Genomic DNA, 114538 nt, shown 5'->3' with positions numbered 1-114538 from the left:
GATACGCGGATCTTTTAGCTCCGATTGCACGATTTGGCTTAATTCTTTCTTAATTTGCTCGCCTACGCGGCCTACGCGAACCCTAGCCATTTGTTATCACCTCTCAACGGACTCCATGATGAAGGCTTCAATAATGTCGCCCTCTTTAATATCATGATAACGCTCCAGAGATATACCACATTCGTAACCTTGGGCCACTTCTTTTTGGTCATCTTTGAATCGTTTCAAGGAATCGATTTTGCCTTCATGGACAACAATACCGCTGCGGATCAAGCGTGTTTGCGCATTACGAGCAATTTTGCCCGATGTGACCATACAACCGGCAATCGTTCCTGAACCCGTAATTTTGAATACGTTCCGGACTTCGGCTTGGCCAAGCAGCACTTCTTTGAAGATTGGATCCAGCATACCTTTCATGGCCTGCTCGATTTCTTCAATGACGTTGTAGATGATGTTGTGCAGACGAATGTCGACTTTCTCTTGATCAGCCGTAGATTTCGCAGCCGGTTCTGGACGTACGTTGAATCCGATAATAATCGCGTTGGATGCGGAAGCCAGAATGATATCGGACTCCGTAATCGCACCTACACCGTTATGCAGGATTTTGACGCGAACGCCTTCCACTTCGATCTTCTCGAGGGAGCTCTTCAATGCTTCTACAGAGCCTTGAACGTCCCCTTTGATGATGACGTTCAGATCTTTGATTTCGCCGTCTTTGATGTGCTTGAAGAGGTCATCCAATGTAACGCGCGAATTCGCCGTCATCTCGGATTGACGCAATGCAATTGCGCGGCGCTCAGCGATGTCTCTAGCTTTACGCTCATCTTCGTACACCAAGAATGGATCTCCAGCTTGAGGAACGTCGGTCAGACCCGTAATCTCAACCGGTGTTGAAGGACCCGCTTCTTTCAAGCGTTTGCCTTTGTCGTTGACCATCGCTCTGATCCGACCGAAGTGAACACCCGCTACGAAGCTGTCTCCAACCTTCAAAGTACCGTGCTGAATCAGAACGCGAGCCACCGGACCTCTGCCTTTGTCCAGCTCGGCTTCGATGACAGTACCTCTTGCACGCTTGTTCGGGTTAGCTTTGTATTCTTGAACTTCCGCTACGAGCAAGATCATCTCTAAGAGATTCTCAAGTCCGATGCGCTGCTTCGCGGAAATTTCGCAGAAAATCGTATCGCCGCCCCACTCCTCCGGAACCAATTCATAAGCGGTAAGAGCTTGTTTGATTTGGTCTGGATTTGCGCCTTCTTTATCGATTTTGTTCACTGCGACGATGATCGGAACACCTGCCGCTTTGGCATGGGAGATCGCCTCTACCGTTTGTGGCATAACGCCGTCATCGGCTGCAACGACAATAATTGTAATATCCGTTACTTGTGCACCGCGGGCACGCATGGTTGTGAACGCTTCGTGACCCGGTGTATCCAGGAACGTGATTTTCTTCTGGTTAACTTCAACTTGGTACGCCCCGATGTGCTGCGTAATACCGCCCGCTTCACCTTCGGTTACGCTAGTTTTACGAATGGCATCGAGCAACGTCGTTTTACCGTGATCGACGTGACCCATGATCGTAACAACAGGCGGACGCTCAAGCAGATCTGCCGCATCGTCGATCTCTTCGAAAGTCTCGAAGTTATCTTCTTCGACTTTGATTTTAATTTCAACCTCAACGCCGAACTCGGTTGCGATCAATTGGATCGTATCCAGATCAAGCTCTTGGTTAATGGTTGCCATTGTTCCCAGGAACAGCAGCTTTTTGATAACCTCGGAAGCATCTTTGTGGAGCAATTTCGCCGTTTCACCGACGGTCATGCTGCCGCGGACGATGATTTTCTTAGGTGTGTTATCGATTTTCTCTTTCTTGACCGTTTCCTGTTGGTATCTGCCTCTGTTGTTGCCGCGTTGATTGCCTCTGTTACCTGGTCCGCGATTTCCCCCGGAGCGGTTATCGTCGAAGCGCTTTGGCGTCGGCTTCGATTTCTTCGTTGTGATTACGCCAGCCTTCGCTGCCGCATCATCCAACTCGGCCGCTGAAGCTCCAACGTGGAACTGCGGCTTCGCTTCTTGAATGACCGGTCTTCCACTTTGGTTATTGCGGTTGTCATACGGTTTGTTAGGACGGCCTGGACCTGTATTGCGGTTGCCGCTCGGCCCTTGCGAACGGTTGCCGCTCAGGTTAGATCCGCCGGCAGCCGGTGCGCCTGCGCCCGGATTCGGACGGGATGCAGCGAAATTGTTGTTGCTGCGAGGAGCGCCGCCTTGGCCTTGACCGCCTGGACGTTGATTGTTGTAACCGCCGGAAGATCCGCCTGGACGGCTGTCATTCGAGCGGAAAGGAGGTCTGTCGCCGGAACGCTGGCCGCCTTGACCTTGACCTTGACCGCCTGGACGTCCGCCGCCAGAATTGGAGCCTTGATAGCCGGAGCGCTGGCCGCCCTGGCCTTGGCCGCTTGGACGTCCGCTGCCGGAGTTGGAGCCTTGATAGCCGGAACGTTGTCCGCCTTGGCCTTGACCGCCGGAACGTCCGCCGCCTTGATAAGAGCCTTGACCCTGACCGCCGGAACGACCGTCACGTTGTGGCTGGGAAGAACGATTCGTATTCGGCGATGTTGAATTCGATTGAGCCGGTGCAGCTGCACCATTATTCGTTTGGTTGGCTAATTGTTCTGAGGAAGCAACAGGCTTGGAAGCCCCCGTTGCTGCACCTTTATTCTCTTGTGCTGGAGCCTGCGTTGCAGGATTCTGATTCGTCGTCGATGAATTCACATTTCCTCCGTCCGTAGCTGCTCGTTTGGCAGCCGCATTTGCTTTTATATCACGGAAAAATTTTTCAACGGAACTAACCGCGTCATTTTCCATTACACTCATATGATTGTTAACTGGGATATTCAAACGTTTAAGAATAGTTATAATCTCTTTACTGCTCATATTAAGCTGTTTGGCGTATTCGTATACGCGCGTTTTGTCTTTATTATCTTGTTGTTTATTGGTCAATATGTTCCACCTCCGCAGGATTTTCTTGACTTTTCTGCAGCATCTGTGCGAAGCCTCCGTCCAATACACCTATGGTGACACGCATCTCTTTTCCAATGCTGCGGCCCAATTCATATTTCGATCCAATTTCCATGAGTGAAACCCCATAGAACTGGCATTTGTCCTGAAATTTCTTACGTGTATTAGCCGAAGCGTCCTTCGCCATAATGACAAGTTTGGCTTCTCCCGAACGAATGGCTTTGAAAACTCCTTCATCGCCGGTAACAAGCTTCCCCGCCCGCATCGCCAGACCTAATTGGGATGAAAATTTAGGATTCATCATCGGATTCCTCCTCTTTGGAAGAGAGGAACTCATCTTCGACGCGAATGAAATCTTGCTCCAATTGGTCATAAATATCGGCGCTAACGGCATGCTTAAGTGCTCGATCCAAGGCTTTGCTTTTCTTTGCCAATTTAAAACAAGAAACTTTCCCGCATAAGTAGGCACCGCGCCCGGATTTCTTCCCCTTAAGATCAATGAGAATGTCATCCTCAGGCGTTTTGACGACGCGGATCAACTCCCTCTTCGGCATCATTTCCTGGCAGGCCACGCATTTTCTCAGAGGGACTTTTCTCTGCTTCATTCCGATCACCCCTTGCTTTCAAACAAAAACTTAATCGATGGAGACTGAATCTTGATGCATTTCTTCTGTATAAGTTTTCACTCGGCCAAATTCTTGCTCCGCTTGTGTTTCACTCTTAATGTCAATTTTCCAGCCGGTCAACTTGGCTGCCAGGCGGGCATTCTGCCCTTTGATCCCGATCGCCAGAGAAAGCTGGTAGTCCGGCACGATGACGCGCGCCATTTTCTCATTTTCATGAATTTGGACTTCAAGCACTTTGGAAGGACTAAGCGCATTCGCCACATATTCCTCAACGCTTTCCATCCAACGAACGATGTCGATTTTCTCGCCGCGAAGCTCGGTTACGATCGTTTGGACGCGAAGCCCTTTAGGTCCTACGCAGGAGCCTACAGGATCGACTTCCGGATTGCGGGAATGAACCGCGATCTTGGAGCGGAATCCCGCTTCACGGGCAACCGAACGAATCTCCACCACACCGTCGAAAATTTCCGGAACTTCCAGCTCGAACAGACGTTTAAGAAGACCAGGGTGCGTTCTGGACAAAATGATTTGCGGCCCTTTGGTCGTGTTCTCCACCTTCGTAATATACGCTTTGATGCGGTCGCCCTGCTTGAACTTATCGGTCGGCATCAACTCTGTCAAAGGCAGCACTGCCTCAACCTTGCCCAAGTCCACATAAATATTACGCTGATCTTGACGCTGAAGAATCCCCGTAACGATATCTTCTTCTTTGTCGATAAAAGCGTTGTAAATCAAACCGCGCTCCGCTTCGCGAATGCGCTGCGTCACGACTTGTTTCGCCGTTTGAGCGGCAATTCGTCCGAAATCGCGAGGCGTAACTTCAATTTCAACGATATCATCCAATTGGTAATTCGGATTGATCTCACGCGATGCGTGCAGCGAGATTTCCAATCTTGGGTCAAGCACTTCCTCAGTTACGGTTTTGCGGGCAAATACCTTAATGAGGCCAGTATGACGATTGATATCTACGCGCACATTCTGTGCGGTGTTGAAATTGCGTTTATAGCTTGAGATCATCGCTGCCTCAATTGCATCAATCAGTAACTCCTTTGAGATACCCTTTTCGCGTTCAATCTCGGACAGCGCTTCGATAAAATCCGTGTTCATTTGAACTGAGTCCCCCCTTTCAATAAATACCGGTCACTAAAAGACGATAGCGAGACGAGCGCTTGCTACCTTAGTGAACGGAATCGTTACTTTCTTCTTGCCAATTTCAATTACCAGATCTTGTTCGTCAAATGAGAGCAATAATCCTTCAAATTCCTTGGCACCTTCGATTTGCTCATAGGTCGTTACAAAGACGTGGGAATTTACAGCCTTATAGTAATCTTGAACTTTCTTAAGCGGACGCTCTGCGCCAGGTGAAGATACTTCCAAGAAATAAGCATCAGGGATCGGATCTTTCTGATCCAATTGAGTACTCAGAAACTCACTGATGCGGCCGCAATCATCTATATCAATTCCGCCTTCTTTGTCCGCATACACGCGAAGGAACCAATTGCTGCCCTCTTTGACATACTCGACATCCACGAGTTCAAATCCATTTTGTTCCATGTAGTCTTTCAGCATGTCCTCTATGACGGATTTGATATGCGCTTGTGTAACCACAGATACATGTACCTCCTAAAATTTGACTTTCCCCTTATTTCATACCGAAAAGTCCTATATCAAAATGTAAAGAGTGGGTTTCCCCACTCTTTGATCACAAGCTGATATCCTCATTATTGCCAAGAAAAATTATACCATAACCAATCTTTGCATTACAATAGCAAGTTGTAAATGTTTTTCACTTGACAGCTAAGATTATACCAATGGAAAAGCTGGTCATTTTAGAAGAGAGACAGTTGATTGGATTCCGGTAATCCGCGGAAGCACCCCATCGATGTCAAAAGCTCGATGACCGTTTTGGATGCTTTGGACCGGTTCTGGAAGTCCTCGATCGAAAGGAAATCGCCATCATCCTTGGCGGCAGCGATATTCTTCGCTGCGTTCTCGCCGATCCCCGACATCGCCGCAAATGGCGGTATCAAGGAATTGCCGTCGATCGTGAATCGCGTCGCATCCGAACGATAAATATCGATCGGCTTGAAGCTGAACCCTCGCGAAGTCATCTCCAGCGACATCTCCAGAATGGAGACCATCGCCTTCTCTTTCGGAGTAGCTTGGAAGCCTTTCTCTTCGATCTCGATCAGACGCTTGAGTATGGCGTCGTAACCTTGGCACAACAGGTCCAAATCGAAGTCCGCCGCACGAACGCTGAAATAAGTCGCATAATAGGCAATCGGGTGATACACCTTGAAATAAGCGGTACGTACTGCTGAAATAACATATGCGGCAGCATGCGCTTTGGGGAACATGTACTCGATTCGCTCACAGGACTCGATATACCACGCAGGCACGTTGCAGCGTTTCATCTCTTCCTTCCACTCGTCGGTCAAACCTTTCCCTTTCCGTACGCTTTCCGTAATTTTGAACGCGAGACCCGCATCCATGCCGGCTTTATAAATTAAGTACAACATAATATCGTCACGGCATCCGATAACGGTTTTAATATTACAGATGCCCTTCTTGATCAGCTCTTGGGCATTGCCGAGCCAAACGCCTGTTCCGTGTGACAATCCGGAGATCTGCAATAAATCCGCAAAGGAGCTCGGCTGCGTTTCTTGCAGCATCTGCCGAACGAACTTCGTTCCCATCTCCGGCACGCCGTAGGTGGCAACCGGGGAACGAATCTGGTCCGGCGTGACGCCAAGGGCGTCCGTTGAATTAAAAATGCTCATCGCTTTGGGATCGTTCATCGGAATGGTCGTCGGATCGATACCCGTCAAGTCCTGAAGCATCCGCATCATCGTCGGATCGTCGTGCCCGAGAATATCCAGCTTGAGCAGGTTGGCGTCGAAGGCGTGATAATCGAAATGCGTCGTTTTCCATTCCGAATTCTTATCGTCCGCCGGGTATTGAACAGGGGTAATATCATCTACTTCCATGTAATCAGGGACGACTACGATTCCCCCAGGATGCTGACCCGTGCTCCGCTTAACGCCTGTGCAGCCTGCCGCTAACCTGTTCAGCTCGGCACCACGCCACTTATGGCCATACTCTTCTTCGTATTTCTTAACGAAGCCGAAAGCCGTTTTCTCGGCGACGGTTCCGATCGTTCCCGCACGGAATACGCATTTCTCACCGAAAATTTCTTTCGTATAATTATGGGCAACAGGCTGGTATTCACCGGAAAAGTTCAAGTCGATATCGGGAACTTTGTCCCCTTTGAAGCCAAGAAACGTTTCGAACGGAATGTCATGGCCGTCGCCTTTGAGACTTCCGCCGCAATTCGGGCAATCCTTGTTCGGCAAATCGAAGCCGCTGGGCACGCTGCCGTCCAAGAACCATTCGCTGTGCTGACAGGAATAGCAAATGTAGTGAGGCGGCAGCGGATTCACCTCGGAGATGCCGAGCATCATCGCAACGACCGATGAACCAACCGATCCCCTCGAGCCTACAAGATAGCCGTCGGCATTGGATTTCTTCACCAGTCGCTCGGAAATCAAATAGTTGGCGGAGAACCCGTATTTAATAATCGGCACAAGCTCCTTCTCCAACCGGGCAACGATGACCTCAGGCAGTTCATCCCCATAAATATTTTTGGCTGTCGTATAACAAGTATTCCGGATTTCTTCGTCAGCTCCATCGATGATCGGCGTGAACAGCTTGTCCGGGAACAGCTCGATCACTTCGAAGCGGTCTGCCAGCTCATTCGTATTGCGAACGACGACTTCGAGCGCTTTCTCTTCGCCCAGGAACTTAAACTCCTCCAGCATCTCTTTGGTCGTACGGAAATGAGCGTCCGGCTTCTTCATCGATTTGAGCGGGCTGAAGCCGGTAATCCCGTGAATCGTTATGTCCCGGCACATTTTCTCGCGCGGGTGCAGATAATGCACGTTCCCTGTGGCGATGACCGGCTTGCCCGTCTTGTAGCCGATCTCGCAGACGCGTCTAACGGCATTGCGCAAATCTTCTTCGCTGCCGACAAGCTCCTTATCGACCAGGTGCATATTATAGCTGACCGGTTGAATTTCCAGAATGTCGTAGAACTCTGCGACTTGTTCGGCTTCCTCGATGGATTTGTTCAGAACCGCTTCGAAGAATTCACCTTTCTCACAGCCGGAAGTAATAAGCAGACCTTCCCTCAGTTCAACAAGCACGCTCTTCGGAATCGTCGCCGACTTTTGCAGATAAGTAGTATGGGATAAGGATATAAGTTTGAATAAGTTCTTTTTGCCTACGGCATTCAACGCATACACACAGCAGTGGAACGGCCGCTGATTCGACAAATCTTTGCCGACGTAGTCGTTCAGCTTGGCCAGACTCGTAATTTGTCGATCGTACGCCTCGTTAATTAAATGATATAGTACAAATCCTAAGGCAATGGAATCGTCGATCGCGCGGTGATGGTTGTCCAAGCTTACTTTAAATTTGTCTGACAGCGTGTTAAGACGATGATTTTTCATAGCCGGGAATAAGAATCTCGCCAGTTCGAGCGTATCCAACACCGGATTCGTTACTTCGGGCAATCCCATTCGCTTCAAATTCGCTTGGAGGAAGCCCATATCGAAACGGGCGTTATGGGCAACGAGCACGGCATCGCCGACGAACTCCACGAACTTCGGAAGCTCCTCCTCGATGTCAGGTGCACCGACAACCATATCGTCCGTAATATTCGTCAATTGCTGAATGTTATAAGGAATCTTCTCATGCGGGTTAATGAACGTTGCGAACCGGTCGATTTCTTTGCCGTCCTGCATTTTCACGCCTGCAAGCTCGATGATGCGGTTGTTCGTAACGGACAACCCCGTCGTCTCCACGTCGAAGATGACATAGGTCGCCTCTTTCATCTCGATATTGACCGCATTCATGACGATCGGCACGGAGTCGTTCACCACATTCGCTTCAACGCCGTAAATCACTTTGATGCCATGCTTCTTCGCGGCCTTGCCGGCGTCCGGGAAGCATTGAATATTGCTGTGATCCGTGATCGCAATCGCTTTGTGACCCCATTTGGCCGCCATCTTCACGTATTGGTCAACAGGCGTTAACGCATCCATCGTACTCATCGTTGTGTGCAGATGAAACTCCACGCGTTTCTCTTCCGCATCGTCCATCCGGTCCTTAGGCGCCATGACTTCAGTCAAATCGTTCGGAATCATGACGAGCTCGGGAATTTGCATGAAGCGGTCATATTCCACCTTGCCTCTGGCTCTAATCCAGGTACCGTTCTGCAGCAGGCTCATGATCTTCACGTCGTCCTTCGTTTTGGCAAACACCTTCATCGCCATCGAATCCGTGAAATCCGTCAGATTGAAGGTAAAGAGCGTATTGCCGTTGCGGAGCTCCTTGACTTCCAAGCCGAAGACCGTACCTTGCACCGTGATTTTCTTCTCTTCCTCTTGAATATCTTTGAGCGGCGTCGGCACTTCCTTAATTTCATAGCCCATCACCAGCTTCAAATCGTCCGGCAGCGAGGATTCTTCCTCTTCCATGTCGATCGACATCATGATTTCTTGCGTGATCGTCTTCTCGCTCTGCTCCCGCTGTTTGGCGAACTTCTCATATTCCGTTTCGATATCGGCGGAATCGCTGATGGCATATTTCACATTTAATTCCGTTTGGAAATAGTTGTTAAAAAAGTCTTTGATATAAGTGTCGACATTTTTCTTCTTCGCCAGTTCCAGGCCGATCGCATCCAGCATAATCAAGGAAAGCGTTGGACCCGATACCTCAAATCTTGCTTTGGCCATCCAGCCGTTAATGGAAGGAACCTCGCGCTGCAGCCATTCCATGAATAAGGTCCAATACTCCTCCACGAGTGCGGCAGGTTCCGCCCCTTCGAACTTCCAAATAAACCGAATTTTCGCAATTTGCGCGAACTTCTCTTGAATCATTTTGCAGAAAGAGCGGTAAATGTTCTGAGGCACCAATTCATTTTTCACCAAATAAAACGTCCAGTCGCGGTTCTTCCGACTGATTTCTACTTGATCGATATAACCTTCCGCAAAAAATGAGCGCATCATATCGGCTGGAATCTCGGCTTGCTGCATCAAAAGCTCAAACCGATTCCGTTTATCAGCCAAATTACTCATGAACAGCCTCCCCAAAAAAATACGAAGGGCAATGGAAAACTTGCCTCCATGTGCCCTTAGGATTGTAATTAATAGCTCCGGCCAAAAACAACCGTATGCTTGGCAGCGTCGCCGCAAACCAGACATGTCGACTTCGTTTCTGTTGGTTCGAACGGAATATTACGGCTTGTTGCCCCCGTCTCTTGCTTCACTTGCTCCTCGCAAGCGTTCGATCCGCACCATCCGGCAAGTGCAAAGCCGCGTTTGGTTTCCAGGAATGTTTTGAACTCATCAATGGAATCAACGGCGATGTAATGCTCGTCGCGGAACTGCTTCGCTTTATCATACATCTGCTGATGAATCTCAGCAAGTAAATTTTGAACTTCTTCGACAAAGTTCGCTTGTTGCACGATTCTCTTGTCTCCGGTAACACGGGAAACAAGCACAACCTGGCCGTTCTCCATGTCACGAGGCCCCAGCTCAACACGAATCGGTACGCCGCGCATCTCGTATTCGTTGAATTTCCAACCCGGGCTTTGATCGGCACGATCGTCCACTTTGACGCGAACACCGGCTTTCTTCAATTCGGCATAAAGCTCGTCCACGCGAGCGATCACTTGCTCTCTCGTTTTCGGCGGCCCGATCGGAATCATAATGACCTGCGTAGGAGCAACCTTCGGCGGCAGTGCCAGACCGCGGTCATCGCCGTGAACCATGATCAGCGCGCCGATCAGGCGTGTACTTACGCCCCAAGAAGTCGTATGGGCGAATTGATGCTGGTTATCGCGGTCCAGAAATTTGATGTCGAACGCAACTGCGAAGTTGGTCCCCAAATAGTGGGAAGTTCCTGCTTGTACGGCTTTGCCGTCCTTCATCATCGCTTCGATGGAGAACGTGTCGATAGCCCCTGCAAATTTCTCGGAAGGCGTCTTCTGGCCGACGATTACCGGAATGGCCAAGAAATCTTCGGCGAATTCGCGGTACACTTCGAGCATCTGCATCGTTTCACGGCGGGCATCCTGCTCATCTTCGTGAGCCGTATGTCCTTCCTGCCACAGGAATTCCGTCGTGCGAAGGAACGGCAGCGTCCGCTTCTCCCAGCGCACAACGTTCGCCCATTGATTGATCAAGAGCGGCAGATCCCGGTAGGAATTAATCCATTCGGCGTACATGTGACCGATCATCGTCTCGGATGTCGGACGGATCGCCAAGCGCTCCTCCAGCTTCTCGCCGCCAGCCTCGGTAACCCATGGCAGCTCCGGATTGAAGCCCTCTACGTGCTCTTTCTCCTTCTGGAAGAAGCTCTCGGGGATGAACAGCGGGAAGTAAGCGTTGCGGTGGCCGGTATCTTTGAACTTACGATCCAGCTCGCGTTGAATATTCTCCCAGATTTCATAGCCGTCAGGCTTGAACACGATACAGCCGCGGACCGGTGAATAGCTCATGAGATCCGCTTTCTTAATTACATCTATGTACCAGCGGGAGAAATCCTCTCCCTGCGGTGTAATCTCTTTCACAAACTGCTTATCGTTTGACATAAACCCTCCCAGATCTTAGCCCTTAATCAAGCGTAAAATGTCGTTGTACGTGACGGCCACCATAAGCAGCATGAGCAGCGCAAACCCAACGAAATGAACCATGCTTTCGCGGTTCGGATCGATCGGCTTGCCCCGGAGCGCTTCCAATCCCATAAAGAGAAGACGGCTGCCGTCCAATGCCGGTATCGGCAACAAATTGAAAATGCCTAAGTATAAGCTTAACGTCGCGGTCCAAGAGAGAAATACGGTAATTCCCATTTGCGCGAATTGGGCAGATACTTGAGCGGTTCGAATAGGTCCGCCTAAATCATCAAGCTTAAATTGCAGCATGATGAGCTTCTGGAAACTCGTAACGATACCGATCGTCGTTCCTACAACGCTCTCATAGGTACCGCTAATCACTTCGCGGAAGGTAGCGCTTCTGCGGTCGCCGGAAATCACGATCCCCAGCTTGCCGGAGCCATCTTCCATTTCGGGGGTAACCTGTAAAGTTAACGGATTCCCCGAACGGTCAACGACCCACGTCATCGGCTGGCCGGCCGAAGCTTGAATCGTCGTGACCAGCTTCTCGCGATCGGCGCCGATCGGCTGATTGTCGATGGACATCACGATATCGCCTTTTTGAAGGCCTGCCTTCTCGCCTGCTTTGCCGGCAAGGACAGAGTCCAGCTTCACATTCGTGAAGACGCCGGACATGATGACGACGATCAAGAACAGCACAATCGCCAGAACGAAGTTCATCACCGGTCCCATGACGATGGCAAGCGCGCGTTGTCCCACGGTTTTGGATCCGAATTGGCGGTCATAAGGCGCGATTTGCGTCTCGGTCCCCTTCGTGACCATCATCGCTTGAGGGTCAATCGGATAGCTCACTCTTTCGCCATCGACATCGAGTGTGACCTGAAGCGTTCTCTCCATATCGATATGTTCTACCACGCCTTGAATGACGTTGGAGCGTCGATCCAATTGATCGAGAAATAACGAAGACACTTTATTATCCTTGTTCAGTTTGATGGCAACGGTTTGTCCAGGATTCACCTGTACGATTTCGGGGTCTTCTCCGGCCATGCGAACGAACCCGCCGATGGGCAGAATGCGCAGCGTATACCGTGTCTCCCCTTTTTTATATGAGAAAATCTTGGGTCCGAAGCCGATGGCAAATTCTCTAACTAAAATACCTGCCCTTTTGGCAAAGTAAAAATGACCCCATTCATGAATCGTAACAAGAACGAAAAACAACAGAATAACCTTCAATCCCACTTCTATGGCTGACAAGTCGTATTTCCTCCTTCATGGACAGCATGTTCTTAGATTACCATTTTTGAACCGCTGAATACAAGCTAGCCCTTTTATGCACAGTATACGAGCCGGGAGATTGAATTAGACTTACCTGCCGTCAGAGTAAAAAAGAGCCGAGCCAACCTGCTGACTTAAGCTCTTCTCCTTAAAACCGGATGGACTGAGCGAAAGCTCTAGCCCACTGATCCTGCTCATGAATTAATTCGAGTTCAGGATTGGCGAAACTTTCATGCTGCTGCAGCGCGGCTTCGATAACCTGCTCAATTTGCAGAAACGTGATCTCGCCTTTGAGAAAACGGGCGACGGCGACTTCATTAGCGGCGTTATACACCGTCGGTGTCGTTCCGCCCTGTCGGCCGCTCTCGAACGCCATCCGCATGCACGGGTATCGCTCATAATCCATCTCGCGGAAATTCAGCCTGCCGGCTTCAGCCAGATTGAGACGTTTCGTCGGCGTTGGATACCGGTCCGGGAACGTTAATGCGTATTGGATGGGCACACGCATATCGGGGTTGCCCAACTGCGCAATAATACTGTTGTCCATGAATTCTACATAAGAATGAATGACACTTTCCGGATGAATGATGACGTCGATTTGATCGTAGGAAAGATCGAACAACCAATGGGCTTCGATCACTTCCAGTCCTTTGTTCACCATCGTTGCGGAATCGATCGTAATCTTCGCGCCCATCGACCAGTTCGGATGCTGCAGCGCTTGTTCGACCGTAACGCCCTCGAGCTCCTGACGCGTGCGGTCCCGGAACGAACCTCCGGACGCCGTCAGCGTGATTTTCGCGATTTGCGAGCGGTTCTCACCGTTCAAGCATTGGTAAATCGCCGAATGCTCGCTGTCGATCGGAAGCAGATCAACGCCTTTGCTGCGAACGGCGCTTGTCACGATGTGCCCGGCGCTAACAAGTGTTTCTTTATTGGCAAGACCGATATGCTTACCGGCGGCGATTGCTGCCATCGTAGGCTTAAGACCTTGACTGCCAACCAAAGCGGTTACAAGCAAATCAGCGTCTGTGGAAGCCGCGACTTCCAATAAGCCTTGTTCGCCATGCAGCACCGTGGTTTGAGCCGGAACGCAGCTTGCAACCTCGTCCGCCAATTCTTTCGTCGCCACCGAAACTAGCTTCGGCCGAAACTGCTTCACTTGCTCGATCAGCAGCTTCGTATTGTATCCGCCTGAAATGGCTTCAACCTGGAATTTCTCCGTGTTGTGCTGCACGATGTCCAACGTCTGCGTACCGATCGAGCCCGTTGAACCCAGAATGGCAATTTTTTTCATCTCCAAATCACCTCACCTTTCGTGTTATATAGGAAGAATCCCGATCCAATATATAAAAGGAAAGACGATTAGCCAGCTGTCCATGCGGTCGAGAACGCCGCCGTGGCCCGGAAGCAATGTTCCCGTATCTTTAATGCCTTTCACACGTTTATAGGCCGATTGAATCAAATCTCCGACTTGACCGACGACTGCAATGATGAAGCCGAGTGCCAATGCTTTGCCCAAACCGAGCAAGTCCGGTGCATATAGAGCGAAACAGATAGCTGCGATCATGGAAATGATCACGCCGCCTATGGCCCCCTCGATGGACTTCTTCGGGGAGATGGTCGGCCACAGCGGATGCTTGCCCAGCTTCGAACCGACGAAATACGCCCCTGAATCGGACGCCCATATGCATACGAATATAAGGATGGACCAGAACAACCCATGCTCCGCCAGACGCGCCGTAATCATATAATAGAAGCCGAAAGCAATGTAGATGACTCCTAATAAGATGACGGACACCTGATCGATCGTGATTTTATTTTTCGAAGCGACCGTAATGAACAGAAGGACGAACATCGCCAACCAGATCATCGCGGTAGAAGAAACCGGCAGGGAGATGCCAACAAACTCCCACGGTATGGTAAGGTACAATAACGCAATGAGTCCGACAGCGCTTGTTCCTTTGTGCTTCATAAAGTCATTCATCTGCAGATATTCACGGTAACCCAGTATGGACACTAACACGATCAACCCCGCATACCAGTAGCCGCCTAATACCAATAAAGTAATGAAAACAGCTGCAGCAATGACCCCTGTGATAATTCTTTGTTTCAAGTTGAATCCTCCTAAATGACCGACTTCGGTCAGGCGGCGATAGCCCGCCATCTTGCATCGGGAGACAAGCTAATGAACTTAAAGGCCTCCGTATCGTCTCCCGCGGCGTTGGTACTCGGCGATAGCCTGCAAAAATAATGATTCCGTAAACTCCGGCCAGTAAGCCTCCGTAAACCACAGTTCCGAATAAGCTAATTGCCATAGCAGGAAATTGCTGAGCCTCAATTCACCGCTAGTGCGTATCAATAAGTCAGGGTCCGGCAAATCGGATGTAAGCATATACGTGGAGAATCGCGATTCATCCAGTTCCTCCGGCTGCAGCTTGCCGCTTTGGACATCCCGTATCATCTCTTGAACGCCGGCAATCATCTCTTTACGGCCGCCATAATTAAGAGCAAAGTTCAGAATGAGTCCCGTATTGTTTCTAGTCCGTTCGATCGCGCCTTCAATCGCACTAAGCGTGTGTTCCGGCAGCCCTTCTCTCCATCCGGTCATACGAATCCGGACATTGTTCTGGATGAGCTCCTCGATCTCCAACGGAAAAAACTCTTGCGGAAGTTTCATGAGGAAATCGACTTCTTCCTTCGGTCTCTTCCAATTTTCCGTAGAAAAAGCATACATCGTCAACACTTTAACACCGATCTCATTCGCGGCCATCGTAATTTTCTTGACGTTCTTCATGCCGGAATGGTGACCGGCTACGCGAGGCAAGCCTCTTTGCTTGGCCCAGCGTCCGTTCCCGTCCATAATAATGGCGACGTGCGCCGGTACCTTGTCTAATTCTATTTCGGGCCTAGCTGCAGAAACCGGCTGATTGTTCTTTCCAAACCATTGCCTTAATAGCTTGAGCACTGTTGTTCCTCCCAACTAGGGAAAGATGAAAAACCCCCAGCGACTACCCGGGGGCATATCTATCTTATACATCCATGATTTCTTTTTCTTTTGCAGCCAAAACTTTCTCAACTTCAGCTACGAACTTGTCCGTAAACTTCTGGATATCTTCTTGATGTTTGCGGGACTCGTCTTCGGAGATTCCTGCTTTTTCCAGCTTTTTAATGTCATCATTGGCATCGCGGCGAATGTTACGGATGGCAACCTTCGCTTCTTCGCCGAATTTTTTTGTCATTTTCACGAGCTCCATACGGCGTTCTTCCGTCAAAGCCGGGATGACAATACGGATGACGGAACCATCGTTGGACGGCGTCAATCCCAAGTCGGACTTCATAATCGCTTTCTCGATAGCGGACATGGAGCTTTTATCCCACGGTTGAATAAGCAAAGTTCTGGAATCCGGCGTCGTTAAATTAGCCAATTGATTCACAGGCGTCATTGCTCCATAATACTCCACTTGAATACGATCTAGCAAAGACGGTGTAGCACGCCCTGCACGAAGAGATGTCAAATCTCTTTTCAGTGCGCCAATCGCTTTATCCATACGGTCTTCTGCATTCTTTTTCACGGTTTGCGGCATCGTTTAGACACTCCCTTTAACTGTAGTCCCGATTTTCTCGCCAAGGACCACGCGTTTAATATTCCCTTTTTCCGTAATGTTGAACACCACTAACGGGATGTTGTTATCCATACAGAGGGAAGAAGCGGTGGAATCCATGACACCAAGATTGTTGCTGATGACTTCCATATAGGTCAACGTTTCGAATTTCTTTGCTGTTGGATCTTTGTACGGGTCAGCGGAGTACACGCCATCCACTTTGTTTTTGGCCATAAGAATAACTTCCGCTTCAATTTCAGCCGCTCTTAGAGCAGCCGTCGTATCCGTAGAGAAGTACGGGTTGCCTGTGCCTGCCGCGAAAATAACGACACGCCCCTTCTCCAGGTGGCGAATTGCTTTACGACGAATGTAAGGCTCGGCCACTTGCTGCATCGTGATGGAGGACTGTACTCTTGTAGGCACATCGATGTTTTCCAATGCATCCTGAAGAGCCAGCGAATTCATTACGGTTGCAAGCATGCCCATGTAATCGGCTGTCGCACGATCCATGCCCTTCTCACTGCCGGCAATCCCCCGCCAAATGTTACCGCCGCCGACGACAATCGCAACTTCGACATTCAGTTCAACAACATCTTTCACTTGTTGGGCGATGGAGGTAATCACCTCGGAATCAATGCCGTAACCTTGCTGTCCCGCCAAAGCTTCGCCGCTCAATTTTAGCACTATACGTTTATAATAAGGTTGACCCAACTTGTAAGACCTCCGTTTCCATGCATGAACAAAACTTATGGGCTAAAAAAGAAGGAACACCAAGTGTTCCATCTTTTTGATATAGCTATTATAGTTTAACTTGGGACATAACTTCTTCTGCGAAGTTTTCTTGTTTCTTCTCAAGGCCTTCACCTAGAGCAAAACGTACGAAGCGGCGGATAGAGATGTTCTCGCCGATTGTGGCGATTTTCTCGTTCAACAATTGCTCGATTGTTTTGTCTGGATCTTTCACGAATGGCTGCTCCATCAAGCAGTACTCTTCGTAGTATTTACCAATACGGCCTTCAACCATTTTGTCAACGATTTTCTCAGGCTTGCCTTCGTTCAGAGCTTGGTTGCGAAGAATTTCTTTCTCTTTCTCCAACGCTTCTGTAGGTACTTCTTCACGACGTACATAGCTTGGGCTTGCAGCCGCGATGTGCATGGCGATGTCTCTGCAGAAAGCTTTGAATTGATCCGTTTTACCTACGAAGTCAGTCTCACAGTTGATCTCAACCAGTACGCCAACTTTACCGCCAGCGTGGATGTAGGATTCAACTGCTCCTTCTGTAGCAATACGGCCAGCTTTGTTAGCAGCTGCGGAAAGACCTTTCTCACGCAGAATTTCTCCTGCTTTCGTCAAATCACCGTTTGCTTCTTCAAGCGCTTTTTTGCAATCCAACATACCTGCGCCTGTTTTTTCACGCAATTCTTTTACTTGTGCTGCTGTTACTGCCATGGAAAGAAACCTCCCGTTAATGGTTTAATATGTAATGCCATTGATTTCTTAAAAAAAGGGTGGTGACAGGCTGTTACACCTTCCAACCACCCTTTTCACATTCTTATTGATTAAGCTGTTGTTTGCTCGCCTTGGTGTGCTTCGATAACTGCGTCAGCGATTTTGGCTGTCAGCAATTTCACGGCACGGATCGCATCATCGTTACCTGGGATCACGTAGTCGATTTCGTCCGGATCACAGTTCGTATCAACGATACCAACGATTGGGATACCCAATTTACGAGCTTCTGCAACAGCAATACGCTCTTTGCGTGGATCGATAATGAATAGTGCGCTAGGCAGAGTTTTCATGTTTTTGATACCGCCCAAGAACTTCTCAAGACGCTCTTTCTCTTTGCGGAGAATGATAACTTCTTTCTTAGGAAGAACTTCGAAAGTACCGTCCTCTTCCCATCTTTCAAGAGTTTTCAAGCGATCGATACGTTTTTGGATTGTTTGGAAGTTAGTCAACGTACCTCCCAACCAACGTTGGTTGATGAAGTACATTCCGCAACGTTCTGCTTCTTCAGCTACGGAATCTTGAGCTTGCTTCTTCGTTCCTACGAAAAGGATTGTACCATTATCTTCAGAAACGGATTTAACGAAGTTGTAAGCTTCCTCAACTTTTTTAACCGTTTTTTGCAAGTCGATAATGTAAATTCCGTTTCTTTCTGTGAAAATGTACTTGTCCATTTTCGGGTTCCAACGACGTGTTTGGTGACCGAAATGTACGCCAGCTTCTAAAAGCTGTTTCATGGAGATAACTGCCATCCCCAATCCCTCCTCTAAAATGGTTTATTTGGTATCCGCCGCCTGTCGCATCTTTGCATAAAACCTACCGATGTAAGCACCATTATGCAAATTGACTGGCGTGAGTTTTTAACACCGTGAATAAATATACCACAACTCAAATGGCGATGCAACCTTTTGTCGTTAAGCTCAATTTCCCTCGAAAAGGGAACGTTCATGTCGGATTTCAATAAAAAAAGACCTCGAATTGAGATCCGTTAGAACTGCGGTTTATTGCTGCTGAGTGAGTAAATTCGTCACGACCTGCTTCATATCCATCTGCCCTTCGAAAACATGAAAGCCAACCTGCAGCTTCGTATTGCCGCCTTGCTTGGCAAGCTCATCGGCGAAGGCTTTGCGGTCGGTGATCAGGCCTGATTTCACCAGCAGCTCGGCAACGGCCGTCGCGTCAAGATTAGGCTGAACGTAAATCACCGTTCGATGGACCGTTTCGACCTTTGGCTGCTCGGTGGGCTTAGCCGCAGCCAACCCTTCTGTCGCTTCCTTGACTTTCTGCCCGACACTAGCATCGAGTTCAGCCTGCGTATACATTTTGGTGTTCTTATCATAGACCTGATAATATTTGGAGGCTTCTTCTTTCAACTTTTGGGGATCCATCTCATCCAGCGTCAACCCGGATCCGCCCGGAACACCGGAACGGACAGACATCACTTGCAGCAGCAGTGCCCCTACAATAACGCCAGTCCCTATGCCTACCAAGAAGGTTCGGTTTCTAAACACGAGCTCGTTCCTCCTGTCTGGAGAGCTGAAGAATCAACGAAACTTCGCCCTTGTTCATCCCTAATTTCTTGGCGATGGCTTCAACGCCTTTCCCTTGCTCATGCAAATCAAAAAGCTCAGCATACCTGCTCTTCATGCTCAAGCCCGTATAACTTGGTTCTTCGGGTACGCTTGCCTCCATAACGGGCAGCGTATCTTCTGAATGAACCGCGGCCGCGGCAGCTTGCGTCATGGATGCAGCTTCTATGTGAGCATTCGACGATGTATGCATCTGTTGGGTCACATGGACTTTCGTCAGTTCTTGCGAAAGCTCATGCTTCTGTTTCTCCAGCGTTTCGAGCCTTCCGGCCAGCTTGGCCAGTTCGACTTCATAATCCTGCTTCGTCTTCGCGAATAAATTCAGCAGCGATTGATTCTGCTCATCCATTTCTGCCGCGAAGTGCTCGATCGTTTCTTCGATCTCGGCAACTACGTTCTTCTTAGCTGAGGACCCTGCCTGATCTTTGGGCAGGAAGCGTGCGTACACGATGATGACCAAGCCTAAAAGCACGACATACATCCACGGCTGCATAGCCATAGGGTTCACCTTTTTCTATTAAATGAAATATGCATTTATAATGATAAATCGATATGATGCCCTTTGTAGGGGTGATCGGGTTGGTGCGACAGTTCCGTTGTCCCCGTATCCGCGCTCGCCTTGCGCAACCGTTTCCCATTCGTATTCGGCTGCTGCTGCTTGCCATGATCCTTAATGTCGGCACGCACGCTCTCTTCGAGCTTAGCACTGCGGTGGCGGTCTTGTTCCGTCGATTGTGAGGATTGATTCTCCAGAATCGTCTCGTCCTGCCGAGGCTTCTGCATCATCTGGTTTTGCCGGATGCCCGTCTCATCATTCTTGTGTACAGCGAACTGTAAATCGATGGCCTTCAAACTCATCGCGTACCCTCTCCTTCGCTCAAACGTTGGCCATCATCGAAATATCCCCGTCGTTCAAGCGGAACGTCATGCGGTTCGTAGGATCCTTGATGAATTTGGTATAACGTCCAATGACAATCTTGGTCCCGCCATATACGGTAGACAATACTTCCACTTTTGCTTTTTCGGAGTCTTCAAGCGATTTCTCAATTTCCAGAATGCGCTCTTTAATTGTGTTTTGCTCTTCAATGGCCTGCTTTTTGGTATGGTTGAGCTTCACGCGCATGGCTACTTTATCCGGAGTCAGCTGCCCTGCGGCGGCTAATGAATCCAATAACGTCAGCGCTTTGTCCGTCTTGTCCATATTCTCCATAAAGATGCGAAGCTGGTTCCGCAAATGAATCATTTCATTGCGAAGCTCAGGCAGCACGCCCACTTCAACGACCGTTGTCGTCGACATCGAATTCCCGATCGTGCGCGCCGTTACGCGTTCTCCCGCCTGAATCGTGCCACCGACAATCAACCCTTTGGCACCGTTGCAATTGACCGCTTTGCCGGCACGAATCGTGGAATGCATGATGCTCTGAGATACGATCAGCTCGCCGGCCACTTCAACGGTAGCATCCTGAATGAAGGAACTTTTCACATTTTTACCGGCTTTCACCAGCGCTTTGTTCTGCCCGACGATGCCGGCATTAATCTCGATGGAACCGTCGGCTTCAAGCTCAGCCGCCTCCACGCCGCCCGTTACCCGAATATCGCCGGCTGCGCGAATTTTAAATCCTGGCAATACGCTGCCGCGAACGACAACCGTGCCGATAAAATCAATATTTCCAATATTATAATCCACATTCCCATTCACTTCATACACCGGGAAAACGTTGATCTTGTCACGGTCCGTCCGGACAACCATACCGTCAATGAGCGAATAGAGCGCCATTTGCTCTCCGTCGGCCACGACGTTCTTGCCGATTTTGAAGCGCGTCTCTTTGCCGGCTTTCGTGAAGATCGTTTCGCCGGTGACCGCACGTCCAGGCGTCCCCTCGGTTGCCAGGAAACGCTGACCGATCAGCTGCCCCTTTTTTACATTATGAAGGGAGATGACTTCTTTATAATTGACCCTGCCGTCGTCGAGTTCCAGCGGTTTCTTATCTTCATCGTCAAAATCGAAAATATATTTAATGTAGCCGTTCACACCGGGGACAGGCTTCGTTCCGTCGGCTATCACCACCTTCTGATGGTAGAAAGGCTTCGGATTAGCTGCGATTTGGGCAAGTAAAGCTTGGTTTAGACCATGAATGATATGATGCTTCTGTGCCAATTCTTCCAGTTGAGCTGCGGTTACATGGAAGTTATCATCGGGGTTGCCGATAAGCAAATAAGCTGATAATTTGTCATCCGAAATTGAGATCGTGACGTAATAATCTAAAGGCATGTTCCTCTCAAGCATGGAATTCCACCCTTCAACTTTAGCAAATTAGTTAAGTATCCTGAAATAACTGATTTTTAAATCGCCCGAGTACACCTTTAAGGCGAAGAATCGCTTTGGAATGAAGCTGCGAAATACGCGATGGCGATAAATTCATGACCTCGGCTATCTCGCTTAACGAAAGCTCTTCGAAATAAAATAACGATACAACGGTTCGTTCTTTCTCAGTAAGACGTTCAATCGCCTTCGCGAGTGAATCTTTCAAGAAAAACTCATTCACCTGAAATTCGGGATTTTTGGCTTTCTCATCCACGAGCAGGGAGAGCCGGGTTTCCGAATCTTCCTCCCGGATCGGATCATCAATCGAGCATATCGTCGTGATGGAGATGTCCTGCAGCATTTGCTGGAAGTCTTGCTCGCTTACTTGCAAATACGCGCTGATCTCGGCATCCGTCACAGAGCGCAAATATTGCTGTTCCAGCTTCTGGTACGCATCCTCGACTTTCTTCGCCTTTTCTCTTACGGAGCGAGGCACCCAATCGCCCTGCCTAAGCCCATCAATGATCGATCCGCGGATCCGCCAGGAGGCATAGGTTTCGAATTGCAAGCCGCGGGCATAATCAAATTTCTCCACAGCATCAATAAGACCCATCACACCGAAGCTGGACAGGTCATCTTTGGAAACACTTTTGGGAAGTCCAATGGCAAGCCGTCCGGATACATAATCGACTAAAGGCAAGTAACTCTCAATCAATGCTTGCTTAGCGGGAATCAAGCCTTGCTCCTTCCACTGCTTCCATAACTCGATATTCGCTAATTGCGATTGCTTCTGTTCGATCATGATTTACGTTTCACCATCCTTAGTCTTCAGACATTCGTCTTAAGGCACCCGCCAGTTGTTCAGGGTCCAGGTTATTCTTGGTGGCTAGCTTAGGTGGATTCAGGGGTGAAAATTGCATGTCGGCGGACGATGACGTTGTACTGCTTGTCCCCCTATTTGCTTTCAAAAGCTCACACGTCTCCTCATCGTCGTCCGGTGTCGTCAAATCCATGGTCTGGCCGACGGATGACGCATCCGGTGCCGGCGCTCCCTGATCTGCACGCCCCGCCGCTTGCTCCGCTCCAATCATGAGACCTAATACCCAGCGAAAGCCGAAGGTCACCACGAATAGAATAACGAAGCTGTATAAGCTTCTGAGGCATGTCGTCAGGAATAAATTATTGCCAATCGATAAGCCAAAGGTTAACAATCCCGCCAACGCTGCTACGATGACATTAATGCGCATGGTTCCAATCATCATTAAATTTCCTTCACTCCTAATTGGACGCTTCGGATAACTAGAATACCGGTTTCGGTATGGAATTCGATCGTTCGACCGTAATTTGCTCCCGTATCCTCCGCTCGAATCGGAATTTTGTATTTATTCAACATTTCTTTACAAGATTCTACATTCCTTGGCCCAATTCTCATCGTATCATTATTTCCAGCAAATGCAAACATTTGGGCGCCGCCGGCCAGCTTGGCCTCTAACTTGTTAACGGACGCTCCCAGCTTCTCCATTCTGGCAATAAGCTCTGGAATCGCCGTGTCGGCGTACTTCGCAATATTCATCGTTCCCTCGCGGGCTATCTCGGAGGATGGCAGCATGACATGCGCCATTCCGGCTACTTTAGCGCGGCTATCATACAGGGTGACCCCAACACATGAACCGAGCCCTGTTGTCTTGAGTACACCCGTATGATGAGCAACATTCAAGTCAGCCATTCCAACTTTAATCAAATTATCCTGCGTCATGGAGACTCGACCCCTAATGCGGAAAATATTTTGCCAAACGATTCCGGATCAGGAATTAGGAAGAAATGCCCTTGTACTTCATTATCCCCTTCCAAAAATTTGGTATCAATGAGGAGCGCTTGATCCCCCATTTGCCCAAACTGCAGCAAGCCGTAGCTTAAAATGGCCCCCGCCATATCGATCGCCAATGCCGGTACTGTCGGCTGCATATTCAAATTCGTAAAATCAGCCAAAGAGGATAAATACGAGCCGGCCAGAATGTTGCCAATCTCATTAAGTGCGGACAATTCAAGCTCGGAGTATTCATCTTGCCCTTCTTCAATTTGCAATCCGATCAGGTCCCTCAGCATATTCTTCGCGGCATCCAAATTCAGAATGAAGAACATATTGCCGGGTGCGTCCCCTTCGACCCGCAGGAAGATGGCGAGGACGACCGTCTCCGCTCCGCCTACGCTGTCACAAATCTCTTCGAAAGGAAGCATTCTTACTTTGGGTACCAGCATATCGATCGGTTTATCAAGCAGTGTAGATAGGGCGGTAGCAGCATGCCCCGCACCTATATTTCCTACTTCTTTGAGCACATCCATTTGAAAGTCTGCCAACTGATTGAAAACGTCCACAAGTTAGTCCTCTAGTCTTTCCAACTGTTGTAGCTCGTTACGATCGAGAACCTGCTCCAAGTTCAGCAGAACGAGCAGACGCTGCTCGCCGACACGCGCAATGCCGTCCAAATATTTGGCCTTGATGCCGCCGACGATCTCTGGCGGATTGTCGATGTTGTCCGTATCCAAATCTATGACATCGTTCGCGGAATCTACGATGAGCCCGACTTCAAACTCTCCGGCGGAAACGATGATAATCCGAGTGGCGTCAGTCGTTGCTTGCACTTCCAACCCGAAACGGGAACGAAGGTCGATGATCGGAATCACAACTCCGCGCAGGTTAATAACCCCTTTAATGAATTCCGGCGCTTTCGGCACGCGCGTCATCGGCTGCATTCTCTCAATTGTTCTTACTTTCTCAACTTCTACGCCATACTCTTCCGTTCCAAGTGCGAAGACAATTACCTTTTTTTCTTCTCCCATTGTAATACCCTCCTTGGATGTTCTATCGTTATTTGATCAATGCGTTCGGATCGATAATGAGTGCTACTTGACCATCGCCGAGAATCGTTGCGCCAGAGATGGCGAACAAGCCCGTTAAGTATTTGCCTAACGTTTTGAGGACGATTTCCTGTTGGCCGATAAATTCATCAACCATTAGGGCTACTTGCTTATCGCCCTTGCGAACGACAACAATTTCGGTTTCCTCTTCGAGATCCTCGTTATAATCCGGCACCTCGAACAAAGTGCTCAAAGAAACCAACGGGATCACCGACTTCCGGTAGTCCACCATTTTATTGCCATGAATGTTGCGGATTTGCTTCTTCTGGATCGCCGATGTCTCGACAATGGAGGAAAGCGGTATCGCATATTTCTCACTGCCCAGACGGACCAGCATCGCGGAAATAATGGATAGCGTGAGCGGCAATTGAACCGAGAACTTGCTGCCGTGTCCAGGCTTGGAATCGACTTGGACATGACCGCCAAGCGATTGAATCTTCGTTTTCACGACATCCAGACCAACGCCACGTCCGGAAATGTCCGAGATTTTCTCGGCCGTACTAAAGCCGGAAGCAAATAGCAAGTTGTAAACTTCCTTATCCGTCAGTTTCGCCGCTTGCTCAGCCGTAACCAATCCATTTTTGAGAGCTGTCTTCAATACTTTCTCTCTGTAGATTCCTCTGCCGTCTTCTTCGATTTCGATAAATACATGATTGCCGCTGTGGAAAGCGCGAAGCTGAATCGTGCCATGCTCGCTCTTGCCGGCAGCCAAACGGTCGCTGATCGGCTCAATTCCATGATCCACCGCATTTCGCAGCAAATGAACGAGTGGATCGCCGATTTCGTCGATGACCGTGCGGTCGAGCTCCGTTTCCGCCCCGGTGATGATCAAATCAACCTTTTTGTCCAATGATTTCGCCAAATCGCGAATCATCCGCGGGAACCGGTTGAAGACTGAATCTACCGGCACCATGCGGAGCTTGAGCACGATATTTTGCAGATCGCTGCTCACTCTGGACATATGCTCTACGGTCTCTGTCAGATCGTTACGTTTCACTTCACTTGCAAGCTGCTCCAGTCGTACCCGGTCAATCAATAGCTCGCTGAACAAATTCATAAGCGCATCCAAACGCTCAATATCTACGCGGATCGTACGGTTCGCAACCGGAGCTCCGCCTGCCGCTGGTTTGGCCGGGGCTGCCGGTTCAGCTGCCTTCGCTGCAGGAGCTTCAGGAGCCGCAGGCGCAACGGCGGCAACCGCTGCTGCGATTTCTTTCCGGGCGGCTTCCACTTCACTTTGCGGACGTGACAGCTCTGCTAATGATTCCGAGTCCACTGTAATAATGACAGCGGATTCGATCTCCGAAACATTGAGAATCTCTTTCTCTAATGTAGCTTGGTCGACTTTGGAGATATAATATAAAGAGAACGAACGATCGAACTTCTCCTGTTCGATTTCTTGCACGGATGGAGTTGCTTTGACGATTTCGCCATTACGCTCTAGTGCATCGAATACCATGTAGGCACGTGCGGCTTTCAGAACGCAGTTCTCATTGACGTTCACTTCAATGTAGAAAACGAGGAAGCCCGCCTCGATGGATTGCTGCAAAATGGAGAATTGAAATTCATCCACTTCGATGCCTTTCACCGGCTCTTTGACAGCTTTGGCTGCAGCTCCACCAGAAGGAGCTTGAGCCGTTTTGTATTCACCTGTCACGATGGAACGAAGGGATACGACGATGGTACTAACGTCCGCTTTCCCCGTACCGCCTTGTATGATATCTTCTACCATCGATTCTAGCGAATCGAGACTTTTGAAGATGCAGTCGAAAATAAATGAATCCATCTCGATTTTGCTGTTGCGGACCATATCCAGAACATTTTCCATCTCGTGCGTCAGGGAGGCGATATCCTCAAACCCCATGGTTGCGGACATTCCCTTCAACGTATGTGCAGAACGGAAAATATTATGTACAATGCTAATGTCTTGAGGGTTACTCTCTAAACTTAGTAAGTTTTCATTCAAAGATTGCAGATGCTCTTTCGACTCATCGATAAACATAGATAAATATTGACTAAGTTCCAAACCCACACACCTCCAATAGGATCAATCAGTTACTTGCTTGTTCATTCAAGAAAGTACACATTGCGCCAGTCGAGCAGCGATTTCCTGCTGCGGCAGCACATGCATGGCCGCTTGCATCTCTACAGCCGCTCGGGGCATGCCGTACACGACGCAAGTTTCTTCAGACTCGGCAATGGTTGTCTGCACACCGGATTGCCGTAAGGAAAACATTCCTCTTGCGCCATCGCTTCCCATACCTGTCATCAGGACGATGTGCCGCTTCAACTCACTTAAGCCAAGCAAGGACTCAAACATGACATCCACCGAGGGGCGGTGGCCAGAACGAGGCTCTTCTTTGGTCAATCGAATTTTGTACGTTCTATTCACATCTTTATGCACCACCATATGCCAGCCGCCTGGAGCTACATAGGCCGTAGCCGGCTTGAGCACATCTCCGTCCGCTGCCTCGAAGACTTGGATCTGGGAGATGTCGTTCAGACGCTGCGCCAATGATTTCGTGAAGTTGGGCGGCATATGCTGGACAATTAATATCGGAGCAGGAAAGCCTGCAGGGATATTGGAAATGACTTGATGCAAAGCCCGCGGCCCACCGGTCGAAGTCCCGAGCGCTACGAGATGATCGAAGTGCGTGGAGCCTGTAGTGCTTACTAATTTCGTCTCCGGCTGCTTTAACGCCCGATTCGGAATTTGTGGCGATTGATTCAGCTTCGGTAAAGGCGCAGCCTGCTGAATGGGCTGAAATGTTCTCAACTTGGTTCGAACAGCCATGTGCAGCTTCTCGTGAAGCAGCTGCTTCACTTTATACAAGTCCAAGGAGATCGATCCCGACGGCTTTCGAATAAAGTCGACAGCACCCCATTCAAGCGCTTTAATCGTTTCAGCTGCCCCCTCTTCCGTCAAGGAGCTTAACATAATGATGGGGGTTGGATGCTCAGCCATAATGCGCTGCAAAGCATCCAGTCCATTCATGATCGGCATCTCAATATCCATGGTTACCGCATCCGGCTTCAGAAGCTTGACTTGCTCAATCGCTTCCTGTCCATTCTTGGCCGTACCAATAATGTTATATTGAGGATTTTCAGAAATCAGATCGCTTATAATTTTTCGCATAAAGACGGAGTCATCTACGACTAGTATGTTATATGGTGCCATGCTGCTCCCCTCCCTTTATGTGCTAATTCGACACGACTCGCGAAAATCCTATTTTAAAAGTTTCATCATTTTATTTAAAAAGCCCTTGACACCCGTAGAAGGTGCTTCGATAACCGAATAGCCATTCAAATAATTCTCGACGAGCGTTTGGAGACTTCTCGCCGCGCCTGAATTCGGGAAGGCTACCGTGAAAGGGACTTGCTTTCTGACCGCTTTGGAAACCGATATGTCTTCGTCCAGATAACCAAGGGTAGGAATATGAAGATCCAGGAACTGCTTGGCAACCAAGGCAATCTTGTCCGCCGTCTGCTTCCCTTCTTTCATATCCGTGACGCGATTGATAATGAGTTTGAAAGAAACGTTGTGCCCCATGGAGCTAACCATCTTAATAATTGCGTAAGCATCGGTGATTGACGTCGGTTCAGGTGTTGTTACGACGAACGTCTCTTCGGCGGCTAGAATAAACTTTAGCGTTTCTTTCGATAAACCGGCCCCTGTGTCAAAAATGATGAAATCCACGTAGCCGTTAAGCTGCATCACTTGTTCTGCGAAATAATCCAGCTCCTCTTGGGATAAGCGGAGCAAGTCGTTAAAGCCGGATCCACCGGCGATGAAATCCAAATTACCTGTACCCTTCTGGATAATCTCCCAGATCGTTTTCTCTCTCTTAAAAAGATGATACAGATTGTATTTGGATGAAATTCCCATTAATACATCAATATTCGCTAAGCCGATGTCAGCATCAAAAACTAGAACCTTATAACCTTGGGACTGAAGCGTTAATGCAAAGTTCAGCGTGAAATTGGATTTCCCGACGCCACCCTTTCCGCTAGTCACGGTAATAATCCTGGTTGATCTAGTGGCTTTATCATTCTGAAGTTGGACCAGGTTCCGCAACCCTTCTGCTTGATCCTTCATGCTTGAGGTTCCTCCAATAACATATCGATAATTTGCCACTCGTCCAGCTCCGTAATGTCGTCCGGAACGTTTTGACCGTTCGTCACATACGAGAGGTGCAAGGAGAACTCGTGAACAACATTAACAATGGCACCGTAAGAATCCGTTTCGTCCATTTTGGTGAAAATGACTTTATCCAATTTGAACTTATTGAAATTGTTCGTAATGGCCTTCATGTCCCGGTACTTCGTCGTTAGACTCAGCACTAGAATCGTCTCGCTGCTGCCCTGCGTGGAGAGAAGCGAATTCAACTCGGAGACGTACATTTCGTTACGGAAATTGCGACCGGCCGTATCCATGAAGATCACGTCGCAATCCGCCAAATGATGAAACGCTTTGACCAAATCCTGCGGCGAGAACACAACCTCCAAAGGAACGTTCAAAATGGTCGCATACGTTTTGAGCTGTTCGATTGCCGCAATCCGGTACGTGTCCGACGTAATGAAGCCGACTTTGCGCTGATATTTCAGCACTTGCTCGGCGGCCAGCTTGGCAATTGTCGTCGTTTTACCAACACCTGTTGGTCCTACGAAATGAACAACGCGCGTTGATGGCGATATGCGTTTGCTGTGATTCGTCTGAAAGAGTTGGCCTAGCTTCACTCTAACGAGTTGCCGGGCACTTTCGTCCGTGACCGGTTCGTCCGCGAGCCTGAAATCCGCTAACGTTTCCTCCATGATTTGCCGCACCAAGGCAGGGTCGACCTCTTGATCGCAGAGGCGCTGTTCAAGCTTTTGCAGCGGCTCCGGCAGAAGATCTACGTCGGAAGCTTGCGTCAGCTTCTTCATCATTTCCTTCATCTGTTTAAGCTCATCGATCAGGTGGTCATCTTTCTGATAAACAGACCGATTGGCTGTGTGAACTGAAGCAGGCGTATATGCCGTTGACGCTTGCCCGGTTAGTGGAACAGCGGTTTGCAGTTGGGCAGCTTGCGACTGCGCCGGCGGCTCAGAAGCGGCGCTAACAGCTACAGGCGCTTTCGGAACGGAGACAGGCGCCAGCACATCGGGAACCTCGGGAAAATCGGATTGATACGGAACCGATCTCGCTGCTTGCCCTTGCATCGCGGCTGCGGGCACCTTAACCGGTTGAGGCTGCTGAGCTACTCTAGGCGCAGCTGGCGCGGCGTTAGCATTATCGATCGCTGCGATAACCTCGATTTTTTTCTTGCCGAACATGCCAAGAAATCCGCCTGTGCGAATTTCTTTGGTGTTCAGGATGACGGCGTCCTTGCCTAGATCCGTGCGAATTTTCTGCAGCGCATCAGGCATGGAATCGACAACATATCGTTTTACTCTCATAAATTGACTACCCCCATGCTCTGAATTTCTACGCTAGGCTCCAGCTCGCTGTACGATAAAACAGGGATGTCTTGCAGCGTGCGCTCCAGCAATTGCCGTAAATACATCCGAATCGTAGGTGAAGTCAGAATGACCGGCTGTTGACCGGATTGAATCAACTTGGTCACCTGCTCGCTGACGCGGTGATAAATAATTTGTGACGATGATGGATCAAGCGCCAAGTAGCTGCCTTGATCGGATTGCTGCACGGAATCGGCAATTTTCTTCTCCACGGACGGACCGACCGTGATGACTTTCAAGGAATCTCCCAAAGAAGTAAATTGTTGTGTGATTTGACGCGACAGCGACTGTCTCACATATTCCGTCAAAATCTCGGGATCCTTCGTATAGGTACCGTAATCGGCGAGCGTCTCCAAGATAGTGACCAAATCGCGGACCGAAATTTTCTCCCGGAGCAGCTTGGCCAACACTTTCTGGACATCGCCAATGGAAAGAACGGATGGAATGAGATCATCCACAAGCGCCGGGTAAGACTCGCGCACAATGTCGATAAGCGCTTTGGTTTCTTGACGGCCGAGCAGCTCGTGCGTATGCTTCTTAATAATTTCCGTCAGATGCGTAGCGACGACGGATGGCGGATCCACAACGGTATAACCGGACAGCTCCGCTCTCTCCTTCGTCACTTCGTCAATCCAGATCGCCGGCAATCCGAAGGCAGGCTCCGTCGTTTCGATCCCTGCAATCGAATCATCGTCAATCCCTGGACTCATAGCCAGGTAGTGGTTAAGGAGTAGTTCGCCGCGTGCAACCGTATTGCCTTTAATTTTGATGATATACTCATTAGGACGTAACTGGATATTATCGCGAATCCGGATAACCGGCACGACGACACCAAGCTCAAGTGCGCATTGGCGGCGGATGAGGATGATGCGATCGAGCAAATCCCCTCCCTGCTGCGTGTCCGCAAGCGGAATGAGGCCATAGCCGAACTCAAACTCAATGGGATCAACCTGAAGCAGCGAAATAACGCTCTCTGGACTGCGCACTTCCTCGATCTGCTGTTCTTCCACAAGCTGTTCTTCCTTGATCGCTTCGCGCTCCAAATTTTTCTGCATCTTGTAACCCGCGAAAACCAACAAACCCGCGATCGGGAATGTTGTGAACCAATGAATAGGTGTGAAAATGCCAAGCATCACGAGCGTTCCCGCTACGATATACAGCAGCTTGGGTTGCGATGTCAATTGCTTCGTGACGTCATGACCCAAATTACCTTCCGAAGAAGCTCGTGTCACAATAATACCGGCAGCCGTCGAAATCAAGAGGGCTGGAATCTGCGACACCAATCCGTCGCCGATCGTTAAGATCGAGAACGTTTGTAGCGCTTCCGAGAAGTCCATGCCTTTCATAGTCATCCCGATAATAAAGCCGCCGATCAAATTGATGACGAGAATCACGATACCTGCGATCGCATCTCCCTTGACGAATTTACTGGCACCATCCATCGCTCCGTAGAAATCGGCTTCCCGCTCAATCTTCTGTCTGCGCTCGCGGGCCTGTACCTCGTTAATTAAGCCGGCGTTCAGATCGGCATCAATACTCATTTGCTTACCGGGCATCGCGTCGAGTGTAAATCTCGCCGCAACTTCGGCAACGCGCTCAGAACCTTTGGTAATTACGATGAACTGAACCAAGACAAGGATAAGAAAGACAACAAATCCCACGACAATATTGCCTTGTGCTACGAAAGAACCAAAAGTTCTGACCACGTCGCCGGCTTCGGCATGAGATAAAATGTTCCGCGTTGTCGATACGTTCAGCGTTAGCCGGAATAAGGTTGTGATCAAGAGCAAAGATGGGAAAATGGAAAACTGCAGCGCCTCTTGGGTATTCATCGCCACCAGGATGATCATCAATGCGACGGAAATGTTAATAATCAAGAGAAAATCCAGCAAAGGGATTGGAATTGGTACAATCATCATTAATACGATACCGATAATACCTATAAGGACGACTAAATCTTTCACTTTCATTAGATTGTACCTCCCTTCTCGTTTAATTCGTCTTACCTTTCATTTTATAAACGTAAGCCAATACTTCTGCGACTGCCTGGAATAGTTCGGCGGGAATCGCCTCCCCGATTTCGACTTGTGCGAAAATCGCTCTGGCAAGCGGCTTGTTCTCCATCGTCATAACGCCGTTCTTCTTGGCCACTTCTTTGATTTTCAAGGCTACATAATCGGCGCCTTTGGCAATGACGGTCGGAGCTTGCATATTCGATGCATCATACTTCAATGCGACCGCGAAGTGCGTCGGGTTCGTAATGATCACGTCCGCTTTGGGCACTTCCTGCATCATCCGCTGCATGGCCATCTGGCGCTGTTTGGCCCGGATCTTCCCTTTAATAAGCGGATCGCCTTCGCTTTTCTTATATTCATCTTTGATGTCTTGCTTGGACATTCGCAAACTTTTCTCATATTCATATTTCTGATAGATATAATCAAGAATTGCAAGAACGATCAATACAGCACCGATCTTAATACCCAGCTTGAGCGTTACCGATGCAATGAAGGAGAAGGTGCTTTCCAGCGGTGCATGGCCCAAACCTAACAGTTTAGCCTTTTCACCCATTAACGTGGTGTACACGACATAACCGATGATCGTCATCTTCAATGTTGATTTCAAGAAGTCCATCACGGTCCGCAAGGAGAAAATGCGCTTGAATCCTTCAATCGGATTGATTTTGTTGAACTTCATCATAAGCGGTTCGCCAATAAACATGAAGCCGATCTGCGCATAGTTTCCGACGATGGCAATGATCATGACAAGCAGAAAGATCGGCGCTAAGATAAACAAACCCTGCTGCACCAAATCCACGAAGAGTACCTGCACATTGCTCATGGTAATGTCCATGTTGAGCTGATTCTCGTATACGTTAAGGAAAATATGGAGTATTTTCTCTTTCATGAAACTGCCGAACATGAGAAACGATACGAATGAAAAAAGCAGAATCATTGCCGCGGGCAAGTCCATGCTTTTGGCAACTTGACCTTTCTTACGGGCTTCCTGCCTTTTCTTCGGCGTTGCAGGTTCCGTCTTTTCCCCAGCAAACCATTGTAAATCAAGCTGTAAGCGAAGTTGTTGGGACACGGCTTCCTCCTGCCTACGGAGATGGTTGCTGTGTGCCGTTCATAAGCCCGAGCAGCTTCTCCATATAATCGAAAATCGTTGCGAACAAACCTTGAAACTGCGAGATCAATTCCGGGAACAAAACGATCAGCAAGAAAAAGCCCAGAATCATTTTGAGTGGTGCGCCTATGACGAAAATATTAAATTGCGGCGCAACGCGCGTTAAAAGCCCCAAACCTAAATCCGTCAAAAAAAGGGCTGCTATGATGGGAGCAGCGAGTTGAAACGAAAGATAAAACATTTTGGCTAACGAATGAAATAAGAAATCGGAAACTTGGCCATTGTAGATTTGAGCGAACAATTTGTTGTCGAGCGGGACCCATTGATAGCTGTCCATAATGGCTCGAAGTAGATAATGATGGCCATCGAAAGATAGAAACAATAAGACGGCAATCATATACTTCAGATTCCCCAGCATGGGGGTCGAGGCTCCTGTCAACGGATCAATGACGCTCGCCATACTGAAACCGATTTGCATATCCATGAAAGAGCCGGCCGTCTGAATGACCGAGAAAAAGATATAGGCCACGAAACCAAGCAAAATGCCAATCAGCATTTCGCGAATAATCAAAAGTACATATTCACCATCTAGCGGAATCGGCTTATCCAACCCCATACTTGCGAAGATGATGAACGAAATGAATACAGAAAGTCCGACTTTGAACATCATCGGGACATTTCTGGAGGAAAGAATCGGAACCACGACAAAGAACGATGTAATTCGACAAAAGATAAGCAAAAAAATAGGAATTGCTTGAAAGACCAATGTCATCGCGCTCACAACCTATCCAACGAATTTGTAAAGGTTGTTGAGTAAATTAAACGTAAAATCAACCAATGTGTTCATGATCCACGGTCCAAATATTAAGATGGAGAGCAATACGGCAACAATTTTGGGAACAAAAGCAAGTGTTTGCTCTTGAATCTGCGTCGTCGCTTGAAAAATACTAATGATCAGACCCACAACAAGTCCAATCACCAGCATAGGTGCGCTTGCTTTAAGAACGGTATACACAGCTTCACCGGCAATGCGAATAACAAATTCCGAACCCATCTAGGAAACCTCCGATATTTCGATCCTCAACCGTAGCTTAAGAGTAACGATCTCACCACAAGATACCAACCGTCGACAAGAATAAATAGCAGAATCTTAAAGGGTAATGAAATCATGACTGGCGGTAACATCATCATCCCCATGGCCATTAACGTACTGGACACGACCATATCGATGACGAGGAATGGAATGAATATCATGAATCCCATCTGGAAAGCTGATTTCAATTCGCTGATGGCATAGGCTGGAACCAATGAAGTAAGTGGGATATCTTCTACGCCTGTCGGCGCCTTAGCCTTGGTGTAATCTAAGAATAGCTTTAAGTCCTTCTGCCTCGTATGTTTGAACATGAATTTCTTCATCGGCAGGGCGGCTTTCTCGAACGCTTGGGTTTGATTAATTTCACCTTTCAAATAAGGTTGAAGGGCGACTTGGTTAACTTCTCCCAGAGTTGGAGACATGATAAAAAAGGTTAAAAACAGAGCGAGTCCGATTAGAACCTGATTGGGTGGCATCTGCTGGGTACCGAGCGAAGTGCGCACGAATCCAAGCACGATGACAATGCGTGTGAAACTGGTCATAAGAATGAGAAACGACGGCGCTAGGCTTAATACAGTCAATAGAAGCAACAAAGTTACTGTGTTGGAGGATCCGGCAGCCGCACCTCCGGTCCCGATATTGACATTCAAGCCAGGAATCGGATTATTCGGATCCGGCTCCGCGGCAGATGCAGTTAACGATAATAGAAACACGGAAACCAACGCAACCAGAAGCATGAACACTAATTTATTTCTTTTCATTCATCATTCAACCGATCTTTATGTTTTTGATCCGAAATCCAATCTTCCACGTGTTTGTTACGGTTCGTTACTCGTTGCAGCTTATCATGAAACACTTGCTGGAAGGTCGAAGTGAGTTCAACCTCTTCTTCTATGTCTTTCTTCTTCACCGGCAGCTTGCTGATCCACTTGCTTACGGTCGTGAAGCCCATTCGATCATCTTGGGAGGACGTAAGCAGCTCTGTAATGTATGCTACTTCATCGGCGTCATTGATCTTGTCCAGCAGTTGGATGTTGTCTCCGACGCCTACCACGAAGAGCGAGCGGCCAATCTCAACGATCTGAATCGATTTGTTTTGGCCTAGGGGAACTCCACCTAATGAGCGAATCGAGTTCCCGAACATGGTTCCCTTATTTTTCTTCGCCATGTACCTAATAAGGACATAGAAAAGGAGAATAATTAAGATTAAGTAGAAAATAACCTTCACAATCATGCCAAACGAATCGAAGGCATCCGTTGTAGGGAATTCTGAAGAAGGAATCCCTTGTCCCGGCTCTGTTTCCGCAAAGCTCAGGGACTGGGTATACAACAAGGCAGATAAACTAAGTACACCTGTTAAAAGTCGTTTAATCGAGTTGAGTCTTCTCATAGTCACATCCCTTTCGGCTTATGTAAGACTCGACCGAATGAAGACGGCTTAACCTAGAGTCTTTTTAATCGCTTCGATAACGCGGTCTGCTTGGAACGGCTTCACGATGAAATCTTTGGCTCCGGCTTGAATCGCATCGATAACCATCGCTTGCTGACCCATCGCTGAACACATGATAACTTTCGCATTTGGCTCAATCTTCTTGATTTCTTTCAAAGCTTGAATACCGTCCATCTCAGGCATAGTGATATCCATTGTAATCAGGTCAGGCTTCAATTCCTTGTATTTCTCGATAGCTTGAGCGCCATCGTTCGCTTCACCACAAACCTCATAACCATTTTTGGTTAAAATATCACGAATCATCATTCTCATAAATGCAGCATCATCAACAATAAGAATACGGTTAGCCATGAATAAAGTCCCCCTAAAATTAAATTATTGCAACTTTTGAATTCGTTCCCATTGGTTGACAATGTCCGTAACACGAACCCCAAAGTTCTCATCGATGACGACGACTTCGCCTTTGGCAATCAACTTATTATTCACTAAGATGTCTACAGGCTCACCTGCTAGCTTATCCAATTCAATAATCGATCCTTGGGACAATTCCAAGATGTCTTTAATCACCTTATGTGTCCTGCCTAATTCTACAGTTACCTTAAGAGGTATATCCAGTAGTAAATTAAGGTTCGTATCGTCCGCATGCCCTAAGGAACCGTTCTGCAAATTGCCGAATTGCACCGGCTGCACATTCACATTCCGATTAGGCATCCCGCCGTTATAAGCTGCTGGCGGCTGTTGTTGATACATCGGCTGCGGTGGGTACATCGGTTGTCCCATCGACGGATGGCCCATCGGCGGCTGCATCGGCTGTTGGTACATCGGTTGTTCATACATAGGCTGCTGCTGATACATCGGTTGCTCATACATCGGTTGAGCAGCGGCAGGGGGCGGTGTATGAACTTCCTGCGCAGGTGCCGGGGCAGGAATAGAAGTTGGTGCCGGCGCTTGAACGGCAGGAGCAGCTTCCATGGCAGAATCGGATCCGCCCCCCATAAGGATCGATACCATTTCTTTGGCGAAAGGAACAGGTAATAATTGCATGATATTGGAATCAATAAGGTCGCCAATGATGAGTCGGAACGATATCTTAATAAATACGTCTTCGTCAGGTAGTTTTCCTTCTCCTTTCGACAAATTTAATATGTCGATTCCTGGGGGAGAAATGTTGACAAATCGATTAAAGATGGTAGACATCGAAGTCGCGGACGAGCCCATCATTTGATTCATCGCTTCTTGCACGGCGCTGATATGAATTTCGCTCAGATTTTCATCTCCGCCAGTTCCGTCCCCGCCCATCATTAAGTCGGCGATGACTTGCGCGTCGCGCGTTTTGATAACCAGCAAGTTAATGCCGTCGAAGCCGTCGACATAGTTCACATGAACCGCCACATGAGGTCTCGGGAACTCTTGCTCCAGTTCTTCCTTGCCGATGACGGATACCTTCGGAGTCGTAATATCGACTTTTTTGCCCAGCAATGTGGATAATGCCGTCGCCGCGCTACCGAATGTAATATTGCCGATTTCACCTAGTGCATCTTGTTCCAGGGAGGATAAATAATCTTCAACTTGCGGAGACCCGTGGAAAGAAGAGGCTGAACTATCGTCCGAAGACTGTCTCAATAAGGCATCGATCTCTTCCTGGGACAAATAATCTCTATTATTCGTCATTATCTTCTTCTCCTTCATTTACGATATCTGTAATCTGCACAGCCATCTTCCCTTTTACGGTACCGGGGCTTCCGAGATATTTCAGCTTCTCGCCCACTTTGACTTGAAGCGAATCTTCGACGGATTTTTGCAGCGGGATGACATCGCCGACAGTTAAGCCAAGGAAATCCCGGACTGAAATTTCGGACGAACCCAATTCTGCAATGAGAGGCAGCTTGGTTTTCTCCAAGCGCGATTGAAGTGCTTCCACTTCTTCAGGGGCTCTCGTCTTCTTCTGCGATACGAACCAGTGATGTACCGAGAGACGAGGCATGATCGGTTCGATGACGACATGAGGAATACACAGGTTGATCATTCCTGTCGTGTCGCCAATTTTAGTGCTTAAGGAAATCAATGCGATCGTTTCGTTCGGTGAAACAATCTGCATAAATTGCGGATTGGTTTCAAGTGCCTCTAATCGAGGCTGTATATCAATCACGGTTTTCCAAGCCTCTTGCAAGCTTTCGAACGCTCTGCTAAAAATACGTTCCATAACAATCGTTTCAATCTCAGTCAAAGCATTAATCTTGGTCGGGGAAGTCCCCGCACCGCCAAGCAATCGGTCCAACATGGCGAAAGCAACGTTAGGATGAACCTCAAGCACCATTCGACCCTCTAAAGGCTCCGCTTCAAAGATGTTCAAAATGGTCATTTTCGGGATCGACCGGATAAACTCGTCGTAAGGCAGCTGCTCCACCTGAACTACATTAATTTGTACGAATGTACGAAGCTGTGCAGAGAAGTAAGTCGTCAAAAACCTTGCAAAGTTTTCATGAATCCGGGTTAAGCTGCGAATATGATCTTTGGAGAAGCGAACGGCTCTTTTGAAATCGTAAGCCCTGACTTTCTTCTGCGTCTCTTCCTTTTTAAGTTCGTCCGCATCCATTTCGCCAGAGGACAACGCCGCTAACAAAGCATCGATCTCATTTTGCGACAAAACATCAACCATTAGAGTCACCTCCTTTAAGCAAAATCAAAAGCGAGTTTATTGAAGTACTTTATCGGTTATCCAAATTTGTTTGATTTTACCCTCGTGCAGCAATGGGTTTAGTTTGTTCATTAATGTTGATGTTAAACTGTCGGAACCTTTGCTTCCTTCGATCTGATCTTTCGTCATATCACCAAGCGTTTGCACAATCGTGCCCTTCACTGCGGAGTCCAGCAAGCTGTCGAACTCGGTTTTGCCTTTGGCGTTTTCCATTTCGAAAGCGAAACTGATTTTAATGAAATTTTGGCTGCCCGACAGATTCGTCAGAATATCCTTGATAATCGCTGTATTTGCTTTCACCGTTTCTGCTGAAGGAGCCTTCGTCGGCTTCACGCTGGCAACGGCATTCTGCGCTTGCTCGGCGGGGTCGCTCGATTGACTGTTCTTCTCCATAAAGTTCCACAACACGAATGCTGCTGTCAGAATTAGCGTGATAGCGATTAAAATTGAGACAACTAAAACAAAAATTTTGTTCTTAAACAATTACGAACCCTCCGCATCCTTTGACATAATTGTCGCTCGTATTGAGCCAATCTCCTGCATGTAGGTCCGCACTAAGCTTACCACAACCTCTGCTTTCTCGAGTACTGTGATTTTCTTGCCTGTCGTTAGCGTAATCATGGTGTCCGGCGTCTCCTCGATCATCTCGATCAAGATAGCATTTAGGATGATGGCTTTACCATTTAAACGAGTGAGAGAAATCATCTTTCTCCTCCTGCATCAGGATAAGGGGAGACTAGCTCCCCTCTGTCATTTTAATCAAAATTAACGTTTCAGATTGACAACTTCTTGAAGAACTTCATCAGACGTTGTGATAATCCGGGAATTCGCTTGGAAACCGCGCTGTGCGATAATCATTTCAGTGAATTCACCGGTCAAATCCACGTTTGACATTTCCAGTTGACCGGAAATAAGTGTTCCCGTGCCAGTCTCGGTATCGCCAGGTGCCACGACTTCGATAGCCCCTTCAGGATTGGCATTGGCTGTCATCCGGTACAAATTGCCGCCGATCTTCTCAAGACCCGACGGATTGACGACTTTCACGACGCCGACCTTCTGGCCTGTGGCAACCGTAGCTCCCGTGTTATCCACTCCGATGATATCGCCATTCTGAGAAATAGAGAACGAAACGATTTCTTCCGGAATTACGATGGGTCCTGCACCTTCGGCTCCCATAACGTGTAAGCCTTCGGCATTAACAAGGTTTCTGTTTGCATCCAAGGTGAAGTTACCGGATCTGGTCAAATAAGGAGCGTCTGTTTGTTCAGCTGTTCCAACCGCAAAAAAACCGTCTCCGTTGATACGCAGGTCTGTAACGACATTGGTCGTCATTGCACTCCCTGCCGTATGTACTGTGTCAATGGAAGCCATGCTCACACCTAAGCCGACTTGTTGAGCATTCACACCGCCGCGGTTCTCGTCTGGTGCACTAATCCCCGACACCGTCTGGCTGAGAATATCTTTAAACATAACACGGCTGCCTTTAAATCCAATGGTGTTTACGTTAGCGATATTATTACCGATAACATCCAATTTTGTTTGAAAACCACGCATACCTGAAACACCAGAGTACAAAGATCTTAACATCTAGCAATCCTCCTAATCGGATTAAAATCATACATGACGAGCTGCTTCCTTCGTTCCACAGCTCCAGGCTTCCTGCGCGGTCGAGCCTGATTATGAAATAATAATGGCACTGTCTATCTGAGTGAAAACATGATCATTCATTGCGTTTCCATCAAGCGCCGTCACAACAGTCCGGTTAGGGACATTGACGATCAAGGCGTTCCCGCCAAGAACCATCAGGGCATCCTTAGCTCCTTTGGCTGCAACTTTATCTATAGCTTTGCTAAGGTTATCCAGCTGCTCCGGTTTGAATTGAATGCCTCGCTCTTTCAGCCTAACCTCCGCATGATGACTGAAACGAACAAATTGCTCCTGAAGAAGCTTATGAAATGTGGGATTACCGGGGTTGGATACCGGCTGCTGTACAGGTGTTCGTCTCGCAGACGCTGGAGAAACCGCATTAGGATATAATTGACCTAAGGATATTCTCTCTGTCATGGGGTTTCTTCGACATTCTCAATCTTCTTGAGCTTGTCTAGCGAAATTTCCACTCCCTTCACATTGGCATATTGATTCCCGTCCTTGAACGTAATCGAATCAACGACGCCAGACTTTTCTGTCGTTGTGCCGGAAGCATCTGTTTCATCCCAAGTAATCGATTTGCCAATCAAGTTTGATACGTAACCGAGCGATTGACGCATCAGTTTCATTTCGCTAGCCATATTCGTCAACTGTTCGACGGATGTGAACTGCGCCATTTGGGCGATGAACTCTTTATCCTGCAGAGGCTGCGTCGGATCTTGATTCTGGAGCTGGGTAATCAAGATTTTCAGGAAATCGTCTTTCCCCAACGCATTGTTGTCTTTCTCCTTCGTCTTGGTAGTCTTCCCCGCATTAATCAAGTCGGTCACATTGCCCACAATCGGGTTTGTTGCCACGATATCACCTCCAACTGCTTCAATATGCATACATCTAGGCAGTCACATCAAATGAATTTCCGTTAACGGAAGTTCGGACTTGGGCGACCTGCTCGGCCTCTTGATCGAAATCAAGCGACTCCACCTTATAGCTGCCGGATCCATTTTTGTTTTGACGCTGCGATTGACTGAAAGCTTGTTGTTGTCGCTGCTCTTGGAACATGCTGGACTGCATATTCGAAGTTTGAGTTACCTCTAGCTTCTCAACTTGCAAGCCTTGCGTTAGAAGCGCTTGTCTCAACTGAGGCAGCTGGTTTTCTAACATTTGTTTGGCAGCTAAGGAATCTGCAGCAAATTGAGCAATGAGTTGACCGTCGTGCATCGAGATTTTGACGTCGATATGTCCCAGGTTCTTGGGAAACAAGGACAGCTTCGCTTCAGAGAAGCCTTCAGCAACCGTGACTTTCATGTTCTTGAGCACGTGCGCCGTCATTTCTTCGGCAAAATTGGAAGCATTGATCGTAGCGGAAGCCGCTTTGTCGGCTGTCATTGGTGTAAGCTGCGCTTTCTGCAGATCTCCGGCTGTGACAACCGTATTTGCTGTTGTTGCAACCTCGGTTGGGAAATCTACCAGAGCTGGTTGCGATTCCTCTTGAGTTGATGCTGTCTCAACGAACGATGCTTGCAGCACGTTTCTCAGTGCCAGAACTTCAAGCTTCGATTTGGTTGGCTGAATGATTGTGTAAGAATCGAGGCCATCTGTATTCAATTCCTCAGACTTCCTACCTGCTTGTTTGTGATGACTCACCTTGTCCGCGGAAACTGCTTCTTTCTTATTGCTCTTCAGTTTTCCATCTTCCATTAATTCTGGAGCACTAACGACAGTTGCAGTCTCTAGCGGTTGCGCTTTCCCACTTGTCATGAGCTCTGTAAGTAACGGCTTAATCGTCTCCTGCAAGTCCTGCATGAGGAAATTCAGAATCGGATTCTCGGGCTGTTGTTTCGACAACGACGCTAAAGTAAGCAGCGTATTCTGCGCCTGCAAACTTGTCAGCTCCGTCCCTTGCATCTTCATACTGTTCGTAAGCACAAGCCCGGCTGGTGCCGACGTTTCCGCGAACGATTGCAATAACTGTTGAGCATCTGCGAACCATTGCTTAACACCCGGATCCTGCAGCAGTTGCTCGGCTAATGCCGGGTTGCCGTTCATCGCATCAATGACTGCTTCAGGTAAGCTTTGCTCCTCTGTCGCAGTATCTTGAACGACAGCCCCGCTAACCGGCATCACCAGACTTTGCAGCATTTGGAGCAGCATGTCCAGTGAAAGCGCCGGATCGGCTGCATTCATGTCACCAGCGGTCTGATCTTGTGCAAGCTGATCACCTAATGCTTGACTGAAACCATCCGCAGTTGCCGCATTCGCTGAATTGGTCTTACTTGCTGAAGCTGTTGCACTTGTTCCTGTTGGAACAGCTTGAATTTGTACGTCCATCTTATTCACCTCCTTCCGTCTTGTACAAAGTTCGTTACTGAACCAGTTTAGCCGTTATGGAAGCCGCGATTTCCTTGTTTGCATCCGATAACGCTGACATCACTTTGGAACGGGACGCATTGTCCATGCCGCTAAGAATAGCCAATACTTTATCCGGATTCGCTTTGTTCATTTCTAAAATCACGTTGGCGGCGCTTTTCGGTGTCATGTTTGCGAACGTTTGACCGAGATCCGACTTGCTGACGGATGTCGACTCCTTCGCCGTGCTTGCTCCGTTCGTTGCCAATCGCTCTTGCAAGGCGGCAATTTCTCTGTCGCGAACAGGTACTGTGTCTTTAAGTCCCATAGACGCTTCAGCCGCTTTGGCCGCGCTCATCTTTTCCAAGATTGCACCTCTGCTGTCCGACTTCATCATGGAGAAAATCAGCACCATTTCTTTCGGCGTCATCGCTTCCATGATCGGAGCCGCCTTGCTAGGCGTCATCTTGGCATACATGCTGGCCAGCTGCGTAATTTGATTCGTGTACTCTTCTTCCGATTGCGTTTTGTCTTTGAGCTGCTCTTCGAGCTGGGCAATCTTCGCATCGGAGTCCTTGATGGAATGATCTTTCTGTTCGGATGTCGTTTCAGCCTTTTGCAGAGCAGACTGTAATTCTGCCACTCGTGCATTCAGCTTCGTAATCTCTTCATCCTTCGTCTTCATGTTTTCTTCTGGCGTTGCTGCCTTGCCGGAGCCGGCTTCCACACTTTTTTCTTTTGGAGCAGGAACGACAGCACCGATTACCGGCGTGTTATGCAGCGCTTTTTGAACACTCGACTTAATATCGTAATCAAAGATTGACAGCAACACGAAGAGCAGGACTGCCGTAAACACAAAGGGGATGACAAACCATATCAGAAACCGCTCCAGTGCACTATAGGATGCACCTTCCATGCTAGTATCGGCCATCTCCTCTTTCCTCCTTTACCTTCCTCAATAAGAGAGTCGTCTGAATCGGTTGGTTGCCATCTCGTCCAGAGCTTCCTGCTCTTTTTTGGCGACAAAAGATTGAAATTGGTTGAATGCCTTCTCTCTTGCCTTCGTCCATACCTTCTCATCGATCATTCTTTCCGAAAGATGCTCTTGCTTCTTAAGCACGACGTGCTTAGCTTGTTGAACATCTTTATGCTTGCTGGCGATTTGTTTATCCACATGGTCCATATAGGTTTGCAGCATGAGCATCTTGGAGATGGACACGGAATCGCTCGACACAGCTGCCATTTCGTTCTGAAGATTTTCTTTCTGCTGAAACAACCCGTGTAAGCTCGTCTCTTCATTCCGCAGCTGCCCCATGGCCTCAGACAAAATCCATTCCGCTTGGGTTCTTTCATTGTTTTTCAAATTGAGAATTTGTTGGAAAGAATAACGAAAATGCATTCAGGACCCTCATCCCTTATAAAATTCATGAATCAGTCGTTGCTGCGCTTCTTCATAAGTTAACTTTTCGCTAGTTCTCTGCTTCGTGAAGTCCCAGATCGCTTCAATATGATCGATAGCGACATCAATATTTGGATTAGAACCTTTTTGGTACGCCCCTATATTAATCAGATCTTCCGAATCTTTATATATAGAGAGCAACCGCTTTAGGTGATCGGCAGCTTCCATATGTTCAGTTGGAACAATTTCTTTCATTACACGGCTGACGCTGGATAACACATCGATCGCTGGGTAATGGCCTCTGTTCGCGATGCTCCGATTCAGCACGATGTGTCCGTCCAGAATCCCTCGAACGGCATCGGCGATCGGTTCGTTCATGTCGTCGCCATCGACCAGTACGGTGTAGAATGCTGTAATGGACCCTTTGGGACCTGTACCCGATCGTTCCAAAAGCCTCGGCAGCATAGCGAAAACAGACGGCGTATAGCCGCGCGTTGCAGGCGGCTCGCCAACGGCAAGTCCGACCTCCCGCTGCGCCATGGCGAACCGGGTGACAGAGTCCATCATCATCATGACATTGAGGCCGCGGTCTCTGAAATACTCAGCGATGCTTGTCGCAATCATGGCCCCTTTGATTCGAATCAATGCCGGCTGATCGGATGTAGCGACGATTACAACGGATCTCGCCAGACCTTCGGGACCCAGATCACGTTCGATAAAATCCAGAACTTCACGTCCCCGCTCTCCGATGAGTGCGATTACATTGACATCCGCGGAAGTATTCCGGGCAATCATGCCCATGAGCGTACTTTTACCGACACCGGACCCGGCGAAAATACCGACACGCTGACCCTTACCGATCGTCAATAAGCCATCGATACAGCGGACTCCTACGGAAATGGGATGAAGCACCCTTGGGCGAGCCAGTGGATTGCTCGGCGCATTGTTGGTCGAATATTGTGCCATTCTAGAAGGCAGGAACGATCCGTCCAGAGGTTGGCCCAATCCATCCAGCACTTTGCCCAACAGCTCGTGTCCGACCTGGACCGTGAGTGGTTTGCCCGTACCGACGACATCGCAGCCGGGACCGATCGCATCCAAATCGCCAAGCGGCATCAGCACCACTTTGTTGCTGCGAAACCCGACGACTTCCGCTTTGAGCGGCTTAGTCGATTTATGCGGGTAGATGTAGCAGAGATCTCCGATGCTTACATCCGGACCTTCGGATTCGACCGTTAAGCCGATGACCTGTGTCACTTTGCCGTTCACGCGAATGGGATCGATGTTGTTCAAGTGATCTTTGTACTTGTCCACTTTCGGTAACGTGGTACTCATGATGCGGTTCCCTCACTTTGAGTGGCTAACTGCTGCAAGGCTGATTTGATTTCTTTCAGCTGTGTGTCGATTCTGGCATCGATGCTTCCGAACGAAGAGCGAATGACGCACCCCCGGTCCTGCACGGTCGAATCCGGGATAATCTGGAGCTCGGCTTGGGAATCGATCGATGTTAGCAATTCTTCGCGAGCATCTTGAATGTAGGCGAATTGAGATGGAGATACGCATAATGCGATAATCCCGGTCTCCCTTCTGCGGGACAGCACGGTCTGAATTAATTCGATAACCCACTCCGGGTTCAACGTTAATTGACGGCCGATAACTTTCTCGGCAATAGACGTGCTGAGTTCAATGAGAAAAGGTTCCGACTCTTGTATAATTTGCTGTTTCAGCTTGTAAGCCTGATCCAAAATTCCTTGGGCTTCCGTTAACATTTCACTGTATTCTTGCCGAAGCGTCTCCTCGGCTTGCGTTACGCCTTGGTTGTAGCCTTCTTCGAAGCCGGCCTGCATGGATTGAGTGATATGTTCTTCATCTTCAGCACGGCGCGACTCCCACCATGCCGCAATCTCAGCTTGCGCTTGATCACGCAGGTCCGAGCATTCCTGCATGGCTTGGTGAATTTGCTCATTCGCGAATGCTTCAGCGTCTTGCAGAATTTGATCTTTCAGATTCGTCGCTTCCATGAGCTCTTGTTGTTGTTCTGGAGTAAGTTGATTCTCCTCCTCCTGATCATCACGAGCGAATTGAAGCGGCATTATGGTTTCAACGACTTTCTTATCATCCAATGCATAATAAGCAAATGATTTAATGACATTAGACAATAATATCATCTCCTCCACCGCGTGCGATGATGATTTCTCCCGATTCTTCTAAACGGCGGATCGTAGCAACGATGCGGGTTTGGGCTTCCTCAACGTCACGCAGACGAACAGGTCCCATGAATTCCATCTCTTCCTTGAACGTCTCGGCCATCCGTTTGGACATGTTTTTGAACAGAACGTCTCGCACTTCTTCACTCGCCACTTTAAGCGCAAGCTGCAGATCGGCGTTCTCGATATCGCGGATAATACGCTGAATGGAGCGATTGTCGATGTTGACAATGTCCTCGAAGACGAACATCCGTTTCTTGATTTCCTCAGCCAATTCAGGATCTTGAATTTCGAGCGAGTCGAGAATCGTACGTTCCGTTCCTCTGTCTACTCCATTCAAGATTTGTACGATAGACGCGATACCGCCGGCATTCGTATAATCCTGCGTAACCGTAGAAGACAGCTTTTGTTCCAGTACCCGTTCCACCTGAGAGATGACTTCGGGAGAAGTGCTATCCATCAATGCAATCCGTTTCGCAACGTCCGCCTGCTTCTCCTGCGGAAGCGACGACAAGATGATCGATGCTTGATCGGCTTGCAGATAAGAAAGCACCAGCGCGATCGTCTGTGAATTTTCATTTTGAATAAAGTTTAAAATTTGTGCAGGATCGGCTTTTCTGGCAAAATCGAACGGTCGAACTTGCAGCGTTGCCGTCAAACGATTAATAATATCAAGTGCTTTCTGCGAACCGAGCGCTTTCTCCAAAATATCTTTTGCATAAGCAATCCCGCCCTGCGAGATGAACTCCTGCGCCAGACAAATTTGGTGAAATTCCGCCAGAATGGATTCCTTCTCATAGGAATCGACTTTTCGAACATTCGCAATCTCTAGTGTCAGCTGCTCAATTTCTTCTTCTCTCAAGTGTTTGAAAATTTGAGCGGACACCTCTGGGCCTAAACTGATCAAAAGAATGGCTGCCTTTTGTCGCCCGGTTAACCCGTTTAGAGCAGCTTTGGCCATACAAGTGCACCTCTATTCTTCTACTAACCAGGTACGAAGCAGATTGACAAAATCCTCCGGACGTTTCCTCGCAAGAGTTTCCAGCTGCTTACGCACTTGATTGTCATTGGTTACATTTTCCATATCGATCGTAGGAAGCTCCGCTTTCGCCGCGGAAACATTCAAATCCTGTTCCATCATTTGCTGCTGAGCCGCTTTTCTGCGTCTTCTGATGGCAAAGCCTGCAATCGCACCGATTGCCAGCGCAGCCAACGCCAAACCTGCATAAGTCAAGTATGTTGTCGTTTTCGAAGCCAGCGTATCCGCAGGTCTTGCGAACGAGTGAGCAAGAACTGTAACTTTTTTCTGCAGTTCCTCGTCTGTATAGGTAGCTTTATTATCAGCCAACGCGGTTCGTACGATATTCACCAAAGCGTTCTGGACGGCTGTTTTCGTTTCATCGGTCAAAGAGGTAGGATCGTCTTTCACCGGCGGCTCGATTCCTACATTAATACTAAGGTCTTTCACTACATATGGCGTGGAAACGATATCGTTGGTAATACGGTTTACCTCGTAATTAACGGTCTTGCTGTTTTTCTCCGAATTGGATTTACCAGAGTTCGATGAGCCGGGGTATCCAGGAACGTCTGTCGTGCCAGTCCCAGGTACACCGCCTGTTTCGGAACCGTTATTCTGGTAGGACTCGCTTGCTTCCTGCAAAGAAATCTCTAGTCCTTTTTGATCTACTTGATTCGGCGCGGAGACCAACTGCTCTGTGCTTTTCTTCTGGTCGAAGTTCATGGTCGAGAAGACGCTCACGTTCACCTTATCGCGGCCAAACATCGTGCCAAGCATATTCGTGATGTTTCTCTGCAAATCTTTCTGGAACTTATCGTTAATATCCGTTTGGTTCGATACCAAGCTGGAAGAAGATTGTCCACCCGCTTTGGAGGAGACCAGGCTTTGTCCATACTGATCGGATATCGTGATATTCTCGATCGGAAGATTTTTGATACTGTGTGAGACCAAATTGTAGATCGTATCGATTTTCCCTTGATCCAGTGTGTAGCCTTGCTTCAATTGAAGAACTACGGATGCGGTCGCTTTCTCCTGCTGCTGTTGCAGGAATGGACCTTCTTCCGGGAGGGAAATCAACACTTTGGAACCTGCGATCGCTTGATTGGAATTAATCAACTGCTGCAGTTCACCTTGAATCGCACTCAAGTATTTCACTTTGAACTCATTATCCGTGATACCAAATGAACTGCTGTTGCTAAAAGCACCGAATCCCAGAGAGCCGTTCTTGTTGAGCCCTTGCGATTCGACTCCAAGCTTTACATTTGCAACTTCACTAGTCGGCACTTCGATACTCTTACCATCAGCACTAAGTTTATAAGGAATCTTAGCAGTATCCAGATAACCTTTAATCGCAGCGGCGTCGCTGGGCTGCAGTTCAGTGAAAGCCAACGAATACTCTGTCTTAGACAAATTAATACTAATAATTGCAGCAGTAAGTATCAAAAGGACAACCGTAGCAATAAACGTTATCTTCGTTGTTTTACTATATCGATTCCAATACTGCTTCACTTTATCCCAGTACTGGACCAGATTCTCGTTCACTCTGTCACCTCATCGAACCAAAGTATTAGCAGCATCTCCTGAATTACAGCTGCATTCTCATCATTTCTTGGTATGCTTCAATAACTTTATTTCTAACTTGAACCGTCAGTTCAAGCCCTAATGATGCTTTCTCGGTAGCGATGGTCAATTGATGCACGTCAGATAGCTCTCCTTTAATAAAGCTCTGATTCAGCTGATCAACCTGCTGCTGACTGGTATTCAAATTATTCATGGCATCATTCAAGAAAGAACCGAAACGTTTGCCGAGATCAGCAGCCCCTTCACCCGAGTTATCCTTGGGCTGTACGGAACTCATGATGTTCAATGGACTGTAACTGATTTTGTCAATCATGCTGCAACCTCCCGTAATAATTATCTACCGATTTCCAACGCCTTGGTTATCATCGATTTACTTGCATTCAATGCGGTAACGTTTGCTTCATACGATCTAGTTGCCGATATCATATCGACCATTTCTTTCATCACGTCGACGTTGGGCATATACACAAATCCGTTCACATCCGCATCGGGATGACTTGGGTTATAAACCTGCTTTAGCGGCGATTGATCTTCAAAGATTTTGTTCACTCGCACGCCTTCCCCCGTGCCATCAGCCATAGCCGTCTGCAGCGATTGAGCAAAGCTCGGCTGGGATTTGGTCTCGAACGAAACAAGCTTCCTTGTGTAAGGCACCCATTTCCCGTCAACAAACTTCGCCCGCGTCGTATCCGCATTGGCAATATTAGAAGAAACGACGTCCATTCTTAATCGTTGCGCCGTAAGCGCTGAGGCACTGATGTCAAATCCGTTCGTAAGTCTCATAGATTATTATTTACCTCCTAGCACTGTGCGCATTTTCTTGAACTCGCTGTTCATCTGCTGAATCATCGTATTATATTTAAGCTGATTTTTGGCCATCAACGACATCTCGTAATCCATATCGACGTTGTTCATGTTGTTGTTGATCGCTGTTGACTCATCCTTCTTTATTTCAGAAGTTGGCAAATTATTTGATTTGCCTATAAAGAAATGCCTAGGGTTTGTCCGATAACCTTCTATAGAGGGTGTTGATGAATTCATCTCACCTTGTAATAGCTCCTCAAACATAACATCTGAACGCTTAAAGTAGGGTGTATCCACGTTGGCGACGTTGTTCGCAATAACCTTTTGTCTTAGCGTCGATGCATCCAGCGAACGCTCCATCAAATTCCAACTTGGTTTGTCCAACAAAGACATGCGCGCTACCCCCTTTCAATATGGTATTCGACAATATAATTCCACAACTCGAAGAAGTATTCCTTCTTATTTCGACATTATTTTCGGAAAAGAATTTAAAATAGATCTTATTGTAGAAATATGTAAAAATTTTTGCTTCCCTAATCATCTAAGATATTAGCTTAAGTTACAATAAGAAAAAAGCCCTATCTTTTTATCAGACAGGGCTTTTGCTTCTAAGCTACTATAGCTTCGTTTTGATTTGTTCAATGCTCTGCATCAATTGTTCATTTAGGATACGGATATAAGTGCCTTTCATACCTAGCGAGCGCGTTTCAATCACACCGGCACTTTCCAATTTGCGAAGTGCATTCACGATCACGGAACGGGTAATGCCGACCCTATCCGCAATTTTACTTGCAACGAGCAGCCCTTCCTTCCCGTCCAACTCCTCAAAAATATGCTCCACCGCTTCGAGCTCACTGAAAGAAAGCGAACCGATGGCTACCTGGACGACAGCTTTGCTGCGCGCTTCTTCCTCAATCTCTTCGGCGCGTTCCCTCAATATTTCCATAGCGATTACTGTCGAACCGTATTCCGCCAATACTAAATCGTCATCAATAAAGACACCTTCGTTGCGGCTTAAAATCAATGTCCCCAAACGATCCCCGCCGCCGATGATCGGAACCAATGTCGTGTGCGTATATGGAAACATATCCTTCATTTGTTCCGTGTAATAGAAATACGGACTATTCGGTTCCGAAGTTAACGTGGTCTCTTCAATTTTCAAAAGAAGATTGTTGGATTCCGCCGGGAATCGGCGTTCAAGTAGTATGGCTTGATTCATTTCTGGTGAAATAGGATCATTCGTTGTTGCATACCCCAAAATTTTCCCTTTGCGGCTTACTACGTAAATATTCGCGATAACGATATCCCGCAGCACTTCCGCCATATCCATAAAGCTAACCGCATTTCCCGCTTCCTTTTGCAGCAATCGGTTAAGCCTTCTTGTTTTGTTTAGTAAACTCATGTAACTGCCTCCTACTTACTTCACCATGCAATCTTTCATTATAAGATGTACTGGCTTAAATCTCTATTCTGAACAATTCCGCTTAATTTCTCACGGACGTATTCGGGATTGATGACAAATGATTCTAATGTAAGCTCAGGAGCTTCGAAAGACAAATCTTCCAGAAGCTTCTCCAAAATCGTATGCAAACGCCGCGCTCCGATATTCTCCGTGTTCTGATTCACTTCAACAGCGATTCGGGCAAGTTCATAGATAGCTTCCTCTGCAAACTCAACGGTTATACCTTCGGTTTGCAACAAAGCCGTGTACTGCTTCGTCAGCGCATTTTTGGGTTCTTTCAAAATCGATACAAAATCCTCCAGCGTCAGATCGCTAAGCTCCACGCGAATCGGGAACCTTCCCTGCAGTTCGGGAATCAAATCCGAGGGCTTTGAAATGTGGAAGGCGCCGGCACCGATGAATAACACGTAGTCCGTCTTAACCGGACCGTATTTCGTCACGACAGTCGAACCCTCGACGATCGGCAGAATATCCCGCTGTACACCTTCACGGGAGACATCCGGTCCGCCGCCACCGCCGCGCGTACTGCTTGCAACCTTATCGATTTCATCGATGAAAATAATGCCGGATTGCTCGGCGCGGTAAATCGATTCCTGGATCACATCATCCATATCGATCAATTTCTGCGCTTCTTCCTGCGTCAGCACTTTTCGCGCTTCTTTCACTGGAAGCTTGCGCTTCTTCATTTTCTTCGGAAGCAAGTTGCCGAACATCTCTTGCATGTTCATGCCGGATTGCTCATTGCCTTGGCCGGCAAGCATATCCAACATGGAAGGCGAGGAATCCTCGACTTCGATTTCAACGATTTCGTTTTCTAATTTACCATCAGTCAATTGTTCGGCAATTTGCGCCCTTTTGGATGACAAGTTCGGGTCAGGCACACTTTCCTCCTGATCCGGCTGATTCTGGCCTCCGAACAACATTTCGAACGGATTGCGCTGTGATTTGGATTTCGCCGGACTCGGCGCAAGCAGGGAAACGAGACGCTCGTTCGCCATTTTCTCAGCACGGTCCTTCACCTTCTCCATCCGCTCGCCTTTCACCATACGCACGGAAGTTTCGATCAAGTCCCTTACCATCGACTCGACGTCCCGGCCAACGTAACCAACCTCTGTAAACTTCGTTGCCTCTACTTTAATGAACGGCGCTCCTACCAGCTTCGCCAATCTGCGCGCAATTTCCGTTTTGCCGACACCGGTCGGTCCGATCATCAAAATATTTTTCGGCACGATTTCATCCCGCATGGCCTCATCCACAAGACTTCTCCGATAACGATTCCTTAATGCAATAGCGACCGATTTCTTGGCTTTCTTCTGACCGACAATATAACGATCCAATTCTTGGACAATTTGTTTAGGTGTAAGGGAGCTGTTTGCCATTGGGGTACCCTCCTAGTAATCCAATATAAGCATCTATTCAATCTCTTCAACGATAATATTGTGATTCGTGAACACGCAAATTTCAGCGGCCGTCGTCAGCGCGGCATGAGCGATTTCTTTGGCGCTCAGGTTCGGTGCATGGCGATGCAAAGCTCTCCCGGCTGCCAGCGCAAAGCTTCCTCCGGAACCGATGGCCAGAATACCGTCATCCGGCTCGATAATCTCGCCGTTGCCCGACAGCAGGAGCAGACCGGACGCATCCATCACGATCATCATAGCTTCCAGGCGCCGCAGCACGCGGTCCTGCCGCCAGTCTTTCGTGAGCTCTACCGCCGCACGCTGCAGATTCCCGTGATGCTCCTCCAACTTCCCTTCGAACTTCTCGAAAAGCGTAATCGCATCGGCTACAGATCCGGCGAAACCGGCGATAACCTTCCCTCTATGTAAACGCCTCACTTTTTTGGCACTGCTTTTCATAATCATGCTATTGCCGAATGTAACTTGACCGTCACCTGCTATTGCGCCTTTACCTTGATGACGAATGGCAAAAATCGTTGTCGCGTGAAATTGAGCTTGACTGGAATCCATCTCTTTCACCCCTCCAATGGAATGATACACCTTGAAAGCAAGTCTTTGTTGCAGGTTTCGGTCTAATAAAAGAGATAAACCTCTAGCGAGGTCAATTCTTTCGTAAAGACCGCATCTAGAGGTACATGGTATGAGAAATCGAATGAATAATGATTCAAAACATAATTATAGTAACACAGTAAAGTGTCAAATTACAACTATTCGGCGATCACTTTCGAAAAATTCTGAATACTTTCCAACGCCCGGTTCGCGAGCTTCTCGTACTTCTCTTTTTTGTTCCGGATGCGTTCCGGCAACTGCGGCAATAATCCGAAATTGGCATTCATGGGTTGGAAATGCTTAAAATCGGCGGTTGTGATGTAATGCGCCATACTGCCTAACGTCGTTTCCTCCGGCAGCACTACACAGGACTGACCTTTGGCAAGGCGTCCCGCATTAAGCCCAGCGATTAACCCGGATGCTGCGGATTCGACATACCCTTCGACACCTGTCATTTGACCTGCGAAGAACAAATTCTCACGCCGCTTGTATTGGTATGTCGGCTCTAATAGCTTCGGCGAATTAATGAATGTGTTGCGGTGCATAACACCGTAGCGGACGAACTCGGCTTGTTCCAATCCGGGAATCAGCGACAAGACGCGCTTCTGCTCACCCCATTTGAGATGGGTCTGGAACCCGACCAAATTATAAAGCGTTCCGGCCGCGTTGTCCTGACGAAGCTGTACAACGGCGTGCGGCAGTTTGCCCGTATGCGGATTCACCAAGCCTACCGGTTTCATCGGACCGAACAGCACCGTTTGCTTGCCGCGCTTAGCCATGACTTCAAGCGGCATGCAGCCTTCGAAGTAAATTTCTTTCTCGAATTCTTTCAACTCGGCAACCTCAGCCGTGATCAAGGCTTCGTAGAAAACATTGAACTCCTCTTCGGTCATCGGGCAGTTGAGATACGCCGCTTCGCCCTTATCATACCGGGAAGCGAGGTACACCTTGTTCATATCGATGGAATCCTTCTCTACAATCGGTGCCGCAGCATCATAGAAGTAGAGATATTCTTCTCCGAACAGCTCCTTGAGCTGAGCGGACAAATCCGGCGAAGTCAGCGGCCCTGAAGCAACCACTGTAATCCCTTCCGGCAACACTTGTGCTTCTTCATTGACGACGTCAATCAGCGGGTGGTTGCGCAATGTTTGTGTAACGGCTTGGGAGAAGCCGTCCCGGTCCACGGCTAACGCACCGCCAGCCGGCACGGCGTGACGGTCTGCGCAGGAGAGAATCAGGGAATCCATCCGCCTCATCTCTTCCTTGAGAACGCCCACGGCATTCGTCAGGCCATTCGCTCGCAAGGAGTTGCTGCATACCAGCTCAGCGAATTGATCGGTAATATGCGCAGGCGTCTTCCGGACGTTACGCATTTCGTATAAAGTAACAGGCACGCCTTGACGCGCAATCTGCCAGGCTGCCTCGCTGCCCGCTAGTCCTGCTCCGATGACTGTTACTCTTGGATAATCTGGCAAATCGGACACCTCTAATCTTTCATATCATCAGATTGATCTTCATTTACTTCTTCTTTATGGTCGCATTTCGTACACTGCAGGGTTGCGCCGTTCTTCGTGCGCTTCTCGATCATCATCGAGCTGCATACCGGACAAGGCTTGCTGACCGGCTTATCCCAGGAAACGAAATCACACGTAGGGTAACGGTCGCAACCGTAGAATACGCGTCCCTTTTTGCTTCTGCGCTCGACGATCTTACCTTCATGGCAGCTCGGGCACGTGACGCCGATGTCCTTGATGATCGGCTTCGTATTCCGGCAATCCGGGAACCCGGAGCACGCCAGGAACTTGCCGAACCTGCCCATTTTGTACACGAGCGGCTTGCCGCATTTCTCACAAAGCTCATCGGAGACTTCGTCTTGAATCTCGATCTCCTTCATCTCTTCTTCGGCGAATTCAAGCCGCTTCTTGAAGGAAGCGTAGAACGTGTCCAGAACGCGGACCCAGTCTTCCTTGCCTTCTTCGACAAAGTCGAGCTCTTCCTCCATGTGGGCTGTAAATTCGATATCCAGGATTTCCGGGAAAAACTCCTGCATCAATTGAATGACAAGCTCGCCAAGCTCGGTAGGCACAAACTTCTTTTCTTCGATCGCCACGTATCCGCGTTTCTGAATCGTTTCCAAAGTCGGGGCATACGTACTTGGACGCCCGATTCCCATTTCTTCCAGGGCTCTGACCAAACGCGCTTCCGTATATCTTGGCGGCGGTTGCGTAAAGTGCTGTTTCGGGTCGATGCCTTGCTTCTCCAACGAATCGCCGACGGCGAGCGGAGGCAGCAATTTATCTTCTTCCGTCGTACCGTCATCGTTGCTTTCAACATATACCTTCATGAAGCCCGGGAACTTCATTTTGGATCCGTTGGCGCGGAATAGGGTATCCCCGGCGGTCAAATCGATCGTCATCGTGTCCAGGATGGCCGACGCCATCTGACTGGCAACGAAGCGCTCCCACACGAGTTTGTACAGGCGGTATTGATCTCTGCTGAGGTGTTCCTTCACTTGCTCCGGCTCCCGCAATACGGAGGTCGGCCGAATGCCCTCATGCGCGTCTTGCGCATTGGCATTCTTCTTCGTATAGGTGCGCGGCGTTTCCGGATAGTAGGTTTCGCCGAACTTCGCTAAAATGTACTCTTTGGCTTCTTCTTGGGCGACAGGCGAGATCCGGGTTGAATCCGTACGCATGTACGTAATTAAGCCGACGGTACCCTCTTTGCCTAAGTCGATACCTTCATACAGCTGCTGAGCGACGGACATCGTCTTTGATGCCCTGAAGTTCAGCTTGCGCGCCGCTTCCTGCTGCATGGAGCTCGTAATGAAAGGCGGGGACGGGTTGCGCCCGCGCTCCTTCTCTTTCACTTCTTTCACCTTGAACAAACCGGTGCCCATGGCAGCTAGAACTTGATCGACATCCTCGCGTGAAGAAAGTTCCTTCTTCTCGCCGTTGATACTGTGGTATTTGGCTTCGAATACAGCCTTGCCCGCGTTCAATTGAACCGTGATGGACCAGTATTCTTCGGGTTCAAAAGCTTTGATCTCATTCTCACGGTCTTGAATCAGCTTCACCGCTACGGATTGAACGCGCCCGGCCGATAGGCCTTTCTTCACTTTTTTCCAGAGCAGCGGGCTAATCTTGTATCCCACGAGCCGATCCAAAATGCGCCGTGCCTGCTGTGCGTTCACGAGATCCTGATTGATGCGCCGAGGCGTCTTGAAAGCGTCTTTCACCGCATCTTTCGTAATTTCATTAAACACAACCCGGCACAGCTCATCCGAACCGACGTCCAGATAGTGAGCCAGATGCCATGCAATCGCTTCACCCTCACGATCCGGGTCAGCCGCCAGATATATTTTTTTCACTTTTTTGCTTGCATCTTTTAATTCTTTTAATATAGACCCTTTACCACGGATTGTAATGTATTTAGGTTCAAAATTACGCTCAGCTTCTACGCCAATTTGGCTTTTCGGAAGGTCGCGAATATGACCCATTGAGGCTTTTACGATAAATTTGCTTCCTAAATATTTGCCGATGGTTTTGGCTTTTGCTGGTGACTCAACAATGACTAAAGAATCCGCCATGGATCGTCCTTCCTCCCCTCTTAATTTCAAAGGTCAAGTCTATTGGCGAGAAGAAAAACTTCTTGAATTGCTTATGCTAGGATGTAGGTAGAACCTGGAAGCTGTTTAATCGCCTTTTTCAATAGTAAAGATAACAGAACTGCATGCAAATGTCCAAACGTAAATTGACTGCCCTCCAACAAGGTATCGATGGTGACCGGCACATTCGACAGCATTCGTATGATTTCTTCCTCGTCAACTGTCAACGTAAATGCGGAAACCTGCGGCTTGGCAGCCGTCATTTCATTTGAATTTATCATATAATTGTAGTCTTCTACAATTTCTTCAACGCTCGTAACCAGCTTGGCGCCTTCTTTCAACAAATTATGCACGCCGCCGCTCAAACGGGAGTTAATCGAACCCGGTACGGCAAAAACATCCCGCGACTCATCCAGGGCGAAATCAACCGTAATCAAGGATCCGCTGTCCTCAGCCGCTTCAACAACCATCACACCTAAGGATAATCCGGCAATAATACGATTTCTTTGCGGAAACATACCCGGTTTCATCCCGGTGCCGATCGGATATTCCGAGATGATCGCGCCTTCCTGCTCGATCTTCCGAAATAATAACGCATTCTCACGCGGATATATTTGATCAATCGCACATCCGAGTACGGCTACGGTCTTCGCTCTCCCCTGAAGGGCGCCGATATGCGCCTTGCTGTCGATCCCTCGGGCGAGACCGCTTACGATCCGGAAACCGGCTCTGGATAGTGCTGCTGCCCATTCCTCCGCGATCTTCTGGCCATACAGCGTCGGCGTTCGCGTGCCTACGATGCTAATCAGCCGGCCGCTTAGCATGGACAGGCTCCCTTTGACATACAGCACCCAGGGCGGCTGCGCGATCTCTCTCAAGTATTGCGGGTACTCTTTGTCCAGAATCGTCAGGATTTGAATGGATCGCTTCATATATATGTGCAGCCGCTGCTCGATGAAAGCCGGGGTAAACCGCGATGCGATTTGTTCGGCGACTGTGGATCGAATGCCGCTGGCTGCGATTTCGGATGCTGATAGCTCCAACAACACTTGCGGCTCAGGGAAGCGGTTAACAAGCTGGAGCATCGTCTTCCATCCAACGCCTTCAAGTTCATGAAGACCAAATAAAATCAATCGATTATCCATTAGTATATACACTCCTTACTTGAATGACAAATCCTTGCAAAGCTTGAAAAAAGAAAAAACCTTCCAATTCCCTAAAATAAGGGATTTGGAAGGTTGCTTACCTTCGTATAGAAGTATTTATTTTTTGGTAATAACTTTGTCCAGCATGCCTTTTTCTTCCAGGACGCTAACAAGCGTGGAGCCCATTTCGGAAGGTGTAGCGGCAACGCGGATTCCGCATCTTTCCATAGTCGCTACTTTCTCAGCAGCTGTTCCTTTACCACCGGAAATGATCGCACCGGCATGGCCCATACGTTTTCCTGGAGGCGCAGTTTTACCGCCGATGAAGCCGACAACCGGCTTCGTCATGTTCGCAGCGACCCACTCAGCCGCTTCTTCTTCTGCGGTTCCGCCGATTTCACCGATCATGATGACAGCGTATGTGTCTGGGTCTTCGTTAAAACGTTTGAGGATATCGATAAACTCGGAGCCTTTAACAGGGTCCCCACCGATACCTACTGCGGAGGATTGTCCGATTCCGCGAGTTGTCAATTGGTGAACCGCTTCGTACGTCAATGTTCCGGAACGGGAAACAACACCGACGTGACCTGGCGTATGGATGTAGCCTGGCATAATACCGATTTTGCACTCGCCTGGTGTAATAACGCCCGGGCAGTTTGGTCCGATTAGGACCGTTCTTTTGCCTTCCATGTAACGTTTCACGTTAACCATGTCAAGCACTGGAATACCTTCCGTGATACAGATAACAAGATCCAGATCCGCGTCAACCGCTTCGATGATGGATTCTGCAGCGAATGCCGGTGGTACGTAGATAACGGATGCCGTTGCACCCGTAGCTTTTTTAGCTTCGATAACCGTGTTGAAAACCGGAAGTTGAACAAGTTCACCGTTTTCCAGTGTGATGTCGACTTTTGTTCCGCCTTTGCCTGGGGTTACGCCACCAACCATTTGTGTGCCGTATTCAAGACCGCCTTTGGTATGAAACAAACCCGTAGCGCCGGTAATACCTTGAGTAATGACTTTTGTATGTTTATTGACCAAAATACTCATGATCTTTTGTTCACATCCCCTATATTATTTAAAAACCGCTCGGGTTTAGAGTTATTTCACAAGTGCAACGATTTTTTGCGCGCCGTCTGCCATCGAGTCTGCAGCAACGATATTCAAGCCGGATTCGTTAAGAATTTTCTTGCCGAGCTCCACATTGGTGCCTTCAAGACGAACAACAAGCGGACGGGATAAGCCAAGCTCTCTAGCTGCAGCAACAACACCGTCAGCGATGACGTCACAACGCATGATACCGCCGAAAATGTTAACGAAAATACCTTTCACTTGCTCATCGGAAAGGATGATTTTGAAAGCTTCTGTTACTTTCTCTTTCGTAGCGCCGCCGCCTACGTCTAGGAAGTTAGCAGGGTCTCCGCCGTAGTGCTTGATGATGTCCATCGTAGCCATTGCAAGTCCTGCGCCGTTAACCATACAGCCGATGTTACCATCAAGTGCGATGTAGCTAAGGTCATATTTCGAAGCTTGGATTTCTTTGGCATCTTCTTCTTCCAGATCGCGAAGCGCAACGATATCTTTGTGACGGAAAAGAGCGTTGGAATCAAAGTTCAATTTGGCATCCAAAGCCATTACGTCGCCGTCGCCTGTAACAACCAACGGGTTGATTTCGGCGATGGAGCAATCTTTATCTACGAATGCTTTATAAAGAGCGAGCATGAATTTAGCAGCTTTGCCAACCAGCTCGTTAGGAATGTTAATGTTGTACGCCAGTCTGCGAGCTTGGAAAGCTTGAAGACCGATAGCAGGATCTACAACTTCTTTGAAAATTTTCTCAGGGGAGTGTTCGGCAACCTCTTCGATTTCCGTACCGCCCTCTTCCGAAGCCATCATAACAACGGAGCCTGTAGCGCGGTCAACAACCACACCTACATAATATTCTTTCTTAATGTCACAGCCTTGTTCGATCAGAAGGCGCTTGACTTCCTTGCCTTCCGGACCTGTTTGGTGAGTGACCAGAACTTTACCAAGAATTTCGCTAGCATATGTACGAACTTCATCGAGGTTTTTGGCTACCTTAACGCCGCCGGCTTTACCGCGACCTCCGGCATGAATTTGCGCCTTTACTACGACGACGGATGTTCCGAGTTCTTTCGCTGCTTCAACAGCTTCGTCAACGGTGAAAGCAACTTTCCCGTTAGGAACGCTGACTCCGTACTGTCTCAGGACTTCTTTGCCTTGGTACTCATGGATATTCATTTCCTAAAATCCTCCTATCAGTATGGACTTTCTATACGTGCTATACAGGGAAAAAGTGTAATTTTCCAATTTGCGTTATGCACGAAATAATTCTTGCTGCCGGAATTAGTATCACACTTCTTCACAAGCCCTAACCATTGTATCACTAATTTTCGACAGTTTCCTCATTTTTTTCGTGAATCCATTCAAACTTTCCTTTCACACTGAAAAACTTTAGCTATCACTGATCAACTAATCCTACACAGGGTTAACTTCTACCCTCTATTTATAACTAAAAAAGACGTATTTTCCATGAACTGAAAAATCCGTCTTTCGCACGATATCAATAATGTGGCGTTGTCGGTGTATTCATCCGCGGCTCGCGCTCCGCTTGCTTGATAAAGCGCAATTCATTTCCTGTAAAGGAGCAGACCAGGCACTGAATCATAGGCTCTTCCTCGGGTATCGCATCAGGATCATTGAACTGCGTGATGCTTCCGGACAGAGCATCCTTCACAAAGGATTGCGCATAGCTCGTGATTATACTGAATTTAATCCGGTTCGAGCGGCAATTGGGACAAAAATACGGTTTTTCCTGCATGTCATCACCTCATCTTCCAGTATGTGCACGTAAAGCCTATTTAAAACGTTTTTCTGCCGCCGCAAGGATTGCGTAATTTTACCATTTTCTATACAATATAGGAAAAGAAGCTGATGGATAAGGAAGCACCTTTTATCCCATGAACAGCTTATAGGCTGATCAAACCATGGAGAGGGAAGGTGTTTTTCGTATGTATGGAAAAGTTTGGAGCGCCTGCTTGCAAGGCATTGAAGGACGGACCATCGAGGTGGAAGTGGATATCTCCAGTGGACTGCCCCAAATGAATCTGGTCGGTCTGCCGGATCCGGCCATCCGGGAGTCGGTGGAACGTGTCCGGTCCGCCATCAAGAATGGCGGCTATGCATTCCCCATGGACCGGATCACCGTGAATCTGGCGCCTGCTGACTTGCGCAAGGAAGGCTCCTCCTTCGATTTGGCCATTGCCGTCGCGATTCTGATGACGACCGGCCAAGTGTCGCCGGAATGCCTGCAGATGACGTTATTTCTTGGCGAGCTGGCGCTTGACGGATCGCTGAGACCGGTACCGGGCGTTCTCTCGATGGTGCATGCGGCGAAGCAAATCGGAATGAAGCGGATATGCGTACCTCATGCGAATGCCGCTGAAGCCGCATTGATCCGAGGCATCGAGGTATGCGGGCTATCGGCGCTCTCCGATTTCAAGCGGTGGACCAAGGAAACCGACAACGAGTTCTTATTTCATGCGATCAACAACAATCAATTCTTTGAAGCCTCGACAAATCTCGCCTCCACCACGCCATTTGTCGAAGATTACACCGACGTCAACGGTCAACACCAAGTCAAAAGAGCACTGACCATAGCGGCAGCCGGCATGCACAACATCCTGTTGATCGGTCCGCCAGGGACTGGCAAATCGATGCTGATCAAACGCATGCCATCCATTTTGCCGCCGATGTCGGATGCCGAGGCGCTGGAGGTGACGAAAATTTACAGCGCCGCCGGAAAGCTGCCTGACCGCACAATGCTGATGCGGACACGTTCTTTTCGCGCGCCTCATCATACGATTTCCTCGGCCGGTTTAGTCGGAGGAGGCACATTGCCGAAACCGGGAGAAGTCAGTTTGGCGCATCGAGGTATTCTGTTTCTAGATGAGCTGCCCGAATTCACGAGAAATGCGCTCGAAGTGCTGAGACAACCGCTCGAAGACCGCACGGTTACGATAGCCAGGGCTAGAGCCGTCTACACATTTCCCGCACATTTTATTTTGGCGGCGGCCATGAATCCGTGTCCCTGCGGCTTCTATGGGGCAGAAACTGAATCCAACGCCTGCATCTGCTCACCAGCCAAGACCGTTCAATACCGCTCCAAAATATCCGGACCTCTGCTGGACCGGATCGATCTGCATGTCGAAGTGCCGAAGCCCGACTACGATCAATTGAAAGAGCGAAAGGACGCTCTGTCGTCGCAAGAAATGCTCAACTCTGTGCTAATCGCCCACAGGCGGCAGCAGCAGCGCTATGCCGGAACTCCCCTTCACCATAACAATGAATTGAGCGGAAGCTTTCTACGCCAAATCTGCCGGTTAACCGCTGAAGGAGATCAGCTGCTCCGCACTTCATTCGAAGCCTTGGGATTAAGCGCCAGAGCACACGACCGCATTCTCCGGCTTGCGCTCACGATTGCGGATCTCGAGCAGAGCGATGCGATCCTCCCCGCCCATCTGGCCGAGGCCATCCAATACCGCAGCTTGGATAAACAGCAGCATGCAGACGGTTCGTTCCCCTGACATACAGAAGAGCCTTATGTCTCGGAGTTCGACCAAATAGGCTGAACGACGGAATCAGAAGGCTCCTTCGATATGTTCAATATGAGGCTGCGAACCGTCGCTCGTCAGCTCGACGGTAATGACGTCGAAACGAACGGACTGTTCGTACTTTCGATGGCGGTGCAAATAGTGTTGGACAACTTCTCTGACCTTGCTTTGTTTGCGGAGATCGACCGATTCTTTGGCCAGGCCAAAGCGACCGGAAGGCCGCCTCGTACGTACCTCAACCACAACGAGCATCCCTGCATGTTCTGCTACGATATCCAGCTCGCCTGCACGGCAGCGCCAATTCCGCTCGAGAATCCGGTAATCCAGACGGCATAGATAAGCCTCCGCTAGGTCTTCGCCAAGCTTGCCCAACTGTTTCCTGTCATCCTTGCGTCTGTCCGTCATAAGTCATTCCTCTGTGCACGCATTCGGTTATCGGAACGATAAATAAAGCTCAATACTTCCGCAACAAGCTGATACAGTTCAGGAGGAATTTCCTGGTCCAGATCAAGCTTCGACAACACTTCCACCAAGGAGGAATCTTCCTGAATCGGGATGCCGTTATCGATCGCCTTCTGCAAGATGGCTTCCGCCACTTGCCCTTTGCCCTTGGCGATCAGCGTCGGCGCTTTCTGCGTCTCCGGCGAGTAGCGAAGGGCGACTGCTTTCTTAATGGGGGTAGGTTCAGGCGTTCCACGTGCATTTTTGTCTTTGTTCATGCTCTGACATCTACCCCTTTGTACGTTTTGGGGAGATAGAGCGAACGGAGATCGGCTCTCCCGTCCGAAACCGCATTGGACGCAGCGCCCTCCTCTTTGGGCAGCGGCTGCGGGTACGGCGAGCATTTTAGGGATATAAATTGGTAACCCGCCTTCTGCATGGCGGAGGTGATATCTTCTTTGGACGCTTCCATCAGCGGTCCGAGAGCCGGATGATCGTTATGGATCGTCAGGGAGACGATTTTGTTCACGACATGCACGTCCACAAGCGTATTGCCCATGACCTTCATCTGCAAATCAAAAAGCAGACGGCAGTTGCTTGCATCGAGTTCTCCGCGTTTGCCTTTGCGGGATTGAATATGAACGGCAGCCGATTGCTGGCCCGTTCCGTCAAGGAAAGGAACAAACAGTGTCATATGAGCGAACATGGCGTTCTTATCGCCTGTCAGCATGAGCTGCTGGCCTGTCACTTGGCTTAAAGCTTGCTGCGCCGCCTCTTTAAGCGGTACCGGCGTATCGTCCGAGGCTGTCAGCTGCAGCAACAGACTCTTCAGCGTTTCCGATGAGGCCGGCTTGACCGTCTCCTCCTGACTAGAGGCTGCGGCGAGCGGCACCGGCTGAAGATCGTCCGCTTGAGCCTTATGGCGTACGAAAGCCTCGCCCCGCTCATCCAGCTTCGCTGCTACCTGAGCCTCGTGCTCGACGCCTACGGCCTTCAACATCCGGCTGATCCAGTTCGTCTCCGGAACAGCCTCCGGCACCTCAGACGCACCGCTGTGCGTCTGCAGCGCGCCCTCAGCCGCCTTCTGCGCAGGCGGCTCCTTCGCAGGCTCAGCGCTTCGCGCCTGAGCCTCCGGCACAGCCGCCCGCCCGGCGGGGGCGGCCTTCGCTTCCGCCGCCGGCTCCGCCGGGGCGGCGGCACGCTCCGCGCTTGGCGCAGCAGCGCGGACGTCCGTGCCCGCCGGCTGCGCAGGCGCGGCGGGCGGGGCAGCTGCGGCAGCGGGCGCAGGCGCGCTGCCTTGTCCGCCCGGCGGCCCCGCAGGAGCCGCCGCTGCAGCAGGGCCAGCCTGCGGCGAGGCTGGCGGGGCCGGCACCGCGGCCGGCGCTTCCGGCGGCCGCGCGGGCCATGTCGCTGCGGCGGAAGCCCGCAGCTCCTTCAGCAGCGCGACGACCTGCTTCGCGATGTCCGCCGCCGGATGCTGCGGCTCGTTCTCGAGGAGCGCCGCCGCCTGCCGTTCCAGCCCTTCCAGCACTTGCCCGACGGGCGGGCCTGAGGTCACCTGTCTCAGCGCCCCAACGGTTTCTACCGTCAGGGGCAGCCCCTTTTTATGCGCAAGGACGGCCGCTTGCATCCATTCTTCCTTGTTCACGCCCTCAGGCACGCCGCTCATTAAGGCTTCGAACGCTTTCACGTTCTCCTTGGAGACGGGAACGCCTTCCTGCTGCATCGTCTGTACCATCTGACGGGCGCCTGCGGTATCCTTCACTGCAAAAGCCTTGAGCAGCTCGCCCATGGAATCCTCAGTAATTTGAACATCCGAAGCCGTTAGCGGCTTGAGCACAATTTGCCCGCCGCTGGATTCCGGCTGAACCTGCAAATAAGTCACGTCACCCTGCTTAAGCGGCGTTTCCAGCTTCGCTCTTACTTGAACACCACCGATATTCAGCATAGCCTCCTGATCGCTTAGAAGCTGGAGTACGACACCTTTCACCACCTGACCGACTTTCAATTCAAGCACTTTGCTGTCGGCCGCCGTCAGATCGCCAACCAAGCTGCGAATTAATCCGCTGATGTTCATCCGTTCACCTCGATTTATCGATCGTTTATGTATAGTATCGGTTGACACTCGCCAATTGTTTAGATGGGAAGATCAAGCTCCAACTGCTCGGACATCCCTTCAGCCGGCTTCTCTTCCAGCTCCGCCATCACTTTACGAATAAAAAGCTTCCTATGCAGCGGCGTAGGCCCGTAACGCAGCAGCATCTCTCTATGATGCTTGGTAGCATAACCTTTATGTACAGCCAAACCGTATTCCGGGAAGAGCTCGTCCCATTCGGCGCACATCCGGTCTCTTGTCACTTTGGCAATAACCGATGCAGCGGCAATGGACTGGCTTCGTGCATCCCCATGAATAATCGCCGTTTGCGGCATATCCATATCAACGGTCTCGGCATCGACCAGCAAATAATCCGGCCTCGTCTTTAATTGCTCGACCGCCTGTTTCATCGCCAATCTGGCAGCTTGTTTAATATTGATAGCTTCGATTGTATCCACATCGACGATACCAAGACCTACAGCCACAGCCTCATTCATAATTTGCTCGTACAGCGCATCTCGCTTCTTCTCCGACAGCTTCTTCGAATCGTTGACGCCTTCCAGTACATAGCCTTTGGGCAGGATGACCGCGGCCGCAACGACATCGCCGAATAGACAGCCTCTTCCGACCTCATCGATGCCGGCAATTAGGCCGAATCCTTGCTCCCATACGTCTTTCTCATGCTCCAGCAAGCTCTTCGCCCCTTTCCATCTCACCATTATAAGGGATTACCGCAGCGGCAAGCCATACCATTTTTTACATCCGGTTCGGCATCCACATAAAAAAGCCACCTGCGAAACAGGCTCATCGCCGTTTGCAAGTGACTTCTTCACTTGAGTTTCCTTATGGCTTTTCTAAAGAAATCCGTCCCATCTTCCCGGCACGAAGCTCTCGGATAATGATCAGGGACGCTTTGTCCAAATCGACCTTCCCGCCGCTGACAATGGCGCCGCGCTTTCGGCCGATAGCCTCCATGACTTGAATAACTTCATGGACGTTCTCCATATCTTCAGGCAGCTCGGTAATTCCGAATCTCTCTTGAAGACCCGTCCCGTAATTCTCTACCATGTACCGCACGACGAACAGCGCAATCTCGTCCAGATGGAGCAGCTCTTCCTTGATCGCCCCCGTCGCGGCTAGCCGCATACCAACGGTCTGATCCTCGAATTTCGGCCACAGAATACCCGGCGTATCCAGCAAATCCATCTCAGTCCCGACTTTAATCCACTGCTGCCCTTTGGTCACGCCAGGCTTATCGCCGGTCGCGGCAATTTTCTTGCCGGCCAATTGATTCGTCAGCGTCGATTTCCCGACGTTCGGAATCCCCACGATAAGAGCGCGTATCGCTCTAGGATTCATCCCTTTGCTGATCTGCTGCTCAATCTTGTGTGCCCAAAGCTGCTTCACCCGCGGCAAAATTTCTTTGACGTTCGTACCGTTCGCCGCATCAATCGGCAAAGCCGGCAAGCCAAGCTCTCCGAAATATTTGACCCATTGCGCCGTCACCTGCGGATCGGCCAAATCGCTTTTGTTCAAGAGCACCAATCGGGGCTTGCCCTTCAAAATCTCATCTACCATCGGGTTCCGGCTCGAGAGCGGTATGCGGGCATCCAGAAGCTCAATGACGACGTCAATCAGCTTCAGCTTTTCTTCAATCTGTCTCCGAGCTTTGGTCATGTGACCGGGAAACCATTGAATGGTCATTCTAGTTCACCTCAGAAATGTATAAAACTTATTTTGTTGACCGGCCAGAAAATGACTTCCGAGCGCCCTACGATTTTATTATAAGGCACGAAGCCAACGCTCTTGGCCCGGCTGTCCTTGGAATTCGGCCGGTTATCCCCCATCGCGAAGATTTCGCCGTCAGGCACTTTCGTTTCTGGGAAATCGGACAGAGTGTTATAGGCATGTCCCTCTTTATTCGCTTGCTCGATCGCTTCCTTGATATACGGTTGATCGATCTCCTGGCCGTTGATGAACACTTTATCGCCGGTTACTTTCACGGTTTCCCCTGGAAGCGCGATGACCCGTTTAATATAATCCTTGCCTTCCGGCGCATGGAAGACGATGACTTCTCCCCGCTTCGGCGCGCGGATATCATAAATAATTTTGTTAACAATGAGACGTTCGCCAGTAGAGAAGTTCGGCCTCATGGAATCCCCGTCGACGATGAACGGCGAGAACAGGAACCAACGGATGACAATGACCAGCACGCCGGCGATCACTAGCGCTTTGATCCATTCCCATGTTTCACTTTTGGCTGTTTTTGCAGGTGTTGAGCTTGCTTCCGCAGCAGCTGCGGCGTCTAAACCAGGCTGATCTTGCTCTTTCTGTTCCATCACTGACTGCCTCTTTTCCAGTTTTGGTTTATGTAAAAAGGTGCTGCAAAAAACGAAAAGGAGACTTGCCTAAACAAGCCCCCCGTTTTCTTATCGAATTTCTTTGATTCTTGCTGCTTTACCGCGAAGACCACGCAGGTAATAAAGTTTCGCACGACGAACTTTACCACGGCGAGCCACTTCGATTTTCTCGATTCTTGGAGAATGCAGCGGGAAAGTTCTTTCCACGCCAACACCGTAAGAAATTTTACGAACAGTAAACGTTTCGCTGATTCCACCGCCGTGGCGTTTGATCACAACACCTTCGAACAGCTGAATACGCTCACGCGAACCCTCGATAACTTTTACGTGTACTTTCAGAGTATCGCCAGGACGGAAACTTGGAATATCCGTACGGAGCTGCTCCTTAGTAATCTCTTGAATAAGATTCATAGTTGACTCCCTCCTTCCACACAGGTGTTCATTCCGCCGATCTACAAGTTAAATCTAAGTTGTTATGCGTAGAGGACCACCAGACTCGAGCTGTTGAAAAATCACAACAGAATATATAATATCATAGACAGGAAAGAAATTCAATAGAGAAGTTTTGGGGGCTACTTCTTTGGATTTCGCTCCTGCCATTCGGCCAGCCAGGCCTTTTCTTCCTTCGTAAACTCCCTGCCTTCGAGCAAATCCGGACGTCGCTCCAGTGTGCGGAATAACGATTCCTTGCGCCTCCAGCGCCGTACATTCTCATGATGGCCGGACAACAGCATCTCCGGCACTTCCCACTCTCTGAATTTGGCGGGACGCGTATAATGAGGATACTCCAGCAGGCCTGTCGAGAACGAATCCGTCACAGCCGACATCTCATTGCCGAGTACTCCGGGCAGAAGCCTTACTACACTGTCTATAACGACCATGGCAGGCAGTTCTCCACCGGTAAGCACATAATCGCCAATGGAGAGCTCGTCCGTCACCAGGTATTGCCTAATCCGCTCATCGTAGCCTTCATAATGTCCGCAAATAAACACGAGGTGCTGCTCGCAGGACAATTCTTCAGCCACCTTCTGTGTGAACGGTTTGCCTTGCGGACACATGAGAATAACCCTCGGCTTCACCGAGCCGCCTTCGGCGTCCTCGCCCACAGGCAGATCCTCCACCGCCGCAAAGATCGGCTCCGGCTTCAATACCATTCCGCCTCCGCCGCCATAAGGATAATCGTCGACCGTATTATGCTTATTATTGGAGTAATCCCGGAAATTCACGGTGTTCAGACTTACGATTCCCTTATCTCGAGCTTTTCCCAAAATGCTGGACGAGAATACGCCGTCAAACATTTCTGGGAACAAGGTCAGTACATCAATTCTCATTCCATTAACCCTTCCATCAGGTGAATCCGTATTGTCTTATTAGCGACATCTACATCCAGAATGACATCGTCAATAACCGGCAGCAGCAATTGCTTGCCTTTCGGCAAAGATACTACCCAAACATCGTTAGCTCCAGGCGTCAGTATTTCCGTAATCGGACCGAGCTCTTGGCCTTCTTCCGTAATGACCTTACAGCCAATAATTTCGTGGTAATAATATTCTCCCTCTTCGAGCGGCTGTTGATTCTTCGCATCGATTTTGAGGAGCGCTCCTTTGAACTTCTCCACATCGTTAATGTTGCTGAATTGTGCGAATTGCACGATAAACATATTTTTATGTAAGCGGGACGTTTGCACAGTCACCGGCGTTTGCTTATTTTGGGAGTCAACAATAACCAACTCGCTGCCTTTATCGAAACGTTCGGGGAAATCGGTTTCCGGTACAATCTTCAGTTCGCCGCGAATACCATGGGTATTGGCGATTTTACCAATCGTCATCAATTTATCCGCCATTTGCGCTTGCTAACCTCCACTTTATTGTGCCTTATGCAAGTCCATATAAGAAAAAGGCTAGGAATAGAATCCTAACCTAATTTCTTATGAAACGATCTCTACGGCTACCCGTTTCGTTTCTTTCACTGCTGCCGACGTGACCACCGTGCGGAGCGACTTCGCAATCTTCCCTTGCTTGCCGATCACTTTCCCGACATCGTCGGGGTGAACGGAAAGCCTGTACTCGATTTTGTCATCCTTCTCCACGACAGCGACACGCACTTCTTCCGGATGATCAACAAGAGCCTTAGCAATAACGGTGATAAGATCCTTCATGAAAACACCCTCCGAAGTGAACAGATTACTTCTGTAATTTCAGCTCGTGAAACTTAGTCATCAAACCTGCTTTGGAGAACAGGCTGCGAACTGTATCGGACGGTTGAGCGCCAATTTGAAGCCATTTCAGCGCTTTCTCCTCATCAAGGTTAACAGCTGCCGGTTCAGCAATTGGGTTATAAGTACCGATTTCTTCGATAAAACGACCATCACGCGGGGAACGGGAATCCGAAACCACCACACGGTAGAAAGGAGCTTTGTGAGCACCTGCACGTTTAAGACGAATACGTACTGCCATGAATCATTCACCTCCTAATTAGAATAAAAACACCTTATATTTAGAACGGGAATTTAAATCCCTTGCCCAGCTTCTTCATTCCTTTGGGCCCCTTAGGTCCCATCATGCCGGAGAACTGCTTCATCATTTTGCGCATATCGTCAAATTGCTTGATGAACCGATTCACTTCCTGTACGGAATTGCCGCTTCCCAGCGCAATTCGCTTGCGGCGGCTTGCGTTCAGCAGCTCCGGCTTGCGCTTCTCTTCCTTGGTCATCGACTTCACAATCGCCTCGACGCGGGCCATCTGCTTGTCGTCCACCTTCATATCCTTCATGCCTTTGATCTTGTTCGCACCCGGCAGCATCTCCAGGATTTGATCAAGCGGCCCCATCTTCTTCACCTGCTCCATCTGGTCAAGGAAATCATCGAACGTGAACTCGGCGTTGCGCATTTTGCGCTCCATCTCTTTCGCCTTGTCCATGTCGATGCCGGCTTGCGCCTTCTCGATCAGTGTCAGCATGTCGCCCATGCCGAGAATTCTGGAGGCCATCCGGTCTGGGAAGAAAGGTTCCAAAGCATCCATCTTCTCGCCGCTCGCGACGAACTTAATCGGGCAGCCGGTTACGGCTTTGACGGATAACGCCGCACCACCGCGGGTATCGCCGTCCAGCTTCGTGAGGACTACGCCCGTGAGTTCCAGCTGTTGGTGGAAGCTCTCTGCGACGTTCACGGCATCTTGACCCGTCATCGCATCGACAACGAGCAATATTTCGTCGGGCGTAACAGCGGCGCGCACATTTTTCAGTTCATCCATCAAATTCTCGTCAATGTGGAGGCGCCCCGCGGTATCGATGATCACATAATCGTGGCCATGATCTTTGGCGTGCTGCAGCCCTTGCTTGGCGATATCGACCGGATTCACTTGATCTCCCAGTGCGAAGACAGGAACCTTCAACTGCTCTCCGAGCACCTGCAGCTGTTTGATCGCAGCGGGACGATAAATGTCGCACGCGACAAGCAGCGGTCTATGGTTTTGTTTGACCAGCATCTTCGCCAGCTTACCGGACGTCGTCGTTTTACCTGCCCCTTGCAGACCTGCCATCATAATGACGGTCGGCGGCCGGTTCGAACGAGCCAGCTTGCTCTGCGTACCGCCCATGAGCGCCGTAAGCTCTTTGTTCACGATGTCGATAACAACCATGCCCGGCGTGAAGGACTTCATGACTTCTTGTCCGATCGCCTGCTCCTTCACTTTGGCAATAAAGTCTTTGACGACTTTAAAGTTCACGTCCGCTTCAAGCAGAGCGAGCCGTACCTCGCGAAGCGCTTCGCCTACATCTTCTTCCGTCAGCTTACCTTTGCTTCTCAGCTTTCCAAAAACGTTCTGTAACCGGTTTGCCAATCCTTCAAATGCCATGCGCTTCACCTCCTGCTTGGACTATGATCAGTCGATCTCTATTATTGTATCAAAAAGCTCCGTCGTTTTCCTCTTCAGCTCAGGATCACAGCTTGTCAGCAATTGGTCCAGTTCGGTGCGAAGCTTCACGCGTTGTTCATGCTTATGTAACAGATGCAGCTTAGCTTCATATTCCTGCAAAGTCAATTCTGCACGCTTAATATGCTCATACACCGCTTGGCGGCTAATTTCGAAATTCTCGGCGATTTCTCCTAGCGAGTAGTCGTCGTGAAAGTACAATCTGAGAAACGTTCTCTGCTTCTCGGTCAAAAGGGGTTCATAGAAGTCAAACAGCAGATTGATGCGATTCGTTTTCGCGAGCATTTGATCAACCGTCATGACTCCACCTCCGTAAAGGTTGCGCCCTTGACAGCAGCACAACATGACCTATCATACTGAATTCCGGAATGAATGTCAAGCGTTTTACCTTGTCAGTATTTCAAACAAAAAAATCCCCCGCCAACCGTAGAGGCTGAGGGGATTTCCCGCTTAGTCTTCTTCTTTGGTCTCGCCCATCCATTTGCCGAACAAAGCGTGCACGAATTGCTCCGAATCAAACGGCTGGAGATCGTCCATTTTCTCGCCGAGGCCGACGAATTTCACCGGCAGCGACAATTCCTGGCGGATCGCCACGACGATCCCGCCTTTGGCCGTGCCGTCCAGCTTGGACAGCACAAGTCCGGTCAGGCCGGTCTTGTCTCCGAAGAGCTTGGCTTGGCTGAGCGCATTCTGCCCTGTTGTCGCATCCAGAACGAGGATCACCTCATGCGGAGCGTCCGGCACTTCGCGTTGGATAACGCGGTAAATCTTGTTCAGCTCCTCCATGAGATTCACTTTGTTCTGCAAGCGGCCGGCCGTATCGCACAGCAAGATATCGACGCCGCGCGTCTTAGCGGCCTGTACGGCATCATACATAACCGCAGCCGGGTCAGCGCCCGATTGCTGCTTAATGACATCGACGCCGACACGCTCGCCCCACGTTTCCAGCTGCTCGATCGCTCCCGCACGGAATGTGTCGCCTGCGGCCATAAGCACCTTTTTCCCTTGGGATTTGAACATGTGCGCCATTTTTCCGATCGTTGTCGTTTTGCCTACGCCATTGACGCCAACGAACAAAATAACGGATAATCCGTTCGGATTTAGGTTAAGCCCCGCATCGGCATCGCCCTTGAGCAGCTCGATCAGCTTCTCGGACAGAATAGGCTGCAGCTCCGCCGGATTCTCGATCTTCCGTTTCTTCACTTCCGCACGCAGCTGGTCGATCAGCTTGAGCACGGTATTCACACCGACATCGGCGCCGATTAGAATCTCTTCCAGCTCTTCATAAAAGTCTTCGTCAATCTTCTTGCGCCGGGAGAATAGGTCGTCGACTCGCTCCACGAACACATCTCTCGTTTTGGCTAGGCCTTCCTTGAACTTATTCGTTACCGCTTCGGCCTTGCTGGAAATGCTCTCTTTCAACCGTTTAAAAAAACTCATAGTTCCTCCTAGAATATAACTTTAGCCAATTACGACGCGGACATCGCGGCTTCCTCATCCTCCAGACGGACGGAAACCAGCTTGGACACGCCGCCTTCCTGCATCGTCACCCCGTACAGAACATCCGCCTCTTCCATCGTTCCCTTACGGTGCGTGACCACGATGAATTGGGTCATCTCCGAGAATTCGCGCAAATATTCGGCAAAACGGGAGACGTTGGCCTCATCCAGTGCCGCTTCGACTTCATCCAGTACGCAGAATGGGACCGGCTTCACCCGAATAATGGAAAATAACAAAGCGATCGCGGTAAGCGCGCGCTCTCCTCCCGATAACAGCTGCAGATTTTGCAGCTTCTTGCCTGGCGGCTGGGCTACGATCTCAATCCCTGTATCCAGCATATTGTCCGGCTCGGATAAAATCAAATCGGCCCTGCCCCCGCCGAACAACTTGGCGAAGACGACGCCAAAATGCGAGCGAATGGCATCGAAGGTCGTTTTGAACCGCTTGGACATTTCCTGATCCATTTCCTTAATCACCTGATAAAGCGTAGTCTTGGCTTCGATCAAGTCGTTTTTCTGCGAGTCCAGAAACTCAAACCGCTCGGAGACCCTTGCATACTCTTCAATGGCCCCCAGGTTTACATCGCCCAAGGAGGCAATTTCGCGTTTGAGCTCCCGCACCTTCGATTGCGTGCCTTGAATATTCTCAGGGATCGGATACCGTTCTTTGGCCAGTTCATAGCTGAGCTCATACTCTTCCGCAAGCTTCTTCAGCATGTTCTCCAGCTCTACATCCAAACGCGTGACGCGCACTTCCGTTTGATGCAAGCTCTCTTCCACCTGCTTCAATTGCAGACGCTGTGCCCGCGTTTCGTTCTCTTCCTGCTCCAGCTTATGTAACCAGTCGGTACGTTCAGCCCGCTTGAAATCAATGCTTTCGGTGCATTGCTGCTTCTTCAGCTTGAGATCATTGAGCAGTTCGACTTGGAGCACGGTTTCCTGCTCGAGTGCGCTCATGTCTTGTTCCAGCTGCAGGAGCAGCCCGCGGTTCGTCTCCATCTCGCGATCGGCCTCGCTCAAATCCTGCTGCAAGCGCCGCTGCTGATCCTGGAGCGATTGCTTCTCCTGCGAAATCGAAGCGACCTTCACCTTCAGATCCGTTAGCTGGCTCTGCAGCTCCTCCTTCTCGGATTCGCTCGCTTTCCGAGTACTCTCGGCGTCGCGAATCGCTTGCTGCAAAGAGGCTTCTTCCTGCTGAAGCTCAGCCAGCGCCGTCTCCGCCTCCGCTTTCTTACGGGCGAGCTCCGCCTGTTCCTCCAAAAGCGATCCTCGATCTTGGCTGTCGAGTGAGAGCTGCTCATCCACTTTGCGGCTTTCCGATTCCAGCGGATTCAATTCCGCCCGAATTTGCTGCTCTTCGATACGCTTCTGTTCGCCTTGCTGGCGGAGCTGCTCGACGGTCATCATCTCATCGGTGATCTCCCGCTTCATCGCGCTGGATTGGCTGCGCAGCGTGCCTAACTGGCTTTCCGAGTTGCGAATCTCCAGATCCAGCTCCTCAATTTGCCGTTGGCGGCCCAACAGGTTGGTCGATTTCTTCTGCAAGCTTCCGCCTGTCATGGAGCCGCCCGGATTGACGACATCCCCTTCCAGCGTCACTACCCGGTAGCGGTACTGCGCTTTGGCCGCAATATGGTTGGCGTCTTCCAATGTCTGAGCCACAACCACATTGCCGAGAAGACTTGAGAAAATGTTCTGATACGTGTTGTCGAACGAAACGAGATCTACGGCGATGCCGACGAACCCTCTCGCCGATTTGAGCGAAGCGATCTCATGATCGCCAATGGACCGGCCTCGAATGACGTTCATCGGCAGGAATGTAGCTCGTCCCATTTGGCGCCGCTTCAAGAAGGCAATCGCTTCACGGCCGTCCGCCTCCGTTTCGACCACAATGTTCTGCAGCGCGCCCCCGAGCGCGGTTTCTATCGCAACCTCAACCTCTGCCGGCACTTTCACCAGTTCGGCCACCGCTCCGCGGATGCCTCGCAAATCCTTCCGGCTCTTGGCTTTGAGCACTTCCTTGACGCCCTGCATGAAGCCGTCGTAATCGCTCGCCATCTCTTTCATCGTGTCCCGGCGGGAGGTAAGCGCATCGAGCTTCTGCTCCCACTTGCGCACCATGCCCTGAGCTTCGTCGAGCAGCGTCTGCTTGCTCTTCAAACTCTGGGTCAACTGGACATACTGCTGCCGGATATCTTCAATTTCTTGAACCGTCTTCTCCAGCTTGTCGGTCAAATCTTGCTTGCGCTGTGCAATCTGGACGCGCTGTTCGTCCCATTTCAGCCGCTCATCGTCCAGCCGCTCCACCCTGCGCCCGATGCTCTCCGTTTGCTGTTCGGCATACCGGATTTCATTCCGGGCTTGCGCCATCCTGTTCAGTGTCTCGAGCAGTTCGCCTTTCAACTGATCCTCCGGGGAGGAGGAGATGCCCCCATTCACTCCGAGCAAGCGCTGCTCTTCCGCTGTCAGCTTCGCTTGAAATTCAAAGAGCTGCGCACCGATCTGAATAATTTTCTCGCGCTGCTCGCCGAGCTCCGCTTCCTTGTCGATTCTGCGCTGTTCCTGCATCGCAATCGTACTGCCGAGCTGTTGATGATTGGCTGCGTAGTTTTTCTTCCGTTCCTTGAGCACCTCGCCATGCCCTTCGCATTTCTCGAATTCCTCACTGAGAACAAGAAGCGTTTCCTGCAGCTTCTCCAGCTCCTCTTCGAGCCTGCGCGTCTCCCAGCGATGCTTCTCTAAGTGAGCGTCATGCTGGTTGACGACCGTCGCTAGCTCGGTCTGCTCCTTGGTGAGCTTCTCCAGCTTCTGCGACGCTTCATTCCAGGAAAGATAAATCTGGTCGATCTGATGAACGTACATCGCAATTTCACTGCTTTTGAGCGTTTCGCGAAGCTCTTTGTAACGAATCGCTTTCTCCGATTGCTCGCGAAGCGGCTCAATCTGATCCTCTAATTCAGAGACGAGGTCATGAATCCTGAGCAGATTTTGTTCGGTATCGTTTAACTTTTTCTCCGCTTCCCTCTTACGCGATTTATATTTAACAATCCCCGACGCTTCTTCAAAGATGCCGCGGCGATCTTCCGATTTCGTACTTAAAATCTCTTCGATACGGCCTTGTCCGATAATGGAATACGCCTCTTTCCCGATCCCCGTATCCATGAACAATTCCGTGATATCCTTCAATCGGCAGGGCTGCTTGTTGATCAAATACTCGCTTTCCCCGCTCCGGTGCACACGGCGAGTCACCGTGACTTCATTGAATTCAAGCGGAAGCGATTGCGACGTATTGTCCAGCGTCAGCGACACTTCCCCATAATTCACTGCACGGCGCGCATCGCTGCCCGCAAAAATAACGTCTTCCATTTTACCGCCGCGCAAAGACTTGGCGCTCTGCTCCCCCAACACCCAGCGGATGCCGTCGGAGATATTGCTTTTGCCGCTTCCGTTCGGACCGACGACCGCAGTGATACCGCGTACGAATTCCAGCTCCGTCCGGTCGGCGAAAGACTTAAACCCGGATAATTCAATCCGTTTCAAAAACATGGTCTCACCTCAGACATCATTGTAACATATCCCTTACTAAAATAAGAGAAAAAAACAAAAAGGCAGCCTCGGCTGCCCCTTTGTGCTATATGACTTACCGCTGAACGGTCACATTCAATTTCAACAATGCTTGGGCAGCTGCCTGCTGCTCAGCTTCTTTCTTGGAACGTCCTGCTCCGGTTCCCAGAAGGTCGGCATCCATGTGGACTTCAGCTACAAACTCACGTTCATGTGCAGGACCCCGCTCGTTGACGATGCGGTATTCCAGAGATCCCAAGCCATGATGTTGGGTATGCTCTTGCAATTGAGTCTTGTAATCAATAACGAGCAGCTTGCCTTCGCTGGAAATGTTGGCGAACACATGCTTGTTGAGAAAGCTTTTGACAACATCGATCCCTTGATCCAGGTACAAGGCACCGATGAAGGATTCAAACACATCGGCAAGAAGCGCCGGACGTTGACGCCCTCCGGTCAACTCCTCCCCTTTGCCCAGCAGAACGAAAGCGCCGAAATCTAATTCTTCAGCAAACGTAACAAGTGAGGGCTCACATACGATGGAGGCTCTGAGCTTCGTCAGCTCGCCTTCCGAGCGCCCCGGATAAGATTCATATAAAAATTCCGAAACGGTTAATTCCAAAACGGCATCGCCCAGAAATTCCAGACGTTCGTTATCTTTGTGTCCGGCAATCCGATGCTCATTGACATAGGAAGAATGGGTAAAAGCTTGCTTCAGCAGCTCGGATTTGCGAAACGAGATGCCGATCCGCCGCTGCAGTTCTTTAATATCGCGGTTCATTGTGCCTATTCACCACCCAGAGAGAATGATATTCCGTTATCTTTCTTCGCAGGCAGGCAAATTATGCTTGAAACCTTTTCATGATGATCGTGGCGTTATGTCCGCCAAAACCGAATGAATTGGACATCGCAATCTCCACTTGAGCTTGACGCGCCGTGTTCGGCACATAATCCAAGTCGCATTCGGGATCTTGGTTGTCCAAATTGATCGTAGGCGCAATGACGCTGTTCGCAATCGTCATACCGCAGATAACCGCTTCAACGCCACCGGCAGCTCCGAGCAAATGCCCCGTCATCGATTTGGTGGAGCTCACGGCTACTTTGTACGCGTGATCGCCAAGCGCTTTCTTGATGGCCGTCGTCTCGGATTTGTCGCCGACAGGCGTTGAAGTTCCATGCGCGTTGATATAAGTAATGGCTTCCGGCGCAATCCCGGCATCTTTGATCGCTCTGGACATACAGCGAGCCGCTCCGTCCGGATCCGGATCCGTCATGTGGTAGGCGTCGCCGCTCATACCGTAACCGATCACTTCCGCATAGATGCGTGCGCCGCGCTGCTGCGCATGTTCCAGCGATTCCAGAATCAGAACGCCCGAACCCTCGCCCATGACGAAGCCATCACGGTCCGTATCGAACGGACGGCTGGCTGCATGCGGGTCTTCGTTGCGCGTGGACATTGCGCGAAGCGCGCAGAATCCGGCCACACCGATCGGCGTAATCGTCGCTTCCGCACCGCCGCAGATCATCACGTCGGCATCGCCGCGCTGAATCATTTTGAAGGAATCCCCGATGGAATGCGTACCCGTCGCACAGGCGGTCACTGCCGTTGAGTTCGGTCCTTTCGCACCGGTGATCATCGAGATATGTCCGGAGGCCATATTCGCGATCATCATCGGGATGAAGAACGGCGATACGCGCTTCGGCCCTTTCTCCAGCAGCACTCTGTGCTGTTCTTCCCATGTGTTCAAGCCGCCGATACCGGAACCTACCGAGACGCCTACGCGTTCCGGGTCGGTATCCTCTTTGAGGTTCAAGTTCGCGTCTTTAAGGGCGTTCAGCGCACCTGCAACAGCGAACTGCACGAAGCGGTCCATCCGGCGGGACTCTTTGCGGTCCACATAATCTTCAATGTTGAAATCTTTAATCTCGGCGGCGATCCGCGTAGGGTATTCGCTTACATCAAAGTTCTCAATGGCGCTGACTCCGGATTTGCCGGATGTCAGGTTGCCCCAGAACGTTTCCAAATCTTGACCAAGGGCAGTAACTACGCCCATACCTGTAATTACAACTCTTTTCATTTGTACCACCTTCTATGTCGCGAATCTTCATATTTTTTAGTTGGGCCTGGAATGATGAGAAGTCCCGTCTTGATTAGAAACGGGACTCTGTAGACTATTACGTATGAGATTTTATGTAATTCGTAACTTCTCCTACAGTCGTAATCTTCTCAGCATCTTCATCGGAAATTTCTAAATCGAACTCATCTTCTAACTCCATTACTAATTCAACTACATCGAGAGAATCAGCACCAAGGTCTTCTTTGAAAGATGCTTCGAGGGTGACTTCAGATTCATCAACCCCTAGACGATCGACTACAATTCGTTTAACACGATCCAATACGTCGGACATCCGGTTCACCTCCTCTTTGGTATTATACGAGAATCTTTGACAGATTGCCAGTAGGCAAATCATAAGATTCTCCAGTGGCGAATCTTACATGTACATGCCGCCATCTACGTGGATGGTTTGGCCTGTCATGTAGGATGCATCGTCGGACGCCAGGAAGCGCACAACCTTCGCGATTTCCTCTGGCTGGCCAAGGCGTTCCAATGGAATTTGCTTCAACATTTGGTCGCGCATCTCGCCAGCCAGTTTGTCGGTCATATCGGTTTCGATAAAACCTGGCGCTACCGCATTCACGGTAATGCCTCTGGAAGCAAGCTCCTTCGCCGTCGCCTTGGTCAAGCCAATGACGCCGGCTTTGGCTGCTACATAGTTGGCCTGACCCGGGTTACCGAGCACGCCGACTACAGAAGATATATTGATGATTCGACCAAAGCGCTGTTTCATCATCGGGCGTGTCACGGCTTTGACGCAATTGAACACACCTTTCAGGTTTGTAGCGATAACTTGATCGAATTCTTCTTCCTTCATTCGCATGATTAGATTGTCTCTTGTAATACCTGCATTATTCACAAGAATATCAATTTTACCAAAAAATTCAATGGTTTTCTTCACTAGATCTTCGGATTCCTGATAGGAGCTTACATCGGCGCGCAATTTAATCGCTTTGCGTCCCATCGCTTCAATGGCGGATACCACTTCAGCGGCAGCCGCTTCGCTTCCTGCATAGTTCACCGCAACATCGGCGCCCTGCTCAGCCAAATGAAGCGCAATCGCCCGCCCGATTCCCCGGGATGCACCGGTCACCAGTGCCACTTTACCAGTCAGCATCATGCTTGTACCTCCTGCAAGTACTTGTTCAAAGCCTCAAGACTTCCGATCGATACGGTCTTCACCGTTTTGTCGACCTTCTTGATCAAACCGGCAAGCACCGTTCCCGAGCCTAGCTCAATGAATGTGTCGACGCCTTGGCTGATCAGATAAGCAACCGTGTCCTCCCACAGTACCGGGGAGTATACCTGCTCGACGAGCAAGCCGCAGATGTCGCCCGGTTCAGTCACTGGACGAGCCGTCACGTTAGCCACCACGGGCACCGAGGCTGCGCGCATCTCGACGGACGCCAGCACCTCTGCAAGGCGCTCAGAGGCCGGCTTCATGAGCGAAGAGTGGAACGGCCCGCTCACCTCGAGCGGAATGGCCCGCTTCGCTCCGGCTTCCTTGCAGCGTTCGACAACGGCTGCAACGCCTTCCTTACTGCCCGAGACGACGATCTGCCCCGGGCAGTTCACATTAGCGAGCTCCACGACGGAGCCGCCGCTCGTGATGGCCGTGCACAGCTGCGCAAGCGCTTCGCGCTCGGCTCCGAGCACGGCCGCCATGGCGCCCAGGCCGCCCGGGACGGCCTGTTCCATGAACTCGCCGCGGGCCCGCACGGTGCGGACCGCGTCCTCGAACCCGAGCACGCCGGCGGCGACGAGCGCGCTGTATTCGCCAAGACTATGTCCCGCGACATAGTCGGGCGTGATGCCCGCAGCCTTGAACGCTTCGAGACAAGCGATGCTTGTCGTGAGCAGCGCCGGCTGCGTGTGGTACGTGATCTTCAACTGGTCCTCCGGACCTTGGAAGATCAGGTTGGATAAAGCGAAACCCAGCGTCTCATCGGCCCGGTCGAAATACGCCTTGGCGGCAGGGTGGTTCGTATACAGGTCTTGTCCCATCCCTACGGATTGTGAACCTTGGCCTGGAAAAACAAAAGCGATTTTACCCATACGAGAAAAAGATCTCCTTTGGCTTTTAGAATAAAATAATGTGCAGAATGGCCCTTACTTACCAGACCATCGCCGTGGCGCCCCAAGTCAAGCCGCCGCCGAAACCGACCAGCACCAGGCGGGTCCCTTCTTTCAATCGGCCCTCTTCCCAAGCTTCTGCAAGTGCAACCGGTATGGAAGCCGCGGACATGTTGCCATATCTGTCGATATTGACGATACACTTGTCATCCGTTAATTCCAATCGGTTCAGCGAGGATTGAATGATGCGCATATTCGCTTGGTGTGGCACCAGCAGGTCGATATCCGACTTGTCCCAGCCTGCTTTGCGCAGCGCTTCGTCGGCCGCGTTCCCCATGATACGCACGGCGAATTTGAACACCTCTGCACCGGCCATGTAAATGTAGTGCAGACGCTGATCAATCGACGATTGCGAAGCAGGATTGCGCGATCCGCCGCCTTCGATCTTGAGCAGCGGTCCGCCTGAACCGTCGGCGCCGAGCTCGAACGATTTGAAGCCTCTGCCTTCCGGCACTTCTCCGATGACGACGGCCCCGGCCCCGTCTCCAAACAGGATGCAGGTGTTACGGTCCGTATAGTCCGTAATTTTGGATAATGTGTCTGCGCCGATAACCAGCGCATATTTATAAGTGCCTGTAGCAATGAAATTAGAGGCGTTGGCCAGTCCATAAACGAAGCCGGAGCATGCTGCGGACAAATCGAACGCCGCTGCCTTCTTGGCGCCCAGCTTCTCTTGCAGAATGCAAGCCGTCGACGGGAATGCCATATCCGGCGTAATCGTCGACACAACGATCAAATCGAGCTGATCGGCCGTAATTCCAGCGTTAGCCAATGCGACCAGCGAAGCTTCATAGCACAGATCGGAGGTAGCTTGTCCCTCTGCTGCGATCCTTCTCTCGCGAATGCCTGTCCGCGTCACGATCCACTCGTCATTCGTGTCGACCATCGTCTCCAGCTCTTGATTCGTCAATATTCGATCAGGTACATACTTACCTGTACCGAGTACTCCTACTGGTATTAGGTTCATGTTGTTCTAATCTCTCTTCCCCTGGCTAATTTCGGCAGATATGGTGCCAACCAAATCATTTTTCAAGGCAATTCTGGCTTGACGCACGGCATTTTTGATGGCATTCGCATCGGATGAGCCATGGCTCTTCAAAACCAGCCCGTCTATGCCGAGAAATGGCGCTGCCCCATGCTCGTTATAATCCAGCTTTTTGCGGAATTGCGTGAGTCCCGGCTTCAGGACAGCCGCAGCAAGCTTCGTAAACAGCGATTTCGTAAATTCTTGCTTTAACGCGGAAAATATAGCGGAAGCTGCGCCTTCCAGCGATTTCAGCATAATGTTCCCGGCAAAGCCGTCGCATACGATGACATCGCACTTCGCTCTCAGCACTTGCGATGATTCGACATTACCGACGAAATGAATCGGGCCTTGTTCCATTAAAGGATACGCTGTTTTTGTTAATTCATTCCCCTTGGCAGCCTCGGTGCCTACGTTGAGCAGGCCTACGCGCGGCTTAGTGACGCCATGCACCTTGGAACGGTAAATACTGCCCATAATCGCATATTGAAGCAGCTGCTCCGGCGTAGCATCCATATTCGCCCCCAAATCCAGCGCCAGCACGCCGTTGCCGTCCATCGTCGGGATCATCGGCGCCAGTGCAGGGCGTTCGATGCCGGGAATCCTTCCTACGACCAGCAAGCCCGTCGTCATCAAGGCGCCGGTGTTGCCTGCGGAAATCATCGCCTCCGCTTCCTTCTCTTTCACCAGTTTGCCCGCGACGACCATGGAGGCGTCTTTCTTGCGGCGAACCGCCTTGACCGGCTCATCCTCCGCTTCGATAACTTCCTCCGTGTGCCGAATGCTGATATTAGCCGGCTTCTCCGTCAGATGAGCTTCAATTGCCGCGCTGTTGCCGACCAGAATGATATGTACGTCTTTCCATTCCTTGGCCGCCGCCAGCGCTCCTTCTACGACGATCTTCGGGGCATGATCGCCGCCCATCGCATCAATCGCGATCCGCATGCAGCTTGTCCTCCCTCTCTAGGTGTTGCTCCTTCTTCGAATGAAAGATCACGAAATTGCCGCGAAACACAGCCTCATCGCCAACATATGAAGACACTTCAACCCTTGCTTTCCCTTTGGAAACGGAACGCACATAAGCTTTGGCGATACATTTCTCTCCTAACTTTACCGAACGTATAAAGCGGATATCTGCTGAGGCTGTCAAGGCGATCGGATCGTCGATAACGGCAACGGCGAGGGAGTTTGCTTGTGAGAATATATGATGTCCTCTTGCAATTTTGGTTCTTGAGAAAACATGATCTTCTTTAATTTCAAAAATCGAGATACCGCTCTGATCCAGCTGTAAATCGATCACTTCTCCAATCACTTCATCAATGGTCAACGAGCGCACTTGATCGTACGTCTTGACCGCCATAGTCTTCATTCGCTCTCGCAGCTCAGGAATACCTAGCTCCAATCGGTCTAACCGGACAGTTTGGATGCTAACCTGAAACGTTCGCATCAGTTCCTCGTCGGTCATGAAAGGATTGGCTTCAATCGCTTGAAGCAATTGCTGCTGCCTTTGTCGTTTAGGTAGGCGTTCGATGGCTAGCACCACCTTATCTCGTGAGATCTCATCTTATTACCAGATACTAAACTGTAGTATATTAAATTTGGAACCAAAAAGAAAGCAAAAAAAATAGCACCTCACACGAAGATGAAGTACTATGTTTAATCTTATGCTTTTACGATCTCTCTACCTTTGTAAGTTCCGCAAGATTTGCACACGCGGTGAGCCAGTTTCAACTCTCCACATTGTTCACATTTCACCATGCCTGGAACTTCCAGTTTGAAGTGATTACGACGCTTGTCGCGACGAGTTTTGGATGTTCTTCTTTGAGGTACTGCCATTTCAAAAACACCTCCTTATACGAATTTCGGGCGCCCGACTTATTCCTTGTTAAAAAAGTCAGCGAGACCTGCCAGCCTTGGATCAATCTTCTCCTGCTTGCAGCCGCAATCGCGTTGATTGCGGTTCTCCCCGCATACGGGGCAGAGACCTTTGCAAGCTTCGTCACAAAGTGGTATGTACGGTAACCCGACCACAACATTTTCAACAATGTAAGGCTCCAAATCGACTTTATCACCAATGACCAAATGAATATCCTCGTCAAGATCAGGATCTTCTTCCTCTGGCTTCTGCATGAAAACTTCCTCAAACGGAAGCTCGATTGTTTGGTTAGTGTGCGTTAAGCACCGCGAACAGCTTAACTCCAAGTCTAGCGTTAACGTTCCATTAACTTTGACCGCTCCCTCTTCATGCGTAGCAAGAAGATCTGCACGTACGGGACCATGACCCAAGACATCTGTACGTCCTTCGAACGGAGTCGTCAGATTCATCACTTCGGTCATATGAACCGGATGCCCTTTAAGAGCTAGTTCCTTAAAACGGATTAACATGATTTTCACCCCAAACAAACAAAGATTATTATATCCAGTTACATGACCTTTTGTCAATTATAAATCTACTTAACTTATTTCACTTCTTTTATTTCGGAGGCAAAGCTGCTAGAAATTTGAGCGCGTCGTCCATCGTACCGATTTCCACAACTTTCATTTTGGACTTGATCTGATTGGCTCTTGCGACGGCATCAGTATAGTTCAACACCTTCGTGCCGTCCGGATAGGTCACATCCTTGGGCGCAAAGAAAAAGTCCGCTTTCTGACGGTCCGCGGCAATGATTTTATGTTGAATGCCGCCGATCGGTCCCACAGTACCATCCGTTTCTATCGTGCCCGTCCCTGCGATCCGGTACCCTTTCGTAATATCCTCCGGAACCAGTTGATTGAATATTTCCAAGGAGAACATCAATCCTGCGGAGGGCCCGCCGATTTCGCCGGCCTTGATGGAGACCTGCTGGTCCTCCTGATCGGCCTTGACCGACTGCATATCAGCCGGTACGACGCCGATGCCGGCCCGCGGCTCGCCCTGCTCTCCTTCCTGCTTGGGCAGCGCTCCCAGGGTCAGATCGGCCGTCTGCTCGACCTTCTGCCTGGCGTATGTAATCGAAATAGACTCACCGGCCTTTTTACCTTTCAAGGCATCCAGCAAATCTTGCGCCACCTTCACTTCTTTATTCCCGGCTTTCAGAAGAACATCGCCAGGCTTGAGCACCTTCTCGCCGGATAACCCCGGCAGCGTCTGCAGCACCATAACGCCTTCGTGGCTGATATGGAACGGAATTTTGGCATGTGTATAGGCCGCCTGAATCGCGCTTGATTGAGACGTAAGCATGACGTATTCTTGCCGCTGCGTATATTCCTGCTCGGATTCTCCCTTGCGCAGAACACTCGTTTTGGGCTGAATCTCTTCATACGGGTGAAGCATACCGACAATGTAATTCACAATGTTCGCATCGGCGACGCGCACCGTCGTTAGCATGAGCGTTCCTTTCTCCTCGTCCGACGCTTTCGGTATCGTCACCATCGGCTTGATTTCTTCCGCCGTTCCCGGCATAAAGACGAAAAAAGGCAAGCGCACAAAAAACAACAAATAAACAATAACAATTCCGACAAGAGCTGAAACTAAATAGCGTCTGGTCGACGACTGCCTCGGGTAGCGGTAAGAATCATTGGACCAGGTGCGGATCCGATCCTCGTCTTCATTCTCCATGCAGGTTCCCCTCCCTGATGTCTGATTCATAGGTTGTGTTCTTGTCCCTAGGACAAGCGAAAGCTTGGTCTAAACCTTCATCCTCCCGCGTACAAATGAAGCATGTTAAAGGATGAGGTGAAACTATGCGGCCTTCGAAAGTAAAATCCAATCCCAAATTGACGACGCTCGTACTGGGGGCTTTGACAGCCCTAGTGGTCGTGTCTATCATACTATTCCCCGATAAAGCCTTTCAGTCCTCGCTGGAAGGGTTGACGATCTGGTGGAAGCTTGTCTTTCCGGCACTGATGCCCTTCCTCATCTTGACCGAGTTGTTGATCGGATTTGGCGTCATCCAAGGAACAGGCGTACTGCTGGACCCGCTGATGCGAAGGTTGTTCCGTTTGCCCGGCATAAGCGGATGGGCACTGGCCTCCGGTCTAATTGTAGGATTTCCTAGCGGAGCCAAAATTACTGCCACCCTGCACGAAAAAAAACTGATCACACGCTCGGATACCGAACGCGTCACCTCGCTCTCGCATTTATGCAGCCCATTGTTCATGGTTATGATCGTAGGCGTCGGTTTCTTGCACAGCGCCAAGCTCGGAATCCTGCTCGCTATCGTTCATTACATCACGGCCGCCATCACCGGTATATTGATGAGAATGTTCCAATCACCCGTTCAATCTTCCGAAGACGGGCTTACGATACAAACAGAGCTTGTACCTCCCGGCCCCATCTGGAAGCACGCCATCTGCACCATGCGGCAGGCCTATCTTCACGATGGACGCGCCTTCGGCAAGCTCCTGGGCGATTCCGTCCTCACATCCGTCCAAACCCTTATGCTGATTGGCGGATATATGATGATTTTTTCCGTTTTGATCAATGTATTGACCATCACGCACCTGACAGACGCGCTTAGACCTCTCACTGCGGCTCTGTTAGGCTTTATGAATATCCACACGGACACTGCGCCGCTCTGGATCAAAGGTTTCATGGAAATTCATCTAGGGGCTTACGCCTGGAGTCAAGCCCAGGATCTTGCCCTGCTTCCACAAATGGCGCTCCTCAGCGCTTTCCTCGGCTGGGGCGGACTTTCCGCTCATGCGCAGGTTGCCGGGTTTCAACAGCATACGGATGCGCGTTACAGTTTCTTTTTTCAATCCCGCCTGCTGCATGCCGTTCTCGCCTTGGTGTTCACCATCCTGCTGTGGAAGCCGCTGCAGTTCCTCCTTAAAGATACCGAACCAAGCTTCCTATGGTTGGATGCCCATCCCCATACGGAAGCTCTGCTGCCCGCACTTCTGAATAGCGGTTCCCTCTGGGGAATCGGCACGATGACATTAGTCCCTTTTGCGCTATGTCTTCTCGTCATGCTCACGGTCTCGGCACTGCTTAGAACCTCCGATAAGAAAGCACTCTAGCTTTATTTTTATGTAATTGGTGCAATCGGGTATTTCTTCTGAAGCGCTTCTTCGACCTCTGGCGGAACCAGATCCGTAACCGGTCCGTGAAACCGGGCAATCTCTTTCACAATGCTGGAGCTCAAGTAGGAATACTTGGGCTTGGAGGTCATGAAGAACGTCTCCACGTCCGAATTCAATTTGTGATTCGTAGAAGCCATCTGCAGCTCATATTCGAAATCCGAAACCGCCCGAAGTCCGCGAACAATGAGACGCACATTGCGCTGCTTCATATAATTCACCATCAGATCGCGGAATCCGTCCACTTCTACGTTCGGCAGATCCTTCGTGACTTGACGGATCAGCTCCATGCGTTCCTCCAACGTAAACAAAGGATTCTTGGACGTGTTGTTCAATACCGCTACAATCAGCTTATCGAATACTTTCGCCGCCCTGTGTATAATATCGAGGTGTCCGTGTGTTACCGGATCGAAGCTTCCCGGGTATACCGCTACTGTAATTCCATGTTCCTGTCTCATTCCTGCTGTCCTCTCTTTCTTCACTCTACGGGCGGCTTATAAATCGTCACAGCGGTATCCCCGTAGTCAGCTCTTCGCTGTTGCCGAAATTGGCCGATACCGTCTTCTTGCACATCTTTCGCATCGTGCTCCACAACAATTGTCGTCTCCGCACCTACGATCGCATATTCCTCCATCGCTCCAATCAGATCTGCAATGACCTTCATTTTGTACGGAGGATCCAAGAAAACGAGTTGGAATTGCTGGTCGCGCTTCGCTAGCGCCTTCAAAGCCCGCGCGGCATCCGTGCGGTAAATTTCCGCTTGGTCCTTCAAACCCGCTGCTTGCAGATTATGCTGGATCGTGTCGATGCTCTTCTTCTCGATATCAATGAAGACAGCTTTATCCATCCCGCGGCTTAACGCTTCGATCCCGAGTCCGCCGGTCCCGGCGAACAGATCGAGCACCTGCCCGCCGTCGAAATAAGGGCCGATCATGCTGAAGATCGCCTCTTTCACTTTATCCGTTGTCGGTCGTGTGCTGACACCGGGTACAGCCTTTAACGGCCTTCCTTTGGCCGTGCCTGAAATCACTCTCATCTTGCATTTTTCCCCTTCTGGCTGTTCATTCTTTTGCTATCGTACCACAAGCGTTATGCCGACACAAAAATTTTATGCCGCCGATGTATAAATTTCCTGTAAAACGGTCATCCTTGAACTATCGACATCAGAGAATGTCGTAGACAACCGCGGAGAAGACTTACGTTTCCCCATAAGCTCTTCGTCCGGTTTCTCCTCTCCCATGAGACGGCCCGTAACAGGGCCGTCGTTATTATTTTATGGTACAGTTTTATAAAACCCTTGTCTTATAAGAGTTTTGTTAAGTATAACAGAGATTAAAAGCCGTATAGTACAGTTATAAATTTTATCTATTGGGGACGGTTTGGGGACGAAATTTCCCTAAGCAAAATGGAACGAATCAACATCACTCCCACTGAATCATTTTAGATAAGTAAAATAAGCCCTGGGAATTCATCCTAGGGCTTATTTGTTTCTTCATTATATTAATACTGACACTTCATTACTTAGAACAATACATGAGGACAACATATTTTAATCTAAATGCACATTGAACGCGTAGATGAGAAAGCAAACGATCCCAACTGAGAGCAGATAAGCTATATCAGGTCTACGACTGTGTAATACCATCATTGGGAACATCATGATATCGAACAAAATCGAATAGAAAAGGTTCCAGTTGTTTTGATACGTTATTCGACCTGTATGAACCATTACCCATTCCATCGAAGCATAAATCGTTATCCATAAGGCAATATGACGGGATTTCTTCCAAAAACCATTTTCCGGAAGTGTGGCTAGAAAGAGAAGAATATTTAGAGGCATCGTAAGTACCGCGTAAACAACTACCGTTACAGTGTAATTAAACAAAAAATCAGGGTGGAACTTCCACATCGTATTATCTTTCATCAAAAATTCATACAAAAATGCTCCTGAGGTCATATAAAGCATAGTTGAATGATATTTCTTCCAATGGCTACTGTCTGACCCCCACAAGGCTGTTATTATACTTAGTATTGCTAAACCAGCATGCATACGTTTTTCGCCTCAACCGCATTAAATTCCTATGTTTAAGATTCTGCCCACATATTCTTCAGTTATGCTGCCTTTCACTTTAACGAAACCTGGGAACAGCTGCCTCATGACAGTTAGCCATTGATGTAAAATGCCCACGGGACTTTACCCTTGGGCTTGTTGTTTCTTCATTAATATTTACAAAAATCCCCACTCTGCTATTGGACCCAGTGGGGAAGACTCATCACATTGTTATAATACATATCAAACTTGAACTATGGAATAATAAAAAAGTAACCAGAATTCTGGAGGCTATAGGCATGACGAATATTATTGAAACAATTGCTAGTTATTTCAAACCCGAATTAGATGATGAACCAAAACAACCATTGCATGTTGGAGAGGTTATGTCTTTATGGACATTCTATACCGCCCTTGGAGAAGCGATTGCTTTTTATGGGGTGTTTTTGAACATAACGACAGATGCTAAGCTAATTGACGCAATTAATGGGGCAAAAGAGGAAACAGAAAGAGCTATTTCTAGTCTAAAAGAGTTCATGATAAATGAAGGAATCCCTTTACCAGATATTTCATCTGAAAAACCCAAGTCTGATCAGGAATTAGTGCCGCTAGGTGTTCGTTTCTCTGATAAAGAAATTGCAAACTTTATTGCTGTAAAGACGGCTGGGTACATTGCTTTCATAGGGCTGGCAATGTCCCAGGCAGTTAGAGGGGATGTTGGAGTTATGTTTTTAGGGTTCATGACAACAGTTTTAAAGTACGGCACAACCCTTAAATCCATGATGATAGAAAAGGGATGGATAACCGTCCCTCCTTACTTTAAACCTGTAGGAATCCCAAAAGAATAAGTAACAACTAACAGCTAGTGCATATTGGGGGGGGTTATTAGCATAATTGTTCCTAATAGCTTGTATAGGAAGCATTGGACGAAGAATAAAGCCCGTGGGCATCCCCTGGGCTTTTTTATTATCCGACTATCTTTATCTCTTCTTCTTTTACCACATGATTTGGTTTGTTATCATCTTGATCTTTAGTGTTTGAACTATTAGTCGAGTGAACACGTTTCTGTGGTTAAGAATTTATTTGTTTAAGAGTTTACTACGGTCAACTGCTTCTGGTGGTTTTTCCAACCATCCGTTGTCAATCATGAGATTTGCGCCATCTTCCACATATAGCATTACTTCCGATTGACATTTCAAAAATAAAGCACCAATATCTATTCTTCCGTTTAGCGATAAGCCATTGGCATATTCTCTAATTTTCACATTGAACATGTCAACTTTGTGAAAAACCATGAGCTTGTCAGAAAAGGGCGAGATTGTGGAAGAAGTCACCAAATGATCTTTAAGTGTCGGGGAAGGCAATCCATCTTGAGACAATTTTTCTGTTAACAATTCGATGTGCTTTTGATTAATATTCTTTCCGCGCTCTAGAAATTTTCTTACCTTATTGTCATTTGCTACTTGAGTAAACCCAATGATAAGTGCTTTACTAGTGATATCGTTATTCAGATTTCCGAAGATATGCGCAATTTCCAATCCTTGTAGGGGTCTACCTTCTTGAAAAAAAGAGCCTAAAAACTTTTGGCTATGAACAAAATCAACTTTTTCGGGGGGCTGAATCACAGGCGAATTCATAAGCTCATTCTTATTTTCTGAAACCACCGCAACAACGGACTGCAATTTCATTGTATCTTCAACGCATTTGATAAAAAAATCCCGAATATCTCTTCTTGTTACTAATGGAACAGCAATTGAATAGAGACTCATCCCCCCTTTGCTCGCATACTTTAAATAATGAAGATAAAACTCATCAATAAATAAACGAGGCGCTTTCAAGTCCACGTCACTATCAGTAAACCCAGTAGGTATAGGAAAGTCTGCTTGATTAAAGAAAAGCTTAATCGTTTGGATATAATTATTGCTTAAATCTAATGCATATTCTAAAACCGCTTTAATCTCGGGATCATCTACATGCTTTAGATAATAACTGAGCACGCACTTTCCCATTGTGTTTCCGATATAAGTCGCCCAAAGTTTCCCCATTTCAGTTCCTGTGAGCACTGATTTCATAATACATAGTCCTCTTTTCTAGAGTTAAAAGGTGTAAAAGCTACTATTAATCTCCCCAATGAGAAAATACAATATGTAAAATTTGTTGTTATTTCTCGCTCACCCATAGTTTTAAACACCTGATAAAATAAGCTTCCAATTTATCGGGACAAACTTATGTCACAGTGACCTGATCTATTTCTAACATTTTCAATATCGTTAACGAAATGAACTGTCGATCATACCGGTAGTTACAACATCGCATCTTTGTGAATCCTTTGAACAGATTATTAGATGATTATTGGAATTCAAATAAAAAAAGCCCGGAGCAATATTTCCCCAGGCCAACTTAAATTATGGCACACATTGCATTGTAAAGATATAAAAAAGAGTCATCTAGCCCCGCAGGAACGGCTAAATGACTTAGAGGTGGAATCTTACATCAATATTATATTCCGTTTATTGGTATTGTGTTAAAGGGAGAAAGCCTATTCTTAATGCATTAATCTGACTATTGAAATACATAGAAGGATAGAAAACGCTTTTCGATAGGCCATTAGAAAGAGAAAAACACCTTGGCGTGTGGACGCGAGGATGTGTCAAGGGGTATCTAAGTATTGAAATATTCATGAGCCATCATGCCAATTCTTTATATTTATTTCTTCTACTTATGTAATTAGCAAATAAATAAATTATAAACTGAATTGGAACTGAATAGCTAAATCTCCATATTAGCGGCTCATAAATCATAAGCCATGTGATAAATGGTTCTGCAACGTATGAAGTAAGCAGCGCAAACAATATTGCTTTAAGGTACGGATTCGCTCTAGGTTTTACTTGTATAAGAAACATTATCGTTATAGGCATTAGAGTTACATCCCATGGGAAATAAGTTGGAAGGACTGGAATAACATTGAATCTGTAGTGCCAAAACCCTAACTGATCGCCAAGTATGTCTAAAATAAGTGAGATGACCATGACGAAAAATCCAGCGTATAGAATACGATCAGTACTATGTTTATTTCGTACCAAGAACCAAACTATCCAAGGAATAATACTTAAGAATACACCCAACCACCATAAGCCTGAAAAGAGAACATACTCTTGCCAGATGTGTACTCTTTCATGAATTAGTAATTGAACTTGATTGACATTATTATCTATAAGTTCAACGATGTCTCTTTTATCCATGAAATACCCCCCTCACCGGAGTTATTATTTTCAAAATACTGATACTTATACACAATAGTATAATCAGTACGAAGTTGATTCTTTAAGCACATGAGGGCAGTAACCTATCTGTTAAAGCTGTTCATTAAAACAAATGATCGTATATCAAATACAACATCTTAAGTTAACCCAAAAAAGCACTGACGCAAAGGTCTGTGCTTTTAAAATCTGTTTTTAATTCAGGGATGAGTTGTATATCGTTTAATTCTCTGTTGGTAAATATCATTTTGCCTATTACATATGCCTGCATGAAGCAAACTTAAGTTTACATAACTGAATCCAGTTTTAAAGATTGTTTCGTTTGGCATAAGAGATCGTACATGCACCATATTGCACTGAAAACAAAAATAACTGTTCAAAATCACGACCTCCCTTCCTTCTAAGTATAGACGATTTTATTAGGAGTGTGTTGTATATTTACTCGTTCGTTATTATATATTTAGTTTAACCTTCCTCCATGTTCAGTTAATAAATCAACGAGTTCTTTTTTAACTGTATTTCCATTTTAATTTACACGAAATGGTAATACTTAGTTGTATCACTTTATATTCGATCACAAGGATGTTTCTATGGATAACTTTAAAAACTTAGATAACAAACACCGGCGTTTCAAAGCACATGTAAGTATCTTTGGAACAACGCAAGCCATGAATAATTTAAACCTTATCTATTACTTGGAGGGATACTCATTAATAACGTCGCCCTGAATGAAGCAATGACCATGTTAAAGAAAACGAGTCGTACTTTTTATATACCAATAAGTAACTTGGATTTTGGACTAAAGGAGGCAGTCGCATCTGCCTATCTTTGTATGCGGGCAATAGACGAAATCGAGGATCATAATGAACTCACAGACGAATTGAAGATGGAATTACTTATTGGAATAAACGAAGCATTTACATCCCCGGATATTAAGGAAGCAACACAAAAAATTCTATCTCCTTATCGGACGGAATTACCGGCAGTTACGATGCAACTTGATGAATGGGCGCTTCTTTGTCCGACCTCCGGGGCCCCAATCGTATATCATTACATCGCAAAGATGGCGTTACATATGGCTGAATGGGTTCACAACGGGTGGAACATTCATACAGAAGAGGATCTGGACCGATATACCTATAGCGTGGCTGGTATGGTTGGAGAAATGTTATCAGAACTTTGGTTATGGCATGACGGAACGCAATCTGATTTAATGAAGGCGATTGCATTCGGGAGAGGATTACAAGCGGTAAACATCCTCCGAAATAGAGTTGAGGATCTTAACCGTGGCGTTGACTTCTTTCCTGATGGCTGGGGATTTAAGGAAATGCAACAGTACACATGCCGAAATTTACAAACCGCCGACTCTTATATCGCAGACCTGAAGGATGGTCCAGCGTTAAAATTTTGCAAGGTACCATTAGCGTTAGCCCATGCTACAGTCAACCTCATCGCTGCAGGCGGAAGTAAGTTAACGAGAGATGCTGTTGTAAAAATTGTGAATCGTGTGACCGGATAATGTAATTGCCAAACTTTTAAAATAAATAAAAGCCCTCATTCATTGAAGAAAGAGGACTTTTATCACCTAAAAAAGTCCTTTGCGATAAATTATAGTAAGCAGACTGTAAAAGTCGTGGCTGCGTCCTTCTGGAGAATCGATTAGCCCGCAATGTACAGCTGTAGCAACGGCCCTTTCGGCCCAATCAGGAACGGGCATATTCGCAATCTTTTCAAGAGCGTTGATCTTTTCTATGTGTGCCTCTGCAGTTTTAAGCAACGTCAACTGCATACTTTCGAGCGCAGATATCTGATTTTGTAATTTCTGAATGACTTCCTTCATATAATAAGCCTCCTGGTCGTATGTATTTAAGTTAGTGTTTTCAATTATTCCTATCAGCTTCGCAGCATACTGCGGATCGGTTGCATAGCCAGCAGATTGTAATGCACGTGCCGCTCCCGCGTAATCTCCTTTAATACAGCAATCGAAGAAACCCGCCTTCCGATATCGAGAATTTTGCAAGAGAAATTCAGAATGATCCTTTATGCTACCAATCCAGTCATTGTATACACGGAAACCAGCCTCGATGGTAACCCATTTCCCATTAATAAACTCTTGTGTGGTTTGAGTAGTGCCACTACCTTTAATGCCAAACAGATTATTACCGGGGGCCAACTGCCCCCATGCGCTTTCTAAGCATGCTTGTGCTATGGTGATGCTCGCAAGTACACCAGTTTTTATCATGTCTTCGACTGCTGCAGGCGCAATTTGCTCAATGAAACTTTGTTTGGTCATTTCTGACCATCACCTTTCTGTTTCAACTGCTCAAGCATGTTTTGGATAGCTGGCGGCCATGGAACACCTAGTGTACCGAAGTTTTCAATTAGAGATAAACCTTCACGGCCGGCATAAAAATAAATAGCCAAAGTTCTGAAAATCGGTGCATCTCCACCAATAAACTGATCAAGTTGCACTGCTAATAATACAACGAGCAGAACAATCCCTTTACGAATCCCACCCCAAAACATGATATCGCTGTTCACTTTTTTTCCTTTAATAGCTCCCAGAACCCCGGATACATAATCAGCAACCATCAAGTAAACAAGGAGTTGGATCGCAATATCCCAGCCTCCCATTGCAGCAGCAATAAACGTACCTGCGGCGGCAACAACACTCCCAAAAACTGACTCCTTACCGGTTGCACCAAATGCTGCAGATGTAATAGTGGATAGAATAAATTTAGTAGACATATATTTACCTCTCTCTACCTTCAGTAGGCTTGTTTGATGTAAATCTGGATGTCGGGTGTATCAATTCTCTGTACTTACTACCTCCAACTCACTTCTCACTTTTTCTAAAAACAGCGAATCCCATAAATCCTGAGGACTCACGTCCCCTGTTGATTGATCAATTATTCGGATGCCAGTTTCTTCGTAGACAGCTTTAGATAATTCCTCAGCACATTCAAATGCTTTTGAATTATCGTAAAATACCGGTACCCCTAGCCTCTTTCTTAACAGAAGCGCGAACACCTCTCCCCATCCATATTTACTTCCTTCGGTTTCTTGGATTCTTCTGAGAATTCTATCTCGTACTTCCTGGCTAAACATAAGTCGTTTTACTTCGAATTCTGCATACTCATAAAGCGAACCATAACCTGCACGCTGAAATGGGTTAACTTCAAAAGTGACGCCCGGACATACTAAATAGGCTACGTGAGAGTATTCACTCTTCGTAGCCCATTTGACAAGCTTACCGATTAATCTATCTTCTAAAGTTGGATCACGACGACGTTTGACGAATATCACATCACATGGTTGTAAATTCACCATACAATCCCCTCAACTTCCTCAATAGACGATGCTGCTAGTACGGCAGCCTTCATTGCCCAAAATCGCCCAATCAAGGCGTTCTTATGCTCTAGACCATCGGAGAATACCGTCTTGAACTGCTTCATAGGCAAGATCATCCATTGCTTTCATCCGATCGGATTCCAATCTCTTCATTTCGTCCTGAGCATTCGTCACCCATGGATGATTAGCTACAATGGTCTCTTCTGAAATCACACCTACGCTGTTCTTCGCATTAGTGATGGTATCCATTTCATTGATGAGAATGTCACGGTTTAAAATGAAATCAACCGACTCCTCGGAGAGTCCCCCAAACCACTATTAGCAAGGTGAGTGTCAATAAACCATCGCAGCTGCTCGAGGCTCGCCTGAAATTCCGTTTCAATATCGTTAGCGTCCAGGTCCAAATCCTGATAAAGAAGCTTTAAGGCAATTCCACTAGGGCTGTTTCCAAACTTGTCAGACTGCGTATCGACGCCGCGTCCGAATTCGTAAATATCCTTACGGTTCATTTCTTGATGAGTCTTGTAGGCTTCGGTATCGATGTCTAAAGATTGTGTTTCTACGGCGCCATCATCCATTACCTTAACCGCACGAAACACCGAAAGATTACGCCGGAACTCGCCTAGATCCTGTCCATCATAGTTCTTGATAACATAGACACTGTTTGGTAAGTCGTCTAGATTATTGGAATTATCACTTTTCTTTCGATCGTAGTCATCCACCAAAGCCTGAACGAATTTCACTAGCGTTAGCTCGTCCTCATGATATTTGAAGCAGACAAATGGCACCCTTTCCCAATTCAAAGGAACTTGTTTGTCTTCTCCTTCAACGAGTGTGAAGTGGGTACCACTATCGCCGGCTTCAATATCAGGTGTCATGCCTACCCCATCAAGAACGAATCTCTTCACGCCTGCTGTGTCCCAAAACTCAATCTTCTTGATGACCTTCTTGGTTTTACCTTCGTACACTTCAACCTCATAAATACGTATAAGTGCATCGAGCTCCGTATGTGCAGCATCGCGCCAGAGAGGAATACACTCCTCAGAAGGAATTCTTTTAAGAGATAGCTTGCCGGTTGGACTATAGTAGATATGAACCCAAGCTTTTCCTTTTGTTTATTGCCTCACGGCCAACAGACTGCAATAGGCGCAAAAAAGACTTATTAAAGAAATCCTTTAACAAGTCTTCATAGGCTGTATTTTCAGGAATGCTGAGTGGCTTACTAAGCAGATAGCCTACCTTCTGATCAACGAGCTTTCGATGGCGTCGGCTCGGAGAATGGCTGCAATAGTCTGCATTTCTGGAGTCAATTCTCACTCACTTCGCTATAATTAATCAAAAGAAATACCCGATCCTTTTCGGATCTGTTCCATGGCATAGCGCAGAGCATCCATAGCATGGTTAAAATCATCAATCGGCCTGTTTAAGAAGCGCCCGGTCTTGTCCTGGTCCCAAACATAACTGGACAGTTCCACACTGACATTTGGACATTTAAATTTGTGCACAATAATCTCATACTGCTGAAGATACGAAATACCGTTTATCACACTGTCCGGTCCCTTCTCAGCAGCCCGGATCCGATTAATCCCATAACCCCTAATCTCGTCGATGGACTTAGGCTCCGAAGAATCCGCAATAATCTTTTCTTTCGAGAAGCCTTTCTTCTTGATGATCTCTGCGATCTTGTCATTGGTCAGAGCCCCCTCGTAGTGTTCATCAAAGATATAGATTCGCTTCAAGTCCTTATGGACCAAGGCAAAAGCGCTCGGATCATTCGTGTAACCAAAATCCAGACCAAATATGGCTTTATAACCTGGCAGCTTCGCAATGTCACGCCACTCAAACTCTTCTTCACGCCAGTTCTCATAGATGGCACCTTCTGCAACGGCAAACATGATCTCACCGGGAGTGTTCCGGTACCTAAGGAGGACGTTAGAGCGTCCTTCTTTTATTTATGAACTTAAATAAAACAAAAGGCGTTCTCATATTTGTTATTGAGCTAACGTCCCTAGACAAAATCGTACCAAGTGAGCGGAATACACTTAGCCCTGTTTATTTATCTTGTAAATTTCAAGCCTGTGTTCTATTAAACTTGTACTTTCGCTACTCCTAAGGCAAAGTGACTCCAAAGGATATTCTCAATTAATTCAGCTTGTGTGTCTTCACAATCAATAATTAAAATGATTTCAGAATGTTTGTCCTTTAGAAGTCTTCTCTTTTTCTTTATCACCAGTTCCATAGACAGACGAATAGCAAAACCAAGAACAAATCCAACAAACGCACCGATCAGTCCCCAATAGATTGGTCCCCACGCCAATTTAAATCCAATACTCGCTCCAATGACTGAAAATGCAGTAGCTAACCCCATGCCGATGTCAACAAGGCTTGTACCATCTGAGCGATGAAGGGTATCAAAAATTTTACGGTCTTCTGCTCTATTATCCAGGGGAACAGCAAAAATACTTTCTTTTGGAATCCCTTTCTTTTCTAACGTTAAAACTGCCAATTCTAAAAATCCATGGGTTTCAAAGGTTGAAAACAGTTGCAAAGATATCACTTCACTTTTTGTCTTTTTAGTATTTTGAAATTCTTGGATTGATAATTTTCGGTTAAATGATTCCTTATGTCTTTCTCGAAAAGTTTGTTATTCTCAACAGTATTCATGTATGCATCATAAATAGCGAATCCGTAGTGCGAAGGAATAAAAAGGAGCCATTCTGGATTTAAAACAGAAGTAGCATCTTGAACTTTTCCTAAAAACAGGAGTACAATAGCTTCCTGAATATGCGAGTAATAAAAAAATGCAACTAACCAAGCAATGACAAAAAGAGCAGTTAAAATCCTATGAATGTAGAGCTGTCCTAAGCCTGGGATAAACATTGACCACATAACAGAAACAAGCGGATTTCTTTTGTCCAAGTAGTTAATTTCTAAAGCGCCTAATGAAAATGAATTATAACGATGTTCCTCGCGTTCGGCTAAAATATAAACCCTGTTCATATCTACTGTAGTCCGATAACTGTCCCATATAGCAAAAAGGTAAACAGGAATATACATAATAAGCCACCTTGTATTTAATACCTCTTTAGCCATGTGTATATTTCCTTGAAATGAATAAATCATTGATGAGTTTACATGAGCATTGATGTTAACAGCAACTTCCCAAATAAATAATGCATACCCCCTAAGATACTTTGATAATAACATGTGCCCGAATCCCGGAAACGCTGCGGACCACCAGGCAATAATATAAGGATTTCTTAAATGTAGTTGAGTTGTTCCCATGACACTAACATGCGCCTTATATCTTCTAGCAGTATTGTCATTTGTATAGTTGTTCATCTATCCACCATTACAAACCTTTTTGAGACATATGTTTCCAAAAATACACTGTGTTTATACATGACTTTATAAGCTTCCGTTCGTTCAATGGTTTAGCAACAAATTTATGCAGTCTCTACCCGAACTAAAAGAACCGGCTCAACCCCAGTCCACTCAAAGTACCACTTCTTATTTATAATATCATAGAAAACTACATGATCTCACCGGGAGTGTTCCAGTAGCTATGGAGGACGTTAGTTCGTCCTTCTTTTTTGCTATGGTTAAGAATAAAAAAACGCCAAATTCACTCCGCTGCATTTATTGAACGCTAACGTTCTGCGTCCCTTGGTTGAAATTTCCCTTTGAAATAAACATTCTCGTTAGTACTATCACAAAATGCACAAGCTGGGGCATATCGCTTTATTGTTATTCTTTCTCATCATGAAAAACATCTAATAAATCATTATTATCAATATTCATTATTTTCCTTAGTTCAATCGGCAAAACAATACGTCCTAATTGGTCTATTTTGCGTACAATTCCTGTTGTTTTCAACATAATCACCTCTCGATTTAGCCCTGGCGATCATCGGATATTAAAGAAATGTTGTAGGTCAGCGAAGTTTACAATTGACTTTTCCCCCTAAATTAATCAGTAATGTGTTATATATATTATTACAATTGAAAAATTAGAAAAACGAAAAAAAGTGTACCTTCACTGCAATGATTTTTGCGCTGTTACGCAAAGAGGCTTCCTTTATGCATGTTATTTAACTAACATTCAGCGTTAGCGAACACAAAGGAAGTTACCCCATTTTCTCTGCAGCCCGTTAATATTAAGGATTATCAACGAGAAAAAACGGCCTGTGTTCGCATCTGTTCGCGATAGGACCGTTTTTGTTGTTCTCAGTTAGATTAAGAAATTACCATACAAAAGCTGATGTGATGATAACTAAAAGAATAAAAAGAACCAAAATAGCTGCTGCGTTATTACCATAACCTGCACAACTACCACCATAACCTACTGCTCCCATGTGTACTCATTCCCCTCGGTCGTGATTTTTCATTACGGTATAGATTATGTTCTTTAACTAGTGAGTGATTGGACGAATGTACCAAATTGAGTGTTTAGATGGCCAGCATTTATAATAAAGAATTCGGAAGTCCGTGACGGCAGCTATGTTGGTGCTTATGAATTTGTACCACTGGATATCCGATCTGCATTTTTCAAAATACCCGAGCAATTAAATCGAACAGTGTTCGGCTCATTCAATACCGGGTTAAATACCTTTTTATAAGAACCCAAAAATAATTACCGCAAATTCCCGTTATGTGCCCACGCATTATTTTAAAACTTGAATCTTATATATTGAGCCCCAGCAGGCTACTCATGTCATGTGTCACCTTCAATTACCATAAAGAAGTCACCCTGAGATTAAGATTAAGGGTGACTTCTTTTATAGTAAGAACAACGAGAAAAAACTGCCCGTATTTTACTTTGCGGCCGTTTTTTCTCGTTGTTCTTTTTATGGGATTAAGGAATTACCATACAAAAGCTGATGTGATGATGGACGTATACCATCGAAGGTAAGCGCTGAGGAACACAAAAATGTATCGTAATTTATGCTTTTAACATCTGAGAGAGTGTAATCGCATAAAAAAAGCGATTCCTAAATTCAGGTAGCAGCTAAGCACTTAAATTGAGAAATTTTTCATTAATGGCGTGATAAACGAAATGACACCCATCCCAAGCTTCATAAAGCTGCCCAAGTTGCTAAATAAACCGCCTACCCCAGCAGTGTTAGTAGCTGCACCTTGACCAAGCCCACCAAACAATCCACCAGATAAACCTCCTCCAAGCAATCCTCCAAGCCCCCCGCCACCTAACAGCCCAAGCATGTTACCCAAGCCACCTAAACCAGAGATATGCACCTTAGAATTCCCTTTTTTCTTAGAAATCTTTTGATTTCCTTTGAATCCTTGAAGAATGACTTGATCGGCTCCAATTTCTTTCAGAATGCCATAATAGAAAGACCCATCTTTAAGGACTACGTATACCGGTGTTCCTAAGTTAGCTTGTGCTTGTGCTGAAATAGTAGCCGACGCACCAAATAATGCTTTTGGTCCTTTATCCACGCGTCTGTGTTTACTTTTGGACCGATGTAAAGTTTTCATACTGGTCACTCTTCCTTCTAATCATCATAGTTATTCTTGCCATCATATGTTGAATAGACAAGTACGGACTATGCGTTTAGGACAAAATTTATTTATTCTTTGGTAGCACGAAAACTACGCAGCCTCCGCTCGAACTAGAAGCACCGACTCTATACCAGCCCACTCATAAAATCTCTTCTTAATAACATCACAGAATACAGGATCTCACTGGGAATATTCCGGGGACTAGAAAAACGTTAGCGCGTCCTTCTTTTATTTATGACATCAAAAAAACCGCCAAATAGGCGACTTATATTATTAATGAACAGCTTTCCTCTTTAACTAAAACGTATAAGGCTTACTTTGTATCTAATTAATTTCTGTAGGTAGCCCTGGCGGAAAATATTGAGGTGGGACCTTAATCCAACCTCGCTTCCTCATTGTTGTTTTCAATTCCGCACCAAACTTCGCATGTTCGAGCATAAAACCAGCCCACTTAAGTCCTATATCATTCCGATATGTTTCAGTCATGCTTCTTGCACATTCTTTAAATGCCAAAAGCAATTTTGCCGAAAGAATATTCGCTATTTCATCATCAGTCATTTTCGCACCCATTGGGACAGCATTTGGGCTTGATTTCGTTTTATCTTCAGGTAAAGGAGGTATTGGCACTCCCTCTTCCTCCATAAATTTCTTAATCCGGTTGGAATGTGTGCTGCACATATCAATGGCATCAGTAAGTAAAGAAATCAAATCTGAGTCGGTTGTAGTATTCCTTCCAATTTGTTCAAGAACAATTGCTTCCTCGATAAACACAAGGTATTTCCAAAGGTCCATAACCTCACCTACATGTAACGGTGGTTTTGGCTCATCATCAATAAATGTTTTAATTAGACTATTTACAGCTTTTAGAATACTTGTCATGACTTCACCCCTTTATTTGGTATTCCATTATTTATGAAAATTATACAATCCATCACGCTCACTAGTTTAATGTTTGCGCAACATTACGCAGCCTCAGATCGAACTAAAAGAACCGGCTCAACCCTAGTCCACTCATAATACCGCCTCTTATTTATATCATAGAAAACATATATGATCTCACTTGGAGTGTTCCAATGTGGGAGAAGGACGTTTGCGCGGCCTTCTTTTTTAAATAAAAAAACTCACCCCGAATGGAATGAGTTGCTTCTCAATTGTTCTTGTATGGTATGGACAGAAAAGGTAATTTGATTATTACAAAAGCCAGCATAATATAAATTTGAATTCACGTAGTGGAAGCCCGATTTAAAGATCATCTCTTGATCGGAATAATTATTAATATGAATTTGTTTACATTGAACACAGAAATAGCAATTCATAGTTATAAATCGCCCTCCTTTGTCTACATGTATTATAGACAGAAGTGTATGCGAACGAAAATAGTACTAAGAACACTTAATCAAATTTTTATAGAATTTGTTTATTTAAATCTACTATGAAACTCATTTAATAGTATATCGAGCTCCTGTGACTTGCATACGATTACATCACTATTCATTGAGATACCCTCCAAATACATATGAACCAATTGTTGTCTAAGTGTCTCAATTTCTTCTGTCAAGCTAGCAAGGTCCAAATCAATTTGCCCCTTCTTGTTGATTTTGGGACTATTTTACTATTAGTCCCTCACTATGACAACCTTTATTTTTCCAAAATCACCAAAATCAAAGAAGCATATTTCATAGGAAAAAGGGAGCCGTTTGCAGCAGACTTTTGTCCGGTGGCAGAGGAGGACGTTAGCGAATCCTCCTTTTTTTTGCATTGATTAAGAATAAAAAAGACCGCTAAATTTAATAGGCATTCGCACTGTCCTAATCTCCCCTACTTGCATTAAATATCTAATCATAACGAAGGGGTTGATTCAAAATGGCAATACGTCCTCCCCAAACATTGAAGGGGAATTACAAAAAAGTGCCTCTCACGAGATTCCGCTCTGTGAAACCTACTCAAACTCTCACCCGGTTTACAGTCATTTGGGCTAACTTCAATGGAGTACCTTTTAATACGACCGGATTTTTTGCAGTACTCCGGCGTACGAATGGAACTTTCGTTCAAGCGGTCAATTTCGATCGTTTTGGCACAGCGGTTTTCTTTGCCGTTCGCACACCGACCAACAGGCCTTTTATCCTCCGAATTTTCAGAAACGACGGAACATTATTCCGGGTCCGGTTCGTACCCGCCGGTGTCTCTTCGTTTGTAGTTATCGGATAAATGAATGCCGGGGGCTCCCCGGCATTTTTATTATTTATTTATCCATTATTCCATATGTTGTTTACATAGTCGTTTCGCTTCAAATATAGCTCATAGCCGGTCGATGGAATCCGACGGTATATCTTAAAACACCCATACAGCCCCAGTTGTCAGCACACTCTACCCGTTAATCCAATGATTAGCACGAAAATTATGCAGCTTCTGCTCGAACTAAAAGAATTGGCTCTATCCCTGTCCACTCATGATACTGTGACCAACCAAAGGAAGCAGCGTTCTTTGACCAAATACATTGGGACCTAACAACGATGCCGGCCGCATTCATCGCGTTTTCAAACTCCCTTTGATAGGAAGAAGGATGGAACACATAGATAGCTGCCTTCGGGTCCATAACTGAGGCATAGCAATTAAATACAGAATTTATAAAGCCCGCAAACTCCTCAGCGGGCATATCGTCATTCATAATTGTACCTCGACCATCTGCGGACAACTAGACCGAGTCACTTTCCACCGCCACATTATACGGCGGGTCAGTAACAACAAGCGCCGCTTTGACGCCATCCATGAGCTTCTGAACATCTGCAAGCTTGGGAGCTTAGCCTCTTCATCGCTTGATTCTACAATGACACAGGTAAGTTCAGTGAATCCTGCCTCCTTAGCTGCTCACCAGCGCTTCTCACCCTTAACGATTGTCATATCACTGCGGACCAATGGAATAAATAACAGCCTATCCCACAAGGAATAGGCTGTTATTTAAATCGTCTGAAATTTTCTTCTGAGCCCGTGTCACATAAACCTCCACACTTCCCTTACTAATTCCAATCATCCCAGCAATCTCACTGAACGAGAAGCACTCCCCATGAGCTAGCACATAGCACTCTCTTTCCCGTTCGCTTAACCTAGATAACGCATCCTCAATCTGAAACCTCTGCCAGTTAGAAAGGTTGGCCGGACTGCCTGCAGAACTCTGCGTGATGTAAGCCTGCATTGGGACTGGATCCATTAACTTCTCACGCTGATACGCTGCTCGCCGCTCAATCCCTCTTTTATTATCGGGCTGACGCCAAGTCTCTAGCCACTCGATCGTCCACTCACAATCAGATACCATTTCATTAATTACCCGCCTGTCAGCCTGTAGTATTGAAAGCTCATCTTGTTTAATAAGAATATCCTCTTGCTGCTCAATTTCTTTAATCTTATTTGTTTTCTCTGCAGATAACTTTCTCAGCATGGCGGCCGTTTGTTTGTAAGCATCAGATAAATCATTACGTCCCATTCCCTCACACCTCCATAGTGTGTTAATATAAGTGACAGGAACATATGTTTGATCTCCCGTGATTCTGGCTAGGAGTCGGGGGATCTTTTTATTTTAAAACTGTGCCTACTCTTTATGTCCCTCAATGTGCTGGATTAAAGTTTTGTATTTCGGATAATAATGAATGTATTAAAAATATGGATGGTCATTCTCATGGATATGATAATACTTTGGTCTGCATGGATCGTTACTGCTATTCTACTGATAATATTTATTAACCGGAAAACCCTGCTACAAGCAATTCTAAGTTTTTTATTTATGCAAGTACCAACCTGGTTATTTGGAGCCTTAGTTGTTCAAGGTGGGCTAATCGAATACCCAGTCGGTATTCTAGAAATGGCCTACAAAGCAAGTTTTACATTTGAGTTTTTTATCTTCCCTGCTGTGAGCGCTATTTTTAATGTGCATTTCCCTAAACAAAAGTCATGGTTAGTTAAATCCATATACACATTAAGCTTCCCAACGGTGATAACAATAATTGAAGTCGTTCTAGAAAAGCACACAGAATTAATTAAATATGTAAATTGGACATGGTATTTGAGTTTCATCTCTATAACCTTCACACTTTTAATTTCATATTGGTTCTATCTCTGGTTTTTCAAAAAAATAAAAGAAATGTACAAGTAACTAAGTATTCATTTTGACGCTGTTCATGGTCTAAAAAACATAGGTTCGTTGATTGAAAGTGGGTTCGGGGAAACCGAGATTAATACTGTCAGTTCAGTTATTAACGAACTCAGAAAACGCGATGAAGAAGAGATTCATTTTAATATTTTTTATAATGGTGAACTAACTGGATTTACGATCATTGTTTAGATGCTGCCTAGCTCTATTATTGGGTTAGAATTTGTCACGGATAAAACATTGTCTGAAAAGATTCAAGTTGAAGCAGATCTTTACGAAAATTCACCAAAAGGTAACTTTCATTAACCAAAGAAATACTAAAGGGATCCTTGAACAGATATTTGAAGGTGGGGTCATTGAATCTCATTGTGAGATATGTGTGAAAATGGCTGGAGGGTATTTTTTGAAGCAGAATTGTGAGTTTATGGTGATATAAAGAATGAAAAAAAGCCGCACTTTTCGCGGCTTTTTATTTATTTAGAACCAGTAAATTCTATGCCATTCTTACGAATTGAAATATCTATGAATGTTTTATTCTTCTTAGTTGTCCCACTATTACTAAGCATCATATTAACTGTATAATCATCTCTTACCCAATCTGCCCCTATAAACATATCACCATTAGTTATTCCACTGTAAATAATTTGATTAGCTTCATCCTTACTCTTTCCTTTTAATTGTTCGCTGATTGCCTGACCTGCTTTCTCACTCGTAAATGCAGATCCTTCTGACTTAGGATTGCCATAAGCTTGACTTAATTCTTGTCTTAATTTTGTAAAGTACTCAAAAGACGATTCCTTGTCAGTAATCCTATAAGCAATCTGCCAGAGCTTTCCATCTTTAAAGTGATAATAAACAGTTGCAGGTAAATCAAACAATGAATAATTTTCGTAACCTACAACATAATCAAAATCTACTAACATTTCTAAATGACTGTTTTTGGATTTTATTGTTTCAATAGAAGTACCCCAGAGATATTCTTTAAAAGGGTCTGTAAGTGTAATAATTTTATCCATGACAATGTTTACTCGATTTGTTTTCTCATCCCACGTTACAACCCCATTGCAACTTTCACCTATAAATCGGCAATTGATTGAAATTCATTTGAACTCCATTGACGAAAACACTTACTGGTTCCTCAGCAGCAAAAGACTTAGAAGGAGATACTAGCAATGTTGTAATGATTAAACTTAATATAAATTTCGAAAATTTCCCCATACAATATTCCCCTTTTATGTTGCTATCCTATTCACATGCCACGCCGTCATTATCTCGGTCTAACTTACTGCTGTACCCAGGGTCACCGCGATGAAGTGGGGCTTTGCCTGCCGCTTTAACTGCGGAGCAGTTAGGATAACTCACATTTGAGTTAGTTGCTGGTGCTTTTGTAAGCTGTGTTTCTTTTGGTGCTTCCTTCACAGGTTCTTCTGCTTTCTTAACTACTTCTGGGTGATATCCATCATCTTTGGCGTAGTTTTCTATACTCCATATACCAATCCCTGCTTGCTGTGCTTTTTTTTGAATCTCCCTAAAGTGGTCTATGTACTTCACATCTGGTTGATAAACTGCTACTCGAGCTAATCCTTTCTCTAAAAGCAACTCATTTACCATCTTATCATCTAGCCAAACATACATTAGCAAACGGCCAAAAGTATCACGTTCTGAAACATCTTTCTCAAGCTTAACCTCTCTACCATCAAGTAATTCGGTTGTAAACTTGGATGCCTCCGGACCAAAAGGTTCCACTGGTTTAGAGGGATGCTTAGTTTCAGGTGTATCTACTAGGACAAAACGAACTGTTTCCTTTTTGTCCCCAATCAATACATCAATTGTGTCTCCATCTACAACCTTTGTCACTTTTGCAGTTATGTATTTATTCGTTTCTGCTGCTGGGGAGGCGGCTGGCTGTATAGTAGTTGCTGCTTGTGTAGCAGGACTCTCTTTAGCTTTTTTTAAGGCTGCAATTTCTGCAGCTTGCTTTGCTATTAATTCATCTTTCTTTTTCGCATCAGATGACTCCAGGACTGTAGTACTTGCAGTTAAAGGCTTAATCTCCTCTTTCTTATTAGTAAAAGTACTAATGATAATAATTAAGGCCCAGACAGTTACACAGCCAAGAAGGAGTTTGTTCTTTGTTCTCTTCATCAGAATGAAAATTCCGATGTATGGTGCAATTAAGCATAATAAAACTAAAAACCAAGTTGTTTGATACCATTTCTGTTGTGACATGGAAGCCCCCACCTATTTTGTATTAGATGTACATTCTATCATACTAAATTCGACCTTTAAAGTAATATTTTGTATCTTTAGACCTAGTACGATGGTATAATATGCTCATCGTACCCTGCATTGGTTTACTAACTTTTATATATCATTAATAAATATCGGAGGAGTAACTTATGGGGATTGGTTTTAGAAAGAGCATTAAGATTGCGCCCGGTGTCCGCTAAAATGAACAAATCCCCACAGGCCTATTCGACCGTGATCGTTGAAATCAAATGTTGCTTTTTTCTTATTCACAGGTTTCTGTATTCCTGTATTTACAGTTTCCTGTATTCCTTGACTACACCGTTTTCCTAATAACTGATCAATCGCATCACGCTTGGACACGCCGCTCCAGCTCCTCGACAAAATTTCTATAATTCCTAAGTGCCGATGTATCCGTATTACTGTATTCCTGTATGCCTGTAATAGAAAACTCCTTGATTCTATTTCTTCGCTTTATTTCTGTTTGAAATACAACTCCCTCGTATTCTCTTCTTACCCTATCAACGATTGTTTTATCAATAATTGTTCTGGAATCGATCATTGTTGGCGCAAAAGACTTCCCTTTAAATCCCAATAGTCACAATTAGTTCTGGGGTGGTACCATTATTTTAGGTGATGAAGAAAATGTTTATTCCTCCAATGCTTCTCCAATATGCCAAGAACAACGATCCGTTTGATGGTAGTTCCACTTTCGCCGAATTGAAGTGGGATGGCATTCGATTGATTGTATCGAATATGGATGAGTTTAACCTTTACACAAAGAACACGAATGCAACTGCAAAATATCCGGAGCTCCATCATCCGCCGATTCCTAAAGGGACTATTCTCGATGGAGAGATTGTTGTACTGGATGAACATGGAAGAGCGGACTTCGAAGCAACAAATTCAGGCTTCCGGTCGAGCAAGAAGCGCAAACCAGTTGTATTCATGGCTTTTGACATTCTATACCACCGAGGCATAGACGTAACTGGATTACCATTAATTCGGCGCAAGCAGCTGCTTGAAGAGACACTTCAAGAGACGGAACATTATAGAATTGTTCGGCCCATTAAAGGAAGTGCAAAGGAATTTTTCAAAATCGTATGTCAGCATGGACTTGAAGGTATTGTGATAAAGAAAAAAGACTCGAAATATGAGAAGGGCGTACGATCCTGGTCATGGCAGAAGGTTATTAACTACCAAAAAGAAGTGGTATACATAACCGGTTACAGCAAGAAAGAAAGTTCATGGCTGCTCGGCTATCCAGAGAGTGAACGTATTCGCCAGATCGGCACCATGGAGCTTGGAATAACCCAGTCTGCCCGGGAATCCATGATGCCCATATTTCATTCTTTTAAATGCGGTGAGAGCAAAGAATACGTTTTTATCAAGCCAGTGGTGAGGTGCAAGGTTAAATTCAGGGATTGGTATAGCTCTGGTACCATGCGGCTTCCAGTTTTTGAGGAATTTATCATTTAGGGGTGGTGACATTTATGGAATACAGAGTTAGACATAAGGAGACAAGCGAAGAAAAAACGTTGAGTCATTTAGAAGTGAATGATATGGATTATGATATAAATGACCAAATCGTTGTTTTTGACAGAAATATGGAGGCATACTTTTTAATCGATGAAGTTCAAGAGCAGTGAATTGTCAAAAATTATTGGTTTTTACCGTAAACATCAACGAGTACCTTCTATGGAACAGGTTGAGGCCGCGTTTAATGATACAATGGCTGGTGATATTGACGGAGCTCTCCGACTTCTAGATTGGAAACGTCACTGCTTTTATGTAAAAAATGAATATGAAAGAGATGTCATGTCAAAAGTTTTTGCATATTGCTCCGAAGTTATAGAGTAAAATTGGTCTTTTCATTTTCAATATCCAATCATATGTCCCCTTGGACAAGCAGTATGTAATATCTTTAAGAGAATCGTCAAACACAAAATGTTTGGCGATTTGCTATTTAGCCTTATTCCATACCAGGATAACGTCCGCCAAAAGGCTTCATATTTCCGAACAACTGAAACAATAGGCTTTTCGAATTGCCACGCCCAAAGAGTTAAAGTCAAGCATCCGATTATAAAAACTCCGCATAGGTTGATGTATCAGAATTAGGAGGAGATTATTCAATGAGTTACAACCAAAGCTATAATTATAATCCTTATCATCAACATCCGCACATGTATCATCCGCATATGCACCATCAGCCAGTTATCATTTATCCCATTCCATATCCGCAATACCACCCGCACCACTACCCATATCACGGTTGGCACGGTGGTCAGTGGCATGGCCACCATGGCGGAGGCTCGCATGGTCACTACCACCAAGGGCATCATGGTAACTGGCAAGGAGGATATAATCACAAATAGTTTATACGGAGGCGTGCGAATATGTCGTACGTCTCCTTTCCATTATTCACTCAAGCAGCACCATACTTGCAGCCAAGTTTTTTCACTGTTCGCTTTAGTGTTAGCTATTACAGTGCAATATTTTAAATACATAAGAATCCCGTTCACTCCACACGATAGGACTACACCAAGATGGCAAACAGTAATACCTTTACAGCCAGATATAGAAATCTCGCTACATGCAATGCAGTCTCTTGGTGGCGGTATCAGAAAATTGGACAAATAGCTGGTCAGCAGCTAAAAGGTTTTCAACGGTTTTATGCCAAATATCAAAAGGTCGGAGATGTGAACAAGATGACTCAATCGGACAAGCAAACATCTATGGATATAACCAATGAGCTTAATCAGCATACAACGAAGGATACTTTAGCAATTACTGATGAAGTTAAAGATATCAATGACCGTATTAAGGTAGATACAACACCAGAGACATGCCGCGCGGATTTGGATGGTAATTAATTGTTGAAAATGGCCGTTAGATTGAACTTTCCACAAATCAAATAGAAAAGAGAGCCAGATTGGCTCACATGTTTAATCGCTGCTGCTGCTCCCGCTGTCACTCCCGCCCCCGCCTCCACTGGAGGAATCATTGCCATGATGATCATGGGGGCTGCTGTGATGGTTATGATCATGATGGTTATGATGATGGTTATGATGATGGTTATGATCATGATGGTTATGATGTTGGTTATGATGATGTTGTTGTTGATGTCGGTTCGAGTCATCCGAAGAATTCTGAAGGAAATTGGAGCTATCATTGTGATGATGGCTATAATGACTTCTTCTGCGTTTATCCTTGCTGTACATACCGATTAAAGAAAAAATAACAAACATAATGATAACCATCACAATTAATTCCACCAAACCACCTCGTTCAATTTATAGTTACAAATATTTCTATTCTTCACATGATTTTAAAAGTCCTTTAGAGATCGCTTGCACACTTGCCAAAAGACTTCTCATCACTTACAAAAGAGCCGCATTACGCGACTCTTTAGGCATTTACACTCTTCTGTTTTGTTTTATAAATACTTACAAAGCAGCCGGCCTAACCATAATCTCGCTGATTAACGTGTCATCAGGTTCATTAATAGCAAACGCGATAGCTCTAGCTATACTGAAAGGAGAAATCCCTTTGCCGCTTAGCTGACTGGCTATTGTCTGCACTTCCGGGCTGGTTATGCTGTCAAAAAGTTCGGTGTTCGTCAAACCTGGAGCAATCACAGTAGATCGGATACCCGAGGTCGCAGACTCTTCCAGACGCAATCCTTCCGAGATGGCTCTAACTGCGAATTTGGTGGCCGCGTATACGGCGGATGTCGGTGACACCTGATAACCCGATGTAGAGGACAGGTTAATGATGTGACCGGACTGCTGCTCCCGCATGGTTGGCAGTACCGCGGCGATGCCGTATAGAACGCCTTTGATGGGTATTGAAGGAATGGACAGCATTGTTAAAACCGACCGCCGCATTCTGAGAACCAAGCAATCTATTACGAAGGCGTTTCTAGCGCTTTTTTCGGAAAAGGATTTTGAGCAAATCACCATCAATGAGATCGCCGAGCGTGCCAATGTGAACCGCGGCACCGTTTATCTGCATTACAAAGACAAATATGACCTCTTGGACACATGTATTGAAGATCACATCAATGAGTTGATCTCATTGTGCAAGAATCGGGAGACTGATACGGTTAGTCAAGGGATGGTCCATGACCCCAAACCGGTTTTTGATTTTTTTCGCGACAATTCCCCATTTTTCTCTGCTATGTTTTCCAATCAAAGAGTCTTTCTGTTCCGGGAACAATTGCTCAATTTTATCTCCGTCAACCTGATGATGAAAATGAAAAGACACGACAACAAGCCCGATGTCCACAGTGAGTTAAAAGCTCAATTCATGGCCTCCGCTTTCATTGGCATTGTGGAGTGGTGGATCCGTCATCAAATGCCGCATTCCACACAATTTATGGCCGATCAGGTTCGGAATTTATTTGAGAAGAATCAAATTTATCCTGAGTAAGCATTATTAACGATTGCGCTGCCGCAGTACGACGCCGCTAATGCTTGAGGTATTTCTTTGATACACTACGCGAAATCCAATATCTTGCATAATCCCAAGGGACGGATCCAAGCGCTTACCGAAAACAGGAATATTTTTATTCGCATCTCATTGTTAAGTGTGTTATACTAGCAGACAAGAACATACATTCCCCTTTTTTTTATTCACATTCATCTTACAGTCAGAAAAGAAGGTATGAAATTCCGATGCAAGATCCTACGATTTATGAACGCCTGCGCGGCAAATACGCCGACGAGGACAGAGCCAAACTTCTTATGATCCAGCTGAAGACTTTACTTGAACAGAAGAAGAAGAGAAAATGGTACCACAAGCTAAGAGCGCCCAAAACACAACCAACCAGTTGGAACAACGACTAAGCCCAAATACAAAAGAGACTTCCGTCCAGCATTCGAATGAACGAACCGCTGAGAGAGGAAGTCTCTTCGCTTAATCATTTTTTCTTTTCTTCGAATAATACAAAACCCCGAGATAGTGAGCGCCTGTGAAGAGCGTCAGAATCCCGAAGAAGATCAGGAAACCACCCTGCCGATCGCGGAAAAAGAACTGCATGACGAACAGCGCGAGTGAGATTTCGCTCCATAGCAGCGTTCTTCTTTTCAGTTGTGTCAAATCGGCAGTAGATTTGCTAATTTTGCGTAGATTCATGAATGTGAGTCCCGCGAGTAAAATAATGCCGACGACGATTACCAGGATGTAGCTTGAATTGCCCGACATGCGACTCCCCCTAATTTCCTGTGCTTCATCACACTTTATCTTCTATTCATACTAAGATATTATATTTAAGATACATGGAAAGCCGCTAGATGTCTATTTGAAATCCAAAGAGAAGGAGTCTATCATGTCTACCATTCATTTTAAACCGTTGGAATCTTCCGATATTCCTGCCTTAATGGACATATATAACTATTTCGTGATGAACTCCACCGCTTCATTCCACACCGAACCCGTTGAGCTTAGCGAATTCACGGAAAGCGTTGTCCACACAAATCCTCGGTTTCAAACCTACGTCATTACTTTGGACGACGACGACGAGCTGCAAGGTTACGTGCAAGTGATGCCGCATAAGAAAAAGCAAGCTTATTCGACTACCGGCGAAGTAACCATTTATTTGCAGCCGTCTTGCGTTGGCAGAGGTGTCGGCTCAGCCGCCATCCAGTTTATTGAAGCATTTGCCAAGGAGCACGGCTTCCACTCTCTCATCTCAACAATTTGCGCGGAAAACAAGCCGAGTATTCATATGTTCTCCAAGAATGGCTATAGTCAATGCGCGCATTTCCGCGAGGTCGGCTTCAAATGGGGCAAGTTTCTCGATATTGTCACCTATCAGAAAATCATTTCTTAGTTAAGGCTCGAGCATCTGCCAGCTCAAACCTCCGTCTTTCGATCGCCACACATGCTTTGCATCCCAGAGCCATCCGATCGAAGAGGTAAGAAAATTGAGCTGCACACCGGCATCGGCCGGAAGGAACGCGGCGGGGAAAGCATGCTGGCTCCACGTTATGCCGCCATCCACCGTACGAAGCAGCAGCCTCTCCCACGGCTTCTCAGGGCTCACCAGATTCGATTGCAGGATCATGAATCCGTGTTCGGCATCTGCGAACGAGATGGCCTGTGGGGCCAAAGCTGTGGAGATTCCCCCCGCTTCCTCCCACGTTTCTCCATCCCGCATATGATAAAGCGTCGCCAACTCTTTGCGCTTACTAATCAACCACCCCTCATTGGGTGAAAGGAACGTCATCAAACCCTCTCCGGGGAGCGCAATGCGATTTGACGCCAGCCAAGTAATTCCTCCATCTTGGGTACGGAGCAACACAACCCCTTTATCGCTCTGTACAGCAATCAATCCCTTCTGACGATCAAAAAAACGAAAAAATGCCGTATTTGTACTTCCCTCTAAACCCGGCAAATTCTTAGCGATCACTTCCCAAGTCCGGCCGCCGTCGGCCGTTAAACGAAGTTCCGATTGCATACCCGCGAACTCGCTGGTGAGCATCCAACCGATTCGCGCGTCCAGAAAACTAATCGACGCCGTTGACTTTGCATCCGGCACCCCACGCTCATGCAACCAATTCATTCCGCCATCGCTCGTCCGCATGAACGGCGATGTCCCATTTTCCGGAGAACCCCATCCGTAACCATGGAGTTCATCAACGAAAACAATTCCTTTAGCTGGAGCGCTTGTAGCGGTTCTTTGTGATCCGTTTTTATCATGAATTTGTATGGTTTCTCCTGGAACGACCGCAAACTCCGTTGCTTGTTTGTCTTGCAGCGATTTCTTGCCGCCTGGTGAAGGTGTTGAGGATGTTTCATGAAAGCAGCCTGCACACAGTAACACGATGATCATAATCACCAGCTTTCTGTTGTTCAACAGCGTAATCATATCCTCACCCCTTTCCTGTCGGCTTTTGGTATATGTAATGACGGTCGGCGGCACGAAATAGTTCATGCCAAGCCTAGCTTTCCTTTATTTCACAGGATAGGATGCCCCTTCTTAACAGAAAATAGAGCATATTCACAATGCTCGGAGGGGAATTGCCATGACCAAATGGGTTTGGTCTGCTGCCATCGCATGCCTGCTAACGGCCGGCTGCGCTGTGCCCAAAAGCAAGCCATATCACGATCAGCATTCTGTACAGCACACACATGCAGATGATCAAGAGCTATCTGCATCGTCAAGCAACGATGAAAGCGTCTTTGACACAGAACCGCCGGCAAGTCCATCAGAAACACCCGTGCCAACACTTATACCGACATTAACACTTTCACCTGCGGCAACAGCCTTGCCAAAATCAGCGCCGACGGCAGCTACACCAAGTCCGACGCCCAAAGTATCTAAGAAATCAGCGCATCCCGAATCATCCAAGAAACCGTCTGTACCCGTCCAAAAAAATCAAGGCCAAGTCCGCATATCTCAGAAAAAGCTGACCCTTTCACAATTGGTTGCGAAATACCCGGACACCTTCAAACTGCGCGGCTCCAGCCAAGAGAAGAAGGTTGCCCTTACTTTCGATGACGGA

Annotated in this window: 128 protein-coding genes and 2 pseudogenes (2 of these 130 only partly in view); 14 read left to right on the top strand and 116 right to left on the bottom strand. The window is 47.5% G+C overall.

Annotated features, from left to right (window positions below; translation table 11 throughout):
• From rbfA to PUT07_RS24555, 62 genes are all read right to left on the bottom strand, one after another.
• A protein-coding gene (rbfA, locus tag PUT07_RS24860; RefSeq protein ID WP_274471366.1) for a 30S ribosome-binding factor RbfA crosses the window boundary here: on the bottom strand, positions 1-90 show its beginning. It extends 270 nt beyond the left edge of the window; the window shows 90 of its 360 coding nt (coding positions 1-90); it begins with the start codon at positions 88-90; its stop codon lies off the left edge, out of view.
• A 6-nt stretch (positions 91-96) separates the two neighbouring features.
• Positions 97-2934 (bottom strand): translation initiation factor IF-2, encoded by a 2838-nt coding sequence (gene infB, locus PUT07_RS24855; protein WP_379240632.1) that lies wholly within the window; start codon positions 2932-2934, stop codon positions 97-99.
• 55 nt (positions 2935-2989) lie between these two features.
• A complete protein-coding gene (locus PUT07_RS24850) occupies positions 2990-3322 on the bottom strand; it encodes a L7Ae/L30e/S12e/Gadd45 family ribosomal protein (RefSeq protein ID WP_379240544.1) in 333 nt (110 codons plus the stop codon).
• Positions 3309-3623, bottom strand: coding sequence for an RNase P modulator RnpM (gene rnpM, locus PUT07_RS24845; protein ID WP_274471363.1), 315 nt, complete (start codon positions 3621-3623; stop codon positions 3309-3311). Before rnpM ends, PUT07_RS24850 begins: the two co-directional genes overlap by 14 nt.
• 30 nt (positions 3624-3653) lie before the next feature.
• Positions 3654-4751 (bottom strand): transcription termination factor NusA, encoded by a 1098-nt coding sequence (nusA, locus tag PUT07_RS24840; protein WP_274471362.1) that lies wholly within the window; start codon positions 4749-4751, stop codon positions 3654-3656.
• A gap of 36 nt (positions 4752-4787) precedes the next feature.
• A complete protein-coding gene (rimP, locus tag PUT07_RS24835; protein WP_274471360.1) occupies positions 4788-5252 on the bottom strand; it encodes a ribosome maturation factor RimP in 465 nt (154 codons plus the stop codon).
• Positions 5253-5473: 221 nt separating this feature from the next.
• Complete coding sequence (locus tag PUT07_RS24830) at positions 5474-9781, bottom strand: PolC-type DNA polymerase III (RefSeq protein ID WP_274471359.1); 4308 nt, start codon at positions 9779-9781, stop codon at positions 5474-5476.
• A 68-nt stretch (positions 9782-9849) separates the two neighbouring features.
• Positions 9850-11298, bottom strand: coding sequence for a proline--tRNA ligase (proS, locus tag PUT07_RS24825; protein WP_274471358.1), 1449 nt, complete (start codon positions 11296-11298; stop codon positions 9850-9852).
• A 15-nt stretch (positions 11299-11313) separates the two neighbouring features.
• Complete coding sequence (gene rseP, locus PUT07_RS24820; protein WP_274471357.1) at positions 11314-12573, bottom strand: RIP metalloprotease RseP; 1260 nt, start codon at positions 12571-12573, stop codon at positions 11314-11316.
• 169 nt (positions 12574-12742) lie between these two features.
• Positions 12743-13888 carry a 1-deoxy-D-xylulose-5-phosphate reductoisomerase gene (locus PUT07_RS24815; RefSeq protein ID WP_274471356.1) on the bottom strand — a complete coding sequence of 382 codons (1146 nt, stop codon included), beginning with the start codon at positions 13886-13888 and terminating at the stop codon, positions 12743-12745.
• 24 nt (positions 13889-13912) lie between these two features.
• A complete protein-coding gene (locus tag PUT07_RS24810; protein ID WP_274471355.1) occupies positions 13913-14707 on the bottom strand; it encodes a phosphatidate cytidylyltransferase in 795 nt (264 codons plus the stop codon).
• Between the two features lie 78 nt (positions 14708-14785).
• Complete coding sequence (locus PUT07_RS24805) at positions 14786-15559, bottom strand: isoprenyl transferase (protein WP_274471354.1); 774 nt, start codon at positions 15557-15559, stop codon at positions 14786-14788.
• A gap of 64 nt (positions 15560-15623) precedes the next feature.
• A complete protein-coding gene (gene frr, locus PUT07_RS24800; protein WP_274471353.1) occupies positions 15624-16178 on the bottom strand; it encodes a ribosome recycling factor in 555 nt (184 codons plus the stop codon).
• Positions 16179-16181: 3 nt separating this feature from the next.
• Positions 16182-16907 (bottom strand): UMP kinase, encoded by a 726-nt coding sequence (gene pyrH, locus PUT07_RS24795; RefSeq protein ID WP_274471352.1) that lies wholly within the window; start codon positions 16905-16907, stop codon positions 16182-16184.
• A gap of 88 nt (positions 16908-16995) precedes the next feature.
• Entirely contained in the window at positions 16996-17646 is a 651-nt protein-coding gene (gene tsf / locus PUT07_RS24790; RefSeq protein ID WP_274471350.1) for a translation elongation factor Ts, read from the bottom strand.
• Positions 17647-17756: 110 nt separating this feature from the next.
• Positions 17757-18455: a 30S ribosomal protein S2 gene (gene rpsB / locus PUT07_RS24785; RefSeq protein WP_274471349.1), complete on the bottom strand. Its 699-nt coding sequence runs from the start codon at positions 18453-18455 to the stop codon at positions 17757-17759.
• A 249-nt stretch (positions 18456-18704) separates the two neighbouring features.
• Positions 18705-19214 carry a hypothetical protein gene (locus PUT07_RS24780; RefSeq protein WP_274471348.1) on the bottom strand — a complete coding sequence of 170 codons (510 nt, stop codon included), beginning with the start codon at positions 19212-19214 and terminating at the stop codon, positions 18705-18707.
• On the bottom strand, positions 19207-19791 hold the full coding sequence (locus PUT07_RS24775; protein WP_274471347.1) for a hypothetical protein: 585 nt from the start codon (positions 19789-19791) through the stop codon (positions 19207-19209). The genes PUT07_RS24780 and PUT07_RS24775 overlap by 8 nt, the downstream gene beginning before the upstream one ends.
• A 35-nt stretch (positions 19792-19826) precedes the next feature.
• Positions 19827-20150, bottom strand: a complete 324-nt coding sequence (locus PUT07_RS24770; protein WP_274471345.1) for a hypothetical protein — start codon at positions 20148-20150, stop codon at positions 19827-19829.
• 19 nt (positions 20151-20169) lie between these two features.
• A complete protein-coding gene (locus PUT07_RS24765; RefSeq protein ID WP_274471344.1) occupies positions 20170-21579 on the bottom strand; it encodes a DUF342 domain-containing protein in 1410 nt (469 codons plus the stop codon).
• A 31-nt stretch (positions 21580-21610) separates the two neighbouring features.
• Positions 21611-22399 (bottom strand): FliA/WhiG family RNA polymerase sigma factor, encoded by a 789-nt coding sequence (locus PUT07_RS24760; RefSeq protein ID WP_274471343.1) that lies wholly within the window; start codon positions 22397-22399, stop codon positions 21611-21613.
• Between the two features lie 19 nt (positions 22400-22418).
• Positions 22419-22859 (bottom strand): hypothetical protein, encoded by a 441-nt coding sequence (locus PUT07_RS24755; protein WP_274471342.1) that lies wholly within the window; start codon positions 22857-22859, stop codon positions 22419-22421.
• Positions 22859-23353, bottom strand: coding sequence for a chemotaxis protein CheD (locus PUT07_RS24750; protein WP_274471341.1), 495 nt, complete (start codon positions 23351-23353; stop codon positions 22859-22861). Before PUT07_RS24750 ends, PUT07_RS24755 begins: the two co-directional genes overlap by 1 nt.
• Positions 23350-23940 carry a chemotaxis protein CheC gene (locus PUT07_RS24745; RefSeq protein WP_379240630.1) on the bottom strand — a complete coding sequence of 197 codons (591 nt, stop codon included), beginning with the start codon at positions 23938-23940 and terminating at the stop codon, positions 23350-23352. Before PUT07_RS24745 ends, PUT07_RS24750 begins: the two co-directional genes overlap by 4 nt.
• A gap of 36 nt (positions 23941-23976) precedes the next feature.
• Positions 23977-24438 (bottom strand): chemotaxis protein CheW, encoded by a 462-nt coding sequence (locus PUT07_RS24740; protein WP_274471337.1) that lies wholly within the window; start codon positions 24436-24438, stop codon positions 23977-23979.
• Positions 24439-24466: 28 nt separating this feature from the next.
• Positions 24467-26542: a chemotaxis protein CheA gene (locus PUT07_RS24735; RefSeq protein ID WP_274471336.1), complete on the bottom strand. Its 2076-nt coding sequence runs from the start codon at positions 26540-26542 to the stop codon at positions 24467-24469.
• Positions 26543-26587: 45 nt separating this feature from the next.
• Positions 26588-27694: a protein-glutamate methylesterase/protein-glutamine glutaminase gene (locus PUT07_RS24730; protein ID WP_274471335.1), complete on the bottom strand. Its 1107-nt coding sequence runs from the start codon at positions 27692-27694 to the stop codon at positions 26588-26590.
• A 48-nt stretch (positions 27695-27742) separates the two neighbouring features.
• On the bottom strand, positions 27743-28612 hold the full coding sequence (locus PUT07_RS24725; RefSeq protein ID WP_274471334.1) for a MinD/ParA family protein: 870 nt from the start codon (positions 28610-28612) through the stop codon (positions 27743-27745).
• The gene (gene flhF / locus PUT07_RS24720) at positions 28609-29952 is read right to left on the bottom strand and encodes a flagellar biosynthesis protein FlhF (protein ID WP_274471333.1); all 1344 of its coding nucleotides are present in this window, start codon (positions 29950-29952) and stop codon (positions 28609-28611) included. The genes PUT07_RS24725 and flhF overlap by 4 nt, the downstream gene beginning before the upstream one ends.
• Positions 29949-31982 (bottom strand): flagellar biosynthesis protein FlhA, encoded by a 2034-nt coding sequence (gene flhA, locus PUT07_RS24715; protein WP_274471332.1) that lies wholly within the window; start codon positions 31980-31982, stop codon positions 29949-29951. The genes flhF and flhA overlap by 4 nt, the downstream gene beginning before the upstream one ends.
• Positions 31983-32004: 22 nt before the next feature.
• Positions 32005-33099, bottom strand: a complete 1095-nt coding sequence (gene flhB / locus PUT07_RS24710) for a flagellar biosynthesis protein FlhB (protein WP_274471331.1) — start codon at positions 33097-33099, stop codon at positions 32005-32007.
• A gap of 13 nt (positions 33100-33112) precedes the next feature.
• On the bottom strand, positions 33113-33910 hold the full coding sequence (gene fliR / locus PUT07_RS24705) for a flagellar biosynthetic protein FliR (RefSeq protein ID WP_274471330.1): 798 nt from the start codon (positions 33908-33910) through the stop codon (positions 33113-33115).
• 12 nt (positions 33911-33922) lie between these two features.
• Positions 33923-34192: a flagellar biosynthesis protein FliQ gene (gene fliQ / locus PUT07_RS24700; protein ID WP_127451055.1), complete on the bottom strand. Its 270-nt coding sequence runs from the start codon at positions 34190-34192 to the stop codon at positions 33923-33925.
• A 26-nt stretch (positions 34193-34218) separates the two neighbouring features.
• Positions 34219-34992, bottom strand: coding sequence for a flagellar type III secretion system pore protein FliP (fliP, locus tag PUT07_RS24695; RefSeq protein ID WP_274471328.1), 774 nt, complete (start codon positions 34990-34992; stop codon positions 34219-34221).
• Positions 34989-35621 (bottom strand): flagellar biosynthetic protein FliO, encoded by a 633-nt coding sequence (locus PUT07_RS24690; protein ID WP_274471327.1) that lies wholly within the window; start codon positions 35619-35621, stop codon positions 34989-34991. Before PUT07_RS24690 ends, fliP begins: the two co-directional genes overlap by 4 nt.
• Before the next feature lie 48 nt (positions 35622-35669).
• Positions 35670-36032 carry a response regulator gene (locus PUT07_RS24685; RefSeq protein ID WP_126144987.1) on the bottom strand — a complete coding sequence of 121 codons (363 nt, stop codon included), beginning with the start codon at positions 36030-36032 and terminating at the stop codon, positions 35670-35672.
• 24 nt (positions 36033-36056) lie between these two features.
• Positions 36057-37352 (bottom strand): flagellar motor switch phosphatase FliY, encoded by a 1296-nt coding sequence (gene fliY / locus PUT07_RS24680; RefSeq protein ID WP_274471324.1) that lies wholly within the window; start codon positions 37350-37352, stop codon positions 36057-36059.
• The gene (fliM, locus tag PUT07_RS24675) at positions 37342-38340 is read right to left on the bottom strand and encodes a flagellar motor switch protein FliM (protein ID WP_274471322.1); all 999 of its coding nucleotides are present in this window, start codon (positions 38338-38340) and stop codon (positions 37342-37344) included. The genes fliY and fliM overlap by 11 nt, the downstream gene beginning before the upstream one ends.
• A gap of 36 nt (positions 38341-38376) precedes the next feature.
• Entirely contained in the window at positions 38377-38862 is a 486-nt protein-coding gene (locus PUT07_RS24670) for a flagellar basal body-associated FliL family protein (RefSeq protein WP_274471321.1), read from the bottom strand.
• A complete protein-coding gene (locus tag PUT07_RS24665) occupies positions 38863-39084 on the bottom strand; it encodes a flagellar FlbD family protein (RefSeq protein ID WP_274471320.1) in 222 nt (73 codons plus the stop codon).
• Between the two features lie 60 nt (positions 39085-39144).
• A complete protein-coding gene (flgG, locus tag PUT07_RS24660; RefSeq protein ID WP_274471319.1) occupies positions 39145-39966 on the bottom strand; it encodes a flagellar basal body rod protein FlgG in 822 nt (273 codons plus the stop codon).
• Between the two features lie 90 nt (positions 39967-40056).
• On the bottom strand, positions 40057-40443 hold the full coding sequence (locus PUT07_RS24655) for a TIGR02530 family flagellar biosynthesis protein (RefSeq protein ID WP_274471318.1): 387 nt from the start codon (positions 40441-40443) through the stop codon (positions 40057-40059).
• The gene (locus tag PUT07_RS24650; protein WP_379240529.1) at positions 40440-40883 is read right to left on the bottom strand and encodes a flagellar hook capping FlgD N-terminal domain-containing protein; all 444 of its coding nucleotides are present in this window, start codon (positions 40881-40883) and stop codon (positions 40440-40442) included. The genes PUT07_RS24655 and PUT07_RS24650 overlap by 4 nt, the downstream gene beginning before the upstream one ends.
• A 34-nt stretch (positions 40884-40917) precedes the next feature.
• On the bottom strand, positions 40918-42354 hold the full coding sequence (locus PUT07_RS24645) for a flagellar hook-length control protein FliK (protein ID WP_274471317.1): 1437 nt from the start codon (positions 42352-42354) through the stop codon (positions 40918-40920).
• Positions 42355-42388: 34 nt separating this feature from the next.
• Positions 42389-43303: a MotE family protein gene (locus PUT07_RS24640; RefSeq protein ID WP_274471315.1), complete on the bottom strand. Its 915-nt coding sequence runs from the start codon at positions 43301-43303 to the stop codon at positions 42389-42391.
• A 24-nt stretch (positions 43304-43327) separates the two neighbouring features.
• Entirely contained in the window at positions 43328-43771 is a 444-nt protein-coding gene (fliJ, locus tag PUT07_RS24635) for a flagellar export protein FliJ (protein WP_274471314.1), read from the bottom strand.
• Positions 43772-43780: 9 nt separating this feature from the next.
• Positions 43781-45106, bottom strand: a complete 1326-nt coding sequence (fliI, locus tag PUT07_RS24630; protein ID WP_274471313.1) for a flagellar protein export ATPase FliI — start codon at positions 45104-45106, stop codon at positions 43781-43783.
• Positions 45103-45930, bottom strand: a complete 828-nt coding sequence (locus PUT07_RS24625; RefSeq protein ID WP_274471311.1) for a FliH/SctL family protein — start codon at positions 45928-45930, stop codon at positions 45103-45105. The genes fliI and PUT07_RS24625 overlap by 4 nt, the downstream gene beginning before the upstream one ends.
• Positions 45923-46939 carry a flagellar motor switch protein FliG gene (gene fliG, locus PUT07_RS24620; RefSeq protein ID WP_274471310.1) on the bottom strand — a complete coding sequence of 339 codons (1017 nt, stop codon included), beginning with the start codon at positions 46937-46939 and terminating at the stop codon, positions 45923-45925. Before fliG ends, PUT07_RS24625 begins: the two co-directional genes overlap by 8 nt.
• A 12-nt stretch (positions 46940-46951) precedes the next feature.
• Positions 46952-48538, bottom strand: a complete 1587-nt coding sequence (gene fliF / locus PUT07_RS24615; protein ID WP_274471309.1) for a flagellar basal-body MS-ring/collar protein FliF — start codon at positions 48536-48538, stop codon at positions 46952-46954.
• 43 nt (positions 48539-48581) lie between these two features.
• The gene (gene fliE / locus PUT07_RS24610; protein WP_274471308.1) at positions 48582-48890 is read right to left on the bottom strand and encodes a flagellar hook-basal body complex protein FliE; all 309 of its coding nucleotides are present in this window, start codon (positions 48888-48890) and stop codon (positions 48582-48584) included.
• 20 nt (positions 48891-48910) lie between these two features.
• Positions 48911-49360 carry a flagellar basal body rod protein FlgC gene (flgC, locus tag PUT07_RS24605; RefSeq protein WP_274471307.1) on the bottom strand — a complete coding sequence of 150 codons (450 nt, stop codon included), beginning with the start codon at positions 49358-49360 and terminating at the stop codon, positions 48911-48913.
• Positions 49361-49366: 6 nt separating this feature from the next.
• On the bottom strand, positions 49367-49774 hold the full coding sequence (gene flgB, locus PUT07_RS24600) for a flagellar basal body rod protein FlgB (protein WP_274471306.1): 408 nt from the start codon (positions 49772-49774) through the stop codon (positions 49367-49369).
• A gap of 223 nt (positions 49775-49997) precedes the next feature.
• On the bottom strand, positions 49998-50783 hold the full coding sequence (gene codY / locus PUT07_RS24595) for a GTP-sensing pleiotropic transcriptional regulator CodY (protein WP_274471305.1): 786 nt from the start codon (positions 50781-50783) through the stop codon (positions 49998-50000).
• A gap of 38 nt (positions 50784-50821) precedes the next feature.
• On the bottom strand, positions 50822-52222 hold the full coding sequence (hslU, locus tag PUT07_RS24590; protein ID WP_274471304.1) for an ATP-dependent protease ATPase subunit HslU: 1401 nt from the start codon (positions 52220-52222) through the stop codon (positions 50822-50824).
• Positions 52223-52255: 33 nt separating this feature from the next.
• On the bottom strand, positions 52256-52810 hold the full coding sequence (hslV, locus tag PUT07_RS24585) for an ATP-dependent protease subunit HslV (protein ID WP_274471302.1): 555 nt from the start codon (positions 52808-52810) through the stop codon (positions 52256-52258).
• A 197-nt stretch (positions 52811-53007) separates the two neighbouring features.
• The gene (gene trmFO, locus PUT07_RS24580) at positions 53008-54324 is read right to left on the bottom strand and encodes an FADH(2)-oxidizing methylenetetrahydrofolate--tRNA-(uracil(54)-C(5))-methyltransferase TrmFO (protein WP_274471301.1); all 1317 of its coding nucleotides are present in this window, start codon (positions 54322-54324) and stop codon (positions 53008-53010) included.
• 11 nt (positions 54325-54335) lie between these two features.
• On the bottom strand, positions 54336-56438 hold the full coding sequence (gene topA, locus PUT07_RS24575) for a type I DNA topoisomerase (RefSeq protein ID WP_274471300.1): 2103 nt from the start codon (positions 56436-56438) through the stop codon (positions 54336-54338).
• Positions 56439-56509: 71 nt separating this feature from the next.
• Entirely contained in the window at positions 56510-57601 is a 1092-nt protein-coding gene (gene dprA / locus PUT07_RS24570) for a DNA-processing protein DprA (RefSeq protein ID WP_274471299.1), read from the bottom strand.
• 117 nt (positions 57602-57718) lie between these two features.
• Positions 57719-58651 (bottom strand): succinate--CoA ligase subunit alpha, encoded by a 933-nt coding sequence (gene sucD, locus PUT07_RS24565; RefSeq protein WP_274471298.1) that lies wholly within the window; start codon positions 58649-58651, stop codon positions 57719-57721.
• Between the two features lie 51 nt (positions 58652-58702).
• Positions 58703-59863: an ADP-forming succinate--CoA ligase subunit beta gene (sucC, locus tag PUT07_RS24560; RefSeq protein ID WP_274471296.1), complete on the bottom strand. Its 1161-nt coding sequence runs from the start codon at positions 59861-59863 to the stop codon at positions 58703-58705.
• Positions 59864-60185: 322 nt separating this feature from the next.
• Positions 60186-60443: a hypothetical protein gene (locus PUT07_RS24555; RefSeq protein ID WP_274471295.1), complete on the bottom strand. Its 258-nt coding sequence runs from the start codon at positions 60441-60443 to the stop codon at positions 60186-60188.
• A 190-nt stretch (positions 60444-60633) separates the two neighbouring features.
• On the opposite strand from PUT07_RS24555, the gene PUT07_RS24550 reads away from it, so the two are divergent.
• Entirely contained in the window at positions 60634-62208 is a 1575-nt protein-coding gene (locus PUT07_RS24550; protein ID WP_274471293.1) for a YifB family Mg chelatase-like AAA ATPase, read from the top strand.
• Between the two features lie 54 nt (positions 62209-62262).
• Here the strand turns inward: PUT07_RS24550 and PUT07_RS24545 are convergent, their stop codons facing one another.
• The 26 genes from PUT07_RS24545 to PUT07_RS24420 form a co-directional block, all read right to left on the bottom strand.
• A complete protein-coding gene (locus PUT07_RS24545) occupies positions 62263-62640 on the bottom strand; it encodes a YraN family protein (protein WP_274471292.1) in 378 nt (125 codons plus the stop codon).
• Positions 62637-62954 (bottom strand): EscU/YscU/HrcU family type III secretion system export apparatus switch protein, encoded by a 318-nt coding sequence (locus PUT07_RS24540; RefSeq protein WP_274471290.1) that lies wholly within the window; start codon positions 62952-62954, stop codon positions 62637-62639. Before PUT07_RS24540 ends, PUT07_RS24545 begins: the two co-directional genes overlap by 4 nt.
• Positions 62951-64753: a hypothetical protein gene (locus PUT07_RS24535; RefSeq protein WP_274471289.1), complete on the bottom strand. Its 1803-nt coding sequence runs from the start codon at positions 64751-64753 to the stop codon at positions 62951-62953. Before PUT07_RS24535 ends, PUT07_RS24540 begins: the two co-directional genes overlap by 4 nt.
• Positions 64754-64812: 59 nt before the next feature.
• Positions 64813-65463 carry a ribonuclease HII gene (locus PUT07_RS24530; protein WP_274471666.1) on the bottom strand — a complete coding sequence of 217 codons (651 nt, stop codon included), beginning with the start codon at positions 65461-65463 and terminating at the stop codon, positions 64813-64815.
• A 151-nt stretch (positions 65464-65614) separates the two neighbouring features.
• Positions 65615-66475, bottom strand: coding sequence for a ribosome biogenesis GTPase YlqF (gene ylqF, locus PUT07_RS24525; RefSeq protein WP_274471288.1), 861 nt, complete (start codon positions 66473-66475; stop codon positions 65615-65617).
• 11 nt (positions 66476-66486) lie between these two features.
• Complete coding sequence (lepB, locus tag PUT07_RS24520; RefSeq protein ID WP_379240518.1) at positions 66487-67110, bottom strand: signal peptidase I; 624 nt, start codon at positions 67108-67110, stop codon at positions 66487-66489.
• 90 nt (positions 67111-67200) lie between these two features.
• Positions 67201-67542 (bottom strand): 50S ribosomal protein L19, encoded by a 342-nt coding sequence (rplS, locus tag PUT07_RS24515; protein WP_274471286.1) that lies wholly within the window; start codon positions 67540-67542, stop codon positions 67201-67203.
• Positions 67543-67703: 161 nt separating this feature from the next.
• A complete protein-coding gene (trmD, locus tag PUT07_RS24510) occupies positions 67704-68462 on the bottom strand; it encodes a tRNA (guanosine(37)-N1)-methyltransferase TrmD (RefSeq protein ID WP_274471285.1) in 759 nt (252 codons plus the stop codon).
• Positions 68459-68974 carry a ribosome maturation factor RimM gene (rimM, locus tag PUT07_RS24505; RefSeq protein WP_274471283.1) on the bottom strand — a complete coding sequence of 172 codons (516 nt, stop codon included), beginning with the start codon at positions 68972-68974 and terminating at the stop codon, positions 68459-68461. Before rimM ends, trmD begins: the two co-directional genes overlap by 4 nt.
• A gap of 84 nt (positions 68975-69058) precedes the next feature.
• A complete protein-coding gene (locus PUT07_RS24500) occupies positions 69059-69289 on the bottom strand; it encodes a KH domain-containing protein (protein ID WP_047672782.1) in 231 nt (76 codons plus the stop codon).
• A 25-nt stretch (positions 69290-69314) separates the two neighbouring features.
• Positions 69315-69587: a 30S ribosomal protein S16 gene (gene rpsP / locus PUT07_RS24495; RefSeq protein ID WP_274471282.1), complete on the bottom strand. Its 273-nt coding sequence runs from the start codon at positions 69585-69587 to the stop codon at positions 69315-69317.
• 40 nt (positions 69588-69627) lie between these two features.
• On the bottom strand, positions 69628-70986 hold the full coding sequence (ffh, locus tag PUT07_RS24490; RefSeq protein WP_274471280.1) for a signal recognition particle protein: 1359 nt from the start codon (positions 70984-70986) through the stop codon (positions 69628-69630).
• Positions 70987-71013: 27 nt separating this feature from the next.
• A complete protein-coding gene (locus PUT07_RS24485; RefSeq protein ID WP_274471279.1) occupies positions 71014-71364 on the bottom strand; it encodes a putative DNA-binding protein in 351 nt (116 codons plus the stop codon).
• Between the two features lie 150 nt (positions 71365-71514).
• A complete protein-coding gene (ftsY, locus tag PUT07_RS24480) occupies positions 71515-72504 on the bottom strand; it encodes a signal recognition particle-docking protein FtsY (RefSeq protein ID WP_274471276.1) in 990 nt (329 codons plus the stop codon).
• 29 nt (positions 72505-72533) lie between these two features.
• Entirely contained in the window at positions 72534-76109 is a 3576-nt protein-coding gene (smc, locus tag PUT07_RS24475; protein WP_274471275.1) for a chromosome segregation protein SMC, read from the bottom strand.
• A 94-nt stretch (positions 76110-76203) separates the two neighbouring features.
• Complete coding sequence (gene rnc, locus PUT07_RS24470) at positions 76204-76905, bottom strand: ribonuclease III (RefSeq protein WP_274471273.1); 702 nt, start codon at positions 76903-76905, stop codon at positions 76204-76206.
• A 61-nt stretch (positions 76906-76966) separates the two neighbouring features.
• Complete coding sequence (gene fabF / locus PUT07_RS24465) at positions 76967-78202, bottom strand: beta-ketoacyl-ACP synthase II (RefSeq protein WP_274471272.1); 1236 nt, start codon at positions 78200-78202, stop codon at positions 76967-76969.
• Positions 78203-78299: 97 nt separating this feature from the next.
• Entirely contained in the window at positions 78300-78533 is a 234-nt protein-coding gene (gene acpP / locus PUT07_RS24460) for an acyl carrier protein (protein ID WP_126142285.1), read from the bottom strand.
• 84 nt (positions 78534-78617) lie between these two features.
• Positions 78618-79358, bottom strand: coding sequence for a 3-oxoacyl-[acyl-carrier-protein] reductase (gene fabG, locus PUT07_RS24455; RefSeq protein WP_274471665.1), 741 nt, complete (start codon positions 79356-79358; stop codon positions 78618-78620).
• Positions 79358-80296: an ACP S-malonyltransferase gene (gene fabD / locus PUT07_RS24450; RefSeq protein WP_274471271.1), complete on the bottom strand. Its 939-nt coding sequence runs from the start codon at positions 80294-80296 to the stop codon at positions 79358-79360. The genes fabG and fabD overlap by 1 nt, the downstream gene beginning before the upstream one ends.
• Before the next feature lie 58 nt (positions 80297-80354).
• Positions 80355-81341, bottom strand: a complete 987-nt coding sequence (locus PUT07_RS24445) for a beta-ketoacyl-ACP synthase III (RefSeq protein WP_274471270.1) — start codon at positions 81339-81341, stop codon at positions 80355-80357.
• Positions 81342-81347: 6 nt separating this feature from the next.
• A complete protein-coding gene (gene plsX / locus PUT07_RS24440; RefSeq protein WP_274471268.1) occupies positions 81348-82343 on the bottom strand; it encodes a phosphate acyltransferase PlsX in 996 nt (331 codons plus the stop codon).
• Positions 82327-82941: a transcription factor FapR gene (fapR, locus tag PUT07_RS24435; RefSeq protein WP_274471267.1), complete on the bottom strand. Its 615-nt coding sequence runs from the start codon at positions 82939-82941 to the stop codon at positions 82327-82329. Before fapR ends, plsX begins: the two co-directional genes overlap by 17 nt.
• A 119-nt stretch (positions 82942-83060) precedes the next feature.
• On the bottom strand, positions 83061-83234 hold the full coding sequence (rpmF, locus tag PUT07_RS24430; protein ID WP_274471265.1) for a 50S ribosomal protein L32: 174 nt from the start codon (positions 83232-83234) through the stop codon (positions 83061-83063).
• A gap of 39 nt (positions 83235-83273) precedes the next feature.
• Entirely contained in the window at positions 83274-83783 is a 510-nt protein-coding gene (locus PUT07_RS24425) for a YceD family protein (RefSeq protein ID WP_274471264.1), read from the bottom strand.
• Positions 83784-83871: 88 nt separating this feature from the next.
• A complete protein-coding gene (locus PUT07_RS24420; protein WP_274471263.1) occupies positions 83872-84996 on the bottom strand; it encodes a SepM family pheromone-processing serine protease in 1125 nt (374 codons plus the stop codon).
• Positions 84997-85121: 125 nt separating this feature from the next.
• Here PUT07_RS24420 and PUT07_RS24415 point away from each other — a divergent pair, with 125 nt between their 5' ends.
• A complete protein-coding gene (locus PUT07_RS24415) occupies positions 85122-86399 on the top strand; it encodes a nucleoside recognition domain-containing protein (protein WP_274471262.1) in 1278 nt (425 codons plus the stop codon).
• A gap of 8 nt (positions 86400-86407) precedes the next feature.
• On the opposite strand, the gene coaD is transcribed toward PUT07_RS24415, so the two are convergent.
• The 3 genes from coaD to PUT07_RS24400 form a co-directional block, all read right to left on the bottom strand.
• Positions 86408-86917 (bottom strand): pantetheine-phosphate adenylyltransferase, encoded by a 510-nt coding sequence (gene coaD, locus PUT07_RS24410; protein WP_274471261.1) that lies wholly within the window; start codon positions 86915-86917, stop codon positions 86408-86410.
• Between the two features lie 20 nt (positions 86918-86937).
• Positions 86938-87495 carry a 16S rRNA (guanine(966)-N(2))-methyltransferase RsmD gene (gene rsmD / locus PUT07_RS24405; protein ID WP_274471260.1) on the bottom strand — a complete coding sequence of 186 codons (558 nt, stop codon included), beginning with the start codon at positions 87493-87495 and terminating at the stop codon, positions 86938-86940.
• 513 nt (positions 87496-88008) lie between these two features.
• Complete coding sequence (locus tag PUT07_RS24400; protein ID WP_274471259.1) at positions 88009-88509, bottom strand: CBO0543 family protein; 501 nt, start codon at positions 88507-88509, stop codon at positions 88009-88011.
• Between the two features lie 299 nt (positions 88510-88808).
• Here PUT07_RS24400 and PUT07_RS24395 point away from each other — a divergent pair, with 299 nt between their 5' ends.
• Positions 88809-89357, top strand: a complete 549-nt coding sequence (locus PUT07_RS24395; protein WP_274471258.1) for a DUF3231 family protein — start codon at positions 88809-88811, stop codon at positions 89355-89357.
• A 231-nt stretch (positions 89358-89588) separates the two neighbouring features.
• Here PUT07_RS24395 and PUT07_RS24390 read toward each other — a convergent pair whose 3' ends face one another.
• From PUT07_RS24390 to PUT07_RS35665, 3 genes are all read right to left on the bottom strand, one after another.
• Entirely contained in the window at positions 89589-90581 is a 993-nt protein-coding gene (locus tag PUT07_RS24390) for a DUF3231 family protein (RefSeq protein ID WP_274471255.1), read from the bottom strand.
• A gap of 615 nt (positions 90582-91196) precedes the next feature.
• Positions 91197-91751 (bottom strand): CBO0543 family protein, encoded by a 555-nt coding sequence (locus tag PUT07_RS24385; RefSeq protein WP_274471253.1) that lies wholly within the window; start codon positions 91749-91751, stop codon positions 91197-91199.
• Positions 91752-91969: 218 nt separating this feature from the next.
• A complete protein-coding gene (locus PUT07_RS35665) occupies positions 91970-92155 on the bottom strand; it encodes a DUF3973 domain-containing protein (protein WP_379240505.1) in 186 nt (61 codons plus the stop codon).
• A 350-nt stretch (positions 92156-92505) separates the two neighbouring features.
• On the opposite strand from PUT07_RS35665, the gene PUT07_RS24380 reads away from it, so the two are divergent.
• Entirely contained in the window at positions 92506-93288 is a 783-nt protein-coding gene (locus PUT07_RS24380; RefSeq protein ID WP_274471252.1) for a squalene/phytoene synthase family protein, read from the top strand.
• Positions 93289-93354: 66 nt separating this feature from the next.
• Here the strand turns inward: PUT07_RS24380 and PUT07_RS24375 are convergent, their stop codons facing one another.
• The 16 genes and pseudogenes from PUT07_RS24375 to PUT07_RS24310 all read right to left on the bottom strand — a co-directional run bounded on the left by PUT07_RS24375 (position 93355) and on the right by PUT07_RS24310 (position 104120).
• Positions 93355-94062 carry a glycoside hydrolase family 73 protein gene (locus tag PUT07_RS24375; RefSeq protein ID WP_274471250.1) on the bottom strand — a complete coding sequence of 236 codons (708 nt, stop codon included), beginning with the start codon at positions 94060-94062 and terminating at the stop codon, positions 93355-93357.
• Positions 94059-94517, bottom strand: coding sequence for a phage holin family protein (locus PUT07_RS24370; RefSeq protein WP_274471249.1), 459 nt, complete (start codon positions 94515-94517; stop codon positions 94059-94061). The genes PUT07_RS24375 and PUT07_RS24370 overlap by 4 nt, the downstream gene beginning before the upstream one ends.
• Positions 94518-94577: 60 nt before the next feature.
• Positions 94578-95099: a hypothetical protein gene (locus PUT07_RS24365; RefSeq protein ID WP_274471248.1), complete on the bottom strand. Its 522-nt coding sequence runs from the start codon at positions 95097-95099 to the stop codon at positions 94578-94580.
• 81 nt (positions 95100-95180) lie between these two features.
• Positions 95181-95369 (bottom strand): phage portal protein, encoded by a 189-nt coding sequence (locus PUT07_RS24360; protein WP_274471247.1) that lies wholly within the window; start codon positions 95367-95369, stop codon positions 95181-95183.
• 23 nt (positions 95370-95392) lie between these two features.
• Complete coding sequence (locus tag PUT07_RS24355) at positions 95393-96172, bottom strand: phage portal protein (RefSeq protein ID WP_274471664.1); 780 nt, start codon at positions 96170-96172, stop codon at positions 95393-95395.
• Between the two features lie 279 nt (positions 96173-96451).
• Entirely contained in the window at positions 96452-97015 is a 564-nt protein-coding gene (locus tag PUT07_RS24350) for a PBSX family phage terminase large subunit (protein ID WP_274471245.1), read from the bottom strand.
• A 191-nt stretch (positions 97016-97206) separates the two neighbouring features.
• Positions 97207-97668, bottom strand: a complete 462-nt coding sequence (locus PUT07_RS24345; protein ID WP_274471244.1) for a hypothetical protein — start codon at positions 97666-97668, stop codon at positions 97207-97209.
• Between the two features lie 5 nt (positions 97669-97673).
• Complete coding sequence (locus tag PUT07_RS24340; protein ID WP_274471243.1) at positions 97674-98462, bottom strand: hypothetical protein; 789 nt, start codon at positions 98460-98462, stop codon at positions 97674-97676.
• A gap of 307 nt (positions 98463-98769) precedes the next feature.
• Positions 98770-98999: pseudogene (locus PUT07_RS24335) on the bottom strand (AbrB/MazE/SpoVT family DNA-binding domain-containing protein).
• A 364-nt stretch (positions 99000-99363) separates the two neighbouring features.
• Positions 99364-99474: a YjcZ family sporulation protein gene (locus PUT07_RS24330; protein ID WP_127455728.1), complete on the bottom strand. Its 111-nt coding sequence runs from the start codon at positions 99472-99474 to the stop codon at positions 99364-99366.
• A gap of 661 nt (positions 99475-100135) precedes the next feature.
• Complete coding sequence (locus PUT07_RS24325; RefSeq protein ID WP_274471242.1) at positions 100136-100615, bottom strand: hypothetical protein; 480 nt, start codon at positions 100613-100615, stop codon at positions 100136-100138.
• Positions 100616-100963: 348 nt separating this feature from the next.
• On the bottom strand, positions 100964-101518 hold the full coding sequence (locus PUT07_RS24320) for a DUF3231 family protein (protein ID WP_274471241.1): 555 nt from the start codon (positions 101516-101518) through the stop codon (positions 100964-100966).
• Between the two features lie 242 nt (positions 101519-101760).
• Positions 101761-101955 carry a DUF3973 domain-containing protein gene (locus tag PUT07_RS35660; RefSeq protein WP_379240500.1) on the bottom strand — a complete coding sequence of 65 codons (195 nt, stop codon included), beginning with the start codon at positions 101953-101955 and terminating at the stop codon, positions 101761-101763.
• A 101-nt stretch (positions 101956-102056) separates the two neighbouring features.
• Positions 102057-102197 (bottom strand): aspartyl-phosphate phosphatase Spo0E family protein, encoded by a 141-nt coding sequence (locus PUT07_RS35655; RefSeq protein ID WP_379240627.1) that lies wholly within the window; start codon positions 102195-102197, stop codon positions 102057-102059.
• Positions 102198-103091: 894 nt separating this feature from the next.
• Positions 103092-103424 (bottom strand): annotated as a pseudogene (locus tag PUT07_RS24315) (DNA modification methylase); the annotation flags it as partial.
• Positions 103425-103571: 147 nt separating this feature from the next.
• Entirely contained in the window at positions 103572-104120 is a 549-nt protein-coding gene (locus PUT07_RS24310) for a sigma-70 family RNA polymerase sigma factor (protein WP_274471240.1), read from the bottom strand.
• A gap of 192 nt (positions 104121-104312) precedes the next feature.
• On the opposite strand from PUT07_RS24310, the gene PUT07_RS24305 reads away from it, so the two are divergent.
• On the top strand, positions 104313-104786 hold the full coding sequence (locus PUT07_RS24305) for a CBO0543 family protein (RefSeq protein ID WP_274471238.1): 474 nt from the start codon (positions 104313-104315) through the stop codon (positions 104784-104786).
• Positions 104787-105256: 470 nt separating this feature from the next.
• On the opposite strand, the gene PUT07_RS24300 is transcribed toward PUT07_RS24305, so the two are convergent.
• From PUT07_RS24300 to PUT07_RS24290, 3 genes are all read right to left on the bottom strand, one after another.
• Positions 105257-105799 (bottom strand): hypothetical protein, encoded by a 543-nt coding sequence (locus tag PUT07_RS24300; protein WP_274471237.1) that lies wholly within the window; start codon positions 105797-105799, stop codon positions 105257-105259.
• A gap of 229 nt (positions 105800-106028) precedes the next feature.
• Complete coding sequence (locus tag PUT07_RS24295; protein ID WP_274471236.1) at positions 106029-107012, bottom strand: thermonuclease family protein; 984 nt, start codon at positions 107010-107012, stop codon at positions 106029-106031.
• A gap of 195 nt (positions 107013-107207) precedes the next feature.
• The gene (locus PUT07_RS24290; protein WP_274471235.1) at positions 107208-107393 is read right to left on the bottom strand and encodes a hypothetical protein; all 186 of its coding nucleotides are present in this window, start codon (positions 107391-107393) and stop codon (positions 107208-107210) included.
• Between the two features lie 282 nt (positions 107394-107675).
• Here PUT07_RS24290 and PUT07_RS24285 point away from each other — a divergent pair, with 282 nt between their 5' ends.
• The 5 genes from PUT07_RS24285 to PUT07_RS24265 all read left to right on the top strand — a co-directional run bounded on the left by PUT07_RS24285 (position 107676) and on the right by PUT07_RS24265 (position 110260).
• Positions 107676-108509 carry an ATP-dependent DNA ligase gene (locus tag PUT07_RS24285; RefSeq protein WP_274471234.1) on the top strand — a complete coding sequence of 278 codons (834 nt, stop codon included), beginning with the start codon at positions 107676-107678 and terminating at the stop codon, positions 108507-108509.
• A gap of 14 nt (positions 108510-108523) precedes the next feature.
• On the top strand, positions 108524-108679 hold the full coding sequence (locus PUT07_RS24280) for a hypothetical protein (RefSeq protein ID WP_274471233.1): 156 nt from the start codon (positions 108524-108526) through the stop codon (positions 108677-108679).
• A 483-nt stretch (positions 108680-109162) separates the two neighbouring features.
• A complete protein-coding gene (locus PUT07_RS24275; protein ID WP_274471231.1) occupies positions 109163-109405 on the top strand; it encodes a hypothetical protein in 243 nt (80 codons plus the stop codon).
• Positions 109406-109576: 171 nt separating this feature from the next.
• Complete coding sequence (locus tag PUT07_RS24270) at positions 109577-109903, top strand: hypothetical protein (protein WP_274471229.1); 327 nt, start codon at positions 109577-109579, stop codon at positions 109901-109903.
• 135 nt (positions 109904-110038) lie between these two features.
• Positions 110039-110260, top strand: coding sequence for a hypothetical protein (locus PUT07_RS24265; RefSeq protein WP_274471228.1), 222 nt, complete (start codon positions 110039-110041; stop codon positions 110258-110260).
• A 216-nt stretch (positions 110261-110476) separates the two neighbouring features.
• Here the strand turns inward: PUT07_RS24265 and PUT07_RS24260 are convergent, their stop codons facing one another.
• Positions 110477-110896, bottom strand: a complete 420-nt coding sequence (locus PUT07_RS24260) for an SDR family oxidoreductase (protein ID WP_274471227.1) — start codon at positions 110894-110896, stop codon at positions 110477-110479.
• Between PUT07_RS24260 and PUT07_RS24255 the strand changes: the two genes are divergently transcribed.
• Both PUT07_RS24255 and PUT07_RS24250 read left to right on the top strand, forming a co-directional pair.
• Positions 110886-111461, top strand: coding sequence for a TetR/AcrR family transcriptional regulator (locus PUT07_RS24255; protein ID WP_274471226.1), 576 nt, complete (start codon positions 110886-110888; stop codon positions 111459-111461). The genes PUT07_RS24260 and PUT07_RS24255 overlap by 11 nt on opposite strands.
• Before the next feature lie 245 nt (positions 111462-111706).
• Positions 111707-111877 carry a hypothetical protein gene (locus tag PUT07_RS24250; protein WP_274471225.1) on the top strand — a complete coding sequence of 57 codons (171 nt, stop codon included), beginning with the start codon at positions 111707-111709 and terminating at the stop codon, positions 111875-111877.
• Between the two features lie 70 nt (positions 111878-111947).
• Here PUT07_RS24250 and PUT07_RS24245 read toward each other — a convergent pair whose 3' ends face one another.
• Complete coding sequence (locus PUT07_RS24245) at positions 111948-112235, bottom strand: hypothetical protein (protein WP_274471224.1); 288 nt, start codon at positions 112233-112235, stop codon at positions 111948-111950.
• A gap of 124 nt (positions 112236-112359) precedes the next feature.
• Here PUT07_RS24245 and PUT07_RS24240 point away from each other — a divergent pair, with 124 nt between their 5' ends.
• Entirely contained in the window at positions 112360-112863 is a 504-nt protein-coding gene (locus PUT07_RS24240; protein ID WP_274471222.1) for a GNAT family N-acetyltransferase, read from the top strand.
• Here PUT07_RS24240 and PUT07_RS24235 read toward each other — a convergent pair whose 3' ends face one another.
• Entirely contained in the window at positions 112864-113967 is a 1104-nt protein-coding gene (locus tag PUT07_RS24235) for a WD40/YVTN/BNR-like repeat-containing protein (RefSeq protein WP_274471221.1), read from the bottom strand.
• A gap of 91 nt (positions 113968-114058) precedes the next feature.
• Between PUT07_RS24235 and PUT07_RS24230 the strand changes: the two genes are divergently transcribed.
• Positions 114059-114538, top strand: partial view of a polysaccharide deacetylase family protein gene (locus PUT07_RS24230; protein ID WP_274471220.1) — the 5' portion only. Its footprint extends 561 nt past the window's final position; only the first 480 of its 1041 coding nucleotides appear in the window; its start codon is at positions 114059-114061; its stop codon lies off the right edge, out of view.

It is taken from the genome of Paenibacillus sp. MAHUQ-63 (genome assembly GCF_028765165.1).
Lineage (GTDB): Bacteria > Bacillota > Bacilli > Paenibacillales > NBRC-103111 > Paenibacillus_E.
The sequence above is the reverse complement of the archived record's forward strand: the minus strand, read 5'-3'. Positions and strand labels throughout refer to the sequence as shown.

Coding starts and splice junctions, on each gene's coding strand:
- PUT07_RS24725 (WP_274471334.1), bottom strand. CDS start 28,612: ATGAAGGATCAAGCAGAAGGGTTGCGGAACCTGGTCCAACTTCAGAAT.
- PUT07_RS24690 (WP_274471327.1), bottom strand. CDS start 35,621: ATGAGAAGACTCAACTCGATTAAACGACTTTTAACAGGTGTACTTAGT.
- PUT07_RS24750 (WP_274471341.1), bottom strand. CDS start 23,353: ATGACGCAGGATAATTTGATTAAAGTTGGAATGGCTGACTTGAATGTT.
- PUT07_RS24250 (WP_274471225.1), top strand. CDS start 111,707: ATGCAAGATCCTACGATTTATGAACGCCTGCGCGGCAAATACGCCGAC.
- rpsB (WP_274471349.1), bottom strand. CDS start 18,455: ATGGCAGTTATCTCCATGAAACAGCTTTTAGAAGCTGGCGTACATTTC.
- PUT07_RS24270 (WP_274471229.1), top strand. CDS start 109,577: ATGGCAAACAGTAATACCTTTACAGCCAGATATAGAAATCTCGCTACA.
- PUT07_RS24775 (WP_274471347.1), bottom strand. CDS start 19,791: ATGGCTATGCAGCCGTGGATGTATGTCGTGCTTTTAGGCTTGGTCATC.
- fabG (WP_274471665.1), bottom strand. CDS start 79,358: ATGCTGACTGGTAAAGTGGCACTGGTGACCGGTGCATCCCGGGGAATC.
- PUT07_RS24260 (WP_274471227.1), bottom strand. CDS start 110,896: ATGCTGTCCATTCCTTCAATACCCATCAAAGGCGTTCTATACGGCATC.
- dprA (WP_274471299.1), bottom strand. CDS start 57,601: ATGGATAATCGATTGATTTTATTTGGTCTTCATGAACTTGAAGGCGTT.
- PUT07_RS24740 (WP_274471337.1), bottom strand. CDS start 24,438: ATGGGAGAAGAAAAAAAGGTAATTGTCTTCGCACTTGGAACGGAAGAG.
- PUT07_RS24655 (WP_274471318.1), bottom strand. CDS start 40,443: ATGACAGAGAGAATATCCTTAGGTCAATTATATCCTAATGCGGTTTCT.
- fabF (WP_274471272.1), bottom strand. CDS start 78,202: ATGAAAAGAGTTGTAATTACAGGTATGGGCGTAGTTACTGCCCTTGGT.
- PUT07_RS24390 (WP_274471255.1), bottom strand. CDS start 90,581: ATGAAATCAGTGCTCACAGGAACTGAAATGGGGAAACTTTGGGCGACT.
- rnc (WP_274471273.1), bottom strand. CDS start 76,905: ATGAACCGCGATATTAAAGAACTGCAGCGGCGGATCGGCATCTCGTTT.
- flhA (WP_274471332.1), bottom strand. CDS start 31,982: ATGAAAGTGAAAGATTTAGTCGTCCTTATAGGTATTATCGGTATCGTA.
- fliE (WP_274471308.1), bottom strand. CDS start 48,890: ATGATTGACAAAATCAGTTACAGTCCATTGAACATCATGAGTTCCGTA.
- codY (WP_274471305.1), bottom strand. CDS start 50,783: ATGAGTTTACTAAACAAAACAAGAAGGCTTAACCGATTGCTGCAAAAG.
- fliI (WP_274471313.1), bottom strand. CDS start 45,106: ATGAGTACCACGTTACCGAAAGTGGACAAGTACAAAGATCACTTGAAC.
- hslV (WP_274471302.1), bottom strand. CDS start 52,810: ATGGATTCCAGTCAAGCTCAATTTCACGCGACAACGATTTTTGCCATT.
- fliM (WP_274471322.1), bottom strand. CDS start 38,340: ATGGTTGATGTTTTGTCGCAAAATGAGATCGATGCTTTGTTAGCGGCG.
- PUT07_RS24555 (WP_274471295.1), bottom strand. CDS start 60,443: ATGCAGGAAAAACCGTATTTTTGTCCCAATTGCCGCTCGAACCGGATT.
- PUT07_RS24395 (WP_274471258.1), top strand. CDS start 88,809: ATGACGAATATTATTGAAACAATTGCTAGTTATTTCAAACCCGAATTA.
- rimM (WP_274471283.1), bottom strand. CDS start 68,974: ATGGCGGATAAATTGATGACGATTGGTAAAATCGCCAATACCCATGGT.
- PUT07_RS24545 (WP_274471292.1), bottom strand. CDS start 62,640: ATGACGGACAGACGCAAGGATGACAGGAAACAGTTGGGCAAGCTTGGC.
- topA (WP_274471300.1), bottom strand. CDS start 56,438: ATGGCGGATTCTTTAGTCATTGTTGAGTCACCAGCAAAAGCCAAAACC.
- rpmF (WP_274471265.1), bottom strand. CDS start 83,234: ATGGCAGTACCTCAAAGAAGAACATCCAAAACTCGTCGCGACAAGCGT.
- PUT07_RS24400 (WP_274471259.1), bottom strand. CDS start 88,509: ATGCATGCTGGTTTAGCAATACTAAGTATAATAACAGCCTTGTGGGGG.
- acpP (WP_126142285.1), bottom strand. CDS start 78,533: ATGTCCGACGTATTGGATCGTGTTAAACGAATTGTAGTCGATCGTCTA.
- sucC (WP_274471296.1), bottom strand. CDS start 59,863: ATGAATATCCATGAGTACCAAGGCAAAGAAGTCCTGAGACAGTACGGA.
- PUT07_RS24420 (WP_274471263.1), bottom strand. CDS start 84,996: ATGGAGAATGAAGACGAGGATCGGATCCGCACCTGGTCCAATGATTCT.
- coaD (WP_274471261.1), bottom strand. CDS start 86,917: ATGAGACAGGAACATGGAATTACAGTAGCGGTATACCCGGGAAGCTTC.
- PUT07_RS24295 (WP_274471236.1), bottom strand. CDS start 107,012: ATGTCACAACAGAAATGGTATCAAACAACTTGGTTTTTAGTTTTATTA.
- ylqF (WP_274471288.1), bottom strand. CDS start 66,475: ATGACCATTCAATGGTTTCCCGGTCACATGACCAAAGCTCGGAGACAG.
- PUT07_RS24300 (WP_274471237.1), bottom strand. CDS start 105,799: ATGGATAAAATTATTACACTTACAGACCCTTTTAAAGAATATCTCTGG.
- PUT07_RS24535 (WP_274471289.1), bottom strand. CDS start 64,753: ATGAACATCAGCGGATTAATTCGCAGCTTGGTTGGCGATCTGACGGCG.
- PUT07_RS24500 (WP_047672782.1), bottom strand. CDS start 69,289: ATGAAGGATCTTATCACCGTTATTGCTAAGGCTCTTGTTGATCATCCG.
- proS (WP_274471358.1), bottom strand. CDS start 11,298: ATGTCAAACGATAAGCAGTTTGTGAAAGAGATTACACCGCAGGGAGAG.
- PUT07_RS24280 (WP_274471233.1), top strand. CDS start 108,524: ATGGAATACAGAGTTAGACATAAGGAGACAAGCGAAGAAAAAACGTTG.
- PUT07_RS24285 (WP_274471234.1), top strand. CDS start 107,676: ATGTTTATTCCTCCAATGCTTCTCCAATATGCCAAGAACAACGATCCG.
- flgG (WP_274471319.1), bottom strand. CDS start 39,966: ATGTTAAGATCTTTGTACTCTGGTGTTTCAGGTATGCGTGGTTTTCAA.
- PUT07_RS24255 (WP_274471226.1), top strand. CDS start 110,886: ATGGACAGCATTGTTAAAACCGACCGCCGCATTCTGAGAACCAAGCAA.
- trmD (WP_274471285.1), bottom strand. CDS start 68,462: ATGAGAATTGATGTACTGACCTTGTTCCCAGAAATGTTTGACGGCGTA.
- PUT07_RS24815 (WP_274471356.1), bottom strand. CDS start 13,888: ATGAAAAAAATTGCCATTCTGGGTTCAACGGGCTCGATCGGTACGCAG.
- flgC (WP_274471307.1), bottom strand. CDS start 49,360: ATGAGACTTACGAACGGATTTGACATCAGTGCCTCAGCGCTTACGGCG.
- PUT07_RS24770 (WP_274471345.1), bottom strand. CDS start 20,150: ATGAGTTTGAAGGCCATCGATTTACAGTTCGCTGTACACAAGAATGAT.
- rsmD (WP_274471260.1), bottom strand. CDS start 87,495: ATGAGAGTGATTTCAGGCACGGCCAAAGGAAGGCCGTTAAAGGCTGTA.
- PUT07_RS24745 (WP_379240630.1), bottom strand. CDS start 23,940: ATGGATGTGCTCAAAGAAGTAGGAAATATAGGTGCGGGGCATGCTGCT.
- PUT07_RS24240 (WP_274471222.1), top strand. CDS start 112,360: ATGTCTACCATTCATTTTAAACCGTTGGAATCTTCCGATATTCCTGCC.
- hslU (WP_274471304.1), bottom strand. CDS start 52,222: ATGGCAAACAGCTCCCTTACACCTAAACAAATTGTCCAAGAATTGGAT.
- PUT07_RS24830 (WP_274471359.1), bottom strand. CDS start 9,781: ATGAGTAATTTGGCTGATAAACGGAATCGGTTTGAGCTTTTGATGCAG.
- PUT07_RS24550 (WP_274471293.1), top strand. CDS start 60,634: ATGTATGGAAAAGTTTGGAGCGCCTGCTTGCAAGGCATTGAAGGACGG.
- PUT07_RS24275 (WP_274471231.1), top strand. CDS start 109,163: ATGAGTTACAACCAAAGCTATAATTATAATCCTTATCATCAACATCCG.
- PUT07_RS24370 (WP_274471249.1), bottom strand. CDS start 94,517: ATGTCTACTAAATTTATTCTATCCACTATTACATCTGCAGCATTTGGT.
- PUT07_RS24245 (WP_274471224.1), bottom strand. CDS start 112,235: ATGTCGGGCAATTCAAGCTACATCCTGGTAATCGTCGTCGGCATTATT.
- sucD (WP_274471298.1), bottom strand. CDS start 58,651: ATGAGTATTTTGGTCAATAAACATACAAAAGTCATTACTCAAGGTATT.
- fliP (WP_274471328.1), bottom strand. CDS start 34,992: ATGAAAAGAAATAAATTAGTGTTCATGCTTCTGGTTGCGTTGGTTTCC.
- fliG (WP_274471310.1), bottom strand. CDS start 46,939: ATGGCCAAAGCTGCTCTAAACGGGTTAACCGGGCGACAAAAGGCAGCC.
- PUT07_RS24235 (WP_274471221.1), bottom strand. CDS start 113,967: ATGAACTATTTCGTGCCGCCGACCGTCATTACATATACCAAAAGCCGA.
- tsf (WP_274471350.1), bottom strand. CDS start 17,646: ATGGCAGTAACAGCAGCACAAGTAAAAGAATTGCGTGAAAAAACAGGC.
- PUT07_RS24540 (WP_274471290.1), bottom strand. CDS start 62,954: ATGAACAAAGACAAAAATGCACGTGGAACGCCTGAACCTACCCCCATT.
- PUT07_RS24330 (WP_127455728.1), bottom strand. CDS start 99,474: ATGGGAGCAGTAGGTTATGGTGGTAGTTGTGCAGGTTATGGTAATAAC.
- PUT07_RS24645 (WP_274471317.1), bottom strand. CDS start 42,354: ATGGACGTACAAATTCAAGCTGTTCCAACAGGAACAAGTGCAACAGCT.
- fliR (WP_274471330.1), bottom strand. CDS start 33,910: ATGACATTGGTCTTTCAAGCAATTCCTATTTTTTTGCTTATCTTTTGT.
- rpsP (WP_274471282.1), bottom strand. CDS start 69,587: ATGGCAGTACGTATTCGTCTTAAACGTGCAGGTGCTCACAAAGCTCCT.
- infB (WP_379240632.1), bottom strand. CDS start 2,934: ATGAGCAGTAAAGAGATTATAACTATTCTTAAACGTTTGAATATCCCA.
- PUT07_RS24850 (WP_379240544.1), bottom strand. CDS start 3,322: ATGATGAATCCTAAATTTTCATCCCAATTAGGTCTGGCGATGCGGGCG.
- PUT07_RS24685 (WP_126144987.1), bottom strand. CDS start 36,032: ATGGCTAACCGTATTCTTATTGTTGATGATGCTGCATTTATGAGAATG.
- PUT07_RS24320 (WP_274471241.1), bottom strand. CDS start 101,518: ATGACAAGTATTCTAAAAGCTGTAAATAGTCTAATTAAAACATTTATT.
- smc (WP_274471275.1), bottom strand. CDS start 76,109: ATGTTTTTGAAACGGATTGAATTATCCGGGTTTAAGTCTTTCGCCGAC.
- flhF (WP_274471333.1), bottom strand. CDS start 29,952: ATGAGAGTAAAACGATATGTTGTCGATTCCATGCCTGATGCGCTGCAG.
- nusA (WP_274471362.1), bottom strand. CDS start 4,751: ATGAACACGGATTTTATCGAAGCGCTGTCCGAGATTGAACGCGAAAAG.
- PUT07_RS24730 (WP_274471335.1), bottom strand. CDS start 27,694: ATGGCACCATATAACATACTAGTCGTAGATGACTCCGTCTTTATGCGA.
- fabD (WP_274471271.1), bottom strand. CDS start 80,296: ATGGGTAAAATCGCTTTTGTTTTTCCAGGCCAAGGTTCACAATCCGTA.
- rplS (WP_274471286.1), bottom strand. CDS start 67,542: ATGAATCTTATTCAAGAGATTACTAAGGAGCAGCTCCGTACGGATATT.
- flgB (WP_274471306.1), bottom strand. CDS start 49,774: ATGTCTTTGTTGGACAAACCAAGTTGGAATTTGATGGAGCGTTCGCTG.
- PUT07_RS24365 (WP_274471248.1), bottom strand. CDS start 95,099: ATGGTGAATTTACAACCATGTGATGTGATATTCGTCAAACGTCGTCGT.
- PUT07_RS24415 (WP_274471262.1), top strand. CDS start 85,122: ATGCGGCCTTCGAAAGTAAAATCCAATCCCAAATTGACGACGCTCGTA.
- fliJ (WP_274471314.1), bottom strand. CDS start 43,771: ATGCATTTTCGTTATTCTTTCCAACAAATTCTCAATTTGAAAAACAAT.
- PUT07_RS24640 (WP_274471315.1), bottom strand. CDS start 43,303: ATGGCCGATACTAGCATGGAAGGTGCATCCTATAGTGCACTGGAGCGG.
- plsX (WP_274471268.1), bottom strand. CDS start 82,343: ATGCGGATCGCGATTGATGCGATGGGCGGCGATCATGCCCCGAAGATC.
- PUT07_RS35660 (WP_379240500.1), bottom strand. CDS start 101,955: ATGAATTGCTATTTCTGTGTTCAATGTAAACAAATTCATATTAATAAT.
- ffh (WP_274471280.1), bottom strand. CDS start 70,986: ATGGCATTTGAAGGATTGGCAAACCGGTTACAGAACGTTTTTGGAAAG.
- PUT07_RS24760 (WP_274471343.1), bottom strand. CDS start 22,399: ATGATCGAACAGAAGCAATCGCAATTAGCGAATATCGAGTTATGGAAG.
- PUT07_RS24375 (WP_274471250.1), bottom strand. CDS start 94,062: ATGACCAAACAAAGTTTCATTGAGCAAATTGCGCCTGCAGCAGTCGAA.
- PUT07_RS24485 (WP_274471279.1), bottom strand. CDS start 71,364: ATGACGGTTGATCAAATGCTCGCGAAAACGAATCGCATCAATCTGCTG.
- PUT07_RS24265 (WP_274471228.1), top strand. CDS start 110,039: ATGATGATCATGGGGGCTGCTGTGATGGTTATGATCATGATGGTTATG.
- PUT07_RS24380 (WP_274471252.1), top strand. CDS start 92,506: ATGACCATGTTAAAGAAAACGAGTCGTACTTTTTATATACCAATAAGT.
- lepB (WP_379240518.1), bottom strand. CDS start 67,110: ATGGAACAGAAAGAGCAAGATCAGCCTGGTTTAGACGCCGCAGCTGCT.
- PUT07_RS24385 (WP_274471253.1), bottom strand. CDS start 91,751: ATGGATAAAAGAGACATCGTTGAACTTATAGATAATAATGTCAATCAA.
- PUT07_RS24665 (WP_274471320.1), bottom strand. CDS start 39,084: ATGATTTCTCTCACTCGTTTAAATGGTAAAGCCATCATCCTAAATGCT.
- rnpM (WP_274471363.1), bottom strand. CDS start 3,623: ATGAAGCAGAGAAAAGTCCCTCTGAGAAAATGCGTGGCCTGCCAGGAA.
- PUT07_RS24445 (WP_274471270.1), bottom strand. CDS start 81,341: ATGAACCTAATACCAGTAGGAGTACTCGGTACAGGTAAGTATGTACCT.
- frr (WP_274471353.1), bottom strand. CDS start 16,178: ATGCCGCAAACCGTGAAAAAGAATGCAGAAGACCGTATGGATAAAGCG.
- ftsY (WP_274471276.1), bottom strand. CDS start 72,504: ATGAGTTTTTTTAAACGGTTGAAAGAGAGCATTTCCAGCAAGGCCGAA.
- fliQ (WP_127451055.1), bottom strand. CDS start 34,192: ATGGGTTCGGAATTTGTTATTCGCATTGCCGGTGAAGCTGTGTATACC.
- PUT07_RS24755 (WP_274471342.1), bottom strand. CDS start 22,859: ATGATGATTGGAACCATGCGCATTAATGTCATCGTAGCAGCGTTGGCG.
- PUT07_RS24325 (WP_274471242.1), bottom strand. CDS start 100,615: ATGAAAACTTTACATCGGTCCAAAAGTAAACACAGACGCGTGGATAAA.
- fliY (WP_274471324.1), bottom strand. CDS start 37,352: ATGACGAATAATAGAGATTATTTGTCCCAGGAAGAGATCGATGCCTTA.
- PUT07_RS24340 (WP_274471243.1), bottom strand. CDS start 98,462: ATGAACAACTATACAAATGACAATACTGCTAGAAGATATAAGGCGCAT.
- PUT07_RS24765 (WP_274471344.1), bottom strand. CDS start 21,579: ATGCTTGAGAGGAACATGCCTTTAGATTATTACGTCACGATCTCAATT.
- PUT07_RS24350 (WP_274471245.1), bottom strand. CDS start 97,015: ATGTTTGCCGTTGCAGAAGGTGCCATCTATGAGAACTGGCGTGAAGAA.
- PUT07_RS24425 (WP_274471264.1), bottom strand. CDS start 83,783: ATGTTAATCCGTTTTAAGGAACTAGCTCTTAAAGGGCATCCGGTTCAT.
- PUT07_RS24310 (WP_274471240.1), bottom strand. CDS start 104,120: ATGGGACGTAATGATTTATCTGATGCTTACAAACAAACGGCCGCCATG.
- PUT07_RS24305 (WP_274471238.1), top strand. CDS start 104,313: ATGGATATGATAATACTTTGGTCTGCATGGATCGTTACTGCTATTCTA.
- PUT07_RS24360 (WP_274471247.1), bottom strand. CDS start 95,369: ATGGATACCATCACTAATGCGAAGAACAGCGTAGGTGTGATTTCAGAA.